At 38.0% G+C, this 115343-nt stretch carries 104 protein-coding genes, 2 tRNA genes, 1 other RNA gene and 1 CRISPR repeat array (1 of these 108 running past the window's edge); of the genes, 58 read left to right on the plus strand and 49 right to left on the minus strand.

The features are described from left to right. Positions 1-195: 195 nt before the first annotated feature. Complete coding sequence (locus tag H6607_05660; GenBank protein ID MCB9261843.1) at positions 196-2064, minus strand: type IIA DNA topoisomerase subunit B; 1869 nt, start codon at positions 2062-2064, stop codon at positions 196-198. Between the two features lie 315 nt (positions 2065-2379). Here H6607_05660 and H6607_05665 point away from each other — a divergent pair, with 315 nt between their 5' ends. Continuing rightward, positions 2380-2931 carry a hypothetical protein gene (locus H6607_05665; protein ID MCB9261844.1) on the plus strand — a complete coding sequence of 184 codons (552 nt, stop codon included), beginning with the start codon at positions 2380-2382 and terminating at the stop codon, positions 2929-2931. Next, a complete protein-coding gene (locus H6607_05670) occupies positions 2918-3370 on the plus strand; it encodes a hypothetical protein (GenBank protein MCB9261845.1) in 453 nt (150 codons plus the stop codon). Before H6607_05665 ends, H6607_05670 begins: the two co-directional genes overlap by 14 nt. A 292-nt stretch (positions 3371-3662) precedes the next feature. Here H6607_05670 and H6607_05675 read toward each other — a convergent pair whose 3' ends face one another. Next, entirely contained in the window at positions 3663-4292 is a 630-nt protein-coding gene (locus H6607_05675) for a hypothetical protein (GenBank protein MCB9261846.1), read from the minus strand. Between the two features lie 112 nt (positions 4293-4404). Here H6607_05675 and htpG point away from each other — a divergent pair, with 112 nt between their 5' ends. Both htpG and H6607_05685 read left to right on the plus strand, forming a co-directional pair. Beyond that, positions 4405-6213: a molecular chaperone HtpG gene (gene htpG, locus H6607_05680; protein MCB9261847.1), complete on the plus strand. Its 1809-nt coding sequence runs from the start codon at positions 4405-4407 to the stop codon at positions 6211-6213. 92 nt (positions 6214-6305) lie between these two features. Then, positions 6306-7949 carry a hypothetical protein gene (locus H6607_05685; protein ID MCB9261848.1) on the plus strand — a complete coding sequence of 548 codons (1644 nt, stop codon included), beginning with the start codon at positions 6306-6308 and terminating at the stop codon, positions 7947-7949. Positions 7950-7954: 5 nt separating this feature from the next. Here H6607_05685 and H6607_05690 read toward each other — a convergent pair whose 3' ends face one another. Then, positions 7955-9043 (minus strand): TerC/Alx family metal homeostasis membrane protein, encoded by a 1089-nt coding sequence (locus H6607_05690; protein ID MCB9261849.1) that lies wholly within the window; start codon positions 9041-9043, stop codon positions 7955-7957. 124 nt (positions 9044-9167) lie between these two features. On the opposite strand from H6607_05690, the gene H6607_05695 reads away from it, so the two are divergent. From H6607_05695 to H6607_05710, 4 genes are all read left to right on the plus strand, one after another. After that, the gene (locus H6607_05695) at positions 9168-10286 is read left to right on the plus strand and encodes a hypothetical protein (protein MCB9261850.1); all 1119 of its coding nucleotides are present in this window, start codon (positions 9168-9170) and stop codon (positions 10284-10286) included. Between the two features lie 197 nt (positions 10287-10483). Beyond that, positions 10484-10873 carry a hypothetical protein gene (locus tag H6607_05700; GenBank protein ID MCB9261851.1) on the plus strand — a complete coding sequence of 130 codons (390 nt, stop codon included), beginning with the start codon at positions 10484-10486 and terminating at the stop codon, positions 10871-10873. Between the two features lie 147 nt (positions 10874-11020). Beyond that, positions 11021-14332 (plus strand): preprotein translocase subunit SecA, encoded by a 3312-nt coding sequence (secA, locus tag H6607_05705; GenBank protein MCB9261852.1) that lies wholly within the window; start codon positions 11021-11023, stop codon positions 14330-14332. Between the two features lie 10 nt (positions 14333-14342). Beyond that, entirely contained in the window at positions 14343-14735 is a 393-nt protein-coding gene (locus H6607_05710; protein ID MCB9261853.1) for an SPOR domain-containing protein, read from the plus strand. A gap of 4 nt (positions 14736-14739) precedes the next feature. Here the strand turns inward: H6607_05710 and H6607_05715 are convergent, their stop codons facing one another. The 6 genes from H6607_05715 to H6607_05740 all read right to left on the minus strand — a co-directional run bounded on the left by H6607_05715 (position 14740) and on the right by H6607_05740 (position 19554). Beyond that, positions 14740-15633, minus strand: coding sequence for a DUF4249 domain-containing protein (locus tag H6607_05715; protein ID MCB9261854.1), 894 nt, complete (start codon positions 15631-15633; stop codon positions 14740-14742). A gap of 11 nt (positions 15634-15644) precedes the next feature. Beyond that, positions 15645-17966, minus strand: coding sequence for a TonB-dependent receptor plug domain-containing protein (locus H6607_05720; GenBank protein MCB9261855.1), 2322 nt, complete (start codon positions 17964-17966; stop codon positions 15645-15647). A gap of 169 nt (positions 17967-18135) precedes the next feature. Further along, positions 18136-18393 carry a GIY-YIG nuclease family protein gene (locus tag H6607_05725; GenBank protein MCB9261856.1) on the minus strand — a complete coding sequence of 86 codons (258 nt, stop codon included), beginning with the start codon at positions 18391-18393 and terminating at the stop codon, positions 18136-18138. 115 nt (positions 18394-18508) lie between these two features. After that, positions 18509-18766, minus strand: a complete 258-nt coding sequence (locus H6607_05730) for a GIY-YIG nuclease family protein (GenBank protein ID MCB9261857.1) — start codon at positions 18764-18766, stop codon at positions 18509-18511. 35 nt (positions 18767-18801) lie between these two features. Next, positions 18802-18875, minus strand: a tRNA-Arg gene (locus H6607_05735). Positions 18876-19146: 271 nt separating this feature from the next. Continuing rightward, the gene (locus tag H6607_05740) at positions 19147-19554 is read right to left on the minus strand and encodes a DUF1801 domain-containing protein (protein MCB9261858.1); all 408 of its coding nucleotides are present in this window, start codon (positions 19552-19554) and stop codon (positions 19147-19149) included. On the opposite strand from H6607_05740, the gene H6607_05745 reads away from it, so the two are divergent. The 6 genes from H6607_05745 to H6607_05770 all read left to right on the plus strand — a co-directional run bounded on the left by H6607_05745 (position 19548) and on the right by H6607_05770 (position 26955). Next, positions 19548-21092 (plus strand): T9SS type A sorting domain-containing protein, encoded by a 1545-nt coding sequence (locus H6607_05745; GenBank protein MCB9261859.1) that lies wholly within the window; start codon positions 19548-19550, stop codon positions 21090-21092. The two genes, H6607_05740 and H6607_05745, sit on opposite strands and share 7 nt — an antisense overlap. An 11-nt stretch (positions 21093-21103) precedes the next feature. Further along, the gene (locus tag H6607_05750) at positions 21104-22597 is read left to right on the plus strand and encodes a T9SS type A sorting domain-containing protein (protein ID MCB9261860.1); all 1494 of its coding nucleotides are present in this window, start codon (positions 21104-21106) and stop codon (positions 22595-22597) included. Positions 22598-22690: 93 nt separating this feature from the next. After that, positions 22691-23275, plus strand: coding sequence for a hypothetical protein (locus H6607_05755; protein ID MCB9261861.1), 585 nt, complete (start codon positions 22691-22693; stop codon positions 23273-23275). A 2-nt stretch (positions 23276-23277) separates the two neighbouring features. Next, the gene (locus H6607_05760; protein ID MCB9261862.1) at positions 23278-24522 is read left to right on the plus strand and encodes a hypothetical protein; all 1245 of its coding nucleotides are present in this window, start codon (positions 23278-23280) and stop codon (positions 24520-24522) included. Positions 24523-24529: 7 nt separating this feature from the next. Then, positions 24530-26080 carry a T9SS type A sorting domain-containing protein gene (locus tag H6607_05765; protein MCB9261863.1) on the plus strand — a complete coding sequence of 517 codons (1551 nt, stop codon included), beginning with the start codon at positions 24530-24532 and terminating at the stop codon, positions 26078-26080. A gap of 164 nt (positions 26081-26244) precedes the next feature. Continuing rightward, positions 26245-26955 carry a YebC/PmpR family DNA-binding transcriptional regulator gene (locus H6607_05770; GenBank protein MCB9261864.1) on the plus strand — a complete coding sequence of 237 codons (711 nt, stop codon included), beginning with the start codon at positions 26245-26247 and terminating at the stop codon, positions 26953-26955. A gap of 360 nt (positions 26956-27315) precedes the next feature. Here H6607_05770 and H6607_05775 read toward each other — a convergent pair whose 3' ends face one another. After that, positions 27316-29199, minus strand: a complete 1884-nt coding sequence (locus H6607_05775; protein ID MCB9261865.1) for an ABC-F family ATP-binding cassette domain-containing protein — start codon at positions 29197-29199, stop codon at positions 27316-27318. A gap of 82 nt (positions 29200-29281) precedes the next feature. Here H6607_05775 and H6607_05780 point away from each other — a divergent pair, with 82 nt between their 5' ends. The 7 genes from H6607_05780 (at position 29282) to H6607_05810 (ending at position 35480) form a co-directional block, all read left to right on the plus strand. Then, the gene (locus H6607_05780) at positions 29282-29830 is read left to right on the plus strand and encodes a hypothetical protein (GenBank protein MCB9261866.1); all 549 of its coding nucleotides are present in this window, start codon (positions 29282-29284) and stop codon (positions 29828-29830) included. A gap of 266 nt (positions 29831-30096) precedes the next feature. Further along, on the plus strand, positions 30097-30519 hold the full coding sequence (locus H6607_05785) for a hypothetical protein (protein ID MCB9261867.1): 423 nt from the start codon (positions 30097-30099) through the stop codon (positions 30517-30519). A gap of 74 nt (positions 30520-30593) precedes the next feature. Then, positions 30594-31625, plus strand: a complete 1032-nt coding sequence (locus H6607_05790) for a hypothetical protein (GenBank protein ID MCB9261868.1) — start codon at positions 30594-30596, stop codon at positions 31623-31625. Between the two features lie 146 nt (positions 31626-31771). Further along, a complete protein-coding gene (locus H6607_05795; GenBank protein MCB9261869.1) occupies positions 31772-32266 on the plus strand; it encodes a hypothetical protein in 495 nt (164 codons plus the stop codon). Positions 32267-32337: 71 nt separating this feature from the next. Beyond that, entirely contained in the window at positions 32338-32880 is a 543-nt protein-coding gene (locus tag H6607_05800; protein MCB9261870.1) for a thioredoxin family protein, read from the plus strand. Next, a complete protein-coding gene (locus tag H6607_05805) occupies positions 32877-33710 on the plus strand; it encodes an SDR family oxidoreductase (protein ID MCB9261871.1) in 834 nt (277 codons plus the stop codon). The genes H6607_05800 and H6607_05805 overlap by 4 nt, the downstream gene beginning before the upstream one ends. A 6-nt stretch (positions 33711-33716) precedes the next feature. Continuing rightward, positions 33717-35480 (plus strand): arginine--tRNA ligase, encoded by a 1764-nt coding sequence (locus tag H6607_05810; GenBank protein ID MCB9261872.1) that lies wholly within the window; start codon positions 33717-33719, stop codon positions 35478-35480. A gap of 5 nt (positions 35481-35485) precedes the next feature. Here the strand turns inward: H6607_05810 and H6607_05815 are convergent, their stop codons facing one another. The 4 genes from H6607_05815 to H6607_05830 all read right to left on the minus strand — a co-directional run bounded on the left by H6607_05815 (position 35486) and on the right by H6607_05830 (position 39219). After that, entirely contained in the window at positions 35486-36124 is a 639-nt protein-coding gene (locus H6607_05815) for a carbonic anhydrase (protein MCB9261873.1), read from the minus strand. Positions 36125-36180: 56 nt separating this feature from the next. Continuing rightward, positions 36181-37263, minus strand: a complete 1083-nt coding sequence (locus H6607_05820; GenBank protein ID MCB9261874.1) for a c-type cytochrome — start codon at positions 37261-37263, stop codon at positions 36181-36183. Continuing rightward, a complete protein-coding gene (locus H6607_05825) occupies positions 37260-38084 on the minus strand; it encodes a cytochrome-c peroxidase (protein MCB9261875.1) in 825 nt (274 codons plus the stop codon). Before H6607_05825 ends, H6607_05820 begins: the two co-directional genes overlap by 4 nt. A gap of 169 nt (positions 38085-38253) precedes the next feature. Continuing rightward, entirely contained in the window at positions 38254-39219 is a 966-nt protein-coding gene (locus tag H6607_05830; protein ID MCB9261876.1) for a T9SS type A sorting domain-containing protein, read from the minus strand. 174 nt (positions 39220-39393) lie between these two features. Here H6607_05830 and H6607_05835 point away from each other — a divergent pair, with 174 nt between their 5' ends. From H6607_05835 to H6607_05855, 5 genes are all read left to right on the plus strand, one after another. Beyond that, positions 39394-39708, plus strand: a complete 315-nt coding sequence (locus H6607_05835) for a helix-turn-helix transcriptional regulator (GenBank protein MCB9261877.1) — start codon at positions 39394-39396, stop codon at positions 39706-39708. 34 nt (positions 39709-39742) lie between these two features. After that, positions 39743-40555 carry a sulfite exporter TauE/SafE family protein gene (locus H6607_05840; GenBank protein ID MCB9261878.1) on the plus strand — a complete coding sequence of 271 codons (813 nt, stop codon included), beginning with the start codon at positions 39743-39745 and terminating at the stop codon, positions 40553-40555. 16 nt (positions 40556-40571) lie between these two features. Then, complete coding sequence (locus H6607_05845; GenBank protein MCB9261879.1) at positions 40572-41834, plus strand: NAD(P)/FAD-dependent oxidoreductase; 1263 nt, start codon at positions 40572-40574, stop codon at positions 41832-41834. Positions 41835-41949: 115 nt separating this feature from the next. Further along, positions 41950-43371 carry an MBL fold metallo-hydrolase gene (locus tag H6607_05850; GenBank protein MCB9261880.1) on the plus strand — a complete coding sequence of 474 codons (1422 nt, stop codon included), beginning with the start codon at positions 41950-41952 and terminating at the stop codon, positions 43369-43371. A gap of 142 nt (positions 43372-43513) precedes the next feature. After that, positions 43514-45925, plus strand: a complete 2412-nt coding sequence (locus H6607_05855; GenBank protein MCB9261881.1) for a right-handed parallel beta-helix repeat-containing protein — start codon at positions 43514-43516, stop codon at positions 45923-45925. Between the two features lie 436 nt (positions 45926-46361). On the opposite strand, the gene H6607_05860 is transcribed toward H6607_05855, so the two are convergent. Both H6607_05860 and H6607_05865 read right to left on the minus strand, forming a co-directional pair. Next, complete coding sequence (locus tag H6607_05860) at positions 46362-46838, minus strand: YiiD C-terminal domain-containing protein (GenBank protein MCB9261882.1); 477 nt, start codon at positions 46836-46838, stop codon at positions 46362-46364. Next, positions 46828-47793, minus strand: coding sequence for a nitronate monooxygenase (locus H6607_05865; protein MCB9261883.1), 966 nt, complete (start codon positions 47791-47793; stop codon positions 46828-46830). Before H6607_05865 ends, H6607_05860 begins: the two co-directional genes overlap by 11 nt. Positions 47794-47858: 65 nt before the next feature. On the opposite strand from H6607_05865, the gene H6607_05870 reads away from it, so the two are divergent. Beyond that, complete coding sequence (locus tag H6607_05870; GenBank protein MCB9261884.1) at positions 47859-48512, plus strand: hypothetical protein; 654 nt, start codon at positions 47859-47861, stop codon at positions 48510-48512. 90 nt (positions 48513-48602) lie between these two features. Continuing rightward, positions 48603-50477, plus strand: coding sequence for a T9SS type A sorting domain-containing protein (locus tag H6607_05875; GenBank protein ID MCB9261885.1), 1875 nt, complete (start codon positions 48603-48605; stop codon positions 50475-50477). Positions 50478-50481: 4 nt separating this feature from the next. Here the strand turns inward: H6607_05875 and H6607_05880 are convergent, their stop codons facing one another. The 5 genes from H6607_05880 to H6607_05900 all read right to left on the minus strand — a co-directional run bounded on the left by H6607_05880 (position 50482) and on the right by H6607_05900 (position 56885). After that, a complete protein-coding gene (locus H6607_05880; protein ID MCB9261886.1) occupies positions 50482-51417 on the minus strand; it encodes a threonylcarbamoyl-AMP synthase in 936 nt (311 codons plus the stop codon). A 4-nt stretch (positions 51418-51421) separates the two neighbouring features. Further along, complete coding sequence (locus tag H6607_05885) at positions 51422-52783, minus strand: sigma-54-dependent Fis family transcriptional regulator (protein MCB9261887.1); 1362 nt, start codon at positions 52781-52783, stop codon at positions 51422-51424. Between the two features lie 23 nt (positions 52784-52806). Further along, positions 52807-53184: RNase P RNA component class A (gene rnpB, locus H6607_05890), an RNA gene on the minus strand. A gap of 42 nt (positions 53185-53226) precedes the next feature. Then, positions 53227-54249 (minus strand): endonuclease/exonuclease/phosphatase family protein, encoded by a 1023-nt coding sequence (locus tag H6607_05895; GenBank protein MCB9261888.1) that lies wholly within the window; start codon positions 54247-54249, stop codon positions 53227-53229. 134 nt (positions 54250-54383) lie between these two features. Beyond that, a complete protein-coding gene (locus H6607_05900; protein MCB9261889.1) occupies positions 54384-56885 on the minus strand; it encodes a T9SS type A sorting domain-containing protein in 2502 nt (833 codons plus the stop codon). A gap of 168 nt (positions 56886-57053) precedes the next feature. On the opposite strand from H6607_05900, the gene glmM reads away from it, so the two are divergent. Then, complete coding sequence (gene glmM, locus H6607_05905) at positions 57054-58442, plus strand: phosphoglucosamine mutase (protein MCB9261890.1); 1389 nt, start codon at positions 57054-57056, stop codon at positions 58440-58442. Next, the gene (locus H6607_05910) at positions 58409-58828 is read left to right on the plus strand and encodes a lactoylglutathione lyase (protein MCB9261891.1); all 420 of its coding nucleotides are present in this window, start codon (positions 58409-58411) and stop codon (positions 58826-58828) included. Before glmM ends, H6607_05910 begins: the two co-directional genes overlap by 34 nt. On the opposite strand, the gene H6607_05915 is transcribed toward H6607_05910, so the two are convergent. The 7 genes from H6607_05915 to H6607_05945 form a co-directional block, all read right to left on the minus strand. Continuing rightward, entirely contained in the window at positions 58825-60240 is a 1416-nt protein-coding gene (locus H6607_05915) for a hypothetical protein (GenBank protein MCB9261892.1), read from the minus strand. The two genes, H6607_05910 and H6607_05915, sit on opposite strands and share 4 nt — an antisense overlap. Continuing rightward, positions 60240-61883 (minus strand): hypothetical protein, encoded by a 1644-nt coding sequence (locus H6607_05920; protein ID MCB9261893.1) that lies wholly within the window; start codon positions 61881-61883, stop codon positions 60240-60242. Before H6607_05920 ends, H6607_05915 begins: the two co-directional genes overlap by 1 nt. Positions 61884-61945: 62 nt before the next feature. Further along, positions 61946-62890 (minus strand): thioredoxin-disulfide reductase, encoded by a 945-nt coding sequence (trxB, locus tag H6607_05925; protein ID MCB9261894.1) that lies wholly within the window; start codon positions 62888-62890, stop codon positions 61946-61948. Positions 62891-63043: 153 nt separating this feature from the next. Next, a complete protein-coding gene (gene queA / locus H6607_05930; GenBank protein MCB9261895.1) occupies positions 63044-64093 on the minus strand; it encodes a tRNA preQ1(34) S-adenosylmethionine ribosyltransferase-isomerase QueA in 1050 nt (349 codons plus the stop codon). A gap of 89 nt (positions 64094-64182) precedes the next feature. Then, positions 64183-65004 (minus strand): mechanosensitive ion channel family protein, encoded by an 822-nt coding sequence (locus tag H6607_05935; GenBank protein ID MCB9261896.1) that lies wholly within the window; start codon positions 65002-65004, stop codon positions 64183-64185. Positions 65005-65043: 39 nt separating this feature from the next. Continuing rightward, positions 65044-66027, minus strand: a complete 984-nt coding sequence (locus tag H6607_05940) for a D-glycero-beta-D-manno-heptose-7-phosphate kinase (GenBank protein ID MCB9261897.1) — start codon at positions 66025-66027, stop codon at positions 65044-65046. A gap of 4 nt (positions 66028-66031) precedes the next feature. Next, entirely contained in the window at positions 66032-67222 is a 1191-nt protein-coding gene (locus tag H6607_05945) for a pyridoxal phosphate-dependent aminotransferase (GenBank protein MCB9261898.1), read from the minus strand. A gap of 398 nt (positions 67223-67620) precedes the next feature. Here H6607_05945 and H6607_05950 point away from each other — a divergent pair, with 398 nt between their 5' ends. Together H6607_05950 and H6607_05955 are read left to right on the plus strand one after the other, a co-directional pair. Next, a complete protein-coding gene (locus tag H6607_05950; GenBank protein MCB9261899.1) occupies positions 67621-68016 on the plus strand; it encodes a hypothetical protein in 396 nt (131 codons plus the stop codon). A gap of 23 nt (positions 68017-68039) precedes the next feature. Continuing rightward, positions 68040-68543: an endonuclease V gene (locus H6607_05955; GenBank protein ID MCB9261900.1), complete on the plus strand. Its 504-nt coding sequence runs from the start codon at positions 68040-68042 to the stop codon at positions 68541-68543. A gap of 69 nt (positions 68544-68612) precedes the next feature. Here the strand turns inward: H6607_05955 and H6607_05960 are convergent, their stop codons facing one another. Together H6607_05960 and H6607_05965 are read right to left on the minus strand one after the other, a co-directional pair. Continuing rightward, positions 68613-70136: a hypothetical protein gene (locus tag H6607_05960; GenBank protein MCB9261901.1), complete on the minus strand. Its 1524-nt coding sequence runs from the start codon at positions 70134-70136 to the stop codon at positions 68613-68615. A 212-nt stretch (positions 70137-70348) separates the two neighbouring features. Further along, positions 70349-70564: a hypothetical protein gene (locus H6607_05965; protein MCB9261902.1), complete on the minus strand. Its 216-nt coding sequence runs from the start codon at positions 70562-70564 to the stop codon at positions 70349-70351. 228 nt (positions 70565-70792) lie between these two features. Between H6607_05965 and H6607_05970 the strand changes: the two genes are divergently transcribed. The 3 genes from H6607_05970 (at position 70793) to clpB (ending at position 75283) form a co-directional block, all read left to right on the plus strand. After that, a complete protein-coding gene (locus H6607_05970) occupies positions 70793-71299 on the plus strand; it encodes a hypothetical protein (GenBank protein MCB9261903.1) in 507 nt (168 codons plus the stop codon). Positions 71300-71613: 314 nt separating this feature from the next. Next, on the plus strand, positions 71614-72507 hold the full coding sequence (locus tag H6607_05975; GenBank protein ID MCB9261904.1) for a hypothetical protein: 894 nt from the start codon (positions 71614-71616) through the stop codon (positions 72505-72507). Positions 72508-72670: 163 nt separating this feature from the next. Next, positions 72671-75283, plus strand: a complete 2613-nt coding sequence (gene clpB / locus H6607_05980) for an ATP-dependent chaperone ClpB (protein ID MCB9261905.1) — start codon at positions 72671-72673, stop codon at positions 75281-75283. A gap of 115 nt (positions 75284-75398) precedes the next feature. On the opposite strand, the gene H6607_05985 is transcribed toward clpB, so the two are convergent. The 7 genes from H6607_05985 to tmk all read right to left on the minus strand — a co-directional run bounded on the left by H6607_05985 (position 75399) and on the right by tmk (position 81795). Further along, a complete protein-coding gene (locus tag H6607_05985) occupies positions 75399-75812 on the minus strand; it encodes a hypothetical protein (GenBank protein MCB9261906.1) in 414 nt (137 codons plus the stop codon). 233 nt (positions 75813-76045) lie between these two features. Further along, complete coding sequence (locus H6607_05990; protein MCB9261907.1) at positions 76046-76666, minus strand: ABC transporter ATP-binding protein; 621 nt, start codon at positions 76664-76666, stop codon at positions 76046-76048. A gap of 1 nt (position 76667) precedes the next feature. Continuing rightward, positions 76668-77450 (minus strand): acyl-ACP--UDP-N-acetylglucosamine O-acyltransferase, encoded by a 783-nt coding sequence (gene lpxA, locus H6607_05995; protein ID MCB9261908.1) that lies wholly within the window; start codon positions 77448-77450, stop codon positions 76668-76670. A gap of 15 nt (positions 77451-77465) precedes the next feature. Next, positions 77466-78872 carry a bifunctional UDP-3-O-[3-hydroxymyristoyl] N-acetylglucosamine deacetylase/3-hydroxyacyl-ACP dehydratase gene (locus H6607_06000; GenBank protein ID MCB9261909.1) on the minus strand — a complete coding sequence of 469 codons (1407 nt, stop codon included), beginning with the start codon at positions 78870-78872 and terminating at the stop codon, positions 77466-77468. Between the two features lie 10 nt (positions 78873-78882). Next, on the minus strand, positions 78883-79905 hold the full coding sequence (lpxD, locus tag H6607_06005; GenBank protein MCB9261910.1) for a UDP-3-O-(3-hydroxymyristoyl)glucosamine N-acyltransferase: 1023 nt from the start codon (positions 79903-79905) through the stop codon (positions 78883-78885). Positions 79906-79942: 37 nt separating this feature from the next. Further along, entirely contained in the window at positions 79943-81163 is a 1221-nt protein-coding gene (locus tag H6607_06010) for an HD domain-containing protein (protein MCB9261911.1), read from the minus strand. Then, entirely contained in the window at positions 81154-81795 is a 642-nt protein-coding gene (tmk, locus tag H6607_06015; protein ID MCB9261912.1) for a dTMP kinase, read from the minus strand. The genes H6607_06010 and tmk overlap by 10 nt, the downstream gene beginning before the upstream one ends. A 138-nt stretch (positions 81796-81933) precedes the next feature. Here tmk and H6607_06020 point away from each other — a divergent pair, with 138 nt between their 5' ends. The 4 genes from H6607_06020 (at position 81934) to H6607_06035 (ending at position 85603) form a co-directional block, all read left to right on the plus strand. Beyond that, positions 81934-83484, plus strand: a complete 1551-nt coding sequence (locus tag H6607_06020; GenBank protein ID MCB9261913.1) for a PglZ domain-containing protein — start codon at positions 81934-81936, stop codon at positions 83482-83484. A 1-nt stretch (position 83485) separates the two neighbouring features. After that, positions 83486-83905 (plus strand): tRNA (adenosine(37)-N6)-threonylcarbamoyltransferase complex ATPase subunit type 1 TsaE, encoded by a 420-nt coding sequence (gene tsaE, locus H6607_06025; protein MCB9261914.1) that lies wholly within the window; start codon positions 83486-83488, stop codon positions 83903-83905. Further along, positions 83899-85008, plus strand: coding sequence for a M28 family peptidase (locus tag H6607_06030; protein ID MCB9261915.1), 1110 nt, complete (start codon positions 83899-83901; stop codon positions 85006-85008). Before tsaE ends, H6607_06030 begins: the two co-directional genes overlap by 7 nt. A gap of 76 nt (positions 85009-85084) precedes the next feature. Then, positions 85085-85603, plus strand: coding sequence for a hypothetical protein (locus H6607_06035; protein ID MCB9261916.1), 519 nt, complete (start codon positions 85085-85087; stop codon positions 85601-85603). A 24-nt stretch (positions 85604-85627) separates the two neighbouring features. On the opposite strand, the gene H6607_06040 is transcribed toward H6607_06035, so the two are convergent. The 7 genes from H6607_06040 to H6607_06070 all read right to left on the minus strand — a co-directional run bounded on the left by H6607_06040 (position 85628) and on the right by H6607_06070 (position 89337). After that, positions 85628-86497 carry an IS3 family transposase gene (locus H6607_06040; GenBank protein ID MCB9261917.1) on the minus strand — a complete coding sequence of 290 codons (870 nt, stop codon included), beginning with the start codon at positions 86495-86497 and terminating at the stop codon, positions 85628-85630. Beyond that, positions 86494-86772 carry a transposase gene (locus tag H6607_06045; GenBank protein ID MCB9261918.1) on the minus strand — a complete coding sequence of 93 codons (279 nt, stop codon included), beginning with the start codon at positions 86770-86772 and terminating at the stop codon, positions 86494-86496. Before H6607_06045 ends, H6607_06040 begins: the two co-directional genes overlap by 4 nt. A gap of 76 nt (positions 86773-86848) precedes the next feature. After that, on the minus strand, positions 86849-87418 hold the full coding sequence (locus tag H6607_06050; GenBank protein MCB9261919.1) for a hypothetical protein: 570 nt from the start codon (positions 87416-87418) through the stop codon (positions 86849-86851). Positions 87419-87513: 95 nt separating this feature from the next. Then, on the minus strand, positions 87514-87933 hold the full coding sequence (locus tag H6607_06055) for a hypothetical protein (GenBank protein MCB9261920.1): 420 nt from the start codon (positions 87931-87933) through the stop codon (positions 87514-87516). An 8-nt stretch (positions 87934-87941) separates the two neighbouring features. Beyond that, the gene (locus H6607_06060; protein MCB9261921.1) at positions 87942-88568 is read right to left on the minus strand and encodes a hypothetical protein; all 627 of its coding nucleotides are present in this window, start codon (positions 88566-88568) and stop codon (positions 87942-87944) included. Then, positions 88565-88984 (minus strand): hypothetical protein, encoded by a 420-nt coding sequence (locus H6607_06065; GenBank protein MCB9261922.1) that lies wholly within the window; start codon positions 88982-88984, stop codon positions 88565-88567. Before H6607_06065 ends, H6607_06060 begins: the two co-directional genes overlap by 4 nt. Positions 88985-89010: 26 nt before the next feature. After that, the gene (locus tag H6607_06070) at positions 89011-89337 is read right to left on the minus strand and encodes a hypothetical protein (protein ID MCB9261923.1); all 327 of its coding nucleotides are present in this window, start codon (positions 89335-89337) and stop codon (positions 89011-89013) included. 182 nt (positions 89338-89519) lie between these two features. Here H6607_06070 and H6607_06075 point away from each other — a divergent pair, with 182 nt between their 5' ends. The 4 genes from H6607_06075 (at position 89520) to H6607_06090 (ending at position 93819) form a co-directional block, all read left to right on the plus strand. Then, the gene (locus tag H6607_06075; protein MCB9261924.1) at positions 89520-89906 is read left to right on the plus strand and encodes a hypothetical protein; all 387 of its coding nucleotides are present in this window, start codon (positions 89520-89522) and stop codon (positions 89904-89906) included. A 101-nt stretch (positions 89907-90007) separates the two neighbouring features. Then, the gene (locus H6607_06080) at positions 90008-91102 is read left to right on the plus strand and encodes a hypothetical protein (GenBank protein ID MCB9261925.1); all 1095 of its coding nucleotides are present in this window, start codon (positions 90008-90010) and stop codon (positions 91100-91102) included. A gap of 76 nt (positions 91103-91178) precedes the next feature. Beyond that, positions 91179-93290, plus strand: coding sequence for a hypothetical protein (locus H6607_06085; GenBank protein ID MCB9261926.1), 2112 nt, complete (start codon positions 91179-91181; stop codon positions 93288-93290). Beyond that, positions 93277-93819 (plus strand): hypothetical protein, encoded by a 543-nt coding sequence (locus H6607_06090; GenBank protein ID MCB9261927.1) that lies wholly within the window; start codon positions 93277-93279, stop codon positions 93817-93819. Before H6607_06085 ends, H6607_06090 begins: the two co-directional genes overlap by 14 nt. Before the next feature lie 75 nt (positions 93820-93894). Further along, positions 93895-94392: a CRISPR direct-repeat array (repeat unit 36 nt; unit sequence GTTGTAGAAGCCTGCATTTTGAAAGGTATTCACAAC). 365 nt (positions 94393-94757) lie between these two features. Here the strand turns inward: H6607_06090 and H6607_06095 are convergent. After that, positions 94758-94829: transfer RNA gene (locus tag H6607_06095), tRNA-Glu, on the minus strand. A 155-nt stretch (positions 94830-94984) separates the two neighbouring features. On the opposite strand from H6607_06095, the gene gap reads away from it, so the two are divergent. After that, entirely contained in the window at positions 94985-95977 is a 993-nt protein-coding gene (gene gap, locus H6607_06100) for a type I glyceraldehyde-3-phosphate dehydrogenase (GenBank protein MCB9261928.1), read from the plus strand. A gap of 67 nt (positions 95978-96044) precedes the next feature. Here the strand turns inward: gap and H6607_06105 are convergent, their stop codons facing one another. Then, on the minus strand, positions 96045-99800 hold the full coding sequence (locus H6607_06105) for a T9SS type A sorting domain-containing protein (protein MCB9261929.1): 3756 nt from the start codon (positions 99798-99800) through the stop codon (positions 96045-96047). Between the two features lie 231 nt (positions 99801-100031). On the opposite strand from H6607_06105, the gene serC reads away from it, so the two are divergent. Genes serC through H6607_06120 form a run of 3 tightly spaced genes read left to right on the plus strand, consistent with a single transcriptional unit; the run spans position 100032 to position 103245 of the window. After that, a complete protein-coding gene (serC, locus tag H6607_06110) occupies positions 100032-101084 on the plus strand; it encodes a 3-phosphoserine/phosphohydroxythreonine transaminase (protein MCB9261930.1) in 1053 nt (350 codons plus the stop codon). Between the two features lie 8 nt (positions 101085-101092). Beyond that, complete coding sequence (locus H6607_06115) at positions 101093-102049, plus strand: 3-phosphoglycerate dehydrogenase (protein ID MCB9261931.1); 957 nt, start codon at positions 101093-101095, stop codon at positions 102047-102049. Positions 102050-102081: 32 nt separating this feature from the next. Further along, a complete protein-coding gene (locus H6607_06120; protein MCB9261932.1) occupies positions 102082-103245 on the plus strand; it encodes a DUF1015 domain-containing protein in 1164 nt (387 codons plus the stop codon). 168 nt (positions 103246-103413) lie between these two features. Here the strand turns inward: H6607_06120 and H6607_06125 are convergent, their stop codons facing one another. Continuing rightward, positions 103414-104004 (minus strand): hypothetical protein, encoded by a 591-nt coding sequence (locus H6607_06125; GenBank protein ID MCB9261933.1) that lies wholly within the window; start codon positions 104002-104004, stop codon positions 103414-103416. Positions 104005-104234: 230 nt separating this feature from the next. On the opposite strand from H6607_06125, the gene H6607_06130 reads away from it, so the two are divergent. After that, positions 104235-104585 (plus strand): helix-turn-helix transcriptional regulator, encoded by a 351-nt coding sequence (locus H6607_06130; GenBank protein ID MCB9261934.1) that lies wholly within the window; start codon positions 104235-104237, stop codon positions 104583-104585. On the opposite strand, the gene H6607_06135 is transcribed toward H6607_06130, so the two are convergent. Next, positions 104582-105493 carry an EamA family transporter gene (locus tag H6607_06135; protein MCB9261935.1) on the minus strand — a complete coding sequence of 304 codons (912 nt, stop codon included), beginning with the start codon at positions 105491-105493 and terminating at the stop codon, positions 104582-104584. The two genes, H6607_06130 and H6607_06135, sit on opposite strands and share 4 nt — an antisense overlap. Before the next feature lie 78 nt (positions 105494-105571). Between H6607_06135 and purD the strand changes: the two genes are divergently transcribed. From purD to H6607_06185, 10 genes are all read left to right on the plus strand, one after another. Continuing rightward, a complete protein-coding gene (gene purD / locus H6607_06140; GenBank protein MCB9261936.1) occupies positions 105572-106852 on the plus strand; it encodes a phosphoribosylamine--glycine ligase in 1281 nt (426 codons plus the stop codon). A gap of 2 nt (positions 106853-106854) precedes the next feature. Continuing rightward, positions 106855-107013 carry a hypothetical protein gene (locus tag H6607_06145; protein ID MCB9261937.1) on the plus strand — a complete coding sequence of 53 codons (159 nt, stop codon included), beginning with the start codon at positions 106855-106857 and terminating at the stop codon, positions 107011-107013. 68 nt (positions 107014-107081) lie between these two features. Continuing rightward, the gene (locus tag H6607_06150) at positions 107082-107756 is read left to right on the plus strand and encodes a zinc metallopeptidase (GenBank protein ID MCB9261938.1); all 675 of its coding nucleotides are present in this window, start codon (positions 107082-107084) and stop codon (positions 107754-107756) included. Positions 107757-107789: 33 nt separating this feature from the next. After that, the gene (locus H6607_06155; GenBank protein MCB9261939.1) at positions 107790-109049 is read left to right on the plus strand and encodes a hypothetical protein; all 1260 of its coding nucleotides are present in this window, start codon (positions 107790-107792) and stop codon (positions 109047-109049) included. Next, complete coding sequence (locus H6607_06160) at positions 109046-109660, plus strand: class I SAM-dependent methyltransferase (protein ID MCB9261940.1); 615 nt, start codon at positions 109046-109048, stop codon at positions 109658-109660. Before H6607_06155 ends, H6607_06160 begins: the two co-directional genes overlap by 4 nt. Before the next feature lie 51 nt (positions 109661-109711). Further along, a complete protein-coding gene (locus tag H6607_06165; GenBank protein ID MCB9261941.1) occupies positions 109712-111367 on the plus strand; it encodes an AMP-binding protein in 1656 nt (551 codons plus the stop codon). Between the two features lie 52 nt (positions 111368-111419). Next, complete coding sequence (locus H6607_06170) at positions 111420-112019, plus strand: hypothetical protein (protein ID MCB9261942.1); 600 nt, start codon at positions 111420-111422, stop codon at positions 112017-112019. A 64-nt stretch (positions 112020-112083) separates the two neighbouring features. Beyond that, entirely contained in the window at positions 112084-113223 is a 1140-nt protein-coding gene (locus H6607_06175) for a cystathionine gamma-synthase (protein ID MCB9261943.1), read from the plus strand. Continuing rightward, a complete protein-coding gene (locus H6607_06180; protein ID MCB9261944.1) occupies positions 113223-113912 on the plus strand; it encodes a PrsW family intramembrane metalloprotease in 690 nt (229 codons plus the stop codon). The genes H6607_06175 and H6607_06180 overlap by 1 nt, the downstream gene beginning before the upstream one ends. Positions 113913-113914: 2 nt before the next feature. Further along, positions 113915-114694 (plus strand): TIGR02757 family protein, encoded by a 780-nt coding sequence (locus H6607_06185; protein ID MCB9261945.1) that lies wholly within the window; start codon positions 113915-113917, stop codon positions 114692-114694. A gap of 49 nt (positions 114695-114743) precedes the next feature. Here H6607_06185 and H6607_06190 read toward each other — a convergent pair whose 3' ends face one another. Then, on the minus strand, positions 114744-115343 hold the final stretch of the coding sequence (locus H6607_06190) for an Omp28-related outer membrane protein (GenBank protein MCB9261946.1). Its footprint extends 1449 nt past the window's final position; 600 of the gene's 2049 nt are visible here — the last part of the coding sequence; the start codon falls outside the window, past its right edge; it ends in the stop codon at positions 114744-114746.

Here is a 115343-nt window from a genome sequence, read left to right on the forward strand (position 1 = left end):
AAGATTTAGGGTTTGAAGGTTTAAATTGTTTTAACAGCAAACACCTACCTTAAATTATACATTCTAATGCTTTTTTCTATGGCGAGCGAAATTAAAATTTCTCACTTAACCAAAACATCCAAGTTTAAAAGTTGTGAAGTATTTGTTTAAAAAAAGACCTGACAGGTTTTTAAAACCTGTCAGGTCTTTTAACAATTAGGCCACCAGCTCCTCTAACTCTTTTTCCTCTGATTTATCCAACTCTACCTTCAGGTTTTCGATGATAAACTCTTGACGTTCAGGCGTGTTTTTGCCCATATAATATTCCAACAACTTTGGAATCGGTGTTTCTTCATTCAAAATAATGGGTTCCAAACGAATATTTTCACCAATAAAGTTGCCAAATTCGTCTGGGCTTATTTCTCCCAAACCTTTAAATCTAGTTATTTCCGGATTTTTTAATTTATTAATTGCATTTATTCGTTCTTGATCTGTATAGCAATAGATGGTCTCCTGTTTATTCCTCACCCTAAAAAGGGGGGTTTCAAGAATATACACGTGTCCGCCTCGCACCAAATCCGGGAAAAACTGCAAAAAGAAGGTAAGCATAAGCAGTCGAATGTGCATTCCGTCCACATCGGCATCGGTGGCAATCACAATGTTGTTATACCGCAGGTTTTCTATGCCTTCTTCAATGTTTAAAGCGTGCTGAAGTAGGTTAAACTCCTCGTTTTCATACACCACTTTTTTGTTTAAACCGTAGCAGTTTAAGGGTTTTCCACGCAAGCTAAACACGGCCTGTGTGTTTACGTTTCTGCTTTTGGTTATAGACCCGCTGGCCGAGTCGCCCTCAGTTATGAACAGGGTAGAATCAAGCACTTCTTCTGCTTTGTCTTCGTTGAGATGCAGCCTACAATCACGCAATTTTTTGTTGTGTAAATTGGCCTTTTTGGCTCTTTCTTTGGCAATTTTTCGAACACCTGCCATGTCTTTTCGCTCGCGTTCCGACTGTTGAATTCGTTTTAATAGCAAATCTGCCACATTGGTATTTCGGTGCAAATAGTTGTCGAGCGAGGTTTTAATAAAATCATTAATGTATGCCTTTATGCTCGGTCCATCCGGCCCCATGTCGGTGCTGCCCAATTTAGTTTTTGTTTGAGATTCAAACACAGGTTCTTGCACTCGTATGCTGATGGCAGAAACAATAGAAGCCCGAATATCACTAGGTTCAAATTGTTTTTTGTAATAATCACGAAGCGTTTTTACAATACTTTCTTTAAACGCATTAAGGTGTGTTCCGCCCTGGGTGGTGTGTTGCCCGTTTACAAAGCTGTAGTAATCTTCGCCGTAATGACTGTCGTGCGTAAAGGCAATTTCAATGTCTTCGCCTTTCAAATGAATGATTGGGTAGCGAAGTTGCTCCTCGTTCGATTTTCTTTCCAACAAATCCAGCAAACCATTTTTGGAGTAATACCTTTTTTTGTTGAACCAAATGTTAAGTCCGGCATTCAAATACACATAATTCCACACTTGATTTTCGACAAAATCATGGATGTATTTGTAATTTTTAAAAATAGTATCGTCGGCCACAAATTCAATGAGTGTCCCGTTGGGTTCTTCCGTTTTTAGGTCTTGTTCGCTTACCAAATTTCCGGTTTCAAACTCGGCAAGCTTAGACATGCCGTCTCTAAACGATTGCACTTTAAAATGAGTGGCCAAGGCATTTACGGCCTTTGTTCCCACACCGTTTAATCCTACCGATTTTTGAAATGCTTTTGAATCGTATTTACCGCCTGTATTAATTTTCGAAACGCAATCAATAACTTTTCCCAACGGAATACCACGGCCATAATCTCGCACTCGCACATGGCGTTGGTCAATGTCAATTTCTATTTTATTGCCATTTCCCATCACAAACTCATCAATGGAGTTGTCAATAATTTCTTTAAGCAGCACATAAATTCCGTCATCGGCAGCCGAGCCGTTGCCGAGCTTGCCAATATACATTCCGGGTCTTATACGGATATGTTCTCGCCAATCGAGCGACCGAATACTGCTGTCATCGTAATTTATTTGCTGAGCCATTTTTTCTGATTTAAAATCAACCAACGAAAATATGCAACCCCACTGTTTTGGCTGTGTTGATAAATGCAGGAGTTATGAACAAGTTTTCGATTAGGGTTTGTGATTCCTCATTCAGAGGCTTGCCGCTGCATCGCTATCAACGAAGCAACTTTTAGATGCTTCGCTTACGCTCTGCACGACGGATCGGGTTTCCATGTAAACCTGATTTGCCTTCACCAGATGGCTGTCTGCTGCAGGATTATGCTGTCTCGAATTTTGAAGAAAATAATTTTAATAAGCAGAAAAGGATAAAAACTAAAAAAGTATAATTGTAAAATGCTGAAAAAAGTGCTCTCATTTTCGATTTTGGTTTGCCTGAGCATTAATCTTGCTTTTGCTCAAAACATAGAGTTTTCTGCTAGATACAATTTAATAAAAGAGACGACAAGGGACGAGTTTCCGCCTTCCTTTTTTGTCACATACGATTTACAATCGAACAATAGGAGTCTTGCTTTTGAACTATATCATGATTTTGACAATCACAAGCGAAATTGGCCTGGTATAGGTGATTATTTTATTAGAAATAGGGAATGGGGATTTGGGTTTAGACTTCGAAATACATTTGTCGAAACCGATAGGGTTGATTTTTCTTTACTCTTGGGAACAGGGGTAAAAACTGTTTATCAAGCTTTGATAACGGACGTACCTGTCTTGAAGACTTATATCACACTTCCAAAAATGGAAAGAAATGGCTTTTACTATTATTTAGCTTTAGAGTCAAGAATTCCGATAGGGTCTCGATCAAGACTAATCATAGCTGGAGGTTTTGGCCAAAATAACGTTACATTCGGGTATGCACATATTTTACAGTCAAATGAGGGATTTTAGAATCGCACTTATTACTATCTCAGGGTTGTTTTTGCTATTCTCCTGCAATGATCTTGAAATTCCAGACCCTAAGTATTATAAGGGCTGGGAGCAGTTAAATGTGGAAACTTTTCCTGTTCCTGATAGCTGTGGATTTCCCGATGGGATAAAAATTTTTAAGGACTTAAATAGCCTTAAGAGGTGGAACTGTTTAGGAGGAATTCCCAAAATTGATTTTACCACAAATGATATTCTTATCAGTGAATTTACCAATCATGATGTGGTGGAGTATCGAGCAGGGGCATACATTTATATCAACCATAGTCTAAAAAAAGTACGGTTCGAAAATGTAACGCAAATCCGATTTAATAACTCAGGATTATCGAGCAATGGGGTAACAGTTAAAATAAAACAAGGATTTATTATTCCTAAAATTCCAAATGGTTATTCCTTGGAATAAGATTTCAATTAAAAGAAAATCGAGACAAATATTTTTCGAGAACATAATGGCGGTTGTAATTGACAGTTAACCCAAATAATGCATCACTTTTTGTGTTAATTCAATAATCGCTTCATCTCACCAACAAACAATTCAAATTTTATGATGCTTTACCCTATTGGCGGACAAACTTCATACGCTCTGCATGACAGGTCAAGGTCTTTTCGTCACCCGATAGCTATCGGGTCAGAGGACGAAGTCCGAAGAATCTCAAATCAACTAATCTCCAAATCAACTAAGCATCTTAAAAAAATCATATCCAACCCTCGGTAGCATTCGGTCTTTTGTGTTTAAACGTTTTATTGGTAACGATATGCATAAGTAAATCTGCCAATGTTTTTAGACCGATAAAGAATAAAAAGGTTTTGTCAATGGAGGTAAAGGAATTATTAAACCCAAAAATGATGAGCAAGTGCATGGGCACAATGCGGAAATAGGGTTCAAAAAAGGTGAAACCACCACTGGTTCCTTCCGCATCTTTTTTGGCATCAGAGAGACCGCTGAAAATGCCATTGGCCATAAAAACCCAAAACAAAATGGTGGCCCATCTGTAATCTATTTTGCCGGGCAGGTCTATCAAAATTTTGAATAAGAAAACGATATACACCAAATGGAACATGCCGTAGTGAAACATAAAAAAGAGGGCCATGCCATATTTGGGTGTTTTGCCCTCGCTTTTTCCCGTGCGGCGTGCTTCGGCTATAAGTCGGATAAAATATTGCAAACCAATAAAAACCGATTGCAGAAAATAGACAAGAACGACCATGCTGGCAGTGCTTCTATCGAGATAATAGGCCACCAAAATAGAAATATTAAATGCCAAGAGCATCCAGAACTCACGGTCGCTTAAAATGTTTCGTAAAGCTGAATTTTTTTCCTGCATACTCAAAATAATGACAATTATACTGCCGATTTGACACAGTTTGGCAAGCCAATTCAATTTTTTTGCTTTTGGTAAACAATTTGTAACGCCCGAACTAAAAATAAAACGAAAAATGCAAAAAGGAAAAGTATCAGTAAACACCGAGAACATCTTCCCGATAATTAAAAAGTTTCTCTATACCGACCACGAAATATTTTTAAGAGAGTTGATTTCGAATGCGGTGGACGCTACCAACAAGTTAAAAGTATTGGCCAGCAAAGGTGAAAAAACGGGTCAAACAGATGATTTGAAAATAACCGTAAGTCTTGACGAAAAGAAAAAGACCTTGACTATTAGCGACCAAGGAATTGGTATGACTGCCGAAGAAATAGATAAGTACATCAATCAAATTGCTTTCAGTGGGGCGGAAGAATTTGTCGAAAAATTTAAAGACGACAAAGAGTCAGCCAATATCATTGGTCATTTTGGATTGGGCTTCTACTCATCGTTTATGGTGGCCGACAAGGTAGAAATAGTGAGCAAAAGTTATCAGGAAGGTAGCGAAGCCGCTCATTGGATTTGTGAAGGCACCACGGATTTTAGCATAACAAAAGGCAAACGTAAAAAGCGTGGAACCGATATTATTCTTCATATCAATGAGGAAAATGCTGACTTTTTGCAGAGTTACAAAGTGAACGGATTGTTGACTAAATACTGCAAATTTTTGCCCATCGAAATTGAGTTTGACAAAAAGGTTATAAATAACACCACGCCGCTTTGGAAGAAAAATCCGGCAGATTTGACCGATGAAGATTACATCAAATTTTACGAAGAGCTGTATCCATTTGCCGAAAAACCCCTCTTTTGGATTCACTTAAACGTTGATTACCCATTCAATTTAACCGGAATATTGTATTTCCCGAAAATTAAAAAGGAAATTGAACCGCACAAAAACAAAATTCAACTATACTGCAATCAAGTGTTTGTAACCGACAATGTAGAAGACATTGTGCCTGAATATTTGATGTTGATGCACGGTGTAATTGACAGCCCCGACATACCATTAAACGTTAGCCGAAGTGCATTACAGGCCGATGGAAACGTTAAAAAAATAACAGGTCACATAAGCAAAAAAGTGGCCGACAAGTTGGCGGAATTATATAAAAACGACCCAACCGATTTTGAAGCCAAGTGGAGCAGCATCAACCTATTTGTGAAATATGGCATGCTCAGTGACGAAAAGTTCTATGACCGCACCCGAAAAATATGCCTGATGAAAGATGTGGATGGCAAGCACACGGTTTTGGATACCTATTTGGAGGAAATAAAACCCAACCAAACCGACAAGGATGGCAACACCATTGCACTTTATACCAACGATTACGAAGCTCAATACAGCTATGTGCAAAAGGCACAAGACAAAGGCTACAATGTGCTATTGATGGACGAAATTATTGACAATCATTTTGTTAGCAATATTGAGCATAAACTGGAAAAGGTGCAGCTAAAAAGGGTAGATGCCGACACCATCGACAAATTGATTGACAAAGACGAAAAGTCGGAATCTGTGTTGAGCGACAGCGAAGTAAACAGCTTAAAAGAAGCGTTTGAAAACAACATCAATAAGGAAAAATTTGAGATAAAAACGGTGGTTCTTTCTCCGAACGATGAGTTTTTAACCATTACCCGCAGCGAGTGGGAGCGGAGAATGAGCGAAATGGGTGGCATGGGCGGCATGGCCATGTTTGGCAGCCTACCCGAACGATATGCGGTAAGTGTAAACACCAACCACAGTTTGGCCAAAAAGGTGTTGGAAACAACAGATGCTGATGCACAAAAGATACTGATGAACAACGCCCTGGATTTAGCTAAATTGGCTCAAAACTTGTTGAAAGGCAAAGAGTTGAGCGATTTCATAAAACGACAAGAGGCGAGTTTATAAAACAAAACTCGCCTCTTATGGCAAAATTTCTTTTCTGAATTTTTTCTTTTTTAGAATAACTCATTGAGTATTTTTGACAAAAAATATTTCAAATGAGATTTCAATTTTTTCTTCCTGCTTTACTTTTTTTTAACCTTTGTTTTGGCCAAAAAGTCTTGGATTATAAGGCTTTTGATAAGTTGGAAGTAACAATTCCGGATCAAAAATATCAAAAAGGCTACCGACATGATATGAAGGTGTTGGCCACTTTTGAAAAAGTGGTGGTGGTGCAAGAGATTGCAATCTCAATGAACACTAGTTCAGAGTCTGAAACCAATAAAAGCTTGCATTTTATTGATAAAAAAACTGGGAAAGAAATTGCAAAATATTTTATCATCTATAGTACGGATGATGTCACAAATAGTTTGGATAAGAATATAATTGATTTTTCAAATTTTCGCAATCCATCGATTGTGTGTTCTAAGAACAAAATCATTTTATCTGCAATGCCGACCGATAAAATTTCTAATAATGTTGAACACGAAGAAGTTATAAGAATAATAGTATTAACCATTGATGACTTAAAAGTTTCAATTAGCCAGCATTCCATTGGAGGTTATTCCAAGTACAATCGTTTGTCATTGTTTGAAATGAAACTTTCCGTGGATTCCAATTTTATAATGTTTAGAGAGTCAATTTTTAAATCTAAGGATGAAGCTAAAAAGTACTATTCTGCTATTAGAATTTTTGATTTAAATTTAGAAGAAATTGGTTATCTTTTAACTCATAATAGGCATAATTTTATTGGTTTTAATCACCATATATTAACATTTGAAACCAGCGATCAACCTCTCTATATTAATGAAAGTAAATTTTCTAACTCCTCTCTAATGTTGAAGTTATATGACTTCGAGAATAGAACCGAAAGAAGTAAAATTGTAGAAGGTTGTGTCGGATATAAGAATTATCAAAATTATTCAAACAGTATGCCTCCGATTAATTTTGTCCTTAAAAATACGGGGGAACTACATTTTGTTTCGTATTTATCAAAAAGTGATAAGTCTCCAAGCGAAACGGAATTCATTTTATTTAAGGTTATTTTGGACGATTCCGAATCGAATTTGTTTGAAAAAAATGCTTTGGAAGTTTCAAATTTTAGGGAAAATCCTGATGGAGATCAGCACGAATTTCAAAGTTCGTACCTTTCCTATTTTAAGGATTTAAACTTGGAGAATTTTTCAACTTCTACGGAGGAAATAAAACCACTTCAAAATTATAAACAAGGTATGCTAACCCTTCAGTTTCCAGTCAAAAGGGGGATGTTCAGTGTTATTGCTTGCCCCACCATTTTATACTATCCAGAGTATAACAATAAAATGGTTCTTGTTCATCGCGTTATGAATGAAACTCGATATAATCATGTACTTGACCCCGATTATCATAGACCTTTGATAGTGCAAGTTGACGAGGGTTCGGTTTACATGCTCGGTAATTTTACTGTTCCAACCGAAAAGAGTGGGAAAACTTATACCATGTCTGCCCAAAACCCGCAAGTTTTACAGCTAATAAGAGTAGATTTTGACGACCAAGAAATTACTCGAGAAAATGTGGCCGGAACATTTGAAAAGTCGGAAGAAAACAATCTGTTCGACGTTGACCCTGACAGAGCATTGTTAGAAGGTGATAGTATCTACTGTGTAATGAAAACTCCCGCCGGAGAATATAAGTTGTGCAGGATTAATCTGAATATAGATTAGCCTCTTCAGTCGGCGGGTTGCGGTATTGTTTTCTCTTTTATAAGCAAACTCAGCACAATGCTTGTTCCGAGGATAATGCCGATAATCAATAACGATTTGATATTGTCAATGCCCAATGTTTCAACCATAAACTTGTGAAAAAGCATTTTACAGCCTATGAACGTTAGCAAAACACCCAAACCGTATTTAAGAAAACGGAAAAGGTGCATTACATTAGACAACACAAAAAACATCGACCGCAAACCCATAATGGCAAATATGTTGCTGAAAAAAACAATGTATGGGTCTTTGGTAACCACAAAAATGGCCGGCACGGAGTCAATGGCAAAAATCAGATCGCTAAATTCTACCACCATCAGAACAATAAACAATGGCGTTGCCCATGTACGTTTATCTTTCTTTAAAAAGAAATTGTGACCAATATAGCGAGGAAAAACGGGCATTATCTTGCCAATGAACTTGACCATAGGATGGTTTTTTTCATCTATTTTTTCCTCTTTCTCCTTTTCAATTAAAATTTTAATGCCACTATAAATCAAAAATGCCCCAAAAATATAAAGCACCCAATGAAAACGTTGAATAAGGGCTGCCCCCGAAAAAATAAAGACAAACCGCAAAACAAGAGCACCCAAAATGCCCCAAAAAAGTACGCGTTTGTAATATCTTTCTCGCACGGCAAATGCCTGAAAAATGAGGAGAATCACAAAAATGTTATCGACACTCAACGCATATTCGATAAAATATCCGGTAATAAATTCTACCGAAAGGTTGTTGTTGTATGATTTGGTAGCTTGGTCAAAATCAAGCCCAGATATATCAATTTTGTGCTCATATTTTTCTATCAAATGTTCTAATTGCCCCATTGTACTGTATCCGTGCACCCAGTTGCCATGAGTTTTTAGCAGCATAAAAAAACCTAAAGCACAAAGCACCCAAGCTAATGTCCATAGCAACGATTCTTTAAAGGTTACAATCTTATTTTCTTTCGAAAAAATGCCTAAGTCGAGCATCAACACGAAAAGTATAAACACAATAAAGACGGAGAAGAAAATCATTTCGCCGGAGGCAACTACCAAAAGAGGAATGTGTGTCATAGGTGGCAAAAATACGACAAGGTAATACCGAAAGTTACAATGTGTAAAAAAGCATACGCCAAAATGAAGTCTCTTTTTTTGATGTGACACAATAGTTTTAGTTTTGAAACCGTAATAAAATGGTATGAAAAAAGCAAAAGTGGTTTTGTTTGTATTGTTTGGCCTATTCATTGGGCAACCTTTGTTTGGTCAAGGAATAACGGTATCAGCCGAAAAACTGGATAAGCGAGACAGCATCTATTACTATCAAAACAAACCTTTTGATGGGATAAGCGTGCTGTATCATCCAACAAAAAAAGATCAGCTTTGGCAACGAATTGAATGGAAAAACGGAAGAATTGACGGTTGGTTTAAAAGTTGGTATTTCAGCGGAAAGAAAAATGAAGAAATTGAATATACCAAAGGTTATAGAAACGGGGTATATAGAACTTGGTTTGAAAACGGAAATCAGGATCAAATCTATCATTATACTATGGGCGAAAAGGATGGCGAATGTCAGGATTTTTATCCCGCAGGTTCAATATGGCGAAGCATTAACTACAAAATGGGGGTAAAAGAAGGCTTGGAAACAAGCTGGTTTACTAATGGAAAAATACAGCACGAAACAAATTTTAAAGAGGGTGTACCCGACGGAAAATCAACCAACTATGTAGAGTGGGGAAGAGTTAGTTCAGAAATCAATTATAAAATGGGTGTGGTGCATGGGGCATACCGCACATTTCATTCAAACGGGGTTTTGGCCGAAGAGTCGAACTATGTAGATGGTTTTTTGGAAGGCAAAAAATTAGTGTTTGATGAAAATGGTAACAAATTAACCTCCGAGACATACAAAAAAGGAAATCTTGAAGGTCCTGCATTGATATATATGTCAGGAAAAGATAAAATGAGCAAAACCTTGATTATTGAACAAAAGAACTATAAAGATGGAAAACTTGATGGCCTTTTTGTGAGATACGACAGCGGAGTGGTGGCAGATAGAGGCATATATGTTGAGGGTAAAAAGGAAGGTTTGTGGGTAGAGAATGCTTCAAATCCGGTCACCTTGTCAAAAGGAAACTATGAGCATGGAAAGCGAGTGGGTAAATGGATAATGGGCGAAACAGATTTTTTGGGTAAACGCACCGGAAGCTATAACAAAGAGGGCAAACCCGATGGAAAATGGAAGATTTATGACAAAAAAGGAAAACTCATTCGATTAGAATATTGGGAAGATGGAGTGTTGAAAAAGAGAAAATTCAAATAAGAGAAGGAGTTTTAAGTTATTTTTTGGGAGAATCTAAAGTAACTCTAAAACCAAATTTTTATCTTTTTGGTTGTAATAAACGGAGTTAATAGGTTTTCATAATTCTCAAACCTATCTTATTAAAAAAATTGAAAGTCAAAAGTTGTAAAGCAGTTTACAGTAACCTACTTTTGGAAAAAAATTTTTAAAATAAAGTAATGAAAAAATTTGCTCAATATTTTTTGATTGTAATGGCGGTAATTGCTTTTCAATCGTGCGGAGATGACGGTACATCAACTAACGACAACAACACATCAACCGGAAAATTAACAGACAGCGACAAAAAATTGTTGTATGACAAAGTTTGGTATCCGGCTACAGCGGGCACCGGTCTTGACCATGAGTTTTTAAATGACGGAACCTTTCGGTTGTCTCAATCACTTGAGGGCCGATGGACATGGGTAAATAAAAGTGATACCATGGACATTCAAGATGCTCAAAACAACAGATTCAAGTATATTTTCCAATCGGCAACGGCCACATCAATGAGTTTCAAAGCAAGCAGTGATGGTTATAAAACGGTTCAATCGTTTTCCACAACCAAATAGAAAAATATACCAAAAGAATCAGTCATTTCTTGGAAAATAGAAGGGTAAATCATGCCAATTTTGCCGCTTGGGCAATTGGCATGATTTTTTATTATAAAGCAGGAAAGCAAAGAAAATTACCGAAATAAACGGTTAGCAAATAAAAATATGTTAGGAAATCTCGTAAAAAGCATATCAAATATTTTTGGAAACAAAGCGGACAGAGACCTGAAGGTGGTTGAGCCATTTGTAGATAAAATTAATAAATACTATGCTGAATATAAGTCGCTTACAAACGATCAGATTCGTTCTAAAACAAATGAATTTATTGAACGAATAAATAATCACTTAAAAGGTATTGACCAACAAATTGCTGAACTTCGGTCAAAAATTAATGCTTCTGAAGCCGATGCCATCGAAGAAAAAGAAGAATGGTATGACGAGATTGACGCATTAGAAAAAGAACGCGACGAAGAACTGGAAAAAGTGTTGATGGATATTCTTCCGGAGGCATTTGCAGTTGTGAAAGATACAGCTCGCAGATTTACCGAAAATGACGAAGTGACGGCCACTGCCAGCCAGTATGACAGAGATTTGGCAGCAACACGTCCGCATATTTCCATAAAAGGTAGTGATGTGGTGTACCAAACAAAATGGTTGGCTGCCGGAGCAGAAGTAAACTGGAACATGATACACTACGATGTTCAGCTTATCGGCGGTGTGGCTCTGCATCAAGGAAAAATTGCCGAAATGGCCACAGGAGAAGGAAAAACATTGGTTTCCACCTTGCCGGCTTATCTGAATGCCCTCGGAAAACGGGGTGTACACATTGTTACGGTAAACGATTATCTTGCCCGACGCGACTGTGAGTGGAATGCTCCCATATTTCAATTTCACGGGTTGAAGGTAGATTGTATCGACTATTATTCGCCGCACTCAAAAGAAAGAAAAAATGCCTATTTGGCAGATATTACTTATGGAACCAATAACGAATTTGGTTTCGATTATTTGAGAGATAACATGGCTCACGACACCGATGATTTGGTGCAACACAAACATCATTATGCCATGATAGACGAGGTGGACTCCGTATTGATTGATGATGCTAGAACCCCACTTATTATTTCTGGGCCAATACCCAAAGGCGATCAACATGAATTTGCAGCATTAAAACCAAGAATACAACGACTTGTTGAAGCTCAAAAACAATATACCTCTCAGGCATTGCTTGAGGCCAAAAGATTGATAGAGGCTGGCGATGATAAGAATGGAGGATTCAAGCTCTTTCAGGCACATCGAGGATTGCCAAAAAGCAAACCGTTAATCAAATTTTTGGGAGAACAAGGCATGAATGCTCTTATGCTAAAAACGGAGAACACGTTTTTGCAGGATAACCAAAAAGAAATGCCAAAGGTTGACAAAGACCTATTCTTTACCATCGACGAAAAAAACAATCAGGTAGAGCTTACCGATAAAGGTATCGAGTTAATTACAACCTCTGGTGAAGACCCCAATTTTTTTATCATACCCGATGTGGGAGGTATGATAGCCGAATTAGAAAAAAATGAACTGTCATCGGCAGAAAAACAACGAAAGAAGGACGATTTACTTCGAGATTTCTCGATTAAATCTGAGCGTATTCATTCGGTAAATCAATTGCTAAAGGCTTATACCCTGTTTGAAATAGATAAAGAATACATTGTTCAGGATAACAAAGTAAAGATTGTTGATGAGCAAACGGGCAGGGTTATGGATGGCCGAAGATATAGCGATGGGTTGCATCAGGCCATAGAAGCCAAAGAAAACGTAAAAGTAGAAGCAGCTACTCAAACGTTTGCCACCATCACACTCCAAAACTTTTTTAGAATGTATCACAAACTTTCGGGTATGACCGGAACGGCAGAAACGGAAGCAGGAGAATTTTGGGAAATTTACAAATTGGATGTAATGGTAATTCCTACCAACAAACCAATAGTAAGAGACGATAAAGACGATTTAATTTATAAAACCAAACGCGAAAAATACAATGCAGTAATGGATGAAGTTCTAAAACTGCAAGAGCAAGGTCGTCCGGTTTTGGTGGGAACTACATCGGTAGAGGTTTCTGAAACATTGAGCAAAATGTTAAATCTTAGAAAGATAAAACACAATGTTTTGAACGCCAAACAACACCAACGTGAGGCCGAAATAGTGGCAGAAGCAGGCAAAAGTGGAGCGGTGACCATTGCCACCAACATGGCAGGTCGGGGTACTGATATTAAGCTAACCCCAGAAGTGTTAAAAGCCGGAGGTTTGGCTATTTTAGGAACTGAGCGGCATGAATCACGGAGGGTTGACCGTCAGTTAAGAGGTAGAGCCGGTAGGCAGGGAGATCCGGGTTCATCGCAATTTTTCGTTTCTATGGAAGACGATTTGATGCGACTTTTCAACTCAGACAGAGTGGTAAAGGTAATGGACATGATGAAGTATGAAGATGGAGAAGTGCTTCAACACAGCATGTTGACAAAAGCCATAGAGCGAAACCAGAAAAAAGTAGAACAGAACCATTTTGGCATGCGAAAACGACTGTTGGAGTATGACGACGTGATGAACAAACAACGGGAAGCTATCTATAAACGAAGAAAGCACGCTTTGTTTGGAGAAAGACTTTCGGTGGACATAAATAACGCCATGTTTGATACGGTTGAGGAGTTGATTAATGAGCATAGGGATAATAGGAGTTTTGATGATTTTAAAATGGATATGCTCAGACATTTGGCCTTTGAACCAGAAATGGACGAGAGTCAATTTTATGAATCTCGCGACGTAGTGGACAACATTTTTGGTCAGGTTAGAAAGCATTATCACGAAAAAAACAAATCCATCCGAGAACAGGCCGTTCCGGTGTTTCAAAACATTAAACGCGAGCGGGGAGAAAATGTAAAAAATGTGGTTGTACCGTTTACCGATGGCAGAAAAAGTTTGCAAATAGTTTCGAGTATTGACAAAACCATCGAAAGCAACGGAGCACATTTAATTGATTCTTTTGAGCGAATGACGGCTTTGGCCGTAATAGATGAGCATTGGAAAGAACATCTACGCGAGTTGGATGATTTGAAAGAAGCCACCCGAAATGCCTCATACGAGCAAAAAGACCCATTGTTGATTTACAAATTGGAATCATTCAATTTGTTTAAAAGTATGGTAAATGAGCTAAACAGCGAAATGCTCTCGCTATTGTTTAGGGGCACCATCGAGTCTCAAGATTCAAGCCAAGTGAGACAGGCTCAAGAAACCCACCATAGAAGAGGTGATGAAGGCATGAAAACAAGTAGGGCAGATGACATAGGTTTATCTAATAAAACTCCACAGCAACAACCAGCTCAGGTGCAGAGAGAAATTTCTAAACCCATTAAGGTGGAAAATAAAATTGGAAGAAACGACCCATGCCCATGCGGAAGTGGAAAAAAATACAAGAAGTGCCACGGCACAAACGTTTAACTTTGTAGGTATGAAAAAGTTGCTTTTTATTTCTGTTTTAGTTTCCGTTGCAGTATTTGGTTATAGCCAAGGAAAAGTGGAAGTGATAGGAGGCGAGCCTCTTGATAAATTGGTAAACAACAAAGTGGCTTCGGTGGACACCAACAATTTGTGGGGCTATCGCATTCAATTGTATTTCAGCACCAGCCGAACAGAGGCCACCAAAATGGCCAGTAAATTCAAAGCACAATATCCGGAAATGGCTGTGGAGGTATATCAAGATTACTACCAGCCCAACTGGAGGGTAAGAGTTGGTAATTATTACCGAAAAATAGATGCACAAAAAGATATGCACCGTTTTGCAGCCGAGTTTGGCGATGTTTTTTTAGTGAGAGACGTTATTCAGTTGCCCTCACTTAGGTAGCTTATCAGCGAATGGTGTCGCTGTCTATGGTTGACCCCATAAAAATTCCTGCTCCATTTTCAATGTTGTTATAAACAATAACAGTGTTTTCGCTTGAGCCTGAAGCCACGAGATCTGCATTCTCCCTATAGGCATTGAGCGTGTTGTAATACTTAAAATATTCGTTAGAAACCGTTCTGATTTGCACTAAATATAGAATGTCCGAATTTCCTGCAACCAACCCTCCTGGAGGCACTACGGATATTTTTTTCTTTTGACCGTTGAATAATTTATCCGAAAACAAATACCCGCCATCATCCAATTTAATGGTTTCTGATGCGGCCAAGGATGGGTCATCTAAAGCAAAATCAAAAGGAATAAATAAGTCGGCGGCTTCGCTATAATATAAAAAGTGGGCAATGTAATATTGGCTTCCGGCTATATCAGTCCAGCTAACCGAGATTAGGTCACTGGGTTTGCCTTCCATATCTATGCCGCCATTCAAAGCAAATTCAACTTTTTTGTCAAGAAGTTTTGCGGGCATGTAGGTGGTTGCGGTGGCAGTAGAGTATTTTCCTAATTTATCTTTAACCTGCAGTGTGTAAACTTCTCCGGGTTTGGCCGCTTTGTTAGAAACAAAACAGTTGCACGATGCATCAAAACTAACCGGAAATGTTCCACTCGAAGCTCCGGTGAGCGAAATATCTACATCCTTATAGGGTGCTGGAACGTCTGTGGTAAAGGGGTTTACCGTATTCTCTATTTTTAAAGAAATAATATTCTCATTATCTATGGATGAATTTATTGATAATTTTGGTTCAAAATCAGGCAATTCATTTGCGGGTATTTCAATAGAGTTGCATGAACCGGCAAACAGGGCAGTTAATATATACAAAGATGTTGCTATTCTATTTTTCATAATTTAAATTTTTAGAGTGTTAAAACGTATGCTAAGGATGGCATAAAAACAAGTTCATACTGTTTTATTGGTTGAAATCTGGTTTGGGTTGAATTGTTTGGGTCAATCTGAGTAAAAATTCTACTCACATTTTGAGAGGCCAAAACATTATAAACAGAAAATTCAAAACGCCCATAAGTCAAAAGATTGTAGGATACTTTAAGGTCTAACCGACTGTAAATGGGTGTGTAATAGTTATTTATGTGGTCGTATCCCAAAATAATGTTGCCGTCAATGTCTCTGTATCTCGAAGTGGGGAGTGTAAAGGGTTGTTTGCCCATAAAGGTAAAATTGGCGGAGAAAATAAATTGATCGGAAGCATTGACAATTAGCCCCAGTTTCGTTGAATAACTTCTGTTAAAATCGAAGTTAAATTTCTCACCATTATTCAAATCATCAAACTGTCTGTTTGATTTCATGAGATTAAGATTGGCAAAAAATATAACATTTTCCGCACGCACATTTAGGCTCGACTCAAGTCCATAAGCCTTACCTTTTCCCTTTTGCGATACTTCGTTGATATTGCCCAACCCCAATTCGTAGTATGAACTGAATAAGTACTGATTATCAATGGTTTTAAAATAGGCTTCATTAATCCATTGCACATTTTCATTAAGGATTTTTACCAAACCTGCCGAAAGAATATTGGCATTTTGTGGCAATAAATCTGCGTTTGCCGGAAGCCAGTTGATTAATTTAATAAAGTCGCTCGAATAGGCTCCGTAAAGGTGTTTGAATTGGTTCATTCTTGCATACCCAAATTTTAAAGAAGTTGTGGCATCAAGTTTATAACGACCTGACACCCGCGGCTCTATATAGGGTTTTGTAAAATCAAGACATGAATAAAGAACACCTCTTGCCCCAAAATTAACTAAAAGTTTGTCCGAGAATTTTCGCTCTGTTTCTATATAAGCAGCTGACTCGATACTACCAATATTGGTGGTGTCGCCGTATTGTGTAAAGGCAGTCAAATTATGCAGTGCATCAAAATCGCTCCCAGACAGATTGCCGGAGTTTGTTTGCGTAATTACGTTTTGTAGGCCAAATCTTAGGTCGGATTTTTTTGGTCGATGTTTTACAAAGTCAGCATTCAAAACAAAGTCATTTCGCTTGTTTTTATAACTTATTTCCGACGAAAAAGGATCGCCCGGAGGTGGGTTGGTGCTCGAAAAAGTAAGTTTTTCTGCAATTTGAAAAGCGGAAATTCCGGCCATAAAATTGCACGAAAGGTTTTTGTTGAATTGATGATTGAGTTGGACGTTTGTTACATGAGATCTTTCGGTAAATTTAAAAACAAAAGTCTCCATGCTTTTAGCAGCCGTATCAAACCTATCTAATTCATATCCAAATTGATTGGCCTGTAGAAAGTAGTTAAAGCTCAATTTATCTTTGTTGGACACATTGAATGTAGTGCCAATAGTAAATTCAGAATTAACAGGAACAAACCCAAGCGATTGGCTAAAAAGTACGTCAACAAGCGAACGACGGAAACCTAAGTTGAATCCGCCATTTTTTCCTATTGGTGCTTTTACATTGAGTGTGGCCATCATTAGAGTAATCTGCAAATCTGTTGAAACCTCTTCTGGCACTGCTTTATTGCTGCTAATGTCTATTACACTGGATAAGGTGCCCCCAAATCTTGCAGGAAAAGCCCCTTTATAAACCGTAACATTATCGTAATTAAAACCAGAATAGTTGGACAGAAATCCGCCAAAATGGCCACGAGAGTTGTTGGCAATTCCGTTCAATAAAAATTGATTTTGACCAATGGCATCACCGCGAATGGAAATATCGCCAAAGCCACTAAGTCCAAAATCAATGCCAGCCTGAGTTTGCAATAATTTGTTCAGCTCTGGTTCTCCAAAAATATAGGGCAAATGAATCAGGGTTTTTGGATTTAAGTTAAGATAGTCGGTTTGAGAAGATTCCAAATAATGTGTTCCAATAGAGGAAGGTTTGAATGAATTCTCCATTAAATTGAATAGTTCGATGAGATAAAATTTCAACGGGGCGTTCAACTCTTTTGTGGAAATACCTTTTCTAAATGGTTTAAAGCCTTCCGCCGATATTTCAATTATCGTATCATCTTCAAAAACGGTGGCAAAAAAATGCCCATTAATGTCAGAAATAAAATGGTCGGAGGAACCAGAAAACGAAATATCTGCATGACTTACAGGAGCACCGGATATTTCAGCATAGATGTAGCCCTCTATGTTTAGTGTGTTTTGGGCGTTTGTGGTTTTGGTCACCACCATACCCAAAATAAATAGCGATAATTGCCAAAGTTGTTTCATTGCCAACAAATTTAATGGGTTGAAATTACTATACGGTAGTTGCACAAAAAAAATGTTTGACCACAAAAACGACACAAGGCCTTTTTTTGTGCTAAAAAATTAGGTAAAGCAAAAAAGGAATACACAATGGTATCAGCATGAACCTTCCCGACACCTGTGTCGGGATGCTCTAATCAGTTGAGCTACGAAAGATTAATTCTATAATCCGAGTTTTACTTTTCCAAGCCTTTAATTGCTTTTCACGTTGCATGGCTTCTTGTTTTGTTGGGTAAGTTTCTACATACACCACTTTCCAGTCGGTAGCTTTTGCGGTATGTCCTTTTTTTGAATGCAGATGTTTGTAAAGCCTTTCTTCAACAGATAAAGAAGTGTATCCGATGTAATATCCGTTTAATTTATCAGAATGTAAAATATACAATGAGTACATAAAAAAGAAGCTGCCCTTTTGAGACAGCTTCATTGTGACCGCGTCAGAGCCTGTCCCGCACCTCAGGGGCGGGAATTCAAACCTGAAACCTTCCCGACACGTGTGTCGGGATGCTCTAATCAGTTGAGCTACGAAAGATTAATTCTATAATCCGAGTTTTACTTTTCCAAGCCTTTAATTGCTTTTCACGTTGCATGGCTTCTTGTTTTGTTGGGTAAGTTTCTACATACACCACTTTCCAGTCGGTAGCTTTTGCGGTATGTCCTTTTTTTGAATGCAGATGTTTGTAAAGCCTTTCTTCAACAGATAAAGAAGTGTATCCGATGTAATATCCGTTTAATTTATCGGAATGTAAAATATACAATGAGTACATAAAAAAGAAGCTGCCCTTTTGAGACAGCTTCATTGTGACCGCGTCAGGATTCAAACCTGAAACCTTCTGATCCGTAGTCAGATGCTCTATTCAATTGAGCTACGCAGCCAATTATTTTTCCATTTGCGTCAGGATTTTTACCTGAAACCTTCCCAACACGAGTGTCGGGGTGCTCTATTCAATCGAGCTACGCAGCCAATTATTTTCCATTTGCGTCAGGATTCTTACCTGAAACCTTCCCGACACGTGTGTCGGGATGCTCTATTCAGTTGAGCTACGCAGCCATTGGCGTGTGCAAAGGTAAATATTTAAGAAAACTAGAACTAATTTTTTATTCTTTTTTGCAACCGAATTTGGATGAACTCAAAAGCAGGGTGGTTTTATTTACTTTTTTTTGATTGATCAATATCCCATGCCTCAAACAAAAGCGATTTTAACAAATCAATGTCAATTTCATGGATGTTTTCAAAATCACGATAAGAAACGAATTTTCGGCTTTCCAATTTGAAATACTGGGTTTCATCGTTCAGTAAATGCCCTGAAGTAAGCCCAAACCGCACGCCTTTGTAGGTTCTTTTTTTACCCCATAAAACGCTGCCCGGCCAAATGAAACAAATTGCACGATGACCGTAAAAATAGGGGACATTAAACGATAGTTTGTTTGTTGAAAAAGGCAAACAATCTTGAGTTAACTCATAAAGAAACCGACTGATTTTCAATTCGTCAGGTGGTAAATAATCAAAAAATTCTTCAAGCGTTTTAAACCGTACGTTTTGTATAGATGCCACGCAACAAAGAACGTATTTTTGAAAATCAATCAAAATATGACAAAACATTTCTGCTAATTGAATGGCAACTTCCTAAATTGCAAAAAAAAGTCATGAGAAGTTTACTAAAAACCATTTTGCTGTGGCTTTCTGCCAACCTTTGTTTTGCCCAAAATTGGCAAATGTTTCCGCTGGATAGTTTACGTGTTTTTGTGAACGAAACCGAACAGATTTCAAACTCTAGGTATTCAAATTTGCTATCTGGAATTGATTTTAGAGATTACCAAACCAATGAAGACACAACCATTATTGACCTCGCTCGGTTTGCCCGTGCCAAGAGTTCTGATATTTCCATGAATCAATATGGATGGTATTATGATGGAATGTCCAACTTTGGAAGTAAAATAGTTACTACACCTTCTAAAACTACGTTGATTTTTACCTCCAAATACGGTTCTCAAAAGGATAGTCTCATTTTTTTACGGACACCTGAAATCAACAACGAATGGGTTGTTTTCAATAATAGTGACCTTGAAATTAATGCTAAAGTAATGAGCAAACATGGGCAAGACGGAGATTCTATTTTAACTATTAGTTTGGAGGTTAAATCAAAAAACCGGGGTATTAGAAATTTTCTAATGGAAATTTCAAAAGAAAAAGGTTTGCTAAAGAGCCCTGTTTTTTATGATATTCTTATGGATTCGGAAGATTTAAGTAGTCTGAAAGAAGTTGATTTTATTGGCTATAAAGAAAAAACAAAAAAGGATTTCTTTTTTATTGAACCAGGAACTGAGTTCCAGTTAAATTCTTTGTGGGAAACCGACGGAACAAGATATGAATTATCAGTTTTTAATGACACCTCAAAATACATTGTGTATCATCACGAACACGAAACAAAGTGGCATGAACAATCACAACACTATTATTTTACATATAGCGATGGTTATCATGGGCATACGGACTTTGTTCAGGAGGCTGATGACAGCACCATTGCGAATCCGTTGCCAAGTCAGCGTTTCTACAAAAACGATACAGCTTTCCATCCAAGCCTATTTGTAAACGGATATTTTACAGACTGCGGAAAACAGGTTATTACAAAAATTGCCATGCCCATCAAACCGTACGTTTGGATTTCGGAAGATTCGATAGTTGTTAATCCCGAAATGATGGATTTAAGTAGCGAATGGTTTGATTATATGGAAAGTGTAGGGCTGGTAAGGTATTATTTGGATGCAATGAATAGTTATTATTCGACAGATTTGGGATATGCCAAGTTTCCGAATGGATGCGAGATGGGGGAGAAACATTTTCGGTTTACTTCGGTGGAAAACCGAAGTTTAAAAACAATCGACCTTTACCCCAACCCAACCACTGATTTTATAAACTTGGACATCGAAGAAAAAGTGAATGAAATTATGGCCGTTTCGTTGGATGGCCGACAGACAGTCTTGATTTTTGAAAACGACAAAATAGATGTTTCCAAATTGGAATCAGGAATTTATGTGGTGGAGATAAAAACCGATTCAGGCGTGTTGAGAGGGAAGGTTGTGAAATTGTAAAACAGGTGAATATGAAAAGAAAAGTATTGTTTATTGTTTTGGTTCTGGCTGTCAATTTAGGTCTTGCCCAAAATTGGCAAATGTTTCCACTCGATAGTATGAGAGTGTATGTGAATCCGTTTCAACAAAATGAGTTTCTTGAGTACGATAGTCTTGGAAATTTACTGACAGGAGTTGATTTTAAGGAACATAAAACACTCTACGACACAACAATTATAAAGTTGGAGCAATATTCCAGGCTTACAATATTTGAATCTCACTTTTATTGGCCTGAGCCAGTGGCCACATATAACGGTAATTCAAATTTTGGAAATCACATTATAAAAACTTCGGAACATACTCTTTTAGTTTTTCAACCACAATCAAGTTCGTTTAATGATACATTGGTTTTCTTGAATCCTGAAAGTGTTACCGCAAGCTGGACAGTTTATCAAAAGGATTCTTTGACGATACTGGCAAAAAATTTAAACCTAATGGAAAAAGATGGAGATTCAATAGCAACGATTGGATTAACAATTGAAAGGTTGACTAATACTGGATTGGAAACCAAAGTATTGCCCATGAAAGTGTCGAAAAAATATGGAGTTATAAAATCTCCAGTGTTTTATGAAATTGTAAGAAATAAAAGGCCGTTAGATAAAATAAGCTCTGTTGATATTCTTCCATACCATCCTAAATCTGTTTTAGAATTTAGTAAACCCAAGGCAGGCACCATCGTGCATGAGTTTCAAAATCTTACAAATAATTATATGGTTTTCTATAATATTTGGTCGAATACAGAGTATTACGATACTTTTTATAGAAAAGAGCAACGAATGCTTGTAACTAATCATTATGAGCATACATTTAATAAGGAAAGCTATTCAGACGAAACGGTAAGCTTTAAATCAGCCGATTTTTATCGTTCGAATGAATATATTCCCGGTAGAAAAGACACTAATTTTAATTATACAGGCCTTTGTCAATGCTGGAGCTATTTTGGCCCGTGCAACAAACAGATTCTAAATCACTTTAATCAATACATGGGTGATTATTTTTTCAAGAATGATACAATATTTATTTTACCTCGAGTTGATGAAATGAATTGGCATCAAACGCCAAATCAATTTATGGAGAATGTTGGATATGTTTCGGGTTTTAATTTTAGCGGACAAAGGAAAACTAAACCCTCATCACCATTCGAGGTTTATGATGATTACGGTGTACAATATCTCCACATACCTGGCGAGTGTGAATTGGGTGCTAAAATGTGGCGATTTGACGGGAGTGGAATAAACGATATTTCAGAGTATATTAATTTTTACCCCAACCCGACCACTGATTTTATAAACTTTGATATCGAAGAAAAAGTGAATGAAATTACGGCCGTTTCGTTGGATGGCCGACAGACGGTATTGATTTTTGAAAACGACAAAATAGATGTTTCCAATTTGGAATCAGGAATATATGTGCTAGAAATAAAAACCGATTCGGGTGTATTGAGAGGGAAGGTTGTGAAATTGTGACAAGCGATTAATTAGCTGTTTGGTCGAAAAATTATAGAATTTTGGTAAATTGAGTTTACCATAAATTTGTTACAGAAATTGGTCAATTCTTTTATGAACAAATATTTTTATTTAGTTATTGCAATAGTCGGGATTTGGGGATGTAATGACGACCCAAAAGAGCCGGAAGTTTCATGCGAAAATTGTATTCAGTTTACGGACCCAAAGGGTGTTAAGAGAACCTTTATCGTCTATTCGAAAGAGCTTGCCGAGAATACCGTTTATCGCGACTCGAATGGCAATGGTGTTCCCAAAGGCCTATTAAAACTTTATGCTTCCGAAAATCCAAATAGTATAATAGGAATGACATTTTATGTAAACCAATCGTATGATTTTAAACGAAACTATACTGCATCCGGGAAAGTTGACTTTTTGCCCGGTGGAAGCATACGCTCGGGTTACGACAAAGCAATTGTGGTGTTTTGGGACGGAAATCCAAATGGAACAGGATTACTGGCGATAAAATCTGATGTAGAAATAGATGACTATTCATATTCAAAAGATGTTTACGACCAACACATAATGAAAGGAAAAATGAGTAAACTGTATTTTGAGCGTAGCGACAGTACCAAGACAATTCCTTCTTTTGGGGTGAGCAAAGCAGAGCTTAATGATGTATTGATTAACATAAAATATTAGAAATGAGAATAATTCGAAACTCAATAGTTCTATTGTCCTTTGTTGCCCTATTAACTTCTTGTAAAGATGAGAAGGTGGAAGACCCTGAACCTACGACAACTGGGTTTCATACAAATTTGAACGGTTGGAAGTATGTCGGAAGTAGCAATATTAATTTCCCAACAGTTAATCCTCTTTTATTCATTAGATTTGAACTATTATACGGAAATACTTTCGATGATAGAACAGATATCATCTTTCAAACCAACGATCCAAATGATTACCCAACAACTCAGCGTGTATATAGACTGATTTTCAATAAAAATGGTTCGAAGTACTTATTAGAACCAATAAATGTGAACATCTTCCCATATAGTGCGGTAACAACGTCTTCGCAAGAAATCAAAGCCGTTAGAACTGAAGGGGTGTTTGAGGATGATATCTCTATGATTTTGGGTCTTAGTACAAATTCTAATTTAAAAGTTAGTGCAATACAACCTAAGTATCAAAAAGAGCAATTGAATATTTATAGTATATCAAATGGAGCGTTATCCTTATGGAAAAAGCAAGCGTACGACCTAAGCAAAGAGAATGGGTTTTTAGGTAATTATTTTCTTCTAAAACCGCTATACAAAGGAGATCAATACCCAATAACACTTGATGAGATACAAAATAATACCCATGTGGCCGGTTTGGTAGAAAATGATGGCACTTTGACCTTTGTTGCGGTAATTGGCACAACCCCATATCGTTCACTTTCGCTGTTCAAAAGTCTGCCAGGGCTTGAAAATGTTAAACTCGGAGACTATTCGGGACCGGTGCATAGAGCCATTCCAAAGCACAATTTGGCCGTTGCAGAAGTTTCAGATGGAGATGCCTCTACAGACCTTTCAAACTCATTATTTGTGCGAAAAGGAAATCGGCTCTTTATGCTGCTGGGTTTTACAAATAACAAAACACAATTTATTGAAGTTGACAGAGATAAATTTCTTTTAAAGACCAATTCAAACTATTCATATCCTGAATCGGCTGCTAAAGAAAAATGGATTGGAATGAGTACGAATAATGAAGGAACACTCATCACAACAACCTCGCCTTTTGGAATAAAAAAATATGATGGAAAAAATTCTTCTTCTATTGATTTACCTGATTTTAAACAGTTTAAGGAAGGACGAGGTGGAATCGTAGATGTATTTTTCAACAACGATAAGCTGTACTTAATGGTAACCAATGAGTATGAAATGTATTTCTATACAAAAGATATCTAAGAATCGAATGAAAATATTTTTAAACATCTTATTTTTTCTGGGAGGCACATTAGCTTATGGTCAAAATTTTATAACTCCTGTTAGTTGGAAATGGGCTACTCTCAATTATTCATGCCCTCCGGAAATAGTCAATTTTCCGACGGGTTTAGATTATAGTTCCGGCCCCAAATGCATGAAAATTGACAGTATGGGAAATGTTTACCTGTTGGGTTTAATACAAGTTAGTACGGGTATGGATTATACATTGGCGGCCAACACTACAAATTCTAATACCTTTACGCAAAATAATCCATTTATAACCAACGCCGGATATTCATTTTACCTGCTAAAATTGGACTCTACGGGTCAGTTGGTTTGGTGCAAAGACATTGTCACTGCCGGAATTTGGGAAGGTATGTCGTTCGAACTTTTTGTAGATGCAAAAACATCTACCTCATTGGTTTTATGCCCTACCGGAAGTGAAATAATTTTTAGTGGCCAAAAAATCCGCACGCAGGGAACATCTGGTGCAGTATTTTCGTTCGACTTAAATGGCAATCTGATTGATACCACTTGGTATGTAAATAACTTAACACAAGGTGATTCGGCAAGTTTTTTGTATTCAAAGCCAGGGCTTTGGCCGAATCAATTTGATGTGGTAAAACATACTTTGAAAGGCGACGAATTATTAAAAACGTTCAATTATTCTATACCTCAATTTATTTACAATCCTTTCGAAAATCAATATTTTTCGCTTAGCTTCGGGAGTGATGTTATCAGGGTTTTCGATTCAAAACTGAACCAGATAAAAAATATTCAACTTACCGGAGATGTTCCAGATATGAAAGGAACATCGTTTGACATTGTTTTTAAACCAAATGGCGACTTCATGATATTGTATCTCGAATCGGCAAACAAAGTTCACAAGCTACTTTACATTGATTCAACTTATCAATGCAAATGGTCTAAATATTTAGGCAATTCTGCCGCATTTGATGCCGATGGAAATCCTTGGAGCTATTACTCAAATACGGGTTTGGTGGCAGGCAAACGAGTGTTTCCTTATAGAGGGACTTCGAGCGTTGCCGTAAAGCTGAATCCATTAAATGGTGAACCTACGGGAGATTACATTTCACCGAGTTATACCAGCTACTGTCTGGGGTCGGATGATTTTTGCATTGATTCAAAAAATAGGTTTTATATGTCTGGAACTTTTCGTTACGAAATAGAGTTCGGCAATACCGTTTTAAGCCATATATGCAATAATAAAGCGTATGGCAGAACGCAGTATGTTGCTATGGCAAGCCCTGGTAAAGAAATCAACCGACTAACATCCAAAATTGGCAAAACAGAAATGGAATCGGGCGTTTTTCTATACCCCAACCCAACTACTGATTTTATAAACTTCGACATCGAAGAAAAAGTGAATGAAATTACCGCCATTTCGTTGGATGGGCGGCAAACAGCATTGATTTTTGAAAACGACAAAATAGATGTTTCCAATTTGGAATCAGGAATATATGCGTTAGAAATTAAAACCGATTCGGGTGTATTTAGAGGGAAGGTTGTGAAGATATAGCAATTAATAAAGTTGGCAACAACGAGATTAATAGTGAGAACAAAGAGTTTTAACCATTCAGGAATTAAGAATATTAAGCCTGCGGCAGAAAAAATTGTAATCCTCACCAACATTGAACCAATTTTCAACTTCAAAATAATCTATTAACACCCTATTTTTGCGGCATGGGAAGAGCATTTGAATTTAGAAAAGCCAGAAAAATGAAACGTTGGGGTAAAATGGCCGTAACGTTTACCAGAATAGGAAAAGAAATTGCCATGGCCGTAAAAGAAGGTGGGGCAGACCCCGCCAACAACTCACGGTTGCGAATGGCCATACAAAATGCCAAGTCGGAAAATATGCCCAAAGACCGTGTAGATGCGGCCATAAAACGTGCTTCCGACAAAGACAGCAGCAGCTACGAAGAAGTGCTTTATGAAGCCAAAGGAGCTTATGGTTTAGGAATAATGATTGAAACGGCCACAGACAATATCAACCGAACAGTGGCAAACATTCGAGCCATCTTAAAGAAAAATGGGGGAGAGCTTGGCACCAGTGGTTCGCAGGAGTTTAACTTTGATCGCAAATGCATTTTTAAAATCGAGTTGGGAGCAAGAGATTTGGAAGAATTAGAATTGGAATTGATAGATTTTGGTTGCGAAGAAATTGAGCAAGTTGAGGACGAAACGCTTATTTATACTGCCTTTGCTGATTTTGGAAACATGCAAAAAGGGCTAGAATCTATGGGCATTGAAATCGTATCGGTGGATAAAGAACGAATTCCGCACAACACCATCGAATTGACCGATGAACAAAAAGAAGAAGTTAACAGTCTGATAGAAAAACTGGAAGAAGACGAAGACGTGCAAAACGTGTTTCACAACGCCGATTTGTAGGTTAATGTTTTAACCACTTTGCCACTGCGAATAAATAAACTCTGAGACCTCTGCGAAAAACTCTGTGCCTCTGTGGTAAAAAATTAATACCACGGAGAACGCAGTTCGTCTCAGTAAAAAGATTCATCGGGCAGGCCTCTGCATGACGGTAAAACAACCTCGTCACCCGATAGCTATCGGGTCAGAGCAAAGAGAAGCATCTCAAAAGTTGATTGGTTCACCGCAGCCAATGCAAACAAACTCCATGACTACTGTGAAAAAACTCAATTCCTTTGTGGTAAAACAAATAAGTAAAGTATGAAAAACGTTTACATAGAAAACTCGAATCAACTAAACGTCCAATTCTCTAACTTTCCAACCTTATTCAAACTCCGACAGCTCCAACCAACGATTTTCTTTTTCTTCTAATAAAGCTATAATTTCCTCAATGCGTTTTGATTTTTGTTGAAGTAGCTCATAGTCATTATTACCGGAAGTTAAGAAAGACTCAATTTCCGTTTTTTCAAGCTCTAAGTTTGCAATTTCTGTTTCGAGATTCTCAAACTCTAACCGTTCTTTAAACGTTAATTTAGTTTTAACTTGAGCATTTTTTTGTTCGGCTTTCCAATCTGCTTTTTCCTCAGAAGTGGTTTTGTTTTTTAGCTCTTCCGTTTCCAGCCAGTCTTGATAATCGGCATAAGTCCCATTAAAATCTTTTATCTCGCCATCACCTTTAAAAATAAAAAGATGATCTACCAAGGTGTCCATAAAATATCGGTCGTGTGAGACGATAATTAGGCATCCGCCAAATTGAAGCAGAAAATCTTCCAATTTGTTTAAAGTCAACAAATCAAGGTCGTTGGTGGGCTCATCCAAAATCAGAAAATTAGGATTTTTGATTAAAACAGTCATTAAATGGAGTCGTCGTTTTTCGCCACCGCTCAATTTACTCACTGGGTTGTGTTGCATGGCAGGCGGAAACATAAAATGATTAAGAAACTGGCTTGCCGTTAGTTTGCTGCCATCACCCAGCTCAATCACTTCGGCGTATTCTTTCAAAATGTCAATTACTTTCATTTCGGGTTTAAAATCCAAGCCCATTTGGTTGTAGTAGCCAAAAACCACGGTTTCTCCCACATTTCGTTTGCCGCTGTCTGCCGCTTCAAGTCCACAAATCATATTTAAAAAAGTGGATTTGCCAACGCCATTTGGACCAACAATTCCAATGCGTTCACCTTTTTTAAATGTATAGTCAAAACCCTTGATAATTTTGGTTTCGCCATAGCTTTTGTAGATTTTTTTGAGTTCTAAAATTTTGCCGCCAATTCGACTCATTTTTACCTGAAGATTTAGTTCTGCCTCTCGAACGCCACTTTTAGCTTTGGCCTCTGTGTCGTAAAACTGTTGTATGCGAGATTTCGATTTCGTTCCACGGGCTTTCGGCATTCTCCGAATCCAGTCAATCTCCGTTTTTACTTTTTTTCCTGCTTTTTCAATTTCTATGCGGTTTACTTCTTCTCGTTCTGCCCTTTTTTGCAGAAAAAAAGAATAGTTTCCTTCGTGTGTATAGAGTTTCCCGTGGTGCAATTCGAGGATTGTATTGCACACATTTTCAAGAAAATATCGGTCGTGCGTAACCATAAGTAGGGTTAAACCTGACCGACTCAGGTAGTTTTCGAGCCACTCAATCATACCCACATCCAAATGGTTTGTGGGCTCATCCAATATCAACAAATCGGGTTCGTCTAACAATGCCAACGCCAGAGCCAGTCTTTTTTTCTGCCCCCCGCTTAGGCTCGACACTAATTGTGATTGGTCTATTATTTCAAATTTTGTTAAAATTTCGGTCAATCTACGTTCATAGTCCCAGGCGTTAAACTTATCCATATTGGCCATGGCTTCATCTGCTGCTCGTTGGGTTTGACTGTTATAATCGGCTGCCTGTTCGTCCAATGCAGCGTGGTAATTTGAAATAATTTCGAGCAAATCAGAATTGGCCGTTTTTATCAAATTTTCGATGGTGGTATTTTCATCAAATTCCGGTTCTTGGCTCAAATACCCCACACGAATTCCATTTCGAAACGCCACATTTCCATTGCTGGCAATATCTTTTCCAGCAATAATTTTAAGCATGGTTGATTTTCCGGTACCGTTATTGGCCACCAACGCCATTTTATCACCTTTGCTAAGGCCAAAGTTTAGCCCTGTAAAAAGGATTCTTTCTCCGAGATTTTTCTCTAAATTTTCTACCGAAAGATAATTCATGGGGCAAAGATAGACTTGTAATTTTGTTGTTTTCTTGCAACTATTACCTATTTCCGTGTCATTTCTAAAAAATAAAATGATTATGAAAGCTCAATTGGTCATGTTGTTTGCCTTTTTTACCACACTTTTAGGCTGCCAAAAGGATATTGCTCTCCAACCCCAAATTCTCCCTATGGAATTGAGTCCACAAATATTGTTCGAGTGCAGCATAACGGGATATGGTATAATCAACAATGAAGTACGTTATCTACTTACCCAAGATGGGAAGGTTGTGTCAGCTGAATGGCCAGAAAATGACCTTGATTGGAACAATGAAAAAGGAGGGTTCATTTCAAAAGAAGACCTTTTCTCAAATTATGATAAATGCAGCCTTGTCTGGGAAATTGATACAACTGAATTGAAGGAAAAGGTAAAACTCATTGAGGCAACTATTGACGGGTTAATGACCGAACTTTATATACCCAAGGTGTACTTTTACTCTACAACTACTTTAAGTTGTTATCATTGGGATGAACAAAAACAAATGTACCGCAATCAACTATTGCTTATGGATGGTCGATTTCAACAAGCAAACACCACAGAAGAGGCTCGACAACTTATTCCATATTTGAGAAAGGTTTTTAAACGATAAACAAAGTCTTTTTATGGAGATGTTTTCTAATTATTAATTTACCACAACATGATAAATTTCTGGTGACCAATAAAATGAGTTCTCAAAAAAGAGTTAATTTTGTCCATAATTTAACGTTATAGCAGAATAAAGTTTCGCTATAAGGAACGTTAAATTATAGAATGCAATGTTGGTCAAGAATAATACAAAAATTTTTTTATCCATTTTTTTGGTACATTCCGTACCCACATTTTCTTATTTCCTAATTTTCATAAATTTATAATAACATGTACAAAATTTTTATTTTCTTTACTTTATTATTAACCACCTATATTTCGTACGCAGCGAAAACTTGGGTAGGAAGCACTAGTCCAATTACAGATTCCGCTTGGAACACTGCGTCAAATTGGTCTCCGAGTGGAATACCAGGAGGTTCTGAAAAAGTTATATTCAATACCACCGTAGAAATTTACAGCAATGTGTCAATAACGAGTTCAAACCCCATTGATGTTGATGACTATGGCAGTTTGACGATTATTCCTGACCCAAATAGCACAAGTGCTGATACGTTTAGAGCGGCAATCGTTAGAATGGGAGATAGTGCCACATTGGTAAATGAGGCTAATGTAATTTTTAGCGATTTAAATTATGGTTTAACAAGCTCAGGTAGCGGCGGTGCCGAAGTAACAAACGGCGGCTATATGAGTTAAAAAACTTAAATGTTGGAAATGGCACTATTCCCAGCAATTTTACCAATGATGGTGTTTTATTAATTGAAAAAAACGTGGTGGTAGAAGAAGGATATTTTACAACAATTAGTGGATCTACGGCTAACATGGACGGTATTCTGATTAGAGCTGGAGGAACAATGGCCAACTACGGTACGGTAACCTCAACGGCCAGCGGTTCTACGGGCAAGGTGGTCGTAGAAGGAGGTGGTACGTTGCACAATTATAGCACTGGTGAAATAACCGCAGAAATTGGAACTGGAAACATTTACCCCATAGATATTAATGGAACGTTTATTAATGATGGATTAATTCACGTTGGTATTCCCGTTGTTTCTGGAAGCTATAATGCCGGAGCAAAGGGTATTCATATATCAAATGGTGGTGATTTTTCCAATACAGGTAACATTACATTCAATATCGATCCTGCCAATTGTATTATTGTCGATAATTCGGGTAGCTCAGGATCTTATTCAAATACGGGGTTGTACACCATTTACTCAGGGAGTGCTTGCGGTTTACCTCTTCCCGTAACGTGGCTGTCGTTCAATGGTAAGCCATTAAAAAATTCAATTGAATTAACCTGGGAAACAGCCAGTGAAATGAACAATGAAAAGTTTCAGATATTTAGATCAACAGATAAAGGTAATTGGGAAATTTTGGTGTCTGTGCCTTCAAAAAATGGAAATGCAAATTCAAAGCAAACCTATTCTTATGTAGATAATGATGTGGTAGTTGGTACAACCTACTATTACCAGCTAAAACAAATTGACTACAACGATGACTTTACAATGTCAGAAATTGTTCGTGTAAAATGGGGTTTGAATTCAAATAACGACCAAATTAGTATTTATCCCAACCCTTTAAATGATCGAATACTAAATGTTCAAAGCAATACTGATGGAACATACGAGTTAAATAACTCACTTGGGCAAACCATCAAATCGGGCAACATCGATTCGGGTGAAAACAAAATCGAATTCAATGAAATGATTGATTCGCACGGTGCATTTTTATATTATTTGATTGTTAAAAATAGTTACGGAGAAATTGTATCGTCGTCTAAAATTGTTACATATACGAAATAAAGAAATCGAGTTTTACCACTTCAGGTAACACTTATCGAAACCACCATTTACAGCAAGTGAATGGTGGTTTTTGTTTTTATAAATAGCACACTTTAAAGTATAATTGAAAATTATCATTGACTGGTAATTTTAAAATGGCTTTAAACATGAAATCGACTATCGCAATTATCTTCTTTTTGGTTCTTTCCTTCCAGGGTTTGTGTACTATTATTCATGTCGAATTCAAAATAAAAAATAAGGAGATTGCGGATTTTGGGTTAGTATATGTAATTGTTCAGGATTCTTTGGGTAGAAGTATTTCTGCCAGCAATATAAATGGTAAAAGTGCCCTGCTTGATGTTAGTGATACCCTATCGGGCAAGTTAAAGCTAAAAATAGAGGCCTATGGTTATTTCCCCATCGAAATTCAACTTTCACCTCAAACCCTTTTACAAAATGATTCTATAACAATTTCAAATGTCAAATTGATAAAATCATCTGCCAAAAAAATTCCCCGAAAAGCCATGTGTGCAGTATATGCACCAAAGGAAAAAGACATTCCCAAGAAAATAAACATTAAGATAAATGGTAAAAAAAACATTTTGGTGCCTAATAAAGCCGGAGTGAGGGATCTTACCTACATCAATCAAACGGAGGTTTAAAGTAAATTCATTCCGCTTTTGAAGTTCAAAACCCGAACCCAAAAACTATATTTGCCCAAAATTTTCAGACAATGGAACTCGGTAAAAAACTTTTTAAATTCGAACTAAAAGCCACAGATGGTGAAGTATATTCAAATTATAGTTTTGCCGACAGAACGGCGTTATTGATTGTGGTAACCTGCAATCATTGCCCGTATGCCAATGCCTATTGGAAACGAATTGAGCGATTTAGCACCATTTATGAAGAGGACAATTTGGCGGTGGTTTGCATAAATCCAAACGATGCGGAAAAATATCCTCAGGATTCGTTTGAAAACATGGTGCAATTGATGAATGAAAACAAATTTAATTTTGTTTATCTACACGACGAAGCCCAAACCGTTACCAAAAAATTAGGTGCCACGCGAACTCCCGAGGCTTTTTTGTTCAACTCAAAACGGGAGTTGGTTTATAAAGGTGCCATAGACGACTCGTGGGAAAACCCACATTCTGTAACCCGTGTTTACTTGGAAGATGCCATCGAGGCATCATTAGACGGTTTAGAGGTTGATTTTCCTGAAATAAATCCTGTTGGGTGTTCCATTAAATGGAAACCCGGCAACGAACCCAAATGAAATTTGATTTACACAACAAGGTTGTCATCATCACTGGTGCCTCATCGGGCATAGGTGCAGCTTCGGCTTTGGCCATTTCAAAACTGGGGGCAAAAGTGGTGTTAGCTTCGCGAAATATCGATAAGTTAAACCTTGTTGCAAACAAATGTACCCCAAAAAACAACGTTTTGGTGGTAGTTACCGACATATCAAAAGAATCTGATTGCAAGAATTTAATTGATAAAACGGTTGAGCATTTTGGTAGATTAGACGCGTTGGTGTGCAATGCCGGAAAATCCATGCGAGGTTTGGTAGAAAATACCTCCGTTTCAGTATTTCGAGAGTTGATGGATGTCAATTTTTGGGGATGCTTGTACTGCACACAAGCTGCCATGCCACACTTGTTAAAATCAAGAGGAATGCTGGTAGGGGTGAGCTCTGTTTCAGGTTTTAAGTCGTTGGCAGGTCGCTCCGGATATTCGGCATCTAAACACGCACTCAACGGATTTTTGGATTGTGTAAAAACCGAAAATTTAAAAACGGGTGTACATGTTTTAACGTTTTGTCCGGGCTTTACGGCCACCGATATTCGACTGAATGCCTTAAACGAACGTGGAGAAACGCAGGCCGAAACTCCTCGAAACGAAGAAAAAATGATGAAGCCGGAGGAGGTTGCCCATAAGTTATGTCAATCCATTCAGCAGAAAAAAGACTTTGTGGTGCTGACCAAAGAGGGGAAGATTATTTATTGGTTAAGTAAATTTGTCCCCAATTTTATTTCAAAAAAGATTTTTGAAGAATTTGCAAAAGAACCCAACTCTCCATTGAGAATCCAACCTTTAAACGAATAAAAATTGATACTTACATTAAAAAAGTGCATTGCCGACTCTTTTGTTAGTTTGTTTAACGAACAACTTGATTTTGAGCAAATTAAACTGGAAAATACCAATCCGGATTTTGAAGGAAATTTCACTTTTGTTGTTTTTCCGTATTTAAGAGTTTCAAAGAAAAAACCAGAAGAAACGGCTCAATTAATCGGCGAGTTTGTAAAAGCAAAGATGCCCGAAATTCAAGCGTTTAATGTGGTAAAGGGTTTTTTAAATTTTTCATTTTCTGAGAAATTTTGGATAGGCCAACTTTCGCGGTTTAATAGTGCCAACCGATTGGGCAAAACCACCGATAACCCTGAGAAAATAATGGTGGAATATTCATCCCCGAATACCAACAAACCATTGCATTTGGGGCATGTACGAAATAATTTATTGGGATATTCTATCTGCCAAATTTTGGAATATTATGGCCATGATGTTATGAAGGTAAACTTGGTAAACGACCGAGGAATTCATATTTGCAAAAGCATGCTGGCCTATCAGCACTTTGGCAACGGCGAAACTCCAGAAATAGCAGGGATGAAGGGTGACCATTTAATTGGCAAATACTATGTGATGTTCGACAAGCTAAACCGCGATGAAGCGGCACAATTGGTGGCGGAAGGCATGGATGAAGAAAAGGCCAAAATGCAAACCACTTGGATGAAACAAGCCTCTGAAATGCTCGAAAAATGGGAGCAGGGAGATGCGGAAACAGTTGCCCTTTGGAAAAAAATGAATGAGTGGGTGTATGATGGATTTGAGGTTACCTACAAACGAATGGGTGTGCAGTTCGATAAATTTTATTACGAATCAAACACGTATTTATTGGGTAAAGAAATAGTAGAGGAGGGGCTGGCCAAAAAAGTTTTTTATCGAAAACCCGACGGTAGTGTTTGGATTGATTTAACCGCCGATGGATTAGACGAAAAGCTACTGCTACGAGCCAACGGAACCAGTGTGTATATGACCCAAGACATGGGTACAGCCGATTTGAAATATGCCGATTTTCCGGCCAAACAATCGGTGTATGTGGTGGGAAACGAGCAGGATTATCACTTTAAAGTTTTGCAACTCATTCTTCAAAAACTTGGCCGTCCGTATGCCGATGGAATCTATCATAAAAGTTATGGTATGGTAGAACTTCCAACCGGAAAGTTAAAAACACGTGAGGGAAAAGTGGTAGATGCTGACGACCTAATGGACGAAATGTATGAAACAGCCAAAACCCGCACAGCCGAGCAGGGCAAAACAGATGGCTTGTCGGAAAATGAATTAGATAAACTTTATGAAACGTTGGGTATGGGAGCCCTAAAATACTTTTTACTAAAAGTAGATCCCACAAAAAAAATATTGTTTAATCCGGCAGAGAGTGTTGATTTTCAGGGAAATACCGGAACTTTTATACAATATACTCACGCACGTTGTCAGTCTATTTTGTCAAATGTCGAGGTGCCTTCCGAACTTCGTTTTGATGGCAAATTGGAAAAAGTGGAGCAAGATTTAATGGTTCACTTTTTCCAATTTGATACAACGCTTGAAGAGGCAGCACGACAAATGAGTCCGGCGGTGATAGCCCAGTATTTATACGACACGGCCAAATTATACAACACGTTTTACAACCAATGTTCCATTTTAAGAGCAGATACCCAAGAGCAAATTCAACTACGAATTGCATTGACCAACACAACCGCCAAAATGTTAAGAGTTTGTGGCAAGATGTTGGGCATTGTTATGCCCGAAAGGATGTAATGAGTTTAATGGAGGTCGTAAATATTTTGGATATTTTTTAAAATATCTTCAAAGTCGAGGTTTAAATCCACCAAGAGTCCTTCACGCAAATCATATACCCAGCCGTGAACTTTGGGAAATCCGTTTTCGAGATATTTTTTTTGAACAGAAGCAATTTTGATAATATTTACACATTGTTCTTGCACGTTTAACTCCACCAATCGGTCAAAACGTTCCTTTTTATTTTCAAAGGCATCCAATTGTTTTTGATGCAGTCTATACACATCGCGTATATTTCTGAGCCAACCGTTTAAAAGGCCATAATCTTTTGATTGCATTGCCGCATTTACACCACCACACCCGTAATGACCGCACACCACAATGTGTTTTACCTCCAAATGCACAACGGCATATTCTATAACACTTTGAATATTCAAATCAGTAGAAACAACCATATTGGCAATGTTTCGATGCACAAATACATCACCGGGTTCAAGCCCCATAATGGTGTTGGCCGGAACTCGGCTATCACTGCAACCAATATATAAATAGTCGGGACTTTGGTCTTTGGCCAATTTCTCAAAAAAGTTGGCATCTTTATGTTTCATTTCTTCCACCCAAGCTCGGTTGTTGTCAAAAATTTCATCGTATTTTTTCTCCCACATATTTTTAATATTTTTATTGTAACATATTTTTAGAGTAAATGTTTCATTCCATCCATTTAAAACGGTGAAGAATATTTACGGTCTGTTGTAAGGCTATTATCACTCAACGTTTTTAAAAAGGCTACTAAATCCATTTTATCTTGTTCGGTAAGTCGCAATCCTGTGTTTGCAGTGGCTCTAAGGGCTTGATCGAGCGAGTTTGATTCTTTGATTTCTGAATTGTAATGATTAACTACCTCGTCTAATGTCTTAAAACGACCATCGTGCATATAGGGAGCAGTTAGAGCAATATTTCGCAAACTTGGTATTTTAAATGCTGCAATATCCTTTACTTCTCGCGTAACCTTGTATCTTCCCGAATCCTTAAAATTAGCATTGTTGTCTAAACCATTATTGGCATATAAATCGTTTTCAAAATTGTATCCTCCATGGCAATGAGCACAATCTGCTCCGCTTTTGTCGGGAAAAAACTCGTTGTATTCTGTGTTAAAAAGCACATAACCACGTTTCTCACTTTCGGTAAAAACGGTTGAGTCTTTTAAAAAAGCATCATATTTTGAGTTGTTAGAAACAATGCTGTTCATAAACTGTTCTAAAGCCAGTGAAATTAATTTTTCGTTAATGGTTGAAGTACCAAAAGCAGCTTTGAATTTTTCGGGATAAACATTGGAGGCACTCAGTTTGGCAATTACATTTTCTAAAGTTTCGTCCATTTCCAATGCGTCTTGAATGGGTTTAAGCGATTGATCTCGAAGCAAATGGGCTCTTCCATCCCAAAAAAATTCGTTGGTATTCCAAGCCATATTAAATACACCCATAGCCTGCCGTTTGCCGGGCAAATGCCTTACACCCAACGAAAAACGGCTCGTATCGCTAAATGCAAATTTTTGAATGTGACAACTTGCACATGCTTGGCTTCCATCTTTTGAAAGCATGGTTTCATAAAAAAGCATTCTGCCAAGTGCAACACCCTCCACAGTCAATGGATTATCAGCATTGATTAGAGGTGCTGGAAAATTTCCAGTTTCGAGGGTGTATGGGGTTGGCGACTCCTCGCCAATAATCACATCTTTGTCTTTACACGACGCGTAAAATAAAATCATGGCAGATAGAAGTGCAATTGAAATTTTAATCTTCATTGTAATCTAAATGTTGTATTTGCTAAAAATTGGTTATCCGTCAGTGATTTTAGAAAATCCACCAACTGATTTTTTTCTGTTTCGTTTAAATGCAGGGGTTTAATCAAATCACTTTTGTTTTCATGAGGTTTTCCACCCGAATTGTAATGGTTGATGACCGATGGCAAATCGGGCAATGAACCGTCGTGCATATAGGGGGCAGTAATGGCCACATTTCTCAATGAAGCCACTTTAAAAAGTGCCTCGTCTGATTGCAAACCTGTTAGACGTTTGCGGCCCAAGTCGGCATACTTTTCATACAAACCGTTGTTGGCAAATGCATAGTTGGTAAAATTAAAACCCGAATGGCATTTGCTGCAATTGGTTTTATCGCTGAAAAATAATTCCATTCCGGCTTTTTGATTCTCGGTCAATTCATTTCTATCAAAATCGGAATTAGAAGAGAGTAAACCACGCTCAAAAGTGGCCAATGCCCGCACCAACACATAATAATCAAAAGGCCTGTTGTAGGCTTCAAAACCCATGTTGGCAATCAGTGTATCACGCTTCAGTCTTTCAACTATTTCCAGAATATTAAAATCAAATTCGTTGTGTTCTTGTATTGGCACCAAAACCTGAGTTTCAAGGCTGGCCACACCTCCTTCTCGAGTGAAATATGGATGAAGGGCAACATTGCCCAAACTTGGGGTATTTCTTGTGCCGAGCCTATTAAACGCCCCTTTGCTAAAAGCAACATTATCGGCAAAGGCCAATTCTGGTTTATGACAACCTGCACAGCTGATGCTGCTGTCGTTAGAAAAAGCAACATTGTAAAACAACATTTTACCTAATTGCCATCTGATGTCCGAATATTCGTTATCCGCAGGATAAATTACACTCGGTATTTTAGATTGAAATTTGTTTTTAGAAGAGTCAATTTCTGGATCTTGGCCACAACCAGAAGCCACAAAAAAGATACAGGAAAATAGAAGTAATTCTTTGGTAATCAATTTATTGAACTATCAATTTATCTCGCACTACCAAGCCGGTGTTGTATCTAATTTGTACAAAATAAATTCCGGGAAGTTGACCACTTATTCCGATAGATTTTTTGTCTGAAATAATCACATCCAAGACCCGTTTTCCGGTAATGTCGAATAATTCAAGCAAACCGCTTTCTCCAGTCAAGTTTTGTATCTCAAAACTTCCATCAGCAGATGGATTGGGAAATACATTTATAACATTTTGGCTGATAGTATTTATTCCGGCAAGCGTGTTTTTTTGACCATCAGGAGATGAAAACACTTCTGTTCTGAAATTTCTTAATAGAGATAATCCTTCATTGTCTTCTCCATGATAAATTAACCCCGACGCAATGCTCACATTTTCAATAGCTTTGGTGTAGTCCGCATGAACGGTAATTACCAAATCGTCTCCATTTTTTTGCCCTTGATGTGGAATGGAAACCGCAAAATAGTTTTTATTTCCGAGGGCATGAATTTCAAAAGTAGTGGCAAGCGATGAGCCAGTTTTGCCCTCCATAGCCACAAATCGATAGCCGCTGCTCCAGCCCCAATGCATTGATGGAGATTTGGGCGACAAGGCATGAGAGGCAGGCCATTGCGTTGGATCGGCATTGTTTACCATGGGGTCAACTCCAATAGAAAAATTGACCGCTTCAAGGGTGGTAATGTTTAAATTTCCTAAAAAAGTCGTATCGTCTGCACCTGCATTTACCAAAATGTATATTTCCGAAAGATTTGTTTTTTTGCCACCATCATGGGTCAAACTTATTCCCGATACATAATATTCCATTCTGCCTACATTAAATTCTTCTGACAGGTTATTGGAAGTTGTTTGGCCAAACTGAAATGCCTCCGAACCAAGCAAATGCTTAAAGTTTAGCTTTACCGGAGTTTGAGCGTTGAGAGAAACAACATAAAATGTAAAAACAATAAAAGAGAAAAATTTTTTCATATTGAACAAATATTAACTGTAAAACCTAAGACATTGAAAGGACTAACCAATGCACTATGTGCAATTATATAAATTTTTGGTTAAAATTTCTTAGAGTGGTGCAAAAAAACGAATGGAAAAGAAATTTCTGAGAAATAAATTGACATATTAATAGATGTTAATATATTTGTGCGGATGAACACGCTCTTGTACAATTCTACCTATACCCGAAAAATGCTTCGCATGGCCGAAATATTGCGAACTATGGCTCACCCTGTTAGGTTGGATATTCTAAAACTTTTAAAAGAAAATGACCAAATGAACGTGTCTGCCATTCAAGAAAGGTTGGATTGCGGCTGTGAGCAATCCATGCTATCTCACCATCTAAATAAAATGAAGGACAAAGGCATTGTGACATCCGTTAAAGACGGAAAATTTATCTATTATACCATTGAAGATGAATTGATAAAAGACCTCCTAAATTGTATCGATAAGGAAACTTCTGAATAAAAAATTTTAATTGAATATATAGATATATGTATATATGTTTACGTATGAATTTATAGGGTATTTTGTTTCGGTGCTTATAGGCGTTAGCCTCGGTTTGATTGGCGGGGGAGGCTCCATTTTGGCTGTTCCAATGCTTACCTATTTGTTTATGATTGAGGAAAAATCGGCCACGGCTTACTCCTTATTCATTGTTGGAAGCACCGCTTTGGTGGGTGGTTTGCAAAAACTATTAAAGGGCAAAGTACACTTGCCAACCATTGCATATTTTGGCATTCCGGCGGTGGTTGGCATTAGCCTGATGCGATTTTTTGTTGTTCCCAATATTCCAACACATTTATTTTCTATCGGAGATTTTGAGGTAACAAGAAGGCTACTCATGTTGGGGCTATTTGCCTTCTTAATGATTCCGGCAGCTATGTTCATGCTGAAAAAGGATAAAGCTGTTTCGGATGATTCCATTGCACTTAATACCACAAACCGTTTTTTAATGATTATTCAGGGATTGTTGGTTGGGGGCATTACCGGATTGGTGGGAGCGGGAGGAGGATTTTTAATCATTCCGGCCATTATGGCGTTGGCAAAATTGGATATGAAAACGGCCGTTTCTACATCGCTTATAATCGTTATGCTCAATTCGTTTTCAGGGTTTTTTATTGGCGATGCCTTCCGACAATCAATCGATTGGAATTTTCTTTTTAAAATAACCGGATTGGCGTTGATAGGTATTTTCGTTGGAATGGGTCTTGGCAACTATATAGATGGGAAAAAATTAAAAAAGGGTTTTGGGTACTTTATCGTAGCCATGGCAGCCTTTATTTTTTATATGGAAATTTTCGTAAAACATTAGCAAAAACAGAAATAGTATGAACTCAAAACATCAAATCGTAGTAATTGGAGCAGGAACAGGCGGATTAACCGTGGCTGCTGCCCTAAAAAAAGCAAATTCTGCCTTAGACGTGGTTATTATTGATCCTGCCGAAACCCATTGGTATCAACCTGCCTGGACTCTTGTGGGAGCCAATGCGTTTGACTTTAAGAAAACAGGTAGGCCCATGAAAGACCTTATTCCTAACGGGGTGAAATGGTATAAAAATAAAGTGGTTGACCTTTCGGGCGAAAACCAAACAGTGACGCTGGACAACGGTGATGTATTGAGTTATGATGTTTTGGTGGCTTCGCCGGGCATACAAATAGATTTGAATGGAATAGAAGGCTTGGAAGAAGCCATTGATACCGATAGTGTTTGTTCAAACTATGTTGACCCGCAAAAAACATGGCGGGTTTTACAAGAGTTTAAAGGCGGAAATGCCGTTTTTACACAACCAACCACGCCTATTAAATGTGGTGGTGCACCTCAAAAAATTATGTATTTGGCTGATGATTACTTTAGAAAAAGTGGTAAACGAGACAAAGCCAAAATCATTTTCGCCACCCCGGGCAGCGTAATTTTTGGTGTACCCGATTTTGCAAAAACCTTGATGCAAGTAATTGCCAGAAAAGAAATTATCCTCAAAACGTTTTATGCTCCGGTAAAGATTGATTCAAAGGCTAAAGTAATTACCTTTAAATATACCCAACCCAATTTTAACGATTGCATTATAAACAAGAATGATTCAATAAATGAAGTGGTTTCAAATGCCGAAACAACCATTGATATGCCGTATGACATGTTGCATTTAGCTCCGCCGCAATCTGCTCCCGATTTTATCAAAAAATCTGATTTGGCCAATGCCGGAGGTTGGATTGATGTAAACCATCATACCATGCAGCACAACAAGTTTAAAAATGTGTTTGGATTGGGCGATGCTGCCGCATTGCCAACGGCCAAAACCGGTGCAGCTATTCGCAAACAAGCCCCGGTAGTGGTTGAAAACGTGTTAAACTTAATTTCCGGAAAAGACAGTTTAAATTCCGATTATAACGGTTATTCATCGTGTCCGCTGGTAACAGGCTATGGCAAAATGGTTTTGGCCGAGTTTGGATATGACAATGTGCGAATGAGCGACCCTTTCCTTTCAAAATTTGTAGATACTACAAAAGAGAATTGGAGTATGTGGTTGCTTAAAAAATATGGTTTGCCCTATTTGTATTGGAATAAAATGATGAAAGGAAACACCAAATTCTAATACCCTTTAAAGGATTGTCAAAATTTATTAAACAATAAAAAATTGATATAAACGACAGTTAAATATATTAACATTCGTTCATATATTTGTGTCGGATTTTAAGCAATAAAATATTATGAATATAGAACAGATTTATACAGGATGTTTGGCACAAGGTGCTTATTACATAAGCTCGAATGGGGAAGCAGTGATTATTGACCCGCTTCGCGAAGTGCAGCCGTATATAAAAAGAGCAGAAGCCGATGGTGTAAAAATCAAATATATTTTCGAAACGCATTTTCATGCCGATTTTGTTTCGGGTCATAAAGATTTGGCCGAAAAAACAGGGGCTACCATCGTTTATGGTCCTACCGGAATGAAAGTGGGTTTTGACGCACACATTGGGTCGGATGGTGAACTATTTAAAGTAGGCGATGTTAGTTTTGAACTACTCCACACTCCAGGACATACTATGGAAAGTTCAACTTTTTTGTTGCGGGATGAAAACGGAAAAGAGGTAGCTATTTTCACAGGCGATACCCTGTTTATTGGCGATGTTGGCCGCCCGGATTTAGCTCAAAAAGTAATTGCCGATTTAACTCAGGATAAATTGGCGAGACATTTATTCAATTCGCTTCGCAACAAAATTATGCCTTTGCCAAACGATGTAATCGTTTATCCGGCACATGGTGCGGGCTCTGCCTGCGGCAAAAATTTGAGCAAAGAAACATCGGATACTTTGGGCAATCAAAAAGCAACAAATTATGCGTTGCGAGCCGATATGACAGAGGATGAATTTGTAGCCGAAGTGTTGGACGGATTAATGCCTCCTCCCGGATATTTTCCAAAAAATGTGATGATGAACATCAACGGATACGAAAGCATTGATTCGGTATTAAAAAAGGGAACAACCGCCTATAGTGTAGATGAATTTGAAGATGTGGTAAACGAAACTGGAGCGTTGATTTTAGATACCCGTTCGGCACAGGTTTTTAAAGATGGTTTTGTGCCAAATTCCATTTTTATTGGTATCGACGGTGGTTTTGCTCCGTGGGTAGGCACATTAATAGAAGATATAGAGCAACCCATTTTATTGGTAGCCGAGGCGGGCAGAGAAGAAGAAATCGTTACCCGACTATCAAGAGTGGGCTACGACAATTGCTTGGGCTATTTAAAAGGTGGATTTGAGGCTTGGAAAGCTGCCGGCAAAGAAGTGGATACCATCGAAAGCATTTCGGCAGAAGAAGCCTACGACAGATACAATGCTGAGCATTTGGCAATTGTAGATGTGCGAAAAGCCTCAGAAAACTATTCAGAGCGTATTGCTGATGCCATCAATGCACCGCTCGATTATGTAAATGATTCGATGAGTAAATTGGATAAAACAAAGCCCTATTTGGTGCATTGTGCAGGAGGTTATCGCTCCATGATTTTCAACTCTATATTAAGAGCTCGAGGCTTCGAGAATCTTATTGATATTAAAGGTGGCTTTAAAGCCATTAAAGATAGTCACAAATTTAAACTTACCGACTACGTTTGTCCTTCAACCATGTTGTAGGATTTTCGTTTCGGTTTCACAAGCATATTCTAAGAGCGATTCGCCAAAGGCGAATCGCTCTTTTTTTGCCAAAAAATTCCCTAAAACTAAATGGTTTCATACCGCTTTTATGTATAATTGTCCAATACTTAAAAACACCATTATGAAACTTCATAAACTGATTTTATCAATTTCTTTTGCCCTATTTTCATTCATGGCCACAGGCCAAACTACCCTAATGGGTGGCGACATGAGCGGAACACTAACAAAAGCGGGTAGCCCCTACAAAATTAAGGGAGACATACGCATACCGAAAGACTCCATGCTGACTTTAGAAGCAGGTGTTACGTTAGATTTTGATTCTGCCAAGCTGATTCGGGTGGACGGTTGCCTTCGCTCGTTAGGCACTGCACAAAACCCGAATGTGTTTACGTGTTCTGATTCGCTGATAGGTTGGTTGGGAATGTTCTTTTTGGATAATAGCGAGCAGGATACTAGTATTTTTGAGCATACCCTATTTGAATACACGGGTACACCTCGTTCTCCTTCACAAAGCGTTTATTTTGGTACAAAACAACATAGTAATGGAGAATTTTTTAGACCCTTTTTGATAACTTCTTGGGATGGAGCCTATCAGAAATATGAGAACTGTGTTTTTCGAAGACTTTGGTATCTTTTGGACATTATTAATGGGTCAGTAGAGTGGAATAAATGTCAGTTTAAGGAAAACAAAATGGCCTTTGGTCTTTATTCCAACGGAGCCTTCGGTAGTATTTACAAGAGTTTTTATAAGTTTAGTAATTGCAAATTCAATGACAATAATACTCAAGGATTATTAGCGGGAGGAAATAAATCATACGGTAATTTAGGTGGTTTTGTTGATTGTGAAATTTTTAACAACGGATGGTTGGAGATAGAAATGGACAACACTTCTATGCCCATCAAAAACTGTACATGGAAAAACAACGGCTGCTATCCCTTGCGGTTGGCCGGAGGAAATGAGTCGTTGATAGAAAACTGCGTTTTTGATGGCACCTTTGGTTCTTGCCCGAACGCTGGTGATATATGGGTGCATGGCGATGCCAGTAAATCCGTAATCAAAAATTGTGTTTTTAAGAATAAAAGCTCACTTATTACTTCAATTACAAGCACTTCTGGGTCACCGTTAATTCTTAACTGTACCTTCGAAAATAACTATAACGCCTTATTCTTCAATTCGGGATCTTCAAACAACAGAGTGGTTAATTGTTCTTTTATTAATCATGAAGGTGCGATAAATGCTATTGCGGATGTAGTTATTCTCAATTGTAACTTTTCCAATAATAAAAATCGTATTAAAGATCCTTTTAATGAGAAAACAAATGATTCACTCTCAGGAGCATTGGTGTCATCAGGTGGAAAAATTACCTGCTACAACTCCATCTTTTCAGGAAATACGAATTTTTTTGGTAAGAATCTTAATTTCTCTATTTGGGGAAATGAGTTAAATCATAAATTCTACAATTGCCTTTTTGAGGGTGGACGACAAAGCGTTAATCGAACCAAATACAAATCATACAATTTCGCAGGTCTTATTCAAGATTGTGACACCGTAACCTACCCAAACTTTATCGACACGGCCAACGACAATTACCATTTGGTTAACAATTGCAGTGGTCTTCCTGTTGGGTTCAACAAAGGCTATACAGGCAAAATAGCCATGAGCTATGCCGGAAACAGTCAGGCAGATATTTTAGCATTCATAGGTCAAGATCTTGATGGTAACAACCGTATCTATGACGACACGGTGGATATTGGCCCTTATGAAATTAATGCTTTGGCCAGCCGTATAGACATCATCAACGACTTAACCGACAAAAATGCCTGCAATAATTCGGCGGTTACCTTCAAAGCAAAAGCCGCCAGTATTGGCACACTTTGGGAGTGGCAAAAAAGTACCAACGGTACCAATTGGAGTTTTGCCGGAAACAAGGCCGACTCGCTATTGCTCAACAATGTTCAACTAAGCGATAGTGGAACACAATACCGTATAAAATGGCTCAACGCCTGCAATGTCGAAAAAATATCATCAACAGGTGTGTTGCTTGTGCATAGCCCCGTGGAGGTAAACCTGCCCGAGGTGGATACGATAATACAACACAACACCAAACAGTTAGATGCCGGAGCCGGCTTTGCAACCTACCAATGGAGCACGGGAGCAACAACCCAAAAAATAACCGTAGTTGCCGACCAGTTAGGAATAGGAAACCACAGCTTTTGGGTAAATACCACCGATGCCAATGGCTGCCAAAGCACCGACAGCATGGTGGTAACCGTTACCAAAAACGTGGGCATCATCAACCTACACGAAGAAATAGAGGTGTACCCAAACCCAGTTACCGACCAATTAAACGTAAACTTTAATGGCACGGGCGTTTACACCATTACCGATTTGCGGGGTGTAGTTGTGCAGACAGGCAACATGGACAAAAAACAGAATACGTTAGACGTGTCGGCACTACCCGACAACCTTTACATATTAAAAATAATGACAGAGGAAAACATATATGTAGCGAGATTTTATAAGGTGGAATAGATGATTAGTTGATTAGATGCTTTGTTGATTAGTTGATTAGCAATTTACCGTCACCCGATAGCTATCGGGTCAGAGGACGTAGTCCGAAGAATCTCAAAAATAAAAGAGATGCAGCGGCAAGCCTCTGTATGACGTTGCTGACTTTGCGACCTCCGTGAAAAAACTCAGTTCGCTGCTGCGAATCGTGGTTAGAAAAAAATAACCACAAGGAACATGGAGAAAACCTTTGTGACCTCTGTGATAGTCTCTGTGCCTCTGTGGTTAAAGAAGATGTAACCGAAGATGCACAGAGAAACAAGGATGCAGCGGCAAACCTCTGCATGACGTTGCAGACTTTGCGACCTCGTGAAAAAACTTTGTTCGCTGCGGCGAACCATTCTCCACGGCAAAAGACCTGACAGGTTTTTAAAACCTGTCAGGTCTGAATAAGAACCAATTATTTATTTCGAGAAATCATTTTCAACGAAACCTCCATATCAAAAGTAGCCACCAATTCGCCGTTGCAGTAGGCATTAACTTTCAACATTTGATTTATTCTATCTTGGGTATTTTGAAGCTCAGAGAGCATGCTGTCAATCATTTCCCCGTCCGAACAGTCAAAATAAACATCAGCTTCTGCTCGCTTCAAATACTCAGCTTTCATTGACTTGAAAACTAACGGGGCTTTGATGTTTGATTTTTCCAGTTTGTAAAAAGTTAAAAAACCGCAAGCCAAATCGGCACCCACAGTCAGCACACCCAAATACATGCTGTTTACATGGTTTCGGTTGCGTCTTTTCATCGGAATTTTTATACTCACTTTTTTATCGGTAAGCTCGATAATACGTGGCCTTACAAACCGAACCAAAGGTATTTTGGCCAACCCAAACAAAAACAACTGCCAGTTGGCTTTTCTCAATTGTTTATTGGTCATTTTCTGGGGTTGTAAGTTGAGAAACAATTTCGCTGATGGGTTTAATTTCCGATACAAATTCGATGGTTGGGCCTGCACACCAAACCGTTTTGTAGGTAGCACCAAACGCAGCATTTTGAAGCCGTTTCATTCCTTTGATAAAGGTGAAGGCCTTCATCCATTTTTTTATCTTTTTATTTCTGTTTAAAAATCGTTCGATACCATTTTGTTCTGTTCCAATCTGTTCAATATAAGGTGTTTTTATAACCGTGCAGGGCGTACCACTCAGTTTAGTGGTCATCACAATATCATGGGCTTTATAGTCAACAATGGCTTGCTTATAATCTTGGCTAACTGGAGCTTCGATGGATGCAATAAAAATACTTCCAACAGAAACGCCATCTGCTCCCCAGTCAAGTTTTTGCTTTAGCGTGTCATAATTGCCCACTCCACCGGCTGAAATAATGGGAATGCCTATATGCTGTTTTAACGTTTTAATCAACTCCTCCGGCGAGATATTTCCGGCATGTCCACCTGCCTGGTTGTTTACGGCAATCACAGCATCGCAACCCAATTGTTCCACTTTTTTGGCATATTCCAAATCCGTTACATCACAAAATACTTTTATGCCAGCGGCATGGGCTTTTTCGATTGTTTCCTTTGGGTTGCCCAGACTGGTAATGATATAATCCACCCCAAGATTACAGCACAATTCAAGTTGTTCTTCATACCTAAAATTGGATTTATTGACAATTAAATTAATTCCAAAAGGTTTGGCTTGACTTTTTAGAGTCAAAATGGCTTTTTCCAGTTCAGTTGTTGTTCGATAATTTAAAGCGGGTACGCACCCAGATATTCCAACTTTGGAGGCAGCAATAAGCATTTTTTCATCGCTCACCAAAAACATGGGAGCCATAATTATAGGATAGTCAATTCCCAATAATTTCGATAAGCCGTAATTTTTTAATTCCTGCATTTTTTCAAAACAACAGAAAATTTTGGACATGAATGTAATGGAAAGATAATGCGTATTTTTGGTACATGAAAAATGCCATCATTTTAACCATCTTATTTGCTGTTGCTACTATATTAGGAGCCTGTTTTGGCGAAGTTATTTTCAAAACGGCATCTCACACCTTTGGCAATGAGGTTCGGTATGATAGAGGCAGGGCAAGATTAGAAACCTACAATCTTGAAATTGATGCTGAGCGAAATAAATTATATCAGCAAAATCAACCCTTTTCCGAGCTTAGGGAAACTCCAGAATGGAAAGAACTTGAATTGAAAAATAACAAGATTTCGATTAAAATATACAGCATAACAAAGCTGTCCATGTTGGTTATATCGGTGTTTGGCTTGGTCATGTTAAACCAAAGACGAAAAAATAACAATGAATTTGAACCAAAGCACTGGCTATTCGTTTTTCTTTCCCTATTCTTTATGAGAGAGTCCATTATTGCACTACTCAATACCTTAAATATTTGGACTTGTAGTGAGCTTCACGCATGGATTCATTTAACAAAATATGTTTTTAGACCTCAATATGTTATCATGGCCTTGGGTGCATTGATTTTTATAGCCACAGTTGCTTTAATCCCAAAAAACAAAAGAATTTTATTTTTCATATCAGGCTTTTTCGGGTCAGTTATTGGTTTTTACTTTTGGATTTTTTGGGTGGGAAGAATATTGTTTTAAAAGCAAGAATATCATCTATTTGTCATCTCCATGAAGGAGTATCAATAAACCCGAATCAAATTGTATTTTTGGTATAATAAAATTTACATTATGAAACATTTACCAATCCAACTGTTGGCTGTGCTTACTTCAATTTTAACTTTTTCTTCGGTTAGTGCTTTACATTTTTCTCAATCTTCCGATGCGTACAACCATTTATACGAAATCAACAAAGAGTGGCAGCATCATGTAACAGATGCTCCGGATGAACAAAAATCTTTTCCGACTGACAACGACCGAATCCAGTATCATCTAAATCAAGTGGTTGCCATTCTTTCCAAAAACACTCCCAAGGGTTTTGACCAAACCGCTTTAAAACATCGGCAAGATTTGCTGAATCAGCTCAGCGATTATGCCGCAAAAAAGATTTTTCCAACCAACCATTATCATCGAGAGCGAACACCCTATTTTATTGACAACTTCGGCGTTCATTGTGCTGTTGGGTATTTGATTGCTGTTTCCGGCCATGAGGAATTGGCAAACAGGATAAAGCAAGAACACAACTATGATTATATTAGAGATATTAAAACCGATGGTTTAGCAGAATGGGCGTCCAATTATGGTTTTATGGTTGAGGAGTTGAAGTGGGTACAACCGACGTATGGGGAACCAAGCATTCATTATAAGGCTATACAAAATGGGCCAACGAATTACACCACTGTTTGGGGGTTTGAAAAATCAGCCAATGACGAAATACTTTTTTTTGGAAACCTTTGGCAACTTGGCGACTCTGTTTGCAATGGAATTGGCAAGATAATAGGCGACCAATGTTCTTGCTATGCTAGTGGTGTTAATGGTAGTATTTCTGATTTAGCCATACTTCCGACGAAGGCAGTGGCCGTTGGAACATTTAATGACAGTTTAAAAAATGAATTTCCCGTGGCCATTTGGCACAACAATTTATGGCAGTATTCAGTGCCACAAAATCTTAAATCTATATTTGGCCAATCAGTCCAAAAAATGGATTCTCAAAACGTCCAGATTAATATGTACAACTCGGTTTCCAAAAACAGTAGTGTATGGAATTTTAATGTTTCCACACTTGAATGGACAGAGTTGTTACGGTTTAAGGGTGTGGTGAAAGCTTTTGAATCAACGAGTTATGGAATAGTGTATGTTGGTGATTTTACTGAATATTCTGTGTTTGAAAACAATATTTGGAAGAAAGCAATTGCCAAAAATATTCTAATTAAAAATGACGAAGGTTTTCAAACGTTTCCATACGATGATGTTTCAATTGCTATAAATACCGTAGTTGAGTACAACGGTCAACTATATTTTGGAGGGTATGGGAAGGATAGAGTTACATCACCGGCAATTTTTAGCTATGATGGTATTTTTCGTTCAGTAAACATCGATATTGGCGATACCGCAAATATTTCAAAGCTATATTTTCATCCAAATGGAGACCTATTGGTGTTAGGGAATTATCGCTCGCAGTGGTATGGTTTAAAGCCAGAGTTTATAGATTTCTTAAGTCTTTTTTCTGAAGTAAAAACCAAAACAACTATTCAGTACGAAGAAACGGAGTCAATTGTTCAGTTTTACTATTTCGTTTACGATATAATTTTCACCGACGCAAATGTATATGTTGGGGGAAATTTTACAGAATTGAAAGATATATTTGGAAATCATTGGGTGAATGCAAATTCATTGGCTGTTGGTAGTTACACTTCAAGCATTAACAATCTGAAGAAATTAAACACCTATAAATTCTACCCAAACCCTGTAACAGATATCATAAAAATTGAAAAAGCAACAAATCATAGCCAATATCGGGTGTTGAGCGTCAGCGGTCAAGAAATTCTGAAAGGCGAGATAATCTCGAACCAAATTGGAGGTTTGGACGTGTTGGTCAAAGGAATTTATGTGGTTGAAATACAGAACGACAACGAATTAATGTCATTCAAAATAATAAAGGAGTAAACATCTACCTCGCAGCCGCCCGTCTCAATCGGTCGTTAATAGCTCGACCAATTCCAGATTCGGTCACAAGTGAAACAACAATTTTTGGTTGGCTGGCCTGGTCTGCTAATCGAAGTGCTACAAATAGGTTGGAGGCTATCTCATCCAAATTTGAAGTGGGAGAGAGGTTAAACGAAAAATGGCCTTCGCCATAGCCGATGGTATAATGTTGGTGTTGGTCAACATCCCACAATAACTCTGGAGAATTTACGAGTTCAATTATTTTTTTGGTTGCATAATGTTTGTCTAATTGGCCCGGAGCCGCAGGGTTTGAATTGTTCGAAATGGAAATTGAAACAGTTCCAACAACGGCTTCAATCTGCTCAACCGAAATGCCGCCAAACCGCAAAATGACGGGTTTTTCAGGATCTTCAAACGACACTATGGTTGACTCGACACCAATTTTACAGGCACCCCCATCCAATATATAATCCATTTTGTCGCCTAATTGGTCGGCCACATGGCTGGCTGTGGTGGGGCTAACATAGCCAAACGGGTTTGCACTGGGTGCTGCCAATGGAAAATCCAGTTGCGACAACAACTCAAGCGTAGTCGAGTGATTTGGCATCCGTAAGCCTACAAGGGGTAAACCTGACGTTACCACATCAGGAACTAAGTCTGTTTTTGGAAGAATGATGGTAAGAGAACCGGGCCAAAATGTTTCCGCCAAAAGTTGGGCTTTGGGTGGGAATACCGTGGCTAATCTTTTAACCCAATCAAAAGAAGCAATATGCACAATGAGCGGGTCGAAACTTGGGCGGTTTTTTGCTTTGAAAATATTTAAAACCGCCTGACTATTGAAGGCATTTGCGGCCAAACCATAGACGGTTTCGGTAGGTATAGCAACAAGTTTACCCGATTGGAGCAATTCTGCTGCTACCGAAACATCGGCACCAATCATTGCCTTATTTTGTTTTTCGTTTAAGGCCGTATTTTTCAATTTTGTTGTACAAATGGCTTCGCTGAATGTCAATTTCGGTAGCGGTTTTGGCCACATTCCATTTGTTCTTTTTTAGCTTCGCATCAATAAAAACTTTCTCGGCGTGGTCTTTAAAATCCTGAAACTTCTCAAACTGCTCCACTACATCCAAGCTGCTGGTTCGGCGACTGGCGGCATTGCTAAAGTTTAACACATCATCGCCCGTAATTTTATCATCACACAAAATGATGAGTCGTTCGCAAACGTTTCGCAGCTCTCTGATATTTCCGGTCCAATTAATCTTTTTCAACTCTTGCATAGCACTTGGAGCCAGTGTTTTTCGGGGCATTCCGTTGTCTTCGCAAATTTCTGTAATAAATTTTTCGGCAATCAGCGGTATATCATCCGTTCGGTCGTTGAGCGATGGAACATGAATCAAAATTACGCTGATTCGGTGGTATAAATCTTCTCTAAAACGACCTTCTTCTATTTCAAGACGTAGGTCTTTGTTTGTGGCGGCTACAATTCGAACATTTACGTCAATGTCTTTTTCGCCCCCAACACGGGTTATTTTGTTTTCCTGCAAAGCCCTCAACACTTTTGCTTGTGCTGATAGACTCATATCGCCTATTTCATCCAAAAACAATGTGCCGTTGTTGGCTTTTTCAAATTTGCCCAATCGTTGTTTCACAGCCGAAGTAAACGAACCCTTTTCATGCCCAAACAACTCACTCTCAATCAATTCGGACGGAATAGCTGCACAGTTAACCTCTACAAATGCCTCGTTTACACGATTGCTTCGTTCATGAATCCAACGGGCAACCAACTCCTTTCCGGTTCCGTTTTCTCCGGTTATCAATACACGGGCATCGGTGGGTGCAACTTTATCAATGGTATCTTTTATTTTTTTGATAGATGGGCTTTCGCCAATCATTTCGCGGGTTTTGGTAATTTTGCGTTTAAGTACTTTGGTTTCTATTACCAAGCTGTTCTTTTCAGTAGCATTTCTAACCGTAATGAGCAGTTTATTCAAATCAGGTGGTTTAGATATAAAATCGAACGCACCTTTTTTGGTGGCTTCCAACGCTGTTTCGATGGTGCCGTGACCAGAAATCATGATAAACGGAAGCTCGGGGACAATTTCTGCGGCCTTATCCAAAAGCTCAATACCATCCATTCCGGGCATTTTTATATCGCACAAAACGGCATCATAGTTAAACTTTTTTATCATGTCAAACGCTTTTTTGCCGTCTTCGGCTTCTTCTACTTCGTAGCTTTCGTAAAGCAAAATTTCTTTCAGCGTTTCGCGAATACTTTTTTCGTCGTCAACAATTAAAATTCGTGGCATAAACGTATATTTTTATTTCATAAAAAATGGACAAATCTATAAGCCGGGTTCTGTCTCCGCCATTGGCGGATGTCTATCATTTATCTGTGATGTTTGTTTCCAAACACCTAAATCAACCTACCCTCCTCGGCAGCCAAAGCTCGGAGCGGGCAACTCCGTTTCCGAGGTTTACTTGGTCTTTCAACGTGCAAGGTTTGTACCAATCAGTTGTTGCCAACCCATTGCGTGGTCTCTTACACCGCGTTTTCACCATTCCCACCCGAGGGTGGATGTAATTTTCTGCTACACTTGCTGTCTTGAAGTTTTACGCTTCAATCCCCCAACGTTATTGGGGTGCACTGCCCTGCGTTGCCCGGACTTTCCTCCCTCGCCAAGGCGAGAGCGATAGACCGATTTGTCCGAGACAAAAGTATAAAAAAAACGTACAAAAAAATTGACGGTGGTTATGGATGGTAGCTCAAGAGCATGTAAACCGAAAAATGGTCGCTATAACCGTTTAAATAATTGTTGCCACCAAAGGTTCTCAGCGGGTGTCCCTCATATTTTTCAGAGTGTTGTTGCAACCAATCTTCGTTGCGTATGCCTGCTGAGTTTCGTTCATATTCCCATTTTTGGTTGTCTAAGAGAGCACTGTTTACCATTAGTTGATCCAACATATTCCAATCATCTCTAAAACGGTAGCTACCTTGTCCAACGGCTTTTAAAGCCGCCATGACGTTGAAAAGTTGTGCATTATTTATTTCAGTTTGGTTGGTGGCATCAAGTGCTTCTTTGATGCTTTTGTTGTCGGGTTCGTCGTTAAAATCGCCCATAACAATCAAATTTATTCCGGCATTTTGCTTTAATAAGCTGTCTTTCAAATGTTTTAGATTTTGGGCAGCCAATATGCGTTTTGGCTCGCTTTCTTCAAGTCCACCGCGGCGAGATGGCCAATGGTTTATCAAAAATATAAATTGTTCTTTGGTTGATTTTTCGAGCATTTTTACCCATAACACATCTCTTGTAGTTTCCCCATATTCTGACAAATCCAACGGGTGTTTGCCACTATCTAACATTTTTAGTTTTTTCGTGTTGTACAACGCAGCCACGTCAATACCCCTCAAATCGGGGCTTTCAAAATGAACAATATCAAGATTTTTATCTTTCAACGCATCGGCTTTCAACAAATCCTCCAGCACCAATCGGTTTTCAACCTCACATAGTCCAACAAAATCAGGGGTTTGGTTCGATTGATAAGTGGTAAGCACTTTTGCCAAATTATTGAGTTTTGCGAAGTATTTTTCTGTGTTCCAATGTTTTGCCGAATCAGGCGTAAATTCCCCATCCAAGGTATTAGGGTCGTCAATAGTATCAAAAAGATTTTCGACATTGTAAAAGGCAATACCCAAGTAGTTTTTTTTTGTGCAGGAAGCCCAAAAAACAGCGATTGCTGACAAAAATGCAAACAGAACAAGTGCTTTTTTCATACGGCAAAGGTAGGGTAGAAGTGGGGGAATTTATGCCATCAATGTTGATTAGAAGGAGTAAGTGAAATACTCTTCATAAATTTCTGATATTTCGAACAAACAATTAGAAAATTCAAGAAGCTTATTTTCTTTTGTTAATGAATAATCTGGACTTTAACAGTTAATGAATGGTTTTCATCCAACGTTCTTAAATAATATAGTCCATCAGGCAAATTTTCCAAATTCAATTCTATTTTTGATTCTCCTATACTGTTATCATAATTCATAAGTTCTTCTCCAACAGCACTAAATAGTATGATTTTCATGTTGGTTTTTGAGTCCGTTTCAATTATGATGATATTTTTTGTCGGATTGGGATAAATTTTGTAACCTTGGATTACATCTTCAGATAGTCCAACTGTTAATTCGAAGTTGGCAACGATAGTTCGATTTTCGTATGATTTGAATTTATAAATGTTTGAAGAAGAAATAACATTATTGTTCTCTTCCCAAGAAACAAATTTATATTCTTTTTCAGGGGTTGCAACAAGTGTCACTTGATTACCACATCCTACCATTCCCGTTCCTGTAACGGTTCCTCCAATATTAGGTTTGACATTTACTATTATGTTATAATTCTTAATGCTAAATCGAGCTACAATATTTCTATTTTTTGAAGCAAGAAGATTAAGTGTATCCTCAGTTCCAACTACCTGATTTAAATCAGAGTCAAACCATGAATCAAATTTATAGCAAGTGTCAGAAAGATGAGCTACAAGTTTGACAGTTGAGTCGCATAAATGTACGCCTCCTCCAATAACATATCCAGCCGATGGGATATTTGCATTTGTTTTAATTAAGTATTCACTTTTAACAAAATTAGCCACAATATTTATATCCGAGTTAACGGCTATTACCAAAGGATTGTTAAGTCCAATTGTATCTTTTCCTAATGTCCAGCATTTGAAAGTGTAACACGATTCTGGTGTTGCAGTAAAAGTTCGAACTGAGTCAGGATTGCAAGCGTATATTCCAGAGCCTGAGACTATTCCTGAATTTATGGGATTAGACGACAAAAATACGGTAAAACTATCTTGAGAAAATTTAGCTATTATGGTGCTGTCTGACGTAGCTGCAAATTTAAACAATGTATCTGAAGATATTAAGCTATCTGTTGAATACCACCCCAAAAAATGGTAACAAGACCCAGAAGGAACTGCTCTCAAAATGACCGTAGAGTCTGCAATGTATTTACCGTTACCCCAAACTCTACCAGCGTTATCGTTATTCAAAAGGACTTGGATGTCATAATGTATGAAAGGGGATTCAAACGCTCCAATATCAACGGTGCCACCTTTAACCCTAGGTAAGTCTGATAAATCAAGAAGATAGGAAGATAGGTATGAATTGTTTCCAGAATTAACACATACAGAAGTACTTTTCAACATATAGTTGCATGAATCCATGAGACATGGAGCACTTTGATTACAAGGCATAATAAATTCAGGATCAGCATATTTGCAATTCGTGGCACCCTGAAGCGTGTCACCGTCAAACAAACAATTTCTAACCAACGGAGTTATGCTTGGATAAAGGTAGAAAATAGGCTTTGTACTTTCATTATCGTAAAATATGCAATTGGTGATTATCGTATAATCACTAGAGTATACGGCATAATTTGTTGATGATGAGTTATTTTTATTATTTGTGAATGTGCAGTTGGTGTAGGTAATTACATTGGTATTGAGTGACGTACTTGTATAAATGGCTGCACCCGATGTTTTGGCATAATTTCCAGCAAAAATAGAATTATAAATTGTTAGCATACTCTCTGAGCCGTTGTCAATTGCCCCTCCATAGTCATTCGTTGCTGAATTACCATGAAATTTGCATCTATCAATATTTATGTTTGGTTGAAATGATGAAATTGCACCACCTCTTCTAGCTGTGTTATTATAGAAATCACATTTGGTCAAGTATAAATTTCCAGCATTTACAAATATTCCGCCACCAAGAGCATTAGATGTAGAAGAATTTGATACATTATTTTTAACTACACAATTTAAAAGTCGAACCGTTGAAGATGTGCCATAAATCGCTATGGCTCCACCTCTCATATAGGTATAATTATCAGAGAATTCACAATTTTCAAAATTTACTTTACCATTATCAATTCGAACAGCACCACCACCTATGGTTATTGTTGATCCGGCAGAAGTATTAGCATATCCGTTAATAATCTTGAAGCCATTAATCATTATTGTACTGCTGTTATTCGATACCCTAATCACTGCCTTACAATTATCATTTGCGTAATTCGGAGTTCCAATATCCCCATCCAAAATTGAAAAATTGTCAATAGGTCTGTCTTTGAAATTAGATTCTTTTCCTGTAAAACCACCGAATAGTTGAACCCCATTTGGGGGAATAAAAGAGGAGGAGCTATTGCCTGAAGGTTTATATATTCCTTCCTTTACCCATATACTATCACCAGATTTATAATAATAAAATGCTGAATCAATTGAGGTAAAAGCATTCGTCCAAGAGGTTCCATTACCTGTTCCGGTAGCGTCTGAATCCACAAATAAAATCGATTGGCCAACTGATGCAAATACTGTGGAGAAAATTAAAATTAGAATGAAGAAAAATTTTTTCATAATTGATAATAATTAAAACAAGAGCCAAAGTAAAAAAATAATTGTATTCTTTTTTAATTTTTTGTAATTTATTTTATGTCGAAAGTAAAGGAGTATTGTTGACATGAGTACAACAAAGCATCGAATTTTCAAATCAACTAATCAACTTTTTGGTAGTTTTGCCCGTAGATGACACTTATAAAATCAATTTCAGGAATTCGGGGAACCATAGGTGGCAAACCGGATGATAATTTAACTCCGTTGGATGCCGTAAAATTTGCGGCGGCATTTGCCGAATGGCTTATAAATAAAAACGATGGAAATACGGTAGTAATTGGTCGCGATGCCCGATTAAGCGGTTCTATGATTTCTACATTGGTGGCACAAACCCTTGTGGGTATGGGCATGAATGTGATTGATTTGGGATTGAGCACAACACCTACCGTTGAGATGGCCGTGCCTAATTTGAACGCTGCCGCAGGTATTATTTTAACCGCAAGTCACAATCCGGCTCAGTGGAATGCCCTGAAATTATTGAATAAAAAGGGTGAGTTTATTTCTGGTAAAGATGGAAAAGATTTGCTGGCCATTGCTGAGAAGGCGGAAATGAGTTTTGCGGAGGTGAACAAACTGGGAAGCATAACAACTGACAATACATGGATTGACAAACACATTGATTTGATTTTAAAATGTGAAGAGGTGAATGTGGAAGCCATAAAAAAGGCCAATTTTAAGGTTGTGGTTGATGGGGTGGCAAGCACCGGAGGTGTTGCTATACCTGCATTACTCAAAAAAATGGGGGTTGAAAATGTGGTGGAATTATATTGTGAACCTACAGGACATTTTCCGCACAACCCAGAGCCATTGGCCGAAAATCTTACGGAAATATCAAAAGTAGTGGTGGAGCAAAAAGCCGATTTAGGCATTGTGGTTGACCCGGACGTGGACAGACTTTGTTTTGTAATGGAAAACGGTGAAATGTTTGGGGAAGAATATACGCTGGTGGCCGTTGCAGATTATTTGTTGGGCAGCAATCCCGGCAATACGGTTTCCAACTTGTCAAGCACACGGGCATTGAGAGATATAACCGAAAAGCATGGCGGAAAATATGAAGCAGCTGCAGTTGGTGAGGTAAACGTAGTTGAAAAAATGAAAGCAACGAACGCAGTAATCGGTGGAGAAGGAAATGGGGGAGTTATTTGGCCGAAACTACACTATGGACGGGACGCACTGGCTGGAACCGCATTGTTTTTGACCCATTTGGCCAATAAAAATTGCTCGATGACGGAACTGAAATCGCACTATCCGCAATATGAAATGTCGAAAAATAAGATAGAGCTGACAGCCGATATGAATATTGCCGAGATTCTTCAAAAAATGGGAGAGAAGTATGCCCACGAAAACTGCAACACCATTGACGGTTTAAAAATTGATTTTTCGGAGGAATGGGTGCATCTGAGGCCGTCAAATACCGAACCCATAATTCGCATTTATGCAGAAAGTAAATCAGCAAAAAATGCCGCAGAATTAACGGAGAGGATAAAATCAGAGGTGTTGTCAATTGCCTCAAAACATTGAAAATTGCTCATACAGAAATTATTCTTTTTGTAGCTAACCAGCAGGTTTCAACAGATTTTTATGGCAGCCTTCTGGGTAAAGAACCTGTCTTGAATGTGGAGGGGATGACAGAGTTTATGTTATCTGCCCACTGCACGTTGGGGTTAATGCCCAATGATGGTATTTATCGGTTGTTGGGCAATAAAATTGAACACCCCACAAAGGCGGGAAAAACACCACGCTGCGAACTCTATTTGTATGTCGAAAATTTGGAAGAAATGGTGGAGCGAGCCATTGCCATTGGAGCCAAATTAGTGAACGAAACAAAAATTAGAGATTGGGGCGATACGGTTTGTTACCTGCAGGATCCCGATGGGCACATCATTGCATTAGCCCGCAAAAATTAATTTTTTGTCTTCTCTTTCTTCTCTCTGTCTTTTCTACCCTGGGTAATGTTTATACCGGTTCTTAAACTTAGCGTATTTACTTGTGTAGGCCAAAAAACGCTCAATAAATTGTCGGAAACCAAATAAAATTGGAGGAATCCCAAATTTAAAGACACGCCTAAACCTGCATTAACAAATGAATTATTGGCCACGGAGTAGCTAATAGAAGTGGCAAAAACATTGGTAAGTTTTGTGTTGGCACTAAGGGTAAAGGCCGGGTAAAAACTTCTATTGACCACCTGGCCGTAAAAAAGAGCCCCAACATCAAAGTTTTTCAATAAGTTATAATTTGCACCAAGATAAAATTCGCCAAAAAGGCCAGTATGAAAAGTGTTGGTATTTGAGGTTAAATTAAAAATAGAAATGAGGGTATCCTTCAATTCTTCTTTGTCAGTTTCAAACTGATTCTTGTCATAATTAAAGGCATCGTCCATTTGAATTCCTTCAAACCTATATTGTGCTCCCGGATTTTTTGATACCCATGAAATGTTGTTTTTGTTCCATTTTATTCTACCCAAATTAAGCACCGAACCGCTGAGGGTAATTTTTTCGGTGGGTTTGAATTGTGCTCCCAAATCAATGCCCCAACCCCGATTACTGGGCTTAAAGAGGCTGCCCACCATGTCTCCCACATTGGCGGTTTGCACGGATATATTTGAACCATTTATCAAATCCAAGCCAGCCAAACTTTGAAAAGAATTTGCGGCGTTTATTTCAATGTCAGAGGCAAGTGTATAGTCAAATGTGTTGGGGTCTGTATGAAATGTAATGTCAGATTTGGCGGTTTGAAGCACATAAAGCCCTTTAATGGCTCTAATTCTTCCGCCTACTCTAAGTTTGTCTTTTATGGGTTCCAAACTTAAACCTAAACCCAAATCGACATACGAAAGTAAATTAGCCTTAAAACCATAATTGAATGTTCTGTCTAAATTATCGCCGCCATTTCCTTGAGCAAGAAAAGCAAACAAATCGCCTGGAAAACTGACGGCGGTATTTGTTTTTATACCTGAATTGACAAACAAATATCCTTTAGGAATTTTAAACCCAAAGCACATTAAATCCATTCCGTAGTTTATAAAAAGTTTGTTATCCTTTTTAAAACTTTTGCTAAATTCGGTTGCATCAAATATGATACCCGAGTCGGTTTTAATCATCGCATCGTTCACATCTTTCAATACAAACGATGAGAACCCCGCCCCAATGGTGTTTGAGGTAAGAAATGGAAAACCAATATAAACCTTGGCATCGCTCGGAGTAGCCGGATTGGCATAAAATCTTTGCGGAACGGTTTTCATATTATATAGGGTCATGTTGTTTTGTCCCAATAGGGGCATATAACCCAAAACGAAAAGTGCTATTAAAATCTTCTTCATTATTTTTTAGTATCAATTAGAACCGAACCTTTTGCATGCACACCCACTTTTAGCTCAATACCATAAGTGTCTAAAAACTTCACATCGGGTAGCGAGGTGCCATTTTTTGTAGTGTTTAATTTGGCTTTTAGTTGAATTTGGTTGGCATTTTGAATTGCCTGAAACCTTGCTCGGTCTATTTTTATATCAAAGGTGTAGTATTTTGGTGTGGTAATGCCATTGGAACCAACTGTTGCAGCTTTCAAAATTTTACTGTCAATGGCAAATGCCGAGTCTAAAATGGTGTTAGAGACACTGTCGGCAAAATACACTTGAAAATCTACATCAACCGGAAAATCATTGGTAATGCCCAATCGAAGGGTAGCCCATTCCAACTCTTTAATGTCTTCAAACTCTTGGGTTAAAGGCAGGCTGTGTAGCAATACAAAACCATCGGCTGAACCATATAGAGGAATATCCACGTCAACAGCAATATCAAGTTGACTGTTGTAGGTAATAAAGTTTCGACTTGTGGTGCCATTGGGGTTAACCTTACCACCATAGCTGTATATCAACTTGTTTGGAACATTGCGAACCAAATCGGATAAATTACTATTTGACTTGTTGAGTTCGAATGAATCAATTTTGGTTTGACCAATTTCAGATTTAGAAGGAACGGGAATTACCAAAGGATCAGGGAATCCAGTGGCAGTAACTTTATTGCCCGAATTTGAATAGGTTGAAATTTCATTGATTTTGGCTTCAACTGGTATTCCATAAGAATTAGAAATAATAAACCGGATTCGGGGTTCGGCCAAATTGAACATTACATCTTTTACACTTGGATCCAATCCTTTAAATACATCAAAAACAAGCGTATCAGGAGTGCCGGGTGAAATATCTTTTTCGCCAACATAGCCGTATAGTACATCATATTCATTAAAAACAAAATCAGATACAAAGTCTATTTTGTTTAAAGTGGAAACTGGATTGTTGCCTACTTTGGTTATTTCCACATTAAAAAATGCTCTTAGTTGGCTAAAGTTTTGTAATCCACTCTTTGTTAAGTCAAAAAAAGAACCGCTAAGGTTTGGATTGTTTTGCACGGTGGTGGGTACACTGCCAGTGTAGGGCATGTTAAAAACCAATTCAAGTGCTTGATTATTATTTAGTTTTATTGCCGGAATACTTACCGTAACCTTTACATCGTGCTGAAAATCAGATGTTAGACTGTTGGTCATTGCACATGATTTCATTAAAATACTATCTAACTCGGTACCTCCAATACCAAAATTGAAAATGGTATTAAACTGAAAATTGGTACTTCCAGTTGTTGTTAATTCGGCCACATGCACCGGAAGCAAATTCAAAGAACCTGTGTAATGTTGTGCAGGAATGCTGACTATTTCTTTTGCTTTTAAACTACCCAAATCGCCTCGATAGTGTAAATGAATCAAATTTTGGTCATCCACCTGAACGTAGGTGTTTGGCAATTGCTTTAAAAAATCAGCAATGGTAACCCTTGTTTTAATCAATGGTGCAGCAAATGCCGGATCGACAGATACTTGATTAACATTGGAAATGTTGTCTAAACTTTCCTCTAAATCTTTGAGACAAGAGGAAAATAGGAGTGAGGCTAAAAAGATAATTGATACGACTCTCATAAGAGTCGCAAGTTAGGAAATAGATATATAATCTATTGTAATATCTTCTTCAAAAAAAAGTATTAGATATGCTTGGCAGCCAAATACCGCTCTGCATCCAAGGCAGCCATACACCCGCTTCCGGCAGCAGTAACGGCTTGTCTGTATATTTTATCTTGGGCATCGCCGCAGGCAAATACACCCTCCACATTTGTATAGGAGCTGTTGGGTTTTGTAATAATATATCCCTGCTCATCCAAGTCGATAAACTCCTTAAAAATAGAGGTGTTAGGCGTATGGCCTATGGCCACAAAAAAACCGCTAATTGGCAGTTCTCTTGTTTGTCCAGTTTTTGAATTTTTAACCCTAACGGCGTTAACTTCGTTTTCGCCCAAAATCTCATCGGTTTCGGTATCAAACAGAATCTCGATATTTGGTGTATTCATCACGCGATGTTGCATGGCCTTGCTGGCACGCATCTCATCTTTGCGAACAAGCATATACACCTTGTTGCAAATTTTGGCTAAATAGCTGGCTTCTTCGGCGGCGGTGTCTCCGGCACCTACAATGGCCACATCCAATCCTCGATAGAAAAAGCCATCGCAAACTGCACAAGCAGAAACACCGCTTCCGTTTAGTCTCATCTCGCTTTCAATGCCCAACCACTTGGCCGATGCACCGGTAGAGATTATGACTGTTTCTGCATGAATTTCTTTATCATTATCAACCCACAATGTATGAGGAGTTCCTTTAGAAAAGTCCACTTTTGTTATCATCCCAAAACGCACATCGGCACCCAATCGAACCGCTTGTTTTTTGAAGTTTTCCATCATTTCAGGACCCATAATTCCGTCTGGGTATCCTGGATAATTTTCGACATCGGTGGTAATGGTAAGTTGTCCGCCTGGTTGCATTCCTTCATACAATACAGGTTTCATATCAGCTCTTGCTGCATAAATAGCCGCAGTATATCCGGCAGGGCCGCTGCCAATAATCAAACATTCAACTTTTTCTATGTTTTCTGACATTTTTCTATTTTGAGGCAAAAATAATTTAATCTAAAAAAGGGATAAAACTTTGTCGTTCGTATATTTTGATATGCAAATTGACAGAATTTATAAAACTTGATAGTTATAGTTGTATGAAATCGGTTTTGAACGATTTCCTGCAACTATTTGGGGCTAAATTATTAACAAAGCATCGCCATAGCACAAAAAGCGATATTCGTTTTTAATGGCTTCTTCGTAAACCGAACGAGTAAATTTAACACTATCCATAAAGGCCGCGGTCAACATCATTAAGGTTGATTCTGGTTGATGAAAACCTGTTAAGAATGCATTGGCAATTCTGAAATTGTGCGGAGGAAACAAAAATTTGTCGGTCCAACCTTCGGCAGGGTTCAAATTACCAAAAGCAGAAACCGAAGATTCTATTCCTCTCATAACGCTACTGCCCACGGCACAAACCCGTTTTCTATTTTCTTTGGCTTTATTAACAACCGCCGCAACGTCTGCCGAAATGCTGAAATTTTCAGAATCCATTTTATGTTTGGTTAAGTCTTCTACTTCAACAGTTCGAGCAGTTCCAAGACCAATGTTAAGATTCATTTTGGCAAACTCAACCCCTTTAATTTCTAATCTCATCATTAATTCGCGGGTAAAATTAAGCCCCACTGCTGGTGGTGCAATGGCTCCTTCAGTGCTTGCAAAAATGGTTTGATACCGATCGCGATCATCTTCGTTTACTTCTCGCTCTATATAACGTGGAAGCGGAGTTTCACCAATTCTGTCAATTACGGTTTTAAAGTCATCACTTGTTCCGTCAAACAAAAAGCGGATGGTTCTTCCTCTTGATGTGGTGTTGTCAATTACTTCGGCCACCAAATCATCATCTCCAAAAAAGAGTTTATTGCCTACTCTTATTTTTCTGGCCGGATCTACCAAGACATCCCAAAGTTTTAGTTCAGGATTCAATTCTCTCAATAAAAACACCTCTATACGGGCTCCGGTTTTTTCTTTATTGCCATATAGGCGAGCCGGAAAAACCTGTGCATCATTCAAAATCATAACATCTCCTTCATCAAAAACATCAAGAATGTCACGAAATTGTTTATGCTCTATGGTTCGCTCTTTGCGGTTAACAACCATCAATTTTGCGTCACCTCTGTATCCGCGTGGTTCTTGTGCAATAAGTTCTTTAGGAAGCTCGAATCGAAATTTTGAAAGTTTCATCAGATATTTTTACGTCGAATTTTAAAAGCCCGCAAAGGTAAAATTTTATACTATATCCAATTATTCCTTCTTTTATTTTTTTAGCACCCCTATGATTTTATGACTTGAATCTCTCGTTGGGGAAATGGAATTTTTATATCAGCTTCTTTAAAGGCTATGTAAAGTGCCTCGTTGCTTCGGAAGTAAACATCCCAATAGTCTTCTGATTTGCAGTGTGGTCGTACAACCAAAATGATGCCGTTCTCGCCAAAGCTAAGTATGCTAACAAAGGGTGTTGGGTTTTCTAAAACGCCTTCTACTTTTTTTAGGGTTTGATAAATGACTTTTTTTGCTTCATCTATATCAGTGCCATAAGCCACCCCAATTTCTAAATCTACCCGTCGAATGTCTTTTTGAGTGTAATTCAAAATCTTATCGTTCGCCACAATACCATTGGGTATAATGGCCGTATTATCGTCAGGTGTTGTAATTTCAGTGTTTAAGATGGTTATCTTACTTACAGTTCCCGAAAATCCTTGACTTTGTATCAAATCACCAACTTTAAATGGCTTGAAAATTAGGATTAAAACCCCTCCTGCAAAGTTGGCAAGGCTACCTTGCAAAGCCAAACCAACAGCCAACCCTGCTGCTCCTAATACGGCAACAAAACTGGTGGTGGCTATGCCAATCATTGAGGCAACACTTATCACTAAAAGCACTTTTAAGCCATAGTTGCAAATACCAATAATGAAGGGTATGAGAGAAACATCCATTTCTCTTTTCTTCATTACACGTGTCAAAAATTTTGTGAAACGCGATATACCCCACCAACCAGCTATTAATACGACTGCGGCTAACAATAAATTAGGTACGTGCTTCTCTAAGAGGTTCAAAACCATCTCTGAAACATCTTCAGGTTTTATTTTTATCATACTATTCTAAAATTTTAAATTGAACATTTTTTTTGTTTTTTAGATTCCAAAAAGATTATTGACTTCTCTCTTTAAAACCTCTTTATCAATGGCCACTACACCAACTTTTTCGCATACTAAACCTCCGGCTAAATTACTCATGGCGGCTACATTTTTCCAATCTAAACCACATGCAACGGCCAAGGCAGCAACCGAAATAACGGAATCTCCGGCACCGCTCACATCTATTATTTTTCTTGGATGAGCCTCGATAAAATCAATTTGGTTATTGTGCAAAATGCAAACACCCATTTCAGATAATGTGAGCAAAATATGACTGGTTTCTAACTTTTCAGAAAGCGTTTTTACCGCAGCTTCAATTTCTGTTTTAGTTGAAAGTTCGGTGTGAAGTTTCAACCCATCAACAATTTCTTTTCGATTGGGTTTAAACAATGTAACACCTTTATAATCAAGAAAATGATCTCTTTTAGGATCCACCAAGGTGGCTACACCCTGTTGGTTGCAAATTTTGATGACAGATGAAATAATTTTTTTTGTCAGCAAACCTTTATTGTAGTCTTGGAAAATCAGCACATCTACCTGATTGATGATTTGTTTGACGTAGTCAATAATTTGTTTTTCGATAGTCAACCCCACCTCACTACTATCCTCCCTATCCACCCGAAGCATTTGATGGCGGTTGCCAATAATACGTGTTTTAACGGTTGTTGGCCGCCCCAAATCAACAAGCAATCCGGCGTTGTTTATATCCATTTCTTTCAATCGGTTGGCCATCCATTCCCCGTTTTCATCGTTGCCACGAACACCGCAAATCATAGTTTTGGCCCCCAAATTTATCAGGTTTAAAGCCACATTGGCCGCACCGCCAAGTCGTCGGTCATGGTTTGTTACAGAAACAATTGGTACGGGTGCTTCAGGACTAATTCGGGTAACATTTCCTTCATAATATTCGTCCACCATCAAATCACCCAATACCAAAATGGTTTTAGAGTTGAATTGTTCAAATAGTTTATTGATATTCAAACCGTTATGCGAGTTTTTTTAATGAATTTTTAATGCTTTCAATGGCCGTTCTTAAATCATTTTCTGAGGTAGCATACGAAATTCGGATACATTCCGCATTTCCAAATCCTTCGCCACTAACCACTGATACATGGGCATCTTCCAACAAATACAGGCTTAATTCAAGCGAATTTGAGATGATTTTGTCTCCATTTTTTTTGCCAAAATAATAGCTTACATCTGGCAAAATGTAAAACGCTCCTTGCGGATAATTGGGTTTTAAGCCGGGAATTTCTTTTAAGCCGTTGTATAAAATTTCTCTTCTTTTTTCAAAAATTTCAACCATTTCAAGTGTCGGTTCCAAACTGCCTTCAAGGGCTGCCACCGCAGCTTTTTGAGCAATAGAATTAATGCCGCTGGTAACCTGACCTTGCATTTTTTCAACGGCTTTTGATATCCAGAGTGGTGCCCCAATATAGCCAATTCGCCAACCCGTCATGGCAAATGCCTTGCTAAGGCCGTTTACGGTTACAACTCGGTCAGCCAATTGTGGGAAAGTGCCAATACTTACGTGGCTTCGGCCATATTGAATGTGCTCGTATATCTCGTCTGAAACAACAAAAATGTTGGGGTAAGGAGCCAAAATATCAGCTACTTTTTTAAGAAATTCTTCAGAAAAAACCGTACCGCTTGGGTTGCAAGGCGAGCTAAATAAAAACAGTTTGGTTTTACTTGAAATCTTTGATTTTAAGTCGTTTAGATTAAAGGTGTAATCATTTTCTATACCTGATTCCAAAAAAACCGGAATGCCACCTGCCATTTTTACCATTTCTGGGTAGCTAACCCAGTAAGGAGCCGGAATAATTACTTCATCACCCTCATCGATGAGCGAGGAAATAACATTGGCAATGCTGTGTTTTGCACCTGCACTAACCACCACTTGCTCGGGGGCATAGTTCAGATTATTTTGGGTTTTAAACTTAGCCGAAATGGCTTTTCGCAAATCCATAAACCCGGCCACCGGCGGATAGTGGGTAAAGCCATCATCCATTGCTTTTTTGGCCGCTTCAATGATAAATTTAGGCGTACTAAAATCAGGCTCGCCAATACTTAAATTAATAACCTTCACTCCGGTTTCGGCCATTTCTCTAGCCTTTTTAGTCATTACCAATGTTTGTGACTCTTCAACCGCTTGCAATCGCTTGGAAACTTCCATACATCGGCGAAATTACGGCCTTTTGATTATTTTCCTAAATTTTGTTTTAGGAAGTTGGTTTTGAAAATTAGATACTTTATAAGTCGGAGATTTGCCCTTTACGAAATATCAAATTTAAAATCATATTCGGCAAAGTGATTCCGTGCAATTGGTTTGTGCATTTATCCCGAAGGGATAACCTATTTATAACTTGATTGTCAATCAACGAAGTACGACCCCGAAGGGGTCGAATAAATTTTGCAAGTTCGAGTTATAAATGTTTGACCACTTCGTGGTTGGTCAAAAAAAAACTCAACAACTGTCTAATCAGAATAACAATTTGTTGAAATTGTGAATATGCCAAAGACCATATACATAAATGATTGAAATTTGCATTGAATATCAATCGAAATTAAAATATGGCTAAAAAAGATGAATATCAGGTATATCCATACCTTAAAGAGGCAAATAAAAAACGTGTCAAAGACGATGCGATTATAATGACTGACATAGATTTCTATGAATATGAGGGTAATCCCTTCAACGGTTATATGGTGGAAGAGGAATTTGCCACTCAGGATAATACGGTTATGCCTATAAAGTTTGAAAAAGAACACAGAGATGGGTGGCCTGCAGGTTGGGAAAGAGAATATTATTCGGATGGTAAAACTAAAGTAGAACGTTTGTGTTTTTTCGATAGCATATTGTTGACCATTAAATACGATAGTCAGGAAAATGAAACAAGAAGGTATTCAACTGTGTCTCAAACCGAATATGACAGAATGTTACATGATTACAATATTCTTGATAGTTGATTTATGAATAAACCATTATGAGCATGGGAACAACATTATTCTTAGACGTAGGGTATCATGATGATGGTGCTTTGGCGGTAGGTCTTTTGATGGATGAAAATGAAGAAAAGGTATATACCAAGAATATAGATTCCGTTCAAGATTACGTACCTGGAGAGTTTTACAAGCGAGAACTTCCTTGTCTGCTTGAAATTATAAATCAGGTTGATTTAACCAGGCTTAAATTCATTGTGATAGACGGTTATGTGTATCTTGACAGGGATAAAAAACATGGGCTTGGAATGTATCTCCACCACATTCTCAATGAAACGGTACCTATTATAGGCGTTGCCAAGACACCGTATAAAGGAAGTAATTTTGCCGAACCCGTTTATAGGGGAGAAAGCACCAATCCTTTGTTTATTACGGCAGTGGGAGTTGATGTAAAAGTAGCCGCAGCATTTATTAAAAATTTGGCTGGACTTTATAGAATTCCGGACTGCCTTAAAAAACTTGATGGCTTAACCAAAACGAAGATTGAAGGATAATTCTGTCAATTTATTGATTTTTAGGCAAATACCTCCTGTCAAATTTCTACTAAATTTGGCTTGATTTACCTAATTTGATAACAGAACCTTTGTTGTTGACAAAATTTCTCCAGAACTATTTTTAACAATCAAATAATAGAAATGAGCACCATGCGTTTCGCTTAATTCTTTAAAGTCAATTTTATTTTGCCCTATATTTATATTTCCGGTCATAATGGTTTGGCCGAGCGAATTCATTAATTCATATATTCCTATAGAATTACTTTTTAAATAGAGGGTTGGCTGGTTCAAAGGGTTGGGATAAACGCTAATTTGGCGATTTTTCCGATTCAAATCCAGGGTTACAAAAATGGTTTCTGATAAAGAAAAATCGCTGTTGTAATCAATTTGCTTTAATTGGTAGAAATAAATCTCACCCATTACTACATCATTATCCAGAAATGAATAGGTTTGTTTTGAACTTGAATTTCCATTTTTAGATGGCTCCGACCCAATAATTTCCCAGTTCTCTCTATCTGTTGACCTCAATATCTGAAACATTTCATTGTTAATTTCACTGGCTGTTTCCCACGTTAATTCAATTGAATTGTCCGTTTGTTTACCATTAAATGACAGCCAAGTTACGGGAAGAGGCAAACCACATGGATCTCCTGAGTACACCACGTAATTTCCACTATTTGAGTAAGATCCTGAATTACCCGAATTATCGACAATGATACAGTTGTTAGGATCAATATTAAATGTAATTGTGCCAGTGTTGTTAAAGTTTCCCGCGTTGGCAATATGAATGCCTTTGGCACCTGGATTATAGCTGCCCGAAACAACAGGAATACCAACATGAACCATTCCATCGTTAATAAAGGTGCCACTAATGTCTATCGGATAAATATTTCCCACCCCAATTTCAACGGTTAATTCCCCCGTGCTATAATTATGCAAAACACCACCATTTTCTACAGCCAACTTACCGGAAGAACCGCTGGATATGGAGGAAACCATACCGTAGTTAGACATTTTGCCTCCATTTCTAATCAGAATACCTTCCATTGTTGCGGTTGAACCGCTTAATGTGGTAAAGTACCCTTCTTCTACCACTAAGTTTTTTTCAATCACCAAATTACCATCATTAGTAAAATTGCTGGCAATCGCACCATTTCCAACGTTCAAGTTTTTTAGACTCATAAAGCCGCTGTTTGTTACTTCTGCACCACCAACACCTGAAACCGTTAAACCATAATTCAAATCGCCAAAAATTACATTGGTCTGGTTTAGCAGTATAGCACTGTCTCCCATTCTTACGGTTGATGCCCTAAATGTATCTGCACTCGTGCTATTGGGGTCAGGAATGATGGTTAAACTACCATAGTCATCAACATCAACGCTATTGGCACTTGTAATTGGTACGTTGCTATAAATTTCAACGGTTGTATTAAATACGATTCTTTCAGAGCTCGTAGGCACACCGGCAGACCAATTGGAGGCTGTGTTCCATGCAGATGTTGTTATTGGAGTGGTGGTTCCAATCCAAGTGGTCACTGCATTTGATATTAAGGATGTTAACAGTAAAGTTGATAATACGATGAATTTGTTCATATTAAATTTTGTTGATTGACAATGCGATAAGTTGCGAAAAATCGTATCGAAGAAACCAACATAATATTTTTGGCAAAATATTGTAAAATAAAAAGCACACCAAAAAATTTGATAACACACATACGATAGATTCTCTATTTGGTTTCCCAAATACTGGACAAATATAACAGTTGTATATAGTTATCAAATTGATTTTGGGATAATTTATACACTTATTGGCAACATTTAGGTAAAACATTGGCAAGTTTTGGATTCATCAAAGAAGAAGTATTAATGCATAATATCGTTATAATTAATGTGTTAAAATCGGGCTCACCAATGCTTAAATTAATAACCTTCACTCCGGTTTCGGCCAATTCTCGAGCCTTCTTGGTCATCACCAACGTCTGTGACTCTTCAACCGCTTGTAATTGGCTGGAAACTTCCATATAAAGGTGAAATTACAGCCTTTTGATTATTTTCCTATATTTTGTTTTTGTACGTTGGTTTTAAAAATGTTCTCTAAATTCGTCATGAGAGGCTTACTGTTGCATCCCCATTTTACCGAGCAAGAATTTTGATTTAATTTGTCTGGTTTTAAAGCTCGTATGGAAAATTTGGACTACGATGAAACATTTAAATCGCTATACTATTTAACTCGTAAATCTTTATAGAATATGAACTATCTGATAAGTTTTAGTGTCACTTGGGATATTCCTGAAAAAGGTCATTGGTTTTTTGGATTCAACTCAGACCAACTCACTTTAATTATTTGCTGGATGGACACCATTGATAGCAACATGGCCAAAATGTTCTATGATTATACCATTTGCGAATCGGATTATGGATGGCTCAATCCTTCGGTAACGGGTACTAATCCTTACAACGATTCTGATGTTTATGTTAACTACGCCGATTATCAAATATTGATAAACTTTTTCAAGAACACGCTTTATCCAATTTTGGAGGACTTGGGTGAATCTGCCATATATACGAAAGATGATATCGATGCTTTGACAGATATGGGGATTGCAACTTCGAATTATTGGCTGGAATCTGCTGCATATGACTTAGAGTTTTTCTTAGATGCTTATGCCGATATTTTTATGAGGAACCTTCATAGTTTCGAAAAACTGTATCAGATGGCCATTGATCATTCAGGCATAATATCAGTAGATCGATGAGCATACAACCCATAACACCCCGTTACTACCCCAAGCTGGCCGAAGGTATCAAAACTGATAATAACATTACTCGATAGCTATCGGATGACGGTGTTATTTTGTCGTCATGCAGAGCGTAGCGAAGCATACCTTTCTGAAAATACTCCAAATTTTTGGCTTAATTTGTTGGGTCAAAAGATGGATAGAGCAAAAGATATTGAAAACCTCGAAAGGTTATAAATTGAATTGTTCATAAAATTTTAGTTTTTAACATCGCTTAATCCAAATTTGAAACCTGCTACTTTTGAACTTTATCGAGTTGAAAAGTTATTAGTATGGATGATATAATAAATCAAATGAGAAGTCAGTTGGATTCAATTTTTGACAAATTTTCGGCGGCAAGTGGTCTTGTTTCTGAAATTGCATCACGTAGATTTGTTTACTCAAAGGTAGAAAGAAAAAAAGTCCTGTTTGTTGGTTTTAATCCATCCTATACTTCAGATTCAAAGCCAAACGGAAATGACTACGAGCCGTATGATTTGAAGGAGGCCGTTGAAAGATACCCGAAACATTATAAAAAATTTCAAGATTTAGCAGATGAATGTGGAGTAGGTGAGGATTGGACATACATAGATTTGTTCTTTTTTCGAGAAACCGAACAGAAAAAGATTGCTGAAATATTAAAGGATGACATCGGAGTTGATTTTATCTGCCAACAACTTCGTTTGACGATTGATTTGATGGAGAAAATTAAACCCGAAATTATAGTAGTTTGTAATAGTGGGGCAAGAGAATTTTTCGGAATAGATGAAGATTTGGAAACTAAAATTTGGATGGGATATAATTTCATTTTTGATGAAAAATTCGGAGTAGATGTGATATCAGGTATGAACGAGAAATCTATCAAAAAAGGTGTTAAATCTACCGAACTTATCGGTATTCCAGTGCTATTTACCAGTACTTTGAACTATATGGATCGTTCTTCTAAAAAAAGGCTTGCTTGGCAAATCAATCAAATCCTAAAATATCATACCTTATTTTTTGGGGAATCTTACTTGAAACATGAGTCTTTGTTAGAGCAACTCAAATTTTTTACCAATAACATTTTGGAAAAAAATCGTAAAAAATCAGAATCAGTGACCAAAAGTAAATTTGAACACGCTTCTAAACTTAGAGATGAAATAAACTCAGATATGACGGATTTATTGGAATTACTTTTAAAATCATAAAGCAAAATAAGGCTGCCATTCCGTCCTCAAAAAACTAAAAATCAATCAATTACATGAAATTGTGTCCGAAAGTGATTGGGAGGAGTGTTTGAAATCGGTTATTCTGTCATGAATTTTAGTTAATCATGGTTTTTGTAAACCAATCTGAAAAAAGTACAAAATCATGAACTTGGATAAATTTACAATCAAATCGCAGGAGGCCGTTCAAAAAGCACAAGAACTGGCCATTGCAGCCGATAATCAAGCCATAGAAACTGGCCATTTGCTCAAAGGGATATTTTTGGTGGATGACAGCGTGGTGTCGTTTGCCATTAAAAAAGTGAACGCAAACCATGCCCGCATTGAGCAAACGCTTGATTCTATCATAAATTCTTATGCAAAGGTGACCGGAACGTCGCAGCATTATCTTAGCAATGATGCCAATAAAGCGTTGGTAAAAGCCCAAAAATTTATGAAAGATTTTGGCGATGAATTTGTGAGCATAGAGCACATTTTTTTGGCTTTGACAGAAGGAAATGACCAAATTGGACAAATGTTAAAAGATGCCGGAGTTAAGCTATCGGAATTAAAAATAGCTTTTCTAGATTTACGAAAAGGCAATAAAGTAACCAGTCAAAGTGCTGAAAACCAATTTAATGCTTTGAAAAAATACGCCAAAGATTTAAACGAATTGGCTGAGCAAGGCAAACTCGACCCCGTTATTGGTCGGGATGACGAAATACGCAGAGTGTTACAAATTTTATCTCGTCGCACCAAAAACAACCCCATTTTGATTGGCGAACCGGGCGTTGGAAAAACAGCCATTGCCGAAGGTTTAGCTCATAGAATTGTGAGCGAAGATGTGCCGGAAAACTTGCGTAGCAAACGCATTTTTTCGTTGGATATGGGTTCGCTGGTGGCCGGGGCAAAATATAAAGGTGAATTTGAAGAGCGGTTGAAAGCTGTAATAAAAGAAGTGATTGACAGCAACGGAGAGTTGGTGTTGTTTATTGATGAAATTCACACATTGGTTGGGGCAGGGGGCAGCGGAGACGGTGCAATGGATGCGGCAAATATTTTAAAACCGGCTCTGGCTCGTGGAGAGTTACGTGCCATTGGTGCCACCACTCTGGCCGAATATCAAAAATACATTGAAAAAGACAAGGCATTGGAGCGGAGGTTTCAAACCGTGTTGGTTGATGAACCGAATACAGAAGACGCAGTTTCTATTTTGCGTGGGTTGAAAGAGCGATACGAAATGCACCACAAAGTGCGAATAAAAGACGAAGCCATTATTTCGGCGGTAGAGCTGTCGCAACGGTATATTTCTGATCGGTTTTTGCCTGACAAAGCCATTGATTTGATAGATGAAGCAGCGGCCAAACTGAGATTGGAGATTGACTCTGTACCGGAAGAACTGGATGAATTAAACCGAAAAATTCGTCAATTGGAAATTGAGCGGGAGGCCATAAAGCGAGAAAATGACGAGAAAAAATTAGAAAAACTCAATGCCGAAATTGCCAATTTAGGGGAGGAAAGGGATTCGCTAAAAGCCCGATGGGAAAGCGAAAAAGTGATTGTGGATGGTATTCAAAATACCAAAAAACACATTGAGCAACTCAAATTAGAGGCAGAGCAAGCCGAGAGGGCAGGTGATTTTGGCAAGGTGGCCGAAATAAGATACGGCAAAATATTGGAGGCCAATGAAAAACTCAATCAATTTCAAACCCAGTTGGCCGCACAACAAGATGCCAAAAGTTTGGTAAAAGAGGAGGTAACCAACGAAGATATTGCCGAAGTGGTGAGCCGCTGGACGGGCATTCCGGTGCAAAGTATGTTGCAAAGCGAGCGGGAAAAACTGTTGCATTTGGAGGATGAATTGCACAGAAGAGTGGTGGGGCAGGAGGAGGCTATTGCGGCTATATCTGATGCTATTCGTCGCAGTCGTGCCGGACTTTCTGACCCCAAGAAGCCGATAGGTAGTTTTATTTTTCTCGGCACCACCGGCGTTGGCAAAACAGAATTGGCTAAGAGTTTGGCCGAATATTTATTTAGTCGAGACGATGCCATGGTGCGGATAGATATGAGCGAATATCAAGAGAAACATACGGTTTCTCGTTTGATAGGAGCCCCTCCCGGATATGTTGGCTATGACGAAGGTGGACAACTTACAGAGGCCGTACGCCGCAAACCTTATTCGGTTATTTTGCTGGATGAAATTGAAAAGGCTCACCCCGATGTGTTCAATATCTTACTCCAAGTGCTTGACGATGGCCGATTGACCGACAACAAAGGTCGAACAGCAAATTTTAGAAATACCATTATCATCATGACGTCCAACATTGGTGCACACCTTATTCAAGAACGATTTGCAGAAATGAACGCAGGAAATCAGGACGTAATTGAGGCCAAAACAAAAACCGAGGTATTTGAACTTCTGAAGAAAACAATTCGACCCGAGTTTTTAAATAGAATTGACGAGTTAATTATGTTTAAACCACTTGGTAGAGACGAGATTCGAGGCATTGTGGATATTCAATTTGCCAGTATCAGTAGGATGTTGAACGAACAAGGAATTACCTTGAAAGCTACTAACGAAGCACTCGATTGGTTGGGTGAGATTGGCTATGACCCCAGTTTTGGAGCAAGGCCATTAAAAAGAGCTATTCAGCGGGAGGTTTTAAATCAATTGTCGAAAGAAATTTTGGCCGGAAAAATCTCCAACAAAAGCATTATTGAACTGGATTTAGATGATAAAAAACGGTTTATATTTAGGAATTTGGTGAATATGAATTAAGGTTAACTCCCGTTGGCAAGTCTTTCGTCGATGCCGCAATATTTCGAACCATTAAGGCATTTAGGACATTAAGACTTAATGAGCCTAAATTTCTTAATGGTTTTTATTGAATCTCCTAAGTTTTAAGTTTATAACACAGCATCAATCGGTTGAATGGGTTAATAAAAATACTCTTAGAGCCATTTTTTCCAAAGATTACCGAGCTTTCGATATTGAAGTTGAATTTTTTAGCAAGGTTGAAATCGGCTCCCAAAAATGGGGAAAGAAATTGTTTGTTCATCTCTACCTCTTCAATAAATCTTGGATACTTATATTCCATGGTTCCACGTCTAAATAGTGCATCTACACCGAGGTACACTCTATTTTTTTCCATATTTTGGTTATACTGAAATCCGATGTTCATTGTATAAAAAGTGTAGGAAGTAGAGGTGAAAACAAAATTAATAAGGCTGTTAATCTTTTTAGAGGCAGCATCGTAGTTCAATCCTGCCCGAAAACTCACTTTTTCTCTATTGTACCGGTACTGCAATGTCGAAAAAGGATTGTTAGCCACACCATATTCATTCAAAACAATGGTGGCATTGGGGTCTAAATTCCATTGTCAATAACGCACAGAGAAAAGATTTAAACCAATTTCGTGACTATTTTTGGGCTCTTGAGCATATAGGTTCGAATAAAGGCATAATGCAAGAAAGAGTATTTTTTTCATAGACCCCAAAAGTAGCTCAATTTTGAAATTTGAAATATACTTTTGAAAAGAACTTATTTGAAATCCTCCATTAAAATTTGGTTGTTGCAAAAATTATATTCTTCTGGCTGGTTGCTGGCAACTACCACTATTTTACCATCAGGAACGCCCCCAATTAAACGTTGATACCAACCAATCCCTTGCTCATCAAGATTTGAGGTAGGCTCATCTAGAAGATAAACATCTACTTCTGACGCAAGAGTTAACAATAGCTTTAACCTCTGTTTCATTCCGCTTGAAAAAAGGGATATTTGTTTGTTTAAATGTTTATCGAGTCCGCAATCTTTGAGCCATTGATTTATATCCACATCATTTCGCAAGGTTTTTAGTGCAAAATGAAAATCAATACTTTCTTGAAGTGTGTAATCTTCAATGAGTTCTATGTACGGGCTGCAAAATGCAAAATATTGATGTCGATTGTTGATGTCTATTTCGCTGTCTGATTTCCACAAAACACTGCCTTGTGTTGGGGATACAAACCCGCACAAAACCTTTAAAAAGGTTGATTTTCCGCTGCCGTTGCTACCCAATATTGCAGTTCGATCACCAGTATTAAATTGATGGGAAAGTTGGTTAAAAATCCATTCTTTTCTATACCTTTTTGAAAGATTGTCAACCTGAATAGAATGAATCATTTTATCTCGACAAAAATCCTTTCATAATACCTCGGTCGGAGCCTTTGATGAAGCTAATAATTTCATCACGCTCTTTGGTCGCAGGCATTTCAGCTTCTATTTTTGCCAGAGCCACGGCGTTGTTTAAACCACGCAGATAAAGCATTCGGTAGATTTCTTGAATTTCGGAAATTTTATCGGAAGAAAAACCACGTCGTCTTAGCCCAATAGAGTTTACCCCCTCATAACTAAGTGGTTCTCTGGCCGCTTTGGTAAAAGGCGGAACATCTTTTCGCACCAACGAACCACCAGAAACCATTACATGTGCTCCTATTTTTGCAAATTGATGTACGGCAACTAAACCGCTCAGAATGGCAAAATCATCGATGTGTACTTCTCCAGCAATTTGGCTGGCATTGCCAATGATTACGTTGTTGCCAATAATGCAATCGTGGGCAATATGCGAGTAGGCCATGAGCAGGCAATTGTTGCCCACCACAGTTTTGTTTCGGGTTTTTGTTCCTCGGTTTACCGTTACACACTCACGAATGGTAGTGTTGTCGCCAATTTCTACCGTGGTGTCTTCGCCAGCAAATTTTAAATCTTGCGGAATGGCCGATATAACAGCTCCCGGAAAAATGCGGCAGTTTTTGCCAATACGGGCACCTTCCATGATGGTTACATTAGAACCAATCCAAGAACCTTCTCCGATTTCTACATTTTTATGAATGGTAACAAACGGCTCAACAACCACGTTGTTGGCAATTTTTGCTTCTGAGTTAACGTATGCTAAGGGCTGAATCATTTCGACAAAAGTAGGTTATTTATTTTCAACAATTTGAGCCATCATATCTGCTTCGCACACCATTCTGTTGCCCACATATCCTTCGCCGTGCATAAAGCACAAACCGCGTCTAACGGGGGCTTTAAGCTCCATTTTTATGACAAAAGAATCTCCGGGAACTACTTTTCCTTTAAACTTGGCATTTTCAATTTTTACAAAATAGGTACTCCATTTTGATGGGTCTTCTTTGTCGTGCAGCACTAAAACGCCTCCTGCCTGAGCCATGGCCTCTAATTGCAGAACTCCGGGCATTAAAGGCTCTCCCTGAAAATGTCCCTGAAAGAAATATTGATCTCCGGTAATGTTTTTTACTCCAACAATAGAGTTTTCATTCAATTCAATAACTTTATCCACCAACAAAAAAGGGAAAGTGTGTGGCAAAATCTTTTCGATTTGTTGGTAGTTGTATATTGGTTCGAGGTTTGGGTCGTATTTAGGTACGTTTTGCATTATTTCCTGTTCCTTTTTAGTTTTCAGCATGATTTTTCTTATCTTTTTGGCAAACTCCACATTGGCTGCATGACCCGGGCGAGCGGCCATAATTTGAGCCTTTAATGGCATACCTATCAGAGCCAAATCACCAATCATATCGAGCAGTTTGTGGCGGGCGGGTTCGTTTTGAAAACGAAGCTCTACATTGTTTAAAATGCCCTCTTTTTTTACTTCAACTTTAGGTTTATTGAATAACTTAGCCAATTTGCCAAGTTCATCATCTTCAATCACTCGGTCAACAATAACGATGGCGTTGTTTAAATCTCCACCTTTTATCAAGTTATTGTCCAACAACATTTCAAGTTCGTGCAAAAAACAAAAGGTTCTGCAACTCGAAATTTCTTTATCAAACTCGCTTAAACCGGTTATAGATGCGTGTTGGCTACCCAAAACAGGGGAGTTGTAGTCAATCATTACCGTTAGACGGTAATCGTCCAGCGGCATGGCCACCATCTCTACCCCACGGTCTTCCTCGGCATAAGCAATGTTGAATGGAATGTCGAAATATTCTCGCACTTTTGTTTGATCAATGGTTCCAATTTCTTTCAACTTGGACACAAAAGGAGCGGAGCTTCCATCCATAATGGGTGTTTCGCTCGAATCAAGCTGCATCAGTACGTTGTCAATTTCCAAACCAGCCAAGGCTGCCAAGACATGCTCACATGTATTTATTCGTGCACCATTTTGCTCCAATGTGGTACCTCTCGAAACATCCACAACATAATCTACCAAAGCCTCCACAATAGGTTGTCCTTCAAGGTCGGTTCGTTGAAATTTGTATCCATGATCTTCTGGAGCGGGTAAAAAAGTAATATTTACAGATTTTCCGGTATGCAATCCGGTGCCGCTCATGGTAAACTTTTCTTTAATTGTTGTTTGAAACTTTTCCATCTAAAAATTCCTATTTGTCTTTCAGTTCTTTCTCCAATTTTTCAATTCTTTCTTTGAGTTTTGGTAAATCTCTAAACGCAATTTGGCTTCTCAACTCATCTTTTAGAGGCTGCACCGGACTACCGAAAAGCCTCATATTTTCCTCGGTCACGTCTTTGCCCAAACCGCTTTGAGCACCCACTTGAGTTCCTTTTGCAATTTTTAGGTGTCCTGCAAAGCCCACTTGGCCGCCAATTATGCAATTTGAGCCCAAAACCGTGCTGCCAGATACGCCTGACTGCGAGGCTATGACCGTATTTTCGCCAATCTCAACATTGTGGGCTACCTGAATTAAATTATCCAGCCGCACGCCATTTTTTATAAAAGTACTGCCCATAGTGGCTCGGTCAATGCTGCAATTGGAGCCAATTTCAACATCGTTACCAATGATTACATTTCCTATTTGAGGTATTTTTACATAGCTTCCATCTTTTTGTGGAGCATGACCAAAACCATCGCTTCCTACAACTGTGCCTGAATGGATGATGGTATTTTTGCCTATTACACAATCATAATAAATGCTCACGTTGGCATAAATAATGGTATTGTTTTCAATAGAAACACCAGCACCAATAAAACAATTTGGGTATATTTTAACATTGTCGCCAATGGCTACATTTGCATCAATATAGGTGTTTGCCCCAATGTACGCATCCTGACCAATTTTGGCAGAAGAATGTATAAAAGCACCTTGCTCAACACCCGATTTTTCATTAGCCGGATTAAAGTATTTGTTCAATACTTTGCAGAAAGCCAAATAGGCATCTTCCACATAAATTAAGGTTTTATTTAGCTCCTGTTTGGGTTCAAAACCATTATTTACCAATATCACCGAAGCCCGAGTGGTATAGATGAATTCTTCGTATTTGATGTTAGCCAAAAAAGTGAGCGAACCTTGCAGGGATTGGTCTATTTTGGAAACGCCTACAAATGAATCGGTTTTGCTATCCGACAGTGTGCCATTAACAAACTCGGCCAATTCGGCCACTGAAATGCTTTTCAACGTTTTTTACTTTGCAGCAAAAGTAAAATTATTTTGGGCTACAAACGAAAAACTTAGTGGCTAAGCTATTGACCGGAAGAAAATTGTAATTGTCTGATGCTTCGTTTAATCCAACCAATGCACCGGTTTTCAACCTTATCATAATCTCGTTTTCATTGCTTTTGTAGGCGGTATTATTCAAATCGCCACTAAAAACATGGTATTCAGCCTCTTCTTTGGTTAACTGTTTCTGGTTGGCAATTCGATTTATCTCGGCTTGGATATAATCGTTTGAAAATTCCTGATTTTGAATAATAGTTTTAGGTAATTTTCTGTTAATCAGGCATTTGCTTAAATCAGACAGCACTTTATCGGCTTCGTTTTGCCAATTTTTGATACAAACCATTACGTCCAAATCATCGATGCTCGCAAATCGGTTCAAAGTGTCGGTATCGGTTAAAATCTCTCTTGAAATGTTTTGAGAAATAAAAAATCGGAGGTTTGGAAGGGTAAAAATATCCACTCCGTCGGATAAAAGTTTTTTTGCCCTCCGTAAAATATTGAGCAACAAACAGTCGGCAGAAATGACTGTTTTGTGTAGATAAACTTGCCAATACATCAATCTTCTGGCAACAATAAATTTTTCGATGGAATAAATGCCTTTTTCATCAATAACCAATTGACCATCAGCCACATTCAGCATTTCAATAATTCGTTCCAAACCAACTATTCCTTCAGAAACACCTGTATAAAAGCTATCTCTGGTAAGGTAGTCGAGCCTATCAACATCCAGTTGACTGCTCACTAACTGGTATAAAAACTTTTTATGGTATTGATTTTTAAAGATTTGAATAGCCGTTTCCAGTTTTCCGTCAAACTCATTATTGAGTAGGTGCATAAAGGCAACCGAAATTTCTTCGTGAGCTACATTGGCAACAAACGCATGCTCCATAACGTGACTAAAAGGGCCATGACCAATGTCGTGCAGCAAAATGGAAATCTGGGCCGATAGCTCTTCATGGTCAGAAATTTCCACTCGCTTGCTACGCAATACCTGTATGGCTTTGGCCATAAGGTGCATGGCACCAATGGCATGATGAAAACGGGTGTGGTTGGCACCCGGATACACAAGGCTTGACAGCCCCAATTGGCGGATACGCCTAAGCCGTTGAAAATAGGGGTGTTCTATTAATTTAAAAATCAGCTCGCTTTGTATGGAAACAAAACCATAAATGGGGTCGTTGATGATTTTTATTTTTTTCATTTCCATTTCTCGTGCAAAAGGTTTTGAGTCACATTCCAAACATCAGAAGCTATTTCATCCGTGTTTCGGTTTCCATTTATTCGAGCGATGTTTTCTTCACTTTTCACTTTTTTGATGGCTTCATCATATTTGCCATACACATTTTTAAGGTTTTCTAACGTCTCATAAAGTTCGGTGGTTGCTCGGTTTTCTTTGATACGATTCATGCTCACATCTGGAGATATATCGATGTAAATGTTTAAATCGGGTCGAAGAATATTGGCACACATTGCGTTAGATTGGATAACCCAATCCATATCCATAAAAGTGCCATGATAAGCGTAAGAAGAGAGATAATATCGGTCGGAAACCACGATGAAACCATCCTTTATTTTTTGCACGAGGCCGTTATCATGGTTCAGCAAATGTTCAAGTCTATCAGCCAAAAAAAGTGCAGCCACAGTTTCGTTGCTGGCTTTCATTTTTCGGCTAAAAACTGAACGAATCATTTTTCCAATGGCATTATCGGTGGGTTCAAAGGTGGAATAAACCTTATGGCCTTGCTCAATAAGTTTCTCGCAAAGAAGTTTTGCTTGGGTGCTTTTGCCGCTTCCGTCAATTCCTTCAAATGCAATGAAAATGCCTCTTTGTTTACCCATTCGTCATTTTTTTGGCAAAGTAAATGGAAATAAGCCTCTCTAAAAAATTGATTATTTTATCTATTGAAACACCTTTTTTGCAATAACAAGGCCAAATTTGCAGTTCACTTTCTTTTGAAATTACATTACAACAATTAAATGAGTAAAATTAAGATACTTTGGGCCGACGACGAGATTGAATTATTAAAGCCACATATTATTTTTTTAGAAACAAAAGGGTATCAGGTTTCAACGGTAAACAACGGCAAAGACGCTGTTGACATGGTGACCACCGAAAAATTTGACTTGGTTTTTTTAGATGAAAATATGCCAGGAATTAGTGGGTTAGATGCGTTAAACCAAATTAAAGAATTACGCGAAAATTTGCCCGTGGTGATGATAACTAAGAGTGAAGAGGAGCACATTATGGAAGATGCCATCGGTTCTAAAATTGAGGATTACCTCATAAAGCCGGTCAACCCAAATCAAATATTGCTGTCCATCAAGAAAATAATTGACAATAAGCGTTTAGTAACAGAAAAAGTCACTGTCAAATATCAGCAAGAGTTTAGGAACATCATGATGGCTTTGATGGATCGGTTGGATTTTGACCAATGGAAATCAATATATAAAAAGTTGGTTTATTATGAGTTAGAAATTCAGCGTAGCAACGAAACCGGGATGGAGGAAGTGCTTCAAACTCAAAAAAATGAGAGCAACAAAGAATTTTGTAAGTACATTGAGCAAAACTATATCGATTTTATTCAATATGACAACGCACAGGCACCCACCATGTCGCACACTGTAATGCGAAAAATGGTGGTTCCGGAATTGGGCAATGAACCGGTTTTTTTGATACTTATAGACAACTTGCGTTTCGACCAATGGAGATTTTTACAACCTACTATCAACGAACTTTTCAACCTTGATTCGGAGGATATGTTTTTGAGCATATTGCCAACCACAACTCAATATTGCCGAAATGCCATGTTCGCCGGTTTGATGCCGGCAGATATAGAAAAACGTTTTCCGGGCAAATGGAGCAATGATGAGGATGAGGGTGGAAAAAATTTGCATGAGGAAGATTTTATGCAAGATTTGTTTCAACGACTGCGGGTGCAGTCCAAAACAAGCTATACAAAAATCGTTCACCTCAATCAGGGAAAAGATTTGGCAGATGCCATTCCGAACATGTTTGAAAATGATTTAAACGTTATTGTTTACAACTTTGTTGACACCCTTTCGCACGCCCGAACCGACATAAAGGTAATGCGGGAATTGGCAGAAAATGAGGCGGCCTATCGGTCGTTGACGCTTTCTTGGTTCGAGCATAGCCCATTGTATGATGCCTTAAAACGAATTTCAGAAAAAAAGGCAAAAGTGATTATAACCACCGACCACGGCTCAGTAAAGGTGGCTGATTTTGTAAAGGTTTTGGGCGATAAAGCAACCACAACAAATTTGCGTTACAAAACTGGAAAAAATCTAAATTTCAATCACAAAGAAGTTTTTGAAATAAAAAATCCGCAAAAGGCCGGATTGCCAGTGCAGCATTTGAGCAGCAACTTTATTTTTTGCCGCAATAATGACTTTTTTGTGTATCCAAACAATCTAAACCATTATGCAAAATATTATCGCGACACCATCCAACACGGGGGCATTAGTTTGGAAGAAATGATGGTTCCGTTTATAAAACTTTCGAGTAAATAATATGGAGTTTTTAGTTTTGGATGAAGCCGAATTGAACGGTGTTGCCGAATATATTTTGAGTCATCTTGCTACGAAAAACATCATTCTTTTTAGTGGAAATTTGGGGGCAGGAAAAACCACTTTAATCAAACAAATCGGTAAAAAAATGGGTGTAATTTCAGCCATGAGCAGCCCCAGTTTTGGCATTGTAAATCAATATAAAACGAAAACAAGCCGCCTTTTAAATCATATTGATTTGTACAGAATAGTGCATGTCGCAGAACTATATGATTTTGGTTTGCCCGAAATGCTCGATTCGGGACAATTAAACCTTATAGAATGGCCTGAAATGGCCGAAGAAATATGGCATCAGTATGATTATATGCAGGTTGAAATATCGATAGAAAAAGGAAATAAAAGGCGTATCTTCGTATCATGCTAAAAAAGGGCAGTGTTTTGGTTTTGTGTTTATTAAGTGCAACTGCTTTTAGTCAAAATTATAGCCCAAAACTGAACTACGAACTGCAAAAGATTGAGAACTCCACCGACATTTTGAAAACATTGGAGGCTTTTGGCCCCAAAACGCTAAACTCTCAAAATTTAAAAAACACCGCAGCATGGTTGGCACAACAATACATTGCCATGGGCTATGATTCGGTTCTAATCGATTCATTCAGTTTCAATAATCAATCATTGCGAAATGTGGTGGTTTTTAAGCCAGGCATTTCTACCAAAGAATATATCATCGTTTGTGGCCATTTTGACACACGCGGCGGCTCGGGTACAAACGACAATGGGAGTGGAGTGGCGGCTATTTTGCAAACTGCTGCCTTGTTGGCTGATAAAAACACCCAACGCGGCATCTATTTTATTCATTTTGACGGGGAGGAATTGGGTTTTTGGGGAAGTGAATTTTATGTAAACAGCCGATTGAGCAAAAACTACGGAAACCTATATATGCTGCTTAACGTGGACCAAATAGGGGGTACAAAAGGAGAGGTTGGGAATGACAAAATAAAATGTGAACGAGATTTGAGCAATTTGCTAAGCAAACAAATAGCAGACACTATTGCAAGGCTAACCACGTATTATACAAATTTAGAACCCATATTGAGCGAGGCTTATGCCAGCGACTATGTGCCGTTTATAGATGCTAAAAGAACCTGCGTTGGGCTTTATCAAAATGCCACCGGAACCATCTTTAATCACGATGCTTCCGACACCTTTGGCAATTTGGATACCGTTTCGTTTAAAGAGGCCGTAAAACTTACGGCGGCAACAGTCGTCTATTTTGCACAAACCCCTGAAATAGTGGGAGTTGAAAGTGTATCAATGACAGATTTTTTCGAGGTATTTCCAAATCCGAATAATGGCCATTTTACGATTGCCAACCACTCAAATGCATCCATTTTAAATCAAAAATTAGTTGACATTTCGGGTCATGAAATACAAAATAACACAGAAAACAGCCTACCTTCGGGTATCTATTTCTTGCAGATAGAGTGTGAAGAATTTATGGTTGTTAAGAGGATTGTGGTGTATTGAGGAAAAAATCAATAATTGAAAATTAAGGGAGATACAATTAGTCAAAAAAAGGGCGGTTAATTATTCAAGGTTTACCATGATATACAAAGCACTATTTATTTTACTCTTAGCAACAGCAAGTATCCATACTAGTGGTTATAGTAATTATTATACGGCATACCTTTCTGTACACACCGATTCTGTTTTAGAAAGTACCATTAAAATAGATTCATTTACCCCGCACCCATATTATTCGGAGAGAGTAACACTTTGGCTTGCACTAAATGGTAAGCCTTGTTTGGATAGGGACTTAAATAAATTTATGGAATATTTGCATCTTAATTTACCAAAACTAAGATATGTAATAATTCCAGCTAAACAGCCTTGGTTGGATATATTGCCACTTAAACTTTATGATGAAATGAAAAACCTAATACTAATCTCCGAGTATAACATAGAAATTGGGTCTCCGTCTATTTGTGAATTGAACTCAGAAAGGTTGAAAGATACTGGCTTAGACTTGAGCTACTATGAACCGTATGTCTCCATTTCTATAGATCAAAATCAAGATAATTACGGGGGATTCGAATCAATTGTGGATTTAGGTAAAAATTAACTACACCCCAAAGTTAGGACAAAATCAAAGGTACTTATAATTAACTTTTTCTGATTTATTTGGGTTAAAATATTTCTGTAATGGGGTTAAATTCCCTATAGAGCTATGCCTTCTTTTTGTGTTGTAAAATTGGATGTATTGGTTGATTTGTTGGTATAATTCCAAGCCCCCGTTGGGAGGGTTTAGATAGATTTTTTCTTGCTTTAATGAACGCCAAAAACGTTCGATGTAAATGTTGTCTGTAGCCCTTCCTTTGCCGTCCATAGAGATTTGTATGTTGTTTTGTTTTAGAATGTTTAGATAAATTTCGCTGGTGTATTGCGAGCCTTGATCGGAGTTGTGAATGTGAGGTTTTCCGTGTAGTTTTATGGTATCTGTGAGCAAGTCTGCACACCACTGTGCGGTCATCGTGTTAGACAGACTCCAGCCCACTATTTTTCTGCTATACACATCAATGATAGCTGCCATAAACATATGGCCTCTAAACATTGGAATATACGTTATATCTGTTTGCCAAACGTGGTTTGGGTGTTCTACTTTGAGTCCACCAAGCAGATAGGGATAATGACAGTTTGCCTTGTCTCTAAGGGTGGTTTTGGGCTTGGCATAAATGGTTTTTAGACGCATTTGACGATATAGTCTGCGAACACGTTTTTCGTTGATTTGATAACCCAAGTCTTCTTTGAGATAGGTCGTCATTCGAGCCACACCATAGTATGGATGTGCCATAAAACATTGGTCTATGGTTCGCATCAACTGCTCGTTTAATGCACTGGTTATCTTGGGCTTGTAATAAACACCAGATCTATTGATGCCCATTAATTTGCAACGCTCCATTAAGGGTAGTCTTGAACGCGTTTGTACAGCTCGCTGCCGTTTTTCTGTCAAACTCATTTGCCCAAGACTTTCTTTAAAAAATCAATCTGCATTTGCATATGACCGATTTTGTTGTACAATTTCTCGGTGTCTTCAGACCCTTTTTCTTTGGTCGACTTTGACTCAAATACTTCCGAGGCATTCTCCAAAAACTCCTTTTTCCAAGATACAATCTGGGTGCTATGCAGCTCATACTTACTGGCCAGTTCTTGCAATGTCTGACGTTCTTGAAGGGCTTCAATGACCACTTTGGCCTTAAATCCCGAACTAAATTTTCTACGCTTTTTGCTCATTTTCCAATTCAAATTTATTAATCTTTTGAATTGTCCTTTTTTTGGGGAGTACTATAAAAAAAGGACGCAATGTCCTTTAGTTCATTTGATATTTCTCACAAACTGTTCCAAATTGCTGTATTGCTTCTTGTAAAATTGTACAATTGCAAATGTGTTTTTCGGGATTAATATTTCCGCAAACAGACGGTAATACCTTGAAAGCAAGATCTACCGGAACCCCTGTTTCAAGCCTCAGGAAAGTATCAAGCAGGGAAGCACCATAATCCATCAAATCGTGGGTCTCGGTAAGAAACCAACAATTTACATCTTCATCTAAGCCAAGGATCACACCCTGTGCTGTTTTTTCTTGATCTGCTTCTGCAAACTGAATCTTAGAAGGGAAGTAGTAAACGAGTTGAACGCCTTCGAATACGGGGTGCTTTGGAAACTCGTGGAATGCCAAGAAAGCATCATACGCTCCACTAAAATCTTCAACAATAGAGTAATAGGGTATTGTATTCCAGTTGCCGGGAATAGCATATCCGTTTTCCAATAGATATTGGTGGAATTGATTTCTATAGGAAATTAAAGGCAATATCAATGAATGTCCTAAGTCAAAATCAATGGTATTTGAAAATATAGATAAATTGATTTCCGTATTCATCATAGTAGCTTTTATATTTTATCAAAAAATGGGAAAAAGACCAATGGTTTACATCGGTCTTTGGGTATTAACCTATGATAGGTTAAATAAAGAAATATTCACTTGTTAAGCCAAAGCCTTTTGGCTTGCTCAAATCCAATCCACTTGCCATGTTCATCATATCCACGAATGGCAAGTTCATAGCGTATGAACTTTTTTAAAGGTACTTTTTCGTGAAGGATAAACCGTAGGATGTTTCCATCCAAGGTGGATAGCCGTCCAACGATTTCCTCCCAGTGTTTGAGCGGATTTTCATCCGTTCTGATTTTCTCAATCTTTCGATACGAAAGATGGGCATAATGTCTAGGAAGGCGGTGTGCAAACGGTATTTCCATGTCAATGGATTCATCCTTGCTGCACACCACGAAATCATCTTCCGGGCCATCCACCACTCCAAAAGTGGTGGTTTTCTGTTGATGCTCAAAGTTGAGCCATTTGGCTCGGTCAAGGGCTTTTTGCAAATGTCCGTAGTGTTCCATAGCTCAACTTAAAACGGTGGAATAATGATGGTTTTGCTCAAAACCTTGAGTGAACTCGGTTCAAAACCTTCTTCCGATACCAAACGGGAACACTCCAAACGGGCATCCGGTTCATTGTCAAACAACACTATTGGGTGATGGTTGACCTCGTTTACCTGATGTTCCTGTACCAAGGCATCGTAAATGCCAAATACCTGCCGCATCCAACCTGCTTTTTTTAACTTGGCGTTAAAATTTGAGGCATCGTAGTCATCCCATTGCGAGATGGGTTTTTGATTGAGGTAATGATTGGTTTGCCCAAGCTGATGAAGTACTTGATAAATAAGGAAATCATCAAGGTCTTTAGGTTTGTGTAGCGAGGTTTCCTTTTGCCACACATTCAAAAAATACCCCAAGATGAAATATTCATCTTCTACCAAGGCCAACAAATCTTTGTTGGTACTTCCGGTAAGTGGCAGGCGTTCGCTCATTTCTTTGCCATGCTTGAGTTGGATGATGAGAATCAGTTCTTTGCGTGAAAGAAGCGATACCCATCCTGTATTAAGCACGGTATTTTTGGCTTCGCCTTTTCGCAACAGGTTTTGATAATGCTCCAACAATTTGAGCATGATCAACAGCGTTCGGATTTTAATCATTTCAAACCTCCTTTCGCTGCTTTTGAAACCTGTGTTTTGGCCGATTCCTCTTTGGTAGAAGAGGTGTCGGCTTTAAGGGTTTTCACTTCGGTAATCTCCACATCTACCTCCATGGGCTGTGCGGATGTTAGCGATGTTTTTGTTGCGGTAATCTCCTCCGTCCATTTTTGAGTGTAATAGGAGATAATGTACAAGTCATCGCCCACCACCTGAAGCAGTTGATGGTTTTCCATCTCCAACAAGTTGAGGTCTTTGGGCAATGTATTACCGTACTTTTTTTGAATGATTTGGATAAGTTCCTTACGGGTAAGGTAATCCAAGAGGGTGGGGCTGATGTTGGCAACTTTGTCGCCGCCGGCCCGTTTGCGTAGCACCGATGAAAACAATTTCATCAATGCGTGTTGATGTTCTAACATAACGTAAAAAATTATTAAGTGAAACTTTAGGTGTGATAGTCTATCACAACAATCCAATGTTGGTTGAAATACTCAGCTTTATCTTTGATGATATCTTCCAAAAAAAATTCTTCTCTCAGAACGGCATCAAAAACTTCTATTTCATCGGTGCTGTCCATATAGTCCATCAGATTTTTGAGTATTTCTTCGGTAAAAAGTTGAGCATCGTCTTCATAACCCAAATCCGTGTACTTGGTTCGCGAATATGGGTTGTCATACAAGCCCCCAAGTTCTTGCCACAGGTTTTGAAGATGTTCTTGATTTTCCTTAATCACGCTTTGCGGTATGCCCATGTCGGTAACTTCTGCACCCAAGGTTAAAAGTAAATCAGATGCTTTGGAGAAAAATGGACGGTTGGGTGTTGTTAAAACGCCACTCCACCTTCCTCCAATAACAAACCAGTCGGATTTGCCTGAACCGAAGTACCCCTCGGTATGAGCAAATCCTTCTTCACAAAGACAGTCATAAGCAAAGCTTCTGGCTTCTTCCGAAGTGTGTGCTTGGTCGGTGGGAAATGTTGGTGGAGGTGTACAAAGAGCAGGCCTATGACGAGAAGGTGGTTCTTTCTGAAATCAACAAACTCAAACAAAAAATTGATGTACTGGATGAACGGTTTGCGTTTGGGCAAATAGAAAAAGAACTGTACGACAAAGTGGTTTCTAAAGAAAAAAAGGCAATGACCGATTTACAGAAACGCTTACTCCAAGCAAGTCCATCATCCATTCCAAAAATCGAACAGGGAATCGAAGAATCACTTCAATTGGCTCTGAATATTCACACGCTCTGGCAGGATGGCGATGTCTATCAACGCCGGAGGCTGCAAAGTCTGATGTTTCCAAAGGGGCTTGGATATAATTTATCAAAGGATGCTTTTGTGGTGTAGGTGGTAGATGGAATGATTGGGGAGATTTGTGGGGGTAATATATTTTTAAAATCTTAATCCGCGTTTAAATTGTTTTCCTTTCTTTGAGAAAAATTTTAAAAATGACCTCAACTGAAACGCTCAATTACCGATTTAAGAATGAACATCCGTACTACTTTGGGGCATACCTCAATATGGCAAGGAACAACCTCTATCTTACGCTTGCTCATATCGCAGATTTAAACAACGTCAGCCACCCTAACGGAGATACAGAATGGCGAAGACCTCCACTCATTCAAAAACTTAATCAAAACGAACAACCAGACACGGTCAGTAAGATAATTGAAAAAATAGATACGCACTTGCCCTTCGTTCAATCATTTATAAGAAGTGAGTTACGCTATGAACAAAAGCAAAGTAACAACAACGCACAACGTCTTCCGTTACCGTCTGATTATTACAAGATTATTACGGAAATAGTAGATGTGATTAATGATCTTCGGAACTTTTACGTTCATTCCAATCATCAACCTATTCAAGTTAAACTAAAAACAATCAAATGGTTAGAACACCATTTTGATGTTTCAATCAGAGAAGTTGCAGAACGATATCAAATTAAAGATGATAAACTTGAAACTGGTTTGTCGTTTCTACGTCGCAGAAAAGGAAAGGATGAAAATCCTGATTTTAAATACTCATTTAAGGATCGAGATGATAATATCACGGAAAAAGGGCTTGCCTATCTTATTTGTTTATTTCTTGAAAAATCGTATGCATTTAGATTTTTATCAAGGATAAAGGGATTCAAACGAAGCGAAGGCTTTTTTAGATATACCAAAGAAGTTTTTTCATCGGGAGCCATTCGAATTCCGAAACCACGGCTTAAAAGTGATTTTTCGGAGAATGCACTGTTTTTGGATGTTTTGAATGAATTGGGACGCTGCCCAAGAATGTTGTATGCTCATTTATCGGAAACAGACAAAAAGGAATTTCAAGTTTTGGATGAGCAAGTCGAGAACCCAGACGACGATTCAATTTCTAAACTAGTGCGTGGTACTGACCGATTCAATCATTTTGCCATGCGGCTTATCGATGAAAATAACTTATTTGAAAAACTTCGATTTCAAATAGATTTAGGTACTTATTATTTTAAAGAAGGCTACGAAAAAAATATTAATGGCGAAAATCGAATTCGGCATCTGAACAAACGCATATAAATCGTATGGTAAACTTTCAGAGTTTGCCGAGGATAATAGAACTGACAATTGGAAAGAACTTGCCCAAAAAACTCATTTGAAACAAAAAGCGGAAACAGCACAATATATTGTAGATACCAATCCGAGGTACAATATAAATGACTCTTGGATTATGCTAAAGAAAGTAGATCCAAAAAACACAGTCAAGTGGCCAAAAACTCATTTAGATGACTTGTCAAGAGAATTTAAACCGAAAGCAGAACAACCTAACTTTTGTTTGAGCACCTATGAACTCCCTGCAATATTGTTTTACGAGTTTTTGTGTAAGAAATACAGCATTAAAGTGTCAAATGCTGAAGGAGTAATTATCGGACACGAACGAAGCTATAACAGTCTCATTGCTGACATTAAAGGTGGAAGTTTATTACCATTGTTCGAGATACCACTTTATAATAAAAACAGCAGTTATAACAAAATGGGTGTAGATTTACAATTTGAAAATGAAATTGACCATCGATTTTCTGAATTGGAACATACGCTTCAAAAATATAATCTTGAAATAGAACATATCCCAAGAATAGTAAGAAACTATTTGCTAAACCTAACCCATGTTTCTGTGAAAGAAAAAGCAAAAACCAGATTAAAAGAATTGCAAAATGAGTGTGACGCATTGCTTGATAGACACGAACGATTAGTGATGAAAGTAAAGCAATCTCCCAAGGAGGGTAAACGAAAATTTACCGAACTGAAATCAGGCAATATTGCTGATTTCTTGGCAAGAGATATATTGTTTTTACAACCTGCTGTTGAGATAAATAAAGGAAAAGCTAATTCGACTGAATTTCAAGTTTTGCAAGCCAATTTTGCTTATTTTAATCGGGATAAATACAAACTTTTTGATTTTTGGAAAAGTTTAAATTTGATTAATTCAAAAAATCCTCATCCATTTTTGAAAGAAATGAATCCTGCAAATTTTCAAAACATCCAGAGTTTCTATAAATCGTATCTTCAAAAAAGAAAGAATTATTTCGGAAAATGTCTCACAACTTCCGGGTTTGAAAACTTACACTTTTTGCGTATTCGTGAGACCCCAACTATCAAAGAACAAATTGCGAACAGGTTCGACAATGTGCCCTTTAATATTCCAAGAAAACTATTTACTTCTCATATTTTGGATATATTAAAAACCAAAGGAACATCTGCGTTGAAAGAGGCATTGGGAAATGCAAGGAATCTAAATGTTTCGTTTATGATTAAAGCATTTTTTGAATTTGAACTGCAAGACAATGGTCAGCCATATTTTCAATATAAACGCTCTTATGATTGGATAAATAAACTTGAAGACACAAGAACAAAAAAGCAAAAGTTTATTCCGCTTAAAAAACAATATTATCATCTCACAGAACTTGAAAAAGGAGTAGATAATTGGAAAAACAAGATGAACCAAAAACCTGAAGCTACTGATAATGAGATAGCTATAAAAGGAAATCTTCTAAAACTTTACAAGCAGTTTGAAGACAATGAAAAACAATTGCGTTTAACCCAACTTCAAGATAGAGCACTGTTTTTGAGCCATACTTTACTAAGCACGTGTACCTCTGCTCATTTTGTACCCGGAGAAAATGACTATCAGTTAAAAAATATCAAAAACCTATTAAATAAATCCGGCAAGATAGAAGTGTCCATTCCATATCAAGTAATTGATTATGTGGACAAAGAAAGAAAATTGGAAGGTTCTAAAATTATCTTTCAGAACGATCTACGTAGAAAAAACTTTGGTGATTTCAGACGATTTATGAAAGACAGAAGAATAAATGACTTGCTGCCCTATTTCAATGACTCACGAATAGAAAGAGGCCGTGTGGAAGCCGAACTCACAAGATACGACGAATTGCGAGAGGATTTTGCAGAAATCTTGTACCGATTTGAACAGAATGTAATCCATAATCATAAGCATAGCTTTGGAGATTACTTTGTAAATCATACAAAAAACTACATTGGATTTCTTGAAGTTTTAGAAATTTACAAAAACCAACGAAGCGTATCTGATGAAGAAGCAGATATGATGCGATGGATACGCAATAGCTTTGTACACAATCAGTTTCCTTCCATTTTCCTGTTCGGCTCACGGGTTGATGACTCACAAACAAACTTGTTCATTGACCAAATTTATAACATTGTAAAACCGCTTTTTTATGCAAATAATTAATATGATACTGCTTTGCCAAACCCAATCGAACGGGATAGATTGGTTTAAAATTATCGAAATGCTCATCCCAGTTTTGGTAGCCATTTTAGCATTTTGGTTTGGGCTTAGGAGGCTTAAAAAAGAAACCAGCATATTGGTACAAAGAAAAAAACTGGATACAACCATAGAGAGCTACCAGGAATGTTGGAAACTACTCAGGTATATGACACCTACTGAAAACAGAGACAGCATTTTGAGATTTGAAAAAAACAAGAATGAAACCCAGTGGTTTGCCAGATTAGAGAATGGCCAATTGTTTCTCGATGAACTTACCGCCGTGTTTTATGAAAAGGGATATGGCTTGTTTTATTCCAAAGACATAAAAGAAAAACTGTTTGAGTATCGAAGCATTTTATATGGTTTGCTATTAAAGGAAAAAGGTAAGCAAGAGGTGCAACTTACCAATGAAAATATGATAAACCGAATGTCGCAATTGTACGATGAGTTAAACAATATTTTAAAAGAAAAATTAAGTGAAACAGCGAATTGAAATAAATATTTGCCATTTTTATAGGTGAAAATATTGATATAAGACATTGAATACCAATCGATAACAAGCACCTACGTTGTAGAAGCCTGCATTTTGAAAGGTATTCACAACAGGAGGGCGTATCGGATGCATCTGGTATGTGTTGTAGAAGCCTGCATTTTGAAAGGTATTCACAACTGCCCAGTATGGAGCCCCCGATTCCATTCGTTGTAGAAGCCTGCATTTTGAAAGGTATTCACAACGCTATGGCCAATTTTCATTTTCACCATCTTGTTGTAGAAGCCTGCATTTTGAAAGGTATTCACAACTGGTCTAATTTAGAATATTCGAGCCTAATTGTTGTAGAAGCCTGCATTTTGAAAGGTATTCACAACTGAGAAAACTTTAGAACTTGACGAAAGAGTTGTTGTAGAAGCCTGCATTTTGAAAGGTATTCACAACGCTTCCGGGTTTGCCTTTTTCAATACATCCGTTGTAGAAGCCTGCATTTTGAAAGGTATTCACAACTAAGGGTAGCAAGGAGAGTAAATAGAAAAAGTTGTAGAAGCCTGCATTTTGAAAGGTATTCACAACACTTATTTGTAAAAATTTTGTTCGCTAACGGTTTACAAATTGATTTTACGATGATTAATGGCGTAAGCCATCAAACATTTGTCTGTCTTGGGATTAATTCTCTGTCCTGTAATTTCTAAAATATACTGGACAAGATGTTGCTTTTTGATTTTTTTACCCCAAGGCGAATCGAACATTTTTCAATCTTACAACCCTCTGTATCAAAGACATATAAATTATGCCAACTCAATGTTCGATTATAGCTTCTAAAATTGTACTATCAACTTAAACCAATAATCGAACATTTTTGACCACGTGTAACTCTTTGATAATCACCAAAATACAGCCAATAAAAAAAGGTGTACTTGAATGTACACCTTTTAAAGTAGCCCCTAGGGGAATCGAACCCCTCTTTCCAGGATGAAAACCTGGCGTCCTAACCGATAGACGAAGGGGCCATCATCTTTCTAAAATAAGCATGTGCTTACCTTAGTCACACCCCCGTTTTTTGAGGCTGCAAAGAAAAGAAATTTCATTTTATTTATGCAACAATTTTTTTTAAAAAAATTACTTTTGCCGCACTGATTCAATTTTAAAATTATTTTTATCCTAAATTTCTAAAATGAAAGTTGCAATTAATGGTTTTGGACGTATTGGCCGACTGGCTTTTAAATGTCTCTTAGAAAAAGAAAATGTGGAAGTTGTAGCCATCAACGATTTGACTGATAACGCCACGCTTGCTCATTTACTAAAGTATGACTCTGTTCATGGAAAGTTTAACGGAACGGTATCTTCTACCGACGAATTTTTGATTGTGAACGGCAAGCAAATACATGCTATGGCCGAACGCGACCCTGCTGCTTTGCCGTGGAAAGAACTGGGTGTGGACGTAGTGTTAGAAAGTACCGGTCGTTTTACAGATAGAGAAACTGCCGGAAAACACCTTACTGCCGGAGCTAAAAATGTAGTTATTTCCGCCCCTGCAAAAGGCGATATTAAAACGGTTGTTTTGGGTGTGAATGACCAAGTTATCGATGGTTCGACAGATATTTTGTCGAATGCCAGTTGCACCACAAACTGCCTTGCACCAATGGTAAAAGTATTGGACGAAGCTTTTGGCGTTGAAAGCGGTTTTATGAGTACTATTCATGCATATACTGCCGATCAAAATTTGCAAGATGCTCCTCATAAAGATTTAAGAAGAGCAAGAGCTGCGGCATATAGCATTGTTCCAACCAGCACCGGTGCTGCCAAAGCCGTTGGATTAGTTTTGCCTCATCTTGCCGGAAAATTAAACGGAAATGCTTTGCGTGTTCCAATTCCAGATGGCTCTGCTACAGATTTTGTTGCCACACTTAAAACAGAAGCAACTGCCGAACAGATTAATGCTGAATTTAAAAAAGCAGCCAATGGAAGCTTAAAAGGCATCTTAGAATATACCGAAGATCCGATTGTTTCTATTGATATTGTTGGAAACCCACATTCGTGCATTTTCGATTCGTTGAGTACAATGGCTTTTGGCAAAACTGTCAAAATTCTTGGCTGGTACGACAATGAGGCCGGATATAGCAATCGTATTGCCGATTTGATTAGCCGATTGGGTTAATCTAAAAGTTATTAAAAGTAAAAAGCCGACTTTTAAGTCGGCTTTTTTTATGCTCGTTAACTTGAGCTTATTCGATAATTATTTTCTGTATCGTGCTTCCCTGTTCAAAAACAATTTCGACAAAATAGACCTTTGGGCTATTGTTTTGAACCGAAATGGTTTGAAACTTTTCAGAAATATATAACGGTTCAAAACGTACCTCTCTGCCCAAAACATCACTTATATGTACTGAATTTATGGGGTATTCTTCGCTCGAAATATGAATTGTTCCAACACTCGGATTTGGGTAGATATGCAGCTTTTGAGCCAAAATAGGGGATATGCTTGACTTATCCAACACATTAAATTGTCCAACCAGGGTATCGTTTAGCACTACCTGGTCGGTTGCTAACCGCGAGATGGCACGCATGGTGTACAAACCAACTGAGGTGGGAATGAAGGAACTGTCAAAAGCAAGTGTTTTGATCTCGGCAGAATCTAAGGTTATGCTTTTGTTGGATGAATATACCAACGATGTGCCAGCAAAAATTTCATACGTAACAGAAAAATCAATGTCTTGTTTTTTTGAACCGATATTTTGAACTTCCAATTTGGGTTGATACGTTTTGTTCATAACCACATTGGAATCAATTTGCGGATATACAAAAGCCACAGGAGCTACATCATTGTCAAGGGTTACATAAAACGGAATGACAACTTCATTATCGTTGATAAAAGCATCTTCCGAATTACTGATTTTAAATGTGGCTTCATACAAACCAGTAGTTTTGGGTATAAAATAGTGGCCTGTTATCAACTGCACTTTTGTTGGAGCCAAATTAGAAAAAGAGTCGCTGTAGGAATAAACCTCAACACCATTTTTATTGATTTTAATGTCGGCATACACCGGAGATTCAATGCTGTGGATGCCGATATTTTTGGCCGAAAAATTCAATTTTACCGTATCCAAATTAAGTCGAAAAGTTCTGTTTTTTGCAGGGTTGAAAACGCTGTCGATGCCAATAGAGTGCCGATGGTTTACAAAAAAGTGGCTGTAAAGACTATCGTTTGATTTTTCGACATCGCCAGTGTATTTTAGGTAAGTTAAAAGGCCGTATTTTCCAATGTTTGTGGTGGCAAAATTCAACGCAGTAAAGGTTGTATCATTTTCGTTAAATGCCAATGTTTTTGTCGCGGCAACCGAGTCGAAATGAATGATTGTGTTATTCTCGTTTCGTATCTGCCAATAAATGAAAGTACCGGAGTTGATAGTGCTATTGCCTATATTTTTAACAACGGCAGAAAGCGGGATAGAACTATTAACAAAATAGGTTGAATCAACCACTGGGGATAGGTTTTTAAGCAGTTTCAAATCAGTAGAACTGCGAATGTAAAAGGTAGAGCTCATGCGGTCGTTCGTGCTATCTTGGTCTCCCTTTAATTTGGTATAAACCGTAAATAACAGTGTTTGAGCACTATCCGGACAGGTAAAGGTTTTGAAAAGGGCTTGTTTTGAACTGAGTTTTCCTATACTTGTGGTAATGGCATCACTATAAATAATTTCTCCCTTCCAATTTTTAATATGGCAAAGAATTTTTGCAGAATCTTGGTCTGCCAAACCTTCATTCCGATAAAAAACGTACGGTTTAAAGGTGGCTTTTCTCAAGTAAACACTGCCATTTTTAGGAGTTTCAATCGATTTTACTGCCAAATCATTACTACGTATTACTTGCAAATTCAATCGAAGTGTGTCGTTAATTCTAAAGGAGTCGATGTGATTCCAGCAAAAAACTTCCAAAATAACATTGCCCGAAAAAGGAATGGCTACCGAATCAAAAGCTAAAATCAAGCTACCAACACCATCTAAGCTGATGGTTTGTGTTTGCTCGGCAGCAATTTTAGTACCTTGTCTTACCCGAGAAGTGACCTTGATGTTGGATTGTTTTTTGGCTCCAAAATTTACCATACGCACCACAGGTTGAAATTCTTTTTTACCTAATTCCACCCGCTGACCTTCCGTGGGCGAAAAAAAGCTCTCCACCTGAATGTCGTAATTAATAAAAATGGAGAAGTTAGACCTAAGTGAATCGTTTTCGGTGGCCTTATCTCCCGCCAGTTCGGTATAAACCAAAAGCTCAAGATTGCCATAATTTGTTTGGCTTATGCCTTTGTCGAAATGCACCAACAGTGTGTCATCGGCATCAAGTTGAATGTATTTTATGCTTTGATAGATAAGTGACCCGCTTTTGTTTCGTGCTTCGCAAACCACTTTAAAAGGCACTTTTTGATCATTTACACCATAGTTGATTATGGTTGCTGCTGGTATAATGGAGTCGATTGCCAACTCTAATGTATCATTTGGAATAGGATTGTGGATGGCCCAAACCCCAACGTCATTGGCTAATTGAATGCGAGGTTGAATATCGAAATTGTAGTTAAATCCGGGAGAAAACGGCACCCAATCGGTATTGCCCGATGGGGCGGTAAAATAAAAAGTGCTTGGCCTAACTGGTACTTCATATTCAAACAAAAAGGCCACGTTGCTATTACCCAATTGTCGGATACCCACGTAATAGCCATTAGTCACTTTTATTTTTGGAAAAATAGGAAGAATGTATTGTGAACCGTTGGTATAGAGTGTATCTGATTGATAAATTAAATTACCGGGACCTCCGGTGCTATCTTCATTCCAAACGGCCAATTTAAAAGGCAATGCGGTAGAGGCAAAACCAATTTTAATTTGATTAATATAATTGGTATCGGTATAAAATTTGGCAACAAAATCGCCTGTGGAGCCATTAAAACCTATACCTCCCGGAGTGTTGGTAACATACGGATTGTTGTGGCTCAAAACATTTGCCGTTATTCTTCGCTGGTTAAAAGAGGTGTCATCCAGCGGATAGTTGTCGGAAAGACTCATAACTTGTATCGAATCTTTACCTAAGTTTTTGGGTCTATAGTGTGTAAAATAGATAAAACGTTCTTCAAGAGGAGCAAGATTGTTGACAAAAATGGTGTCTTTAAATGTATTGGCTCCTGTAATGGATAGTTCTATGGGGTGGTTGTTAAGCTTTGCGTATCCGGTATTGGCAATCAGCACTTTTATGCTGTCAGTCGGGGTCATGGATATGGCCAACTCGCCCAAACAGTATATGTTTTGAACGGAAGCGGATTTAGCAACCCGTTGATGCGAAATACGAATACACGGTTTTCTTACCTGACTGTTGTTGGTGGTATCTGGTGCATTGCCAATGTAGTAGATAAACTTGGTTTCGTTGTTTGATACAAATCCCGGAAAAGAAGCCCCACTTTCGTAGGCCCAATAGGGCATATCATCGACACTTTGTTTGGCCGTTTGATAAAATTCAACCATAATTTTCAAGTTTTTGCCTTTGGTGGTATCATACACCAAATACTTTAGCATCGGAAACTTTTTAAAACCCGGTTCGGCAGAAATTACATGGTTTGTGGTGCTGTCAAACGTTTTAATCATTCCGGTTTTCGCCACCTCCGCCGACCAATTTTTGATATTTCCAACACCCCAATCAGCACTGTCGGTTAGGCCAACATACATCTTAAATCGAGGATTGCCCAAATATGTTCCAAGTCCGATTTTGTAAAATTCAATCATTCTAATGGTGTCGCCATGTCGCAAATCGCCGAGTGTATTTCTTGGGTAAATATAGGCGTGCCGGCTATAGGCTATTTGTGTGTCGGAATTTCCAACCATGGGGCCAAATGCGTTACTCGCAAATGACAAATATCCAACGGTGGTTTGCTGAGCAAACACTGGAGCAAATTGCACTATAACCGAACAAATTATGAGGGTAATAATTTTTTTCATTAGTCAAAAGTAGGATTTAGTTAGCGTTTAATTTTCATTTGATTAAAAGATATGATTATGTTTTTACTAAAACGGCATAAAGGCGGCTTCATGCCTTAAATAAAAAATGGAGAGTATATAAACCAATATACCACTACCACGATATTACTCCGTTCAAATTTGCAAACAAATAACCACACATTCATATCAAAAAGATAGAATAGTTGATACCTTTGTCGCAAATTTTAAGCAATGTCTAAGATTCATAATTTTTCTGCTGGCCCGGCCGTATTGCCCCAAGTGGCCATAGATGCGGCGGCCAAAGCTATTCATAATTTTGCCAACACTGGTTTATCCATTTTAGAGGTTTCTCATCGTGGAAAAGAATATGTAGCCGTGATGGATGAGGCTCGTAGCTTGGTAAAAAAACTGCTTAATTTGGGCGATGAATATGAGGTTTTATACCTTCAGGGCGGTGCCAGTCTTCAATTTTTGATGGTGGCCTACAATCTTTTAAACAAAAAAGGAGGATATATTGATACCGGAACCTGGGCTTCAAATGCCATAAAAGAGGCAAAACTATTAGGCGAGGTAGATGTGTTGGCCAGTAGTAAAGATAAGAATTATACCTATATACCAAAAAACTTCACAGTTCCTTCGGATATTGATTATCTGCACTTTACAAGCAATAATACCATATACGGAAGCCAGTTTCATGATTTTCCTAAAACGGATAGTTTGTTGGTTTGCGATATGAGTTCGGATATGTTTAGCCGAAAAATAGACGCATCAAAATTTGATTTGATTTATGCCGGAGCTCAGAAAAATCTTGGGCCTGCCGGAGCAACTTTGGTTGTAATAAAGAAAGAAATTTTGGGTAAGGTGAGTCGTCAAATACCGAGTATGCTCAGTTATCAAGTGCATATAGATAAAGAATCCATGTTCAATACTCCACCAGCATTTGCGGTATATGTGGTGTTACAAACTCTAAAATGGATTGAGCAGTTGGGTATCGATACTATTGAAAATAGAAACAGACAAAAGGCGGAATTGCTTTATAATGAAGTGGACAGAAACCCCAATTTCGTTGGACCTGTGGCCAAAGACGATAGAAGTTTTATGAACCCTGTTTTTCTTCTCGCCGATGAGAGCAAAACCGATGCATTTATGGCAGCCTGCAAAGAGGCGAATATTAGCGGCATTAAGGGACATCGCTCTGTGGGTGGGTTTAGAGCGTCAATGTATAATGCATTAGAGTTAGATAGTGTTCAGGCTTTGGTTAATGTGATGCAAACGTTTAATTAATAGTTAAAATGAAGATATTAGCAAACGATGGCATTGATGCCACAGGGAAGGAATTGTTGGAAAAAGCTGGTTTTGAAGTATATACCGCAAACATTGCACAAGCAGATTTATTAACAAAACTAAACGATTATGATGCCATTTTGGTGCGAAGTGCAACTAAAGTTAGAAAAGAACTAATCGATGCTTCTCCAAATTTGAAACTTATTGGTAGAGGTGGAGTTGGAATGGACAACATTGATGTAGAATATGCAAAATCAAAAGGTATTGAAGTGATCAATACTCCCGCCGCATCCAGCAACAGCGTGGCTGAGTTGGTTTTTGCCCATTTGCTTTCGGCCAATAGATTTTTGAATAAAACCAATTGCGAAATGCACTCGCTGGAATTTTCCAGATTTAAAGAATTGAAAAACGAATGCTCAAAAGGCACCGAACTTTTTGGTAAAACTATTGGCATCATTGGACTTGGAAGAATAGGGAAAGAAGTTGCACGCATTGCCATTGGCATGGGCATGAACGTAGTGGCACATGACCCGTTTTTAGATAAAGCCGAAATAGAAATTATTTTTCACAACCAATTAAATATCTCTCCTGTCAAAGTGGAAATTGTCACAAAGTCGAAAGAGGAAGTGTTGGCCGAAAGCGATTTTATCAGCCTGCATCTGCCGGGCGGAAAGGGGATAATTATGGGAGAAACAGAATTTGCCAAATTAAAGAAAAGTGCCGTTTTGGTTAATTGTGCCAGAGGTGGTTCTGTTGATGAATTGGCATTAAATAATGCGTTAAATTCTGGTCAGCTTGCTGCCGCGGCGTTGGATGTGTTCGAAAAAGAACCACCTGAGTATATGGATATTTTAGTAAATTCCAAAGTTTCGTTGTCGCCACATATCGGAGCCTCAACAGTAGAGGCTCAAGAACGAATTGGTGAAGAATTAGCCTCCAAGATTATTTCATTTTTCAAAAAATAACTATGCCAAAATTTAAACCGTTCAGGTTTTCGATGGCTCACACCGAATTTATACCTCAGGTAGCCGTTCGGTCATCCGATTTTAGCAACAATGAAGAGTTGTTGGTTGAAATGCGAAACAATCCACATTCTTACTTGCATTTGACCAAAAATGACTTGCTGAGCGATGAGTATGCTCATTTTTCGCAAGAATTTTTTAAAAATTCAAAAGCATATATTTCACATCTCATTGAAAATGAAATAATTAGTAGGTTTGAGCAAGATATATTTTTTGTTTATCGCCAAACTTCTAATGGAACATCGCATACGGGAATTATTGGCTTGGTAGATATTTTGGATTACCAAAAAAATAAAATCAAAAAACACGAACACACAAGACATGTCACCGAGGGTTTTGTAATGGAGCTTTTAAATCATACTAAAATAATTGGCGACCCGCTGTTACTTAGCCATCATCATAAGCAATCGTTAGAAGATTTGTTGCGATGGGTCATTTCGCATCCAGCCGATATTGATTATGAAAAAAGGGAAAAAAGACATCAAATTTGGTATATCGAATCTGAAAATTTGGTAGAAACCTTTAGAAATGAGGTAGAAACTATTCAGGATTTTTATATCATGGATGGGCATCATCGAGCAGCCGGTGTAAATAATTTATACAATCAATCTGAGTCGAAAAAAGACCGATATTGTTTGGCATATTTGATTGATTGTAATCAATTAAGCATTAGTCCTTTCCATAGATTAGTTAAACAAAATAAAATAATGCTCCCAGATTTGTTAGAGGCATTATCCGAAAATTTTTTGGTAACAGAGCAGCCGGAATATGTTTTTCGACCAGATGGAAGAGGGCAAATGGTGCTGAAAACTGCCGAAAAAACCTACATGCTTACTGCCTTGAACACCTTGCCAAATTTGGATGTTCAGGTTATTGAAAATGATATCTTAAATGACATTTTTGGTATAACTAACTCACGAACAGATGATAGGGTGGATTTTATAAAAGATGATGAGGTAAGTCTAAATAATGCACTTGGATGCACCAAAGTAGATGGAAATTTCTTGTTTTTATTGCATCCGTGCACGTTTGAAGAAATCGCCGACATATCAGACAAAAACGAAATTATGCCTCCAAAAAGTACTTATGTAGAACCTAAATGTCCTGCTGGACTATTTCTTCAAAAATACGGGCAGTAAATTTTAAGAACCTGTTTATTATCTCCAAATTGAAAGCTAATTTGGAATTATTTTAGTCCAAACAAGGCAAAATTGAAGAGAACGGCAGAGCTATTTGAGGAAATTTTAACGAAGTTTGTGGGTTAAAATAAACCGAAATAGGTCAATTTGTGAGATTATAAACAGGCTCTAAGCTACCTGTTTTGCCTTTAGTTGAACTGAATCAACCCACTTGATGGCTGCAAGTGCAACAGTGGTGAAAATGAAAGTAGAAACCACTCCGTTTAAAAAGAAGTTGCTCATTACATCATTTTTGTAGAATGCAAGACCTGCGGCATAGCACTGAATTAGACCCACAAAATCTTTGCTGTACATGCCATGGATAGGGTCTAACCAAGCTGCAAAGTTTGTTATTAGAAAAAAGGCAATACCCGATAAAATGGACGCTTTTAGAATAGATAGTCCGCTCTTATTTTTGGATAATACCGTTTTGCCAATCAATACAGTCAAAGCAAAAGCCCCGTAAACAGCAATCATAGATATGTTTCCCAAATAACTTTTGAATTCTGGTGAAATTGCAGCCAAAGCCAAATCAGACAACAACATAGCTCCTAAGGGAATAGAAAAGCGTTTGCCCTGAGTGGCAAACATAGCTCCGGCCAATAGTGCTATTGCACCTATTGGTTGAAAATTTGGCATTCCAAGTTTATTGATAAACAAACGAACAATGGTTAAAACCAAAATCATTAGAACCGTGCTTATCTCAAAAGTTTTTCTCATCTCTATTTTTTTATGCAAATATAGACAGCCCGCTAATTAATATACAATTTGCGTTTTCCACGTTTTTTATTATTGTTAAATATTTTAATATAATTATTTATAAATCAGTTTATTATATATTGTATTTTAAACAAAAAATTATCACTAATTAACGGATTTCAACCTATAGAAATTTACAATTGTGAATAAACAAATCCTTTACAATTGTAAAATAATTTCACATTTGTCAAATGGATTTATTGAATAAACGGGTGATGCAGTTTGTCTCTGCAATAGGTTTGTCAAAGAGTGATTTTGCTTCGGCCATTGGAGTTCAGCCTTCATTGATTAGTCATATTAGCAGCGGTCGGAACAAAGTGGGTGTTGAGGTGCTACAAAAAATGTTAGAGATTTATCCTGACATTTCAGCAGAGTGGTTGATGCTTGGAAAAGGGGATATGTTTACCCAAAATAATACAAATCAATCGATTAGACTAAAAGTAGAAGTGCAAAATTTGATTTCTGAAATGGATTTAGTTCAAAACCAATTTAATGTGCTTAAACGCAAGTTTGACAAACTGGCCTCAGAGCTTAAAGGTTAGTTTTCTCGATTTCTGGCCTTGCTAACAAGGTAAACCCCCAATAAAATAAGTAACATTCCCACGGCATGTATGCCTCGGATGTTTTCTTTATCCATTGCCCCAAAAACCAATGCCATAATTGGTATAAAATAGGTAACTGAGCTGGCAAAAATGGGTCCACTGGTTTGCAATAGTCTGTTAAACATTATTAAACTGATAGAATTTCCAAAAATGGCCAAAAGGGCAATGGCTCCAAATGATTTATAAATTTGATGATTTTCGTAGGTTTCAAGCTGTTGCCAATTGCTAAATAAAAGAATAAAACCGCTTATAACCGCCAAAAAAAACAATGGCAACGCAGAAATATTGAGTGCTTTGTATTTGGACAGTTTTACTTTTATAAGGTTGACATTGGCTCCATACATAGCCGTTGCAAGTATGATTAACAGCGAATATTTGTGTTCGCCTGATTTTAATGTGTCAAAATCATTATCGATGAAATGCGAACCCAAAATCAAAACCAAAGCACCCAAAAATCCAACCAAAACGCCGAACGTTTTGTTTTTGGCCATAACAATAGAACCGAATATTGAACCTATAATAAGCGTAAACAGTGGTGTTAAAGCATTTAATGCTCCGGCAATGGAACTTTCAACTTTAGTTTCTCCGTATGCAAACAAAAAAGCCGGAATGCCATTGCCAAGTAAGCCGGAAAAAAGAAGAAATTTCCTGTCTTTCGGGGCAATATCTTTAATTAAATGAAAAACAAAAGGGGTAAATACGCTGCCGGCAATGAACAATCTGGTGGCCGCCAACTGTAAAGGGGTCATTACTTTTAGTCCTTCTTTTATTAAAATAAACGATGCACCCCAAATAAATGCCAAAATGGCAAGAATAACAAAGGGCATTGCGGACGCATTGATTTTCATTATGTTTAAAAAAGTCGGGAAAAATAAGTCTGCTTTATGGCAATAAGCTGCAAATGCCTGATAATTTTGCACATTATTATGAATGTTTTAGTTTTAGGTTCAGGTGGAAGAGAGCACGTTTTTGTCTGGAAATTGGCTCAAAGTGCGTTGGTAGATAAACTTTTCGTAGCACCCGGAAATGCTGGCACTTCCAGCGTTTGTACCAATGTAGATTTAAAAATTCTTGATTTTAAAGGCATTGCCGACTTTTGCTTATCAAATAACATTGATGTCATTATACCTGGTAGCGAAGATCCTTTGGTGGCTGGCATTGCAGATTATTTTTCTGGAAATGATAAACTAAACCACATTTTTGTTTTAGGCCCGAATAAAGAAGCCGCCCAATTAGAAGGAAGTAAAGACTATGCCAAGCAGTTTTTAATTGAAAACAATATCCCAACGGCCCAATATCAAACATTCACATCTGACAATATTGCCGCAGCAAAACAATATGTACGAACCAAAACAGCACCTTATGTTTTAAAAGCCGATGGTTTGGCCGCTGGCAAAGGCGTGGTCATTGCCCAAAATTTAATTGAGGCAGATGCTACGCTGGACGATATGCTGCTGAACAGTAAATTCGGTGCTGCTGGAAATAGCGTTGTTATCGAGGATTTTTTGGATGGAATTGAGTTTTCGGTGTTTGTTTTATGCGATGGAGAAAATTACGTATTACTTCCGGAAGCAAAAGACTATAAGCGAATTGGTGAAGGTGACACAGGCTTAAACACTGGTGGAATGGGGGCGGTGAGCCCGGTGCCATTTGCCGACAAAGCATTGATGGATAAAGTGGTAGAACAAATTATTGAGCCTACAATGCACGGATTAAAACGACGAAACATCCAATATGTGGGGTTTATTTTCTTTGGTTTGATAAATTGCAACGGCCAACCAAAAGTGATAGAATATAATGTACGCATGGGCGACCCAGAAACGGAGGTAGTTTTTCCACGTATAAAAAATGATTTTGGTGAGATGGTGGATTTTTGCCGTAATAAACGATTAATTGACGCTAATATTGAGTTTGAAAGTAAAGTTTGCACAACCATTTTCGCTGTTAGTGGCGGTTACCCTGAAGATTATGAAAAGGGAAAAAGGATGACCATTTCATTGGCTTTGCAAACGGAAATGGTGTTTCATGCCGGTACTCAAAAGTCAGATAATGACATTTTGACAAATGGGGGTAGGGTTGTGGCATTAAGTGCCTTTGGCAATACCATTGCAGATGCTTTAAAGCATAGCTATCAAAATGTTGCAGAAATAAAATTTGACGGAATGTATTACCGAAAAGATATTGGAAAAGACCTTTTAAATAATTAATTATGAGCGTATTAAAGAAAATATTGGGCTACCTCACCTTGAAAAAGGATGAGGAATTTGGGGATACTTCATTTACAAAACCGATGCACCGCATAAACAAAATCAGCATTTTCATGTTTCTATTTGCAATCATTATTTTGCTGATTAAGTTTGCCTTTTAAATCAAATGGAACAGCTTTTGACAAAAGAGAATTAATTAAATAGAATTATTATGTTTTCAGGTGCTTACATGGGGGCTTATCTTATTGGTGGAATCATTGCCTTTGTTGGCATGATTGTTCAGGGAAGGCTCCGTTCAAAATTTAAACAGTACAGCGAAACACCAATTTCGAGTAACTTATCAGGCAAAGAAATAGCTGAAAAAATGCTTCGCGACAACGGAATCTATGACGTAAAAGTTATTTCTGTTCAGGGGCAACTTACAGACCATTACAATCCGGTAAATAAAACGGTAAACCTAAGCGAAGCCGTTTATAACTATAGAAACGCTGCCGCTGCGGCTGTTGCCGCACACGAATGTGGACACGCCGTGCAACATGCCAATGCGTATAGTTGGTTAGAATTTCGCAGCAAAATGGTTCCTGCTGTTAAAATTAGCTCCACATTGGTGCAGTTTGTTTTAATAGGAGGCATTTTAATGGTTAATACCTTTCCAAATCTATTATTGGCCGGTATAGTTCTTTTTGCTGTAACAACGCTTTTTTCGTTTGTTACCCTTCCTGTAGAGTTTGATGCAAGCCGAAGGGCATTGGTTTGGATGCGAACCAGCAACGTGGTTTCAACTCGTGAATTAGAGGACAGTAAAGATGCCTTAAAATGGGCCGCACTTACCTATGTGGTAGCAGCCTTAGGATCTTTGGCAACGTTACTTTATTATGTATCTGTTTATTTAAATAGGAGATAATCTTTGTTTCGCAAGATTTTAATATTCAGCCTGTTGTACATTGCGTTTAACGTAAATGCACAACAATTTAAGGTAAATCTAACGGAGCGGGTGCAGGACGATAAAATATCAAAATCGCTTGCCATACTTCCGGTTTATAAATTTCAATCATCTGTGATTGAACCTTTTAGCATGTTTGGAATTGAAGATAAAAACAAAGAGGAATTAAAACCTCTTCAAATTAAGCAATTGCCTGATATGAAAGGTTTTAAAGACACCGGATACACTTACATATATTTTTCTGGGGCAAACAATGAAGAAAATCAAGGGTATTGTCTTACATTGATTGGAAACTATACCAGAACTGTTCGAACCGTTTACTTCTTTATTGATAGAAACAACAATTTAGATTTTACCGATGACGGCATGCCCGACAGTATGACCTATATGGATGAAACCGTTGATATTTCTTTAAAAAACACTATAAATCCGGAGGCCGAACACCATTTAAAACTTACCAGAGTTCAATATGGCCAAAATTTGGCTTACAAAAAATTGTTGACAGAACACTTTACAAAACATCAAGGAAACAAAATATTTACAGATATCAACTACTGTTTTCGGGAGCAACGAATGAACACCATTGCCGGAACTTATAGAAGTGAAACAGATAGTTTTGTTTTGTCGCTTAAAGATATGAATAACGACGGGTTGTTCAATCAGCCCTGCACAGATAAGTTTTATTGTGGTGGAGTAGGTGATGAAATTCTTACGGAAGAAATGAATTTTGTATTACCCAATAGCAGCGAAATGTACTTTGAATGGAATCGAAAAAGATACCATATTCTTGGTATTGACCCTGCGGGAAAATTTATTGAATTGGAGGTAGCAAAAGAGCAAGAATTAACAAAACAACTTGCTGTTGGTAAAAAGATACCAAAGTTCACCTTTGTAAATACGCAGTATGAAAAGGAAGAAATAAAGAAATATAAGAAAAAACCTGTTTACATATTCTTTTGGGATAGAACAAATTTGAGCGATGATGATACACTTTATCTCGGCAAATTGGAACGAGAATTTGGTGACAAAATTCAAATTGTGGCATTAAATCATGGCGACAAACCCCGCGAAGTGCTTAAAGATCAATACTATAGACTATACCGATGGCATATAGGATTTTCAAGTTATTCATTAGGCAAAATATTCTATATAGAAAGTCTAAACAGAGGTTACTTACTCAAAAAAAGGCTAAAACTTACGAACGATGATATTTCGCCAAAAGAAGTATATGAATTGGTAAGTACTTGGAAATGAAAGACTTTTGGAATTGCCGATATGCGGAGCAAGAATATGCCTACGGCAAAGAACCAAATCAATTTCTATTAGAGTGTTTCTCAAGATTTAATTTTTCTGGAAACATTTTGTTTCCGGCAGAAGGCGAGGGACGAAATGCCGTATATGCTGCACGGCATGGTTTAAAAGTACATGCTTTCGACATCAGTGAAGAAGGCAAAAAGAAGGCTGAAAATCTGGCCGCAGAAAGTGGAGTTTGTATTGAATATGTTGTAGCCGATTTTGAACAGTTTCTAAAAAATGATTTTAAATTTGATACTATAGTTCTCATTTACAATCATTTACCATCAAAGATGATGGAGAAATATGCATCGAGATTGGTTGAAATGCTTCAACCCAATGGTCGAATAATTTTAGAAGGGTTCAGTGAGAATAACTTACCGCTTCGGGAAAAAAATCCTTCGGTGGGCGGGCCTGTAGATGCAGATATGCTCTACACCCTAAAAAAAGTTGAACATTTTTTTAGGGATTTAAAAACAATGTATTTGCAGGAAGAAATAGTGGAGCTGAACGAAGGAAACTATCATAACGGTCTTGCAAGTGTTATTCGATACATTGGAGTAAAAAATTAGAGCAATTCACAATCAATTTTCCTATTTTTACCAAAAAAACAATTCAAAAGAATGAGTGATTTTTTGTGGTTTAAAAGCTATCCCGACTTTGTTTCAAAGAGCATTACGCTCGACAGATACAACAGCATCAACGATATATACAACGATGGCATAAGAAAATATGGCGATAAAGTAGCCTACAAAAACATGGATGTTAATCTGACTTTCAATCAGTTAAATGAACATGTAAATGCTTTTGCCTGGTATATTCAAAACAAAACAAATCTCAAAAAAGGAGATACTGTGGCCGTGCAAATGCCCAATTTGCTTCAATTTCCGGTGGTTATTTTTGCCTGTTTAAAGTTGGGTTTGGTTTTGGTTAACACCAATCCGCTTTACACCGCCGAAGAGATGCGGCATCAATACAAAGATTCTGAGGCGAAAGCAATTATCATTTTAGAAAATTTTGGAGACAAACTTCAAAAAATACTTCCCGAAACAAAAATTGAACTAGTGATTGTGACCACCATCGGCGATATGTTGGGTGGCTTAAAAGGTGCCATAACTAATTTTGTTGTGCGAAAAATTAAGAAAATGGTTCCGGCTCATAGCTTGCCAAATGCCCTAAGTTTTAAGCAAATATTGGCAGAAGGCAAGGGCAAATCGCCAAAACACGTTGAGGTTGGATTGCGTGATTTAGCATTTTTGCAATATACCGGAGGCACCACCGGAGTTTCAAAAGGGGCCATGCTTTCGCACGGAAATATTTGTGCCAATGTGCAGCAGGTAGAAGCGTGGCTCGATAAATTGTTTACAGAAGGGGAGGAGGTTATTATCACTGCACTTCCGCTCTACCACATTTTTGCCTTAACCGCCAATTGCATTGTGTTTTATCGGTATGGAGCCAAAAATGTTTTAATAACCAATCCTCGTGATATGAAATCTTTTTGCAAGGATTTGAAAAAGAATCCGTTTGGTGTTTTAACTGGTGTAAACACGCTGTTTAACGGACTTTTGAATCAAGAGGCATTTAGAAATCTTGATTTTTCTAATTTAAAATTATCGCTTGGTGGTGGTATGGCCGTGCAAGATGCCGTGGCCGACCGTTGGGAAAAAACAACCAATTCACCACTATTAGAGGCTTATGGTTTGTCGGAAACCAGCCCCGCTGCCACCATAAATCCGGTTGACGGAACTCATCAGCGAGGAACTATTGGATTGCCTCTTCCCAATACCGAATTGCAAATTTTTGATGATAATCTCAACATTTTAAAACAGGGAGAAATTGGAGAAATTGGCATAAAAGGACCTCAAGTCATGCATGGTTATTGGAAAAATGATGCGGAAACGAAACGCGTTTTTCATGGCGATTATTTTTTATCGGGAGATGTGGGGTATATGACCGAAGATGGTTTTTTTAAGATAGTTGATAGAAAAAAAGAAATGGTCAATGTATCGGGCTTCAATGTATATCCGAACGAAATTGAGGCCGCCATTATGCAAAACCCAAAGGTGCTTGAGGTGGGTGTGCGAGGGGAGAAAACCGAGAACGGCTCTGAATTTGTAAAGGCGTTTGTCGTAAAAAAGGATTCAAGTCTTTCCGAAAAAGAGGTCATTGAGTTTTGTCATTCTGTGCTTACCAATTATAAAGTGCCGAGAGAAGTGGTTTTTAGAGATGAATTGCCCAAATCAAACGTGGGCAAAATTATGAGGCGACTATTGAAATAAAACAATTTTGAAAAGAACCGGATTTATACTTGTTGCTTTCCTTTTTTTATTGATGATTGTTTTATTGATTTTAACAAAATATCAATATCATAAGCAGTATAAATCCATTCATATAAATAAAACCTTGATTGAAAAAACCTACGAAAACTATGCAGATTTAACCAAAAAAATGGCCGACAAATATGAAATCCCGCAAGAGTATTTATTGGCACTTATTGTTTTAGAATCGTCTGGCAGAAAGGTTATTCCACATCGATTTGAGCCGCGGGTTTTTGAAAAACTTAAAGCGGTTGGCAATGGCAAATCAACTCAATTTGAGGGAATTACAAAGGAGGATTTAAATAATAAATCAGAGGCACAACTGAAACAGTTGGCCAGCAGTTGGGGGCCTTTTCAGATTATGGGTTACAAAAGCATACAAATGAACCTTACTCTTAATGACCTTATTGGGAAAAATGGCTTTGAAACAGCTGTAAAATGGATTATTTCCGATTATGGAAGCTATTTGATTGAGGAAGATTATAAAAACGCTTTTCACATTCACAACACAGGGAAAAAATACCCATTAATTGGTAAGCCAAAAACATTTCACAAAGACTATGTGCCACGTGGTTTGAAGTATGTGGAAGAGTTTCACAAAATGTGCGGTTAAATAGAATAATACCAATCAATTTTCAACAATTGGCTTCCTATATTTGCCGCTCTTTGATTTTAATATGAAATTCAATACAAAAACAATTCATGCCGGCGTGCACCCCGACCCAACTACCGGTGCCATTATGACCCCAATTTATCAAACTTCAACCTATGCACAGGCATCGCCCGGCAACCATAAGGGCTATGAATATAGCCGAACTCACAACCCAACCAGAACCCAACTTCAAGACAATTTGGCTGCATTGGAAAATGCCAAACATGGCCTTTGTTTTAGCAGCGGCATGGCCGCTATTGATGCGGTAATAAAATTACTTTCTCCTGGTGATGAGGTTATTTCTACCAACGATTTGTACGGCGGTTCATATCGAATTTTTACTAAAATTTTCGAGTTTTATGGCATCAAGTTTCACTTTGTGGATATGGCCAATTTGGAAGCTGTTAAGCAAAAAATTTCTGACAAAACAAAACTCTTTTGGGTAGAAACACCAACCAATCCTTTGTTAAAAATTATTGATATTGAAGCCATTTCTGCTATTGCAAAGTCGGCCAATTCATTGCTTTGTGTTGACAATACCTTTGCATCGCCATACCTACAAAACCCAATGAACTTGGGTGCTGATATTGTGATGCATTCTGTAACAAAATATCTCAATGGACATTCGGATGTAGTTATGGGTGCATTGCTTTGTAATTCAGACCAATTACATGAAAGGTTAAGTTTTATTCAAAATAGTTGCGGAGGCACACCCGGCCCACAAGATTGTTTTTTGGTGCTACGAGGTATAAAAACTCTTCATCTCCGAATGCAACGACACTGTGAGAATGGCGAAAAAATTGCCCATTTTCTTAAAAATCACTCCAAAGTAGCACAGGTTTATTGGCCAGGTTTTGAGAGCCATCCAAACCATGAGGTTGCTAAAAAACAAATGAGTGGTTTTGGTGGTATGATGTCGTTCACATTGCACGGCGATCGTTTGGATGAAGCACAAAAGGTAATCAGCAAAACGAAACTATTTACGTTGGCCGAATCATTGGGTGGTGTTGAGTCGCTTTGTGGCCACCCCGCCAGCATGACTCATGCATCTATACCAAAAGCAGAACGAGAAAAGGCAGGTTTGAAAGACTCATTGATTCGATTGAGTGTAGGCATTGAGGATGTTGATGATTTAATTGAAGATCTAAAGCAGGCAATAGGCTAATGTGGCTTCTCGCTCTTGCCATAGCCCCGGGTATAGCCATTAGTATTTATATCTATTGGAAGGATAAATACGACAAAGAACCCGCCAGGTTATTGATTGCTGCTTTTCTTTGGGGAATAGCCAGCACCATTCCTACCCTTATGCTTGAAGGAATTGTAGAAGGTGCGGGAATTTTTCATCAGACGAGCCTTGTAAAAACTGCCATATACTCGTTTGCAGGTATTGGGCTAATTGAAGAACTCTGCAAGTTTTTGTTTGTCTATATTTTTCTTTTTCCCAAAGCTGCTTTCGACGAACCATTTGATGGAATAACCTATTCGGTTTTAGTGGCAATGGGCTTTGCAACCCTCGAAAATATAGCGTATGTGGTTGATAACGGACTTTCTACAGCTATTGTTAGAATGTTTACAGCCGTTCCGGCACATGCCGCATTTGGTGTAATTATGGGCTTTTTTATGGGGTTGGCCAAGTTTGATAAAAGCCAATCCAACACCTATTTGGCTTATGCGGTTTTCGTTCCGGCCATATTGCATGCGGCCTACGATTTTCCGTTAATTTTGAGTATATCTCAAACTCCTGAGTGGATTGGAGAATACAAAATATTAGGAGCTTTTATTACTCTAATCATCGCCATTTGGCTTTCGCGAAGAGCAATAAAGATTCATCAATACAACTCACCATTTAAATAGGTTTGAGTGATTTTCTGAAAATCAAATCTTTACTTGATGATTGGTACCAAAAAACCAATCATATTCGATTTATTGAGAATGACCCTATTTCTATTCCTCATAAATTCAGGAAACTGCCAGATATAGAAATTGCCGGTTTTTTTGCGGCCATCATGGCATGGGGAAACCGCAAAACCATTGTTTTAAAATGTACTGACCTTTTAAATCGGATGGATAATGCTCCGCATGATTTTGTTAGTCATGCAAAAAAAAGTGAATTGGAAAGACTAAAAGGTTTTGTGCATCGAACACTCAACGAAACAGATGTGCTTTATTTGGTTGATTTTTTTTGTCGATGGTATGCAGAAAACGATAGTTTGGAAAAGGCTTTTTCGAGGTTTATTACTCCAACGGATACATCGGTAGAAAAAGGTTTAATAGGATTCCGAAATCTGGTTTTTAACACTGAATATGTTCCAAAACGAACTCAAAAACACATTTCGAGTCCTGTCACCAATTCTGCCACCAAACGAATAAATATGTATTTGAGGTGGATGGTTAGAAAAGATAGGAGCGGGGTTGATTTTGGTTTGTGGAACGATATAAATCCAAATCAACTGGTTTGTCCGCTGGATGTTCATGTACACAGAGTTGCCAGCCATTTGGATTTGCTTACGCGACCGCAATCTGACTGGAAAGCGGCCATTGAATTGACAAATAATCTAAAAAAGTTTGATGCCGACGACCCCATAAAATATGATTTTGCCTTATTTGGTTTGGGGTTGGCAGGTTTTGCTAAATAAAAAAGGCCTCACAAAGTGAGGCCTTTTATCTATCTAAAATATTTTGTGTTTATTGAACAGTTACTGGTTTTGTAACCATACCAAAATCGGTAACCAACTGAATGTAGTAAACACCAGCAGCCAAATTAGATACATCAATTGTAGCAGAATTTGAGCCTTGGCTTAAATTACCTAAATTTTCAGTTGACAATTCTTGACCGTTTGTATTCAACACTTTTACTTCAACATTTGAAGAACCTGTTAAATCAAACTCAACATTTACATTGTTTGTAGCAGGGTTTGGATAAATATTGAATGAGTTGCTCGCAGTCAAATCAATTACTCCACTTGTCAAATCAGCATAAGCTGCTTGATACACCTCTTTGGTCGTAGAATTTTGCAACCAAACAATTACTTGCAAGTCGCTAAACTCCTCTACAGAGTTTGCAGTGGTGTGGTTTATCCAGTTTGCTTGCGAACCATCGGCAGGCAGCTTATAATCACCATTAAAGGTATAAGAATATGTTTTTGAAACTTTGCTTCCTTTAGTTAAAGTGCCAATGTTTTGACCAGAACCACCTGTCATCATTTTTTTCATAACATGGGTAAACTCTGTTTCGCCATTAGATTTTACGTTTTGATAGGTTGTACCTTCCACAATAGCAACATG

The sequence above is a fragment of the Flavobacteriales bacterium genome (genome assembly GCA_020635395.1).
GTDB lineage: Bacteria > Bacteroidota > Bacteroidia > NS11-12g > UBA9320 > UBA987.

What these genes read in the sequence shown, in the direction of transcription:
- H6607_05920 (MCB9261893.1), bottom strand. Translation starts at nt 61,883, where the DNA reads ATGAGAGTCGTATCAATTATCTTTTTAGCCTCACTCCTATTTTCCTCT.
- H6607_05900 (MCB9261889.1), bottom strand. Translation starts at nt 56,885, where the DNA reads ATGAAAAAATTTTTCTTCATTCTAATTTTAATTTTCTCCACAGTATTT.
- H6607_05775 (MCB9261865.1), bottom strand. Translation starts at nt 29,199, where the DNA reads ATGAATTATCTTTCGGTAGAAAATTTAGAGAAAAATCTCGGAGAAAGA.
- trxB (MCB9261894.1), bottom strand. Translation starts at nt 62,890, where the DNA reads ATGTCAGAAAACATAGAAAAAGTTGAATGTTTGATTATTGGCAGCGGC.
- H6607_05935 (MCB9261896.1), bottom strand. Translation starts at nt 65,004, where the DNA reads ATGATAAAAATAAAACCTGAAGATGTTTCAGAGATGGTTTTGAACCTC.
- H6607_05965 (MCB9261902.1), bottom strand. Translation starts at nt 70,564, where the DNA reads ATGGAAGTTTCCAGCCAATTACAAGCGGTTGAAGAGTCACAGACGTTG.
- H6607_05880 (MCB9261886.1), bottom strand. Translation starts at nt 51,417, where the DNA reads ATGATTGGTGCCGATGTTTCGGTAGCAGCAGAATTGCTCCAATCGGGT.
- H6607_06170 (MCB9261942.1), top strand. Translation starts at nt 111,420, where the DNA reads ATGATTGTTTTATTGATTTTAACAAAATATCAATATCATAAGCAGTAT.
- H6607_06050 (MCB9261919.1), bottom strand. Translation starts at nt 87,418, where the DNA reads ATGATGAATACGGAAATCAATTTATCTATATTTTCAAATACCATTGAT.
- tmk (MCB9261912.1), bottom strand. Translation starts at nt 81,795, where the DNA reads ATGGGTAAACAAAGAGGCATTTTCATTGCATTTGAAGGAATTGACGGA.
- tsaE (MCB9261914.1), top strand. Translation starts at nt 83,486, where the DNA reads ATGGAGTTTTTAGTTTTGGATGAAGCCGAATTGAACGGTGTTGCCGAA.
- H6607_05960 (MCB9261901.1), bottom strand. Translation starts at nt 70,136, where the DNA reads ATGAACAAATTCATCGTATTATCAACTTTACTGTTAACATCCTTAATA.
- H6607_05795 (MCB9261869.1), top strand. Translation starts at nt 31,772, where the DNA reads ATGAAATCGACTATCGCAATTATCTTCTTTTTGGTTCTTTCCTTCCAG.
- H6607_05865 (MCB9261883.1), bottom strand. Translation starts at nt 47,793, where the DNA reads ATGCAGGAATTAAAAAATTACGGCTTATCGAAATTATTGGGAATTGAC.
- H6607_06125 (MCB9261933.1), bottom strand. Translation starts at nt 104,004, where the DNA reads ATGAGAAAAACTTTTGAGATAAGCACGGTTCTAATGATTTTGGTTTTA.
- H6607_06045 (MCB9261918.1), bottom strand. Translation starts at nt 86,772, where the DNA reads ATGAGCAAAAAGCGTAGAAAATTTAGTTCGGGATTTAAGGCCAAAGTG.
- H6607_05830 (MCB9261876.1), bottom strand. Translation starts at nt 39,219, where the DNA reads ATGAAAAAATTTTTCTCTTTTATTGTTTTTACATTTTATGTTGTTTCT.
- H6607_06080 (MCB9261925.1), top strand. Translation starts at nt 90,008, where the DNA reads ATGACCTCAACTGAAACGCTCAATTACCGATTTAAGAATGAACATCCG.
- H6607_05975 (MCB9261904.1), top strand. Translation starts at nt 71,614, where the DNA reads ATGGATGATATAATAAATCAAATGAGAAGTCAGTTGGATTCAATTTTT.
- H6607_05670 (MCB9261845.1), top strand. Translation starts at nt 2,918, where the DNA reads ATGAGGGATTTTAGAATCGCACTTATTACTATCTCAGGGTTGTTTTTG.
- H6607_05915 (MCB9261892.1), bottom strand. Translation starts at nt 60,240, where the DNA reads ATGAAGAAGATTTTAATAGCACTTTTCGTTTTGGGTTATATGCCCCTA.
- H6607_05955 (MCB9261900.1), top strand. Translation starts at nt 68,040, where the DNA reads ATGGGAACAACATTATTCTTAGACGTAGGGTATCATGATGATGGTGCT.
- H6607_05990 (MCB9261907.1), bottom strand. Translation starts at nt 76,666, where the DNA reads ATGATTCATTCTATTCAGGTTGACAATCTTTCAAAAAGGTATAGAAAA.
- H6607_06030 (MCB9261915.1), top strand. Translation starts at nt 83,899, where the DNA reads ATGCTAAAAAAGGGCAGTGTTTTGGTTTTGTGTTTATTAAGTGCAACT.
- H6607_06150 (MCB9261938.1), top strand. Translation starts at nt 107,082, where the DNA reads ATGGGGGCTTATCTTATTGGTGGAATCATTGCCTTTGTTGGCATGATT.
- H6607_06065 (MCB9261922.1), bottom strand. Translation starts at nt 88,984, where the DNA reads ATGTTAGAACATCAACACGCATTGATGAAATTGTTTTCATCGGTGCTA.
- secA (MCB9261852.1), top strand. Translation starts at nt 11,021, where the DNA reads ATGTTAGGAAATCTCGTAAAAAGCATATCAAATATTTTTGGAAACAAA.
- H6607_05885 (MCB9261887.1), bottom strand. Translation starts at nt 52,783, where the DNA reads ATGCCACGAATTTTAATTGTTGACGACGAAAAAAGTATTCGCGAAACG.
- queA (MCB9261895.1), bottom strand. Translation starts at nt 64,093, where the DNA reads ATGAAACTTTCAAAATTTCGATTCGAGCTTCCTAAAGAACTTATTGCA.
- H6607_06165 (MCB9261941.1), top strand. Translation starts at nt 109,712, where the DNA reads ATGAGTGATTTTTTGTGGTTTAAAAGCTATCCCGACTTTGTTTCAAAG.
- H6607_06160 (MCB9261940.1), top strand. Translation starts at nt 109,046, where the DNA reads ATGAAAGACTTTTGGAATTGCCGATATGCGGAGCAAGAATATGCCTAC.
- H6607_05780 (MCB9261866.1), top strand. Translation starts at nt 29,282, where the DNA reads ATGAAAGCTCAATTGGTCATGTTGTTTGCCTTTTTTACCACACTTTTA.
- H6607_05675 (MCB9261846.1), bottom strand. Translation starts at nt 4,292, where the DNA reads ATGCAGGAAAAAAATTCAGCTTTACGAAACATTTTAAGCGACCGTGAG.
- H6607_05855 (MCB9261881.1), top strand. Translation starts at nt 43,514, where the DNA reads ATGAAACTTCATAAACTGATTTTATCAATTTCTTTTGCCCTATTTTCA.
- H6607_05755 (MCB9261861.1), top strand. Translation starts at nt 22,691, where the DNA reads ATGAACAAATATTTTTATTTAGTTATTGCAATAGTCGGGATTTGGGGA.
- H6607_06115 (MCB9261931.1), top strand. Translation starts at nt 101,093, where the DNA reads ATGAAGATATTAGCAAACGATGGCATTGATGCCACAGGGAAGGAATTG.
- H6607_06135 (MCB9261935.1), bottom strand. Translation starts at nt 105,493, where the DNA reads ATGAAAATCAATGCGTCCGCAATGCCCTTTGTTATTCTTGCCATTTTG.
- H6607_05820 (MCB9261874.1), bottom strand. Translation starts at nt 37,263, where the DNA reads ATGAAGATTAAAATTTCAATTGCACTTCTATCTGCCATGATTTTATTT.
- H6607_05895 (MCB9261888.1), bottom strand. Translation starts at nt 54,249, where the DNA reads ATGAAAAAAGCACTTGTTCTGTTTGCATTTTTGTCAGCAATCGCTGTT.
- H6607_06105 (MCB9261929.1), bottom strand. Translation starts at nt 99,800, where the DNA reads ATGAAAAAAATTATTACCCTCATAATTTGTTCGGTTATAGTGCAATTT.
- H6607_05850 (MCB9261880.1), top strand. Translation starts at nt 41,950, where the DNA reads ATGAATATAGAACAGATTTATACAGGATGTTTGGCACAAGGTGCTTAT.
- glmM (MCB9261890.1), top strand. Translation starts at nt 57,054, where the DNA reads ATGACACTTATAAAATCAATTTCAGGAATTCGGGGAACCATAGGTGGC.
- H6607_06180 (MCB9261944.1), top strand. Translation starts at nt 113,223, where the DNA reads ATGTGGCTTCTCGCTCTTGCCATAGCCCCGGGTATAGCCATTAGTATT.
- H6607_06060 (MCB9261921.1), bottom strand. Translation starts at nt 88,568, where the DNA reads ATGATTAAAATCCGAACGCTGTTGATCATGCTCAAATTGTTGGAGCAT.
- clpB (MCB9261905.1), top strand. Translation starts at nt 72,671, where the DNA reads ATGAACTTGGATAAATTTACAATCAAATCGCAGGAGGCCGTTCAAAAA.
- H6607_05800 (MCB9261870.1), top strand. Translation starts at nt 32,338, where the DNA reads ATGGAACTCGGTAAAAAACTTTTTAAATTCGAACTAAAAGCCACAGAT.
- H6607_05690 (MCB9261849.1), bottom strand. Translation starts at nt 9,043, where the DNA reads ATGACACACATTCCTCTTTTGGTAGTTGCCTCCGGCGAAATGATTTTC.
- H6607_05760 (MCB9261862.1), top strand. Translation starts at nt 23,278, where the DNA reads ATGAGAATAATTCGAAACTCAATAGTTCTATTGTCCTTTGTTGCCCTA.
- H6607_05825 (MCB9261875.1), bottom strand. Translation starts at nt 38,084, where the DNA reads ATGTTGTTTTACAATGTTGCTTTTTCTAACGACAGCAGCATCAGCTGT.
- H6607_05700 (MCB9261851.1), top strand. Translation starts at nt 10,484, where the DNA reads ATGAAAAAATTTGCTCAATATTTTTTGATTGTAATGGCGGTAATTGCT.
- H6607_06120 (MCB9261932.1), top strand. Translation starts at nt 102,082, where the DNA reads ATGGCTCACACCGAATTTATACCTCAGGTAGCCGTTCGGTCATCCGAT.
- H6607_05875 (MCB9261885.1), top strand. Translation starts at nt 48,603, where the DNA reads ATGAAACATTTACCAATCCAACTGTTGGCTGTGCTTACTTCAATTTTA.
- H6607_05785 (MCB9261867.1), top strand. Translation starts at nt 30,097, where the DNA reads ATGTACAAAATTTTTATTTTCTTTACTTTATTATTAACCACCTATATT.
- H6607_06040 (MCB9261917.1), bottom strand. Translation starts at nt 86,497, where the DNA reads ATGAGTTTGACAGAAAAACGGCAGCGAGCTGTACAAACGCGTTCAAGA.
- H6607_06010 (MCB9261911.1), bottom strand. Translation starts at nt 81,163, where the DNA reads ATGGAAATGAAAAAAATAAAAATCATCAACGACCCCATTTATGGTTTT.
- H6607_05845 (MCB9261879.1), top strand. Translation starts at nt 40,572, where the DNA reads ATGAACTCAAAACATCAAATCGTAGTAATTGGAGCAGGAACAGGCGGA.
- H6607_05745 (MCB9261859.1), top strand. Translation starts at nt 19,548, where the DNA reads ATGCCACGCAACAAAGAACGTATTTTTGAAAATCAATCAAAATATGAC.
- serC (MCB9261930.1), top strand. Translation starts at nt 100,032, where the DNA reads ATGTCTAAGATTCATAATTTTTCTGCTGGCCCGGCCGTATTGCCCCAA.
- H6607_05765 (MCB9261863.1), top strand. Translation starts at nt 24,530, where the DNA reads ATGAAAATATTTTTAAACATCTTATTTTTTCTGGGAGGCACATTAGCT.
- H6607_06000 (MCB9261909.1), bottom strand. Translation starts at nt 78,872, where the DNA reads ATGGAAAAGTTTCAAACAACAATTAAAGAAAAGTTTACCATGAGCGGC.
- H6607_05945 (MCB9261898.1), bottom strand. Translation starts at nt 67,222, where the DNA reads ATGGAAGTTTCCAAGCGATTGCAAGCGGTTGAAGAGTCACAAACATTG.
- H6607_05970 (MCB9261903.1), top strand. Translation starts at nt 70,793, where the DNA reads ATGAACTATCTGATAAGTTTTAGTGTCACTTGGGATATTCCTGAAAAA.
- H6607_06130 (MCB9261934.1), top strand. Translation starts at nt 104,235, where the DNA reads ATGGATTTATTGAATAAACGGGTGATGCAGTTTGTCTCTGCAATAGGT.
- purD (MCB9261936.1), top strand. Translation starts at nt 105,572, where the DNA reads ATGAATGTTTTAGTTTTAGGTTCAGGTGGAAGAGAGCACGTTTTTGTC.
- H6607_06090 (MCB9261927.1), top strand. Translation starts at nt 93,277, where the DNA reads ATGCAAATAATTAATATGATACTGCTTTGCCAAACCCAATCGAACGGG.
- lpxA (MCB9261908.1), bottom strand. Translation starts at nt 77,450, where the DNA reads ATGATTCAGCCCTTAGCATACGTTAACTCAGAAGCAAAAATTGCCAAC.
- H6607_05770 (MCB9261864.1), top strand. Translation starts at nt 26,245, where the DNA reads ATGGGAAGAGCATTTGAATTTAGAAAAGCCAGAAAAATGAAACGTTGG.
- H6607_05665 (MCB9261844.1), top strand. Translation starts at nt 2,380, where the DNA reads ATGCTGAAAAAAGTGCTCTCATTTTCGATTTTGGTTTGCCTGAGCATT.
- H6607_06035 (MCB9261916.1), top strand. Translation starts at nt 85,085, where the DNA reads ATGATATACAAAGCACTATTTATTTTACTCTTAGCAACAGCAAGTATC.
- H6607_05725 (MCB9261856.1), bottom strand. Translation starts at nt 18,393, where the DNA reads ATGTACTCATTGTATATTTTACATTCTGATAAATTAAACGGATATTAC.
- H6607_05720 (MCB9261855.1), bottom strand. Translation starts at nt 17,966, where the DNA reads ATGAAACAACTTTGGCAATTATCGCTATTTATTTTGGGTATGGTGGTG.
- H6607_05815 (MCB9261873.1), bottom strand. Translation starts at nt 36,124, where the DNA reads ATGTGGGAGAAAAAATACGATGAAATTTTTGACAACAACCGAGCTTGG.
- H6607_05695 (MCB9261850.1), top strand. Translation starts at nt 9,168, where the DNA reads ATGAAAAAAGCAAAAGTGGTTTTGTTTGTATTGTTTGGCCTATTCATT.
- H6607_06055 (MCB9261920.1), bottom strand. Translation starts at nt 87,933, where the DNA reads ATGGAACACTACGGACATTTGCAAAAAGCCCTTGACCGAGCCAAATGG.
- H6607_05870 (MCB9261884.1), top strand. Translation starts at nt 47,859, where the DNA reads ATGAAAAATGCCATCATTTTAACCATCTTATTTGCTGTTGCTACTATA.
- H6607_05660 (MCB9261843.1), bottom strand. Translation starts at nt 2,064, where the DNA reads ATGGCTCAGCAAATAAATTACGATGACAGCAGTATTCGGTCGCTCGAT.
- H6607_06175 (MCB9261943.1), top strand. Translation starts at nt 112,084, where the DNA reads ATGAAATTCAATACAAAAACAATTCATGCCGGCGTGCACCCCGACCCA.
- H6607_05835 (MCB9261877.1), top strand. Translation starts at nt 39,394, where the DNA reads ATGAACACGCTCTTGTACAATTCTACCTATACCCGAAAAATGCTTCGC.
- H6607_05730 (MCB9261857.1), bottom strand. Translation starts at nt 18,766, where the DNA reads ATGTACTCATTGTATATTTTACATTCCGATAAATTAAACGGATATTAC.
- H6607_05805 (MCB9261871.1), top strand. Translation starts at nt 32,877, where the DNA reads ATGAAATTTGATTTACACAACAAGGTTGTCATCATCACTGGTGCCTCA.
- htpG (MCB9261847.1), top strand. Translation starts at nt 4,405, where the DNA reads ATGCAAAAAGGAAAAGTATCAGTAAACACCGAGAACATCTTCCCGATA.
- H6607_05715 (MCB9261854.1), bottom strand. Translation starts at nt 15,633, where the DNA reads ATGAAAAATAGAATAGCAACATCTTTGTATATATTAACTGCCCTGTTT.
- H6607_06020 (MCB9261913.1), top strand. Translation starts at nt 81,934, where the DNA reads ATGAGTAAAATTAAGATACTTTGGGCCGACGACGAGATTGAATTATTA.
- H6607_05750 (MCB9261860.1), top strand. Translation starts at nt 21,104, where the DNA reads ATGAAAAGAAAAGTATTGTTTATTGTTTTGGTTCTGGCTGTCAATTTA.
- H6607_05840 (MCB9261878.1), top strand. Translation starts at nt 39,743, where the DNA reads ATGTTTACGTATGAATTTATAGGGTATTTTGTTTCGGTGCTTATAGGC.
- H6607_05950 (MCB9261899.1), top strand. Translation starts at nt 67,621, where the DNA reads ATGGCTAAAAAAGATGAATATCAGGTATATCCATACCTTAAAGAGGCA.
- H6607_05860 (MCB9261882.1), bottom strand. Translation starts at nt 46,838, where the DNA reads ATGACCAATAAACAATTGAGAAAAGCCAACTGGCAGTTGTTTTTGTTT.
- H6607_05710 (MCB9261853.1), top strand. Translation starts at nt 14,343, where the DNA reads ATGAAAAAGTTGCTTTTTATTTCTGTTTTAGTTTCCGTTGCAGTATTT.
- H6607_05685 (MCB9261848.1), top strand. Translation starts at nt 6,306, where the DNA reads ATGAGATTTCAATTTTTTCTTCCTGCTTTACTTTTTTTTAACCTTTGT.
- H6607_06145 (MCB9261937.1), top strand. Translation starts at nt 106,855, where the DNA reads ATGAGCGTATTAAAGAAAATATTGGGCTACCTCACCTTGAAAAAGGAT.